General features: G+C 51.7%; 111 protein-coding genes, 1 pseudogene and 1 riboswitch (2 of these 113 running past the window's edge). Of the genes and pseudogenes, 50 read left to right on the top strand and 62 right to left on the bottom strand.

Going from position 1 to position 115,343, the window contains the following annotated elements:
• Window positions 1–442, top strand: the 3' portion of a protein-coding gene (locus tag JZM60_RS13055) for a protein-tyrosine phosphatase family protein (protein WP_207162875.1). The gene continues 80 nt to the left of window position 1, outside the view; the window shows 442 of its 522 coding nt (coding positions 81–522); the start codon falls outside the window, past its left edge; its stop codon occupies window positions 440–442.
• Window positions 443–482: 40 nt separating this feature from the next.
• The gene (rlmD, locus tag JZM60_RS13050) at window positions 483–1,988 is read left to right on the top strand and encodes a 23S rRNA (uracil(1939)-C(5))-methyltransferase RlmD (protein ID WP_207162874.1); all 1,506 of its coding nucleotides are present in this window, start codon (window positions 483–485) and stop codon (window positions 1,986–1,988) included.
• A 40-nt stretch (window positions 1,989–2,028) separates the two neighbouring features.
• Here rlmD and JZM60_RS13045 read toward each other — a convergent pair whose 3' ends face one another.
• The 3 genes from JZM60_RS13045 to JZM60_RS13035 all read right to left on the bottom strand — a co-directional run bounded on the left by JZM60_RS13045 (window position 2,029) and on the right by JZM60_RS13035 (window position 3,896).
• A complete protein-coding gene (locus JZM60_RS13045; protein WP_207162873.1) occupies window positions 2,029–2,895 on the bottom strand; it encodes an NAD(P)-dependent oxidoreductase in 867 nt (288 codons plus the stop codon).
• Window positions 2,896–3,009: 114 nt separating this feature from the next.
• A complete protein-coding gene (locus JZM60_RS13040; protein WP_207162872.1) occupies window positions 3,010–3,666 on the bottom strand; it encodes an endonuclease III domain-containing protein in 657 nt (218 codons plus the stop codon).
• Window positions 3,663–3,896 carry a hypothetical protein gene (locus JZM60_RS13035; RefSeq protein WP_207162871.1) on the bottom strand — a complete coding sequence of 78 codons (234 nt, stop codon included), beginning with the start codon at window positions 3,894–3,896 and terminating at the stop codon, window positions 3,663–3,665. The genes JZM60_RS13040 and JZM60_RS13035 overlap by 4 nt, the downstream gene beginning before the upstream one ends.
• Window positions 3,897–4,102: 206 nt before the next feature.
• Between JZM60_RS13035 and JZM60_RS13030 the strand changes: the two genes are divergently transcribed.
• Both JZM60_RS13030 and JZM60_RS13025 read left to right on the top strand, forming a co-directional pair.
• Complete coding sequence (locus tag JZM60_RS13030) at window positions 4,103–4,984, top strand: PHP domain-containing protein (protein WP_207162870.1); 882 nt, start codon at window positions 4,103–4,105, stop codon at window positions 4,982–4,984.
• Window positions 4,981–5,205 (top strand): hypothetical protein, encoded by a 225-nt coding sequence (locus JZM60_RS13025; RefSeq protein ID WP_207162869.1) that lies wholly within the window; start codon window positions 4,981–4,983, stop codon window positions 5,203–5,205. Before JZM60_RS13030 ends, JZM60_RS13025 begins: the two co-directional genes overlap by 4 nt.
• Window positions 5,206–5,310: 105 nt before the next feature.
• Here JZM60_RS13025 and JZM60_RS13020 read toward each other — a convergent pair whose 3' ends face one another.
• A complete protein-coding gene (locus JZM60_RS13020; protein ID WP_207162868.1) occupies window positions 5,311–6,132 on the bottom strand; it encodes a cytidylate kinase family protein in 822 nt (273 codons plus the stop codon).
• A 174-nt stretch (window positions 6,133–6,306) separates the two neighbouring features.
• Here JZM60_RS13020 and JZM60_RS13015 point away from each other — a divergent pair, with 174 nt between their 5' ends.
• Window positions 6,307–6,825: a methyltransferase family protein gene (locus JZM60_RS13015; RefSeq protein ID WP_241426258.1), complete on the top strand. Its 519-nt coding sequence runs from the start codon at window positions 6,307–6,309 to the stop codon at window positions 6,823–6,825.
• Between the two features lie 35 nt (window positions 6,826–6,860).
• Here JZM60_RS13015 and JZM60_RS13010 read toward each other — a convergent pair whose 3' ends face one another.
• From JZM60_RS13010 to nadC, 8 genes are all read right to left on the bottom strand, one after another.
• Window positions 6,861–7,538 (bottom strand): MgtC/SapB family protein, encoded by a 678-nt coding sequence (locus JZM60_RS13010; RefSeq protein WP_207162866.1) that lies wholly within the window; start codon window positions 7,536–7,538, stop codon window positions 6,861–6,863.
• A 19-nt stretch (window positions 7,539–7,557) separates the two neighbouring features.
• Window positions 7,558–8,445 (bottom strand): GTP-binding protein, encoded by an 888-nt coding sequence (locus JZM60_RS13005; RefSeq protein WP_207162865.1) that lies wholly within the window; start codon window positions 8,443–8,445, stop codon window positions 7,558–7,560.
• A 16-nt stretch (window positions 8,446–8,461) separates the two neighbouring features.
• Entirely contained in the window at window positions 8,462–9,301 is an 840-nt protein-coding gene (locus tag JZM60_RS13000; protein ID WP_241426257.1) for a hypothetical protein, read from the bottom strand.
• A 48-nt stretch (window positions 9,302–9,349) separates the two neighbouring features.
• Window positions 9,350–10,417 carry an SPOR domain-containing protein gene (locus tag JZM60_RS12995; RefSeq protein ID WP_207162864.1) on the bottom strand — a complete coding sequence of 356 codons (1,068 nt, stop codon included), beginning with the start codon at window positions 10,415–10,417 and terminating at the stop codon, window positions 9,350–9,352.
• 29 nt (window positions 10,418–10,446) lie between these two features.
• On the bottom strand, window positions 10,447–12,540 hold the full coding sequence (gene fusA / locus JZM60_RS12990) for an elongation factor G (RefSeq protein WP_207162863.1): 2,094 nt from the start codon (window positions 12,538–12,540) through the stop codon (window positions 10,447–10,449).
• A 67-nt stretch (window positions 12,541–12,607) separates the two neighbouring features.
• A complete protein-coding gene (locus JZM60_RS12985; protein ID WP_207162862.1) occupies window positions 12,608–13,375 on the bottom strand; it encodes a type III pantothenate kinase in 768 nt (255 codons plus the stop codon).
• A gap of 58 nt (window positions 13,376–13,433) precedes the next feature.
• On the bottom strand, window positions 13,434–14,450 hold the full coding sequence (locus tag JZM60_RS12980) for a biotin--[acetyl-CoA-carboxylase] ligase (RefSeq protein WP_207162861.1): 1,017 nt from the start codon (window positions 14,448–14,450) through the stop codon (window positions 13,434–13,436).
• Window positions 14,447–15,277 carry a carboxylating nicotinate-nucleotide diphosphorylase gene (gene nadC / locus JZM60_RS12975; RefSeq protein WP_207162860.1) on the bottom strand — a complete coding sequence of 277 codons (831 nt, stop codon included), beginning with the start codon at window positions 15,275–15,277 and terminating at the stop codon, window positions 14,447–14,449. The genes JZM60_RS12980 and nadC overlap by 4 nt, the downstream gene beginning before the upstream one ends.
• 150 nt (window positions 15,278–15,427) lie before the next feature.
• Between nadC and JZM60_RS12970 the strand changes: the two genes are divergently transcribed.
• The 3 genes from JZM60_RS12970 to JZM60_RS12960 all read left to right on the top strand — a co-directional run bounded on the left by JZM60_RS12970 (window position 15,428) and on the right by JZM60_RS12960 (window position 19,759).
• Complete coding sequence (locus JZM60_RS12970; protein ID WP_207162859.1) at window positions 15,428–16,756, top strand: HAMP domain-containing protein; 1,329 nt, start codon at window positions 15,428–15,430, stop codon at window positions 16,754–16,756.
• On the top strand, window positions 16,753–17,280 hold the full coding sequence (locus JZM60_RS12965) for an outer membrane protein assembly factor BamD (RefSeq protein ID WP_207162858.1): 528 nt from the start codon (window positions 16,753–16,755) through the stop codon (window positions 17,278–17,280). The genes JZM60_RS12970 and JZM60_RS12965 overlap by 4 nt, the downstream gene beginning before the upstream one ends.
• 223 nt (window positions 17,281–17,503) lie before the next feature.
• Window positions 17,504–19,759 (top strand): HD domain-containing phosphohydrolase, encoded by a 2,256-nt coding sequence (locus tag JZM60_RS12960; RefSeq protein WP_207162857.1) that lies wholly within the window; start codon window positions 17,504–17,506, stop codon window positions 19,757–19,759.
• 24 nt (window positions 19,760–19,783) lie between these two features.
• Here the strand turns inward: JZM60_RS12960 and prsR are convergent, their stop codons facing one another.
• The 3 genes from prsR to JZM60_RS12945 are packed head-to-tail and all read right to left on the bottom strand — an operon-like array spanning window position 19,784 to window position 24,550.
• The gene (gene prsR / locus JZM60_RS12955) at window positions 19,784–21,151 is read right to left on the bottom strand and encodes a PEP-CTERM-box response regulator transcription factor (RefSeq protein WP_207162856.1); all 1,368 of its coding nucleotides are present in this window, start codon (window positions 21,149–21,151) and stop codon (window positions 19,784–19,786) included.
• 15 nt (window positions 21,152–21,166) lie between these two features.
• A complete protein-coding gene (gene prsK / locus JZM60_RS12950) occupies window positions 21,167–23,242 on the bottom strand; it encodes an XrtA/PEP-CTERM system histidine kinase PrsK (protein WP_207162855.1) in 2,076 nt (691 codons plus the stop codon).
• A gap of 18 nt (window positions 23,243–23,260) precedes the next feature.
• Window positions 23,261–24,550 carry a nucleotide sugar dehydrogenase gene (locus JZM60_RS12945; protein ID WP_207162854.1) on the bottom strand — a complete coding sequence of 430 codons (1,290 nt, stop codon included), beginning with the start codon at window positions 24,548–24,550 and terminating at the stop codon, window positions 23,261–23,263.
• A gap of 193 nt (window positions 24,551–24,743) precedes the next feature.
• Here JZM60_RS12945 and JZM60_RS12940 point away from each other — a divergent pair, with 193 nt between their 5' ends.
• Window positions 24,744–26,903 carry a hypothetical protein gene (locus JZM60_RS12940; protein ID WP_207162853.1) on the top strand — a complete coding sequence of 720 codons (2,160 nt, stop codon included), beginning with the start codon at window positions 24,744–24,746 and terminating at the stop codon, window positions 26,901–26,903.
• A gap of 10 nt (window positions 26,904–26,913) precedes the next feature.
• Here the strand turns inward: JZM60_RS12940 and JZM60_RS12935 are convergent, their stop codons facing one another.
• The 29 genes from JZM60_RS12935 to JZM60_RS12795 all read right to left on the bottom strand — a co-directional run bounded on the left by JZM60_RS12935 (window position 26,914) and on the right by JZM60_RS12795 (window position 60,960).
• Window positions 26,914–27,567, bottom strand: coding sequence for an exosortase C-terminal domain/associated protein EpsI (locus JZM60_RS12935; RefSeq protein WP_207162852.1), 654 nt, complete (start codon window positions 27,565–27,567; stop codon window positions 26,914–26,916).
• Window positions 27,567–28,421 carry an exosortase A gene (gene xrtA / locus JZM60_RS12930; RefSeq protein WP_241426256.1) on the bottom strand — a complete coding sequence of 285 codons (855 nt, stop codon included), beginning with the start codon at window positions 28,419–28,421 and terminating at the stop codon, window positions 27,567–27,569. The genes JZM60_RS12935 and xrtA overlap by 1 nt, the downstream gene beginning before the upstream one ends.
• A gap of 149 nt (window positions 28,422–28,570) precedes the next feature.
• Window positions 28,571–29,599, bottom strand: a complete 1,029-nt coding sequence (locus JZM60_RS12925; RefSeq protein WP_207162851.1) for an endonuclease/exonuclease/phosphatase family protein — start codon at window positions 29,597–29,599, stop codon at window positions 28,571–28,573.
• Window positions 29,596–30,954, bottom strand: coding sequence for a phenylacetate--CoA ligase family protein (locus JZM60_RS12920; RefSeq protein WP_207162850.1), 1,359 nt, complete (start codon window positions 30,952–30,954; stop codon window positions 29,596–29,598). The genes JZM60_RS12925 and JZM60_RS12920 overlap by 4 nt, the downstream gene beginning before the upstream one ends.
• Window positions 30,955–30,967: 13 nt before the next feature.
• Window positions 30,968–32,797 carry a hypothetical protein gene (locus JZM60_RS12915; RefSeq protein WP_207162849.1) on the bottom strand — a complete coding sequence of 610 codons (1,830 nt, stop codon included), beginning with the start codon at window positions 32,795–32,797 and terminating at the stop codon, window positions 30,968–30,970.
• Between the two features lie 20 nt (window positions 32,798–32,817).
• Window positions 32,818–33,924 (bottom strand): polysaccharide pyruvyl transferase family protein, encoded by a 1,107-nt coding sequence (locus JZM60_RS12910; RefSeq protein WP_207162848.1) that lies wholly within the window; start codon window positions 33,922–33,924, stop codon window positions 32,818–32,820.
• Window positions 33,925–33,929: 5 nt separating this feature from the next.
• Entirely contained in the window at window positions 33,930–34,820 is an 891-nt protein-coding gene (locus JZM60_RS12905; protein WP_207162847.1) for a glycosyltransferase family 2 protein, read from the bottom strand.
• Window positions 34,810–36,339: a lipopolysaccharide biosynthesis protein gene (locus tag JZM60_RS12900; protein ID WP_207162846.1), complete on the bottom strand. Its 1,530-nt coding sequence runs from the start codon at window positions 36,337–36,339 to the stop codon at window positions 34,810–34,812. Before JZM60_RS12900 ends, JZM60_RS12905 begins: the two co-directional genes overlap by 11 nt.
• On the bottom strand, window positions 36,336–37,409 hold the full coding sequence (locus JZM60_RS12895) for a glycosyltransferase family 4 protein (RefSeq protein ID WP_207162845.1): 1,074 nt from the start codon (window positions 37,407–37,409) through the stop codon (window positions 36,336–36,338). Before JZM60_RS12895 ends, JZM60_RS12900 begins: the two co-directional genes overlap by 4 nt.
• A 113-nt stretch (window positions 37,410–37,522) precedes the next feature.
• Window positions 37,523–38,233 (bottom strand): class I SAM-dependent methyltransferase, encoded by a 711-nt coding sequence (locus JZM60_RS12890; protein WP_207162844.1) that lies wholly within the window; start codon window positions 38,231–38,233, stop codon window positions 37,523–37,525.
• A gap of 59 nt (window positions 38,234–38,292) precedes the next feature.
• Window positions 38,293–39,573, bottom strand: a complete 1,281-nt coding sequence (locus JZM60_RS12885) for an O-antigen ligase family protein (protein ID WP_207162843.1) — start codon at window positions 39,571–39,573, stop codon at window positions 38,293–38,295.
• On the bottom strand, window positions 39,566–40,672 hold the full coding sequence (locus tag JZM60_RS12880) for a glycosyltransferase (RefSeq protein WP_207162842.1): 1,107 nt from the start codon (window positions 40,670–40,672) through the stop codon (window positions 39,566–39,568). The genes JZM60_RS12885 and JZM60_RS12880 overlap by 8 nt, the downstream gene beginning before the upstream one ends.
• Window positions 40,672–41,796, bottom strand: coding sequence for a glycosyltransferase (locus tag JZM60_RS12875; RefSeq protein ID WP_207162841.1), 1,125 nt, complete (start codon window positions 41,794–41,796; stop codon window positions 40,672–40,674). Before JZM60_RS12875 ends, JZM60_RS12880 begins: the two co-directional genes overlap by 1 nt.
• A gap of 11 nt (window positions 41,797–41,807) precedes the next feature.
• Window positions 41,808–43,049 (bottom strand): TIGR03016 family PEP-CTERM system-associated outer membrane protein, encoded by a 1,242-nt coding sequence (locus JZM60_RS12870; protein WP_207162840.1) that lies wholly within the window; start codon window positions 43,047–43,049, stop codon window positions 41,808–41,810.
• Between the two features lie 113 nt (window positions 43,050–43,162).
• The gene (locus tag JZM60_RS12865) at window positions 43,163–44,182 is read right to left on the bottom strand and encodes a glycosyltransferase family 2 protein (RefSeq protein WP_207162839.1); all 1,020 of its coding nucleotides are present in this window, start codon (window positions 44,180–44,182) and stop codon (window positions 43,163–43,165) included.
• A gap of 32 nt (window positions 44,183–44,214) precedes the next feature.
• On the bottom strand, window positions 44,215–45,348 hold the full coding sequence (gene wecB, locus JZM60_RS12860; protein ID WP_207162838.1) for a non-hydrolyzing UDP-N-acetylglucosamine 2-epimerase: 1,134 nt from the start codon (window positions 45,346–45,348) through the stop codon (window positions 44,215–44,217).
• A 4-nt stretch (window positions 45,349–45,352) separates the two neighbouring features.
• On the bottom strand, window positions 45,353–46,489 hold the full coding sequence (locus JZM60_RS12855) for a glycosyltransferase (RefSeq protein WP_207162837.1): 1,137 nt from the start codon (window positions 46,487–46,489) through the stop codon (window positions 45,353–45,355).
• On the bottom strand, window positions 46,489–47,694 hold the full coding sequence (locus tag JZM60_RS12850; RefSeq protein WP_207162836.1) for a glycosyltransferase: 1,206 nt from the start codon (window positions 47,692–47,694) through the stop codon (window positions 46,489–46,491). Before JZM60_RS12850 ends, JZM60_RS12855 begins: the two co-directional genes overlap by 1 nt.
• Window positions 47,691–48,554 (bottom strand): XrtA system polysaccharide deacetylase, encoded by an 864-nt coding sequence (locus JZM60_RS12845; RefSeq protein WP_207162835.1) that lies wholly within the window; start codon window positions 48,552–48,554, stop codon window positions 47,691–47,693. The genes JZM60_RS12850 and JZM60_RS12845 overlap by 4 nt, the downstream gene beginning before the upstream one ends.
• 30 nt (window positions 48,555–48,584) lie before the next feature.
• A complete protein-coding gene (locus tag JZM60_RS12840; RefSeq protein ID WP_207162834.1) occupies window positions 48,585–49,751 on the bottom strand; it encodes an XrtA/PEP-CTERM system-associated ATPase in 1,167 nt (388 codons plus the stop codon).
• A 33-nt stretch (window positions 49,752–49,784) separates the two neighbouring features.
• A complete protein-coding gene (locus JZM60_RS12835; protein ID WP_207162833.1) occupies window positions 49,785–50,717 on the bottom strand; it encodes an XrtA-associated tyrosine autokinase in 933 nt (310 codons plus the stop codon).
• A 46-nt stretch (window positions 50,718–50,763) separates the two neighbouring features.
• A complete protein-coding gene (locus tag JZM60_RS12830; protein WP_207162832.1) occupies window positions 50,764–52,239 on the bottom strand; it encodes an XrtA system polysaccharide chain length determinant in 1,476 nt (491 codons plus the stop codon).
• A 26-nt stretch (window positions 52,240–52,265) separates the two neighbouring features.
• Entirely contained in the window at window positions 52,266–53,075 is an 810-nt protein-coding gene (locus JZM60_RS12825) for a polysaccharide biosynthesis/export family protein (RefSeq protein WP_207162831.1), read from the bottom strand.
• A gap of 116 nt (window positions 53,076–53,191) precedes the next feature.
• Window positions 53,192–54,556 (bottom strand): TIGR03013 family XrtA/PEP-CTERM system glycosyltransferase, encoded by a 1,365-nt coding sequence (locus JZM60_RS12820; RefSeq protein ID WP_207162830.1) that lies wholly within the window; start codon window positions 54,554–54,556, stop codon window positions 53,192–53,194.
• 15 nt (window positions 54,557–54,571) lie between these two features.
• Window positions 54,572–57,190, bottom strand: coding sequence for an XrtA/PEP-CTERM system TPR-repeat protein PrsT (gene prsT, locus JZM60_RS12815; RefSeq protein ID WP_241426255.1), 2,619 nt, complete (start codon window positions 57,188–57,190; stop codon window positions 54,572–54,574).
• A gap of 25 nt (window positions 57,191–57,215) precedes the next feature.
• Window positions 57,216–57,677 (bottom strand): DNA-binding transcriptional response regulator, encoded by a 462-nt coding sequence (locus JZM60_RS12810; RefSeq protein ID WP_241426254.1) that lies wholly within the window; start codon window positions 57,675–57,677, stop codon window positions 57,216–57,218.
• A gap of 251 nt (window positions 57,678–57,928) precedes the next feature.
• The gene (locus tag JZM60_RS12805; protein ID WP_207162828.1) at window positions 57,929–59,272 is read right to left on the bottom strand and encodes a sigma-54-dependent transcriptional regulator; all 1,344 of its coding nucleotides are present in this window, start codon (window positions 59,270–59,272) and stop codon (window positions 57,929–57,931) included.
• A complete protein-coding gene (locus JZM60_RS12800; RefSeq protein ID WP_241426253.1) occupies window positions 59,262–60,299 on the bottom strand; it encodes a two-component system sensor histidine kinase NtrB in 1,038 nt (345 codons plus the stop codon). Before JZM60_RS12800 ends, JZM60_RS12805 begins: the two co-directional genes overlap by 11 nt.
• Before the next feature lie 25 nt (window positions 60,300–60,324).
• Window positions 60,325–60,960 carry a PEP-CTERM/exosortase system-associated acyltransferase gene (locus tag JZM60_RS12795; RefSeq protein WP_241426252.1) on the bottom strand — a complete coding sequence of 212 codons (636 nt, stop codon included), beginning with the start codon at window positions 60,958–60,960 and terminating at the stop codon, window positions 60,325–60,327.
• Between the two features lie 168 nt (window positions 60,961–61,128).
• Between JZM60_RS12795 and JZM60_RS12790 the strand changes: the two genes are divergently transcribed.
• Both JZM60_RS12790 and JZM60_RS12785 read left to right on the top strand, forming a co-directional pair.
• Window positions 61,129–61,815, top strand: coding sequence for a CAAX prenyl protease-related protein (locus JZM60_RS12790; RefSeq protein ID WP_207162826.1), 687 nt, complete (start codon window positions 61,129–61,131; stop codon window positions 61,813–61,815).
• 137 nt (window positions 61,816–61,952) lie between these two features.
• Window positions 61,953–62,029, top strand: a riboswitch (cyclic di-GMP riboswitch).
• A gap of 113 nt (window positions 62,030–62,142) precedes the next feature.
• Window positions 62,143–62,982 (top strand): PEP-CTERM/exosortase system-associated acyltransferase, encoded by an 840-nt coding sequence (locus tag JZM60_RS12785; RefSeq protein WP_207162825.1) that lies wholly within the window; start codon window positions 62,143–62,145, stop codon window positions 62,980–62,982.
• 49 nt (window positions 62,983–63,031) lie between these two features.
• Here JZM60_RS12785 and dinB read toward each other — a convergent pair whose 3' ends face one another.
• The 3 genes from dinB to JZM60_RS12770 all read right to left on the bottom strand — a co-directional run bounded on the left by dinB (window position 63,032) and on the right by JZM60_RS12770 (window position 65,481).
• A complete protein-coding gene (dinB, locus tag JZM60_RS12780) occupies window positions 63,032–64,264 on the bottom strand; it encodes a DNA polymerase IV (RefSeq protein ID WP_207162824.1) in 1,233 nt (410 codons plus the stop codon).
• Window positions 64,265–64,291: 27 nt separating this feature from the next.
• Window positions 64,292–64,897: a transcriptional repressor LexA gene (lexA, locus tag JZM60_RS12775; protein WP_207162823.1), complete on the bottom strand. Its 606-nt coding sequence runs from the start codon at window positions 64,895–64,897 to the stop codon at window positions 64,292–64,294.
• A 329-nt stretch (window positions 64,898–65,226) separates the two neighbouring features.
• Window positions 65,227–65,481: a hypothetical protein gene (locus JZM60_RS12770; protein ID WP_207162822.1), complete on the bottom strand. Its 255-nt coding sequence runs from the start codon at window positions 65,479–65,481 to the stop codon at window positions 65,227–65,229.
• 592 nt (window positions 65,482–66,073) lie between these two features.
• On the opposite strand from JZM60_RS12770, the gene JZM60_RS12765 reads away from it, so the two are divergent.
• The 11 genes from JZM60_RS12765 (at window position 66,074) to JZM60_RS12715 (ending at window position 72,276) form a co-directional block, all read left to right on the top strand.
• On the top strand, window positions 66,074–67,432 hold the full coding sequence (locus JZM60_RS12765) for a tyrosine-type recombinase/integrase (protein WP_207162821.1): 1,359 nt from the start codon (window positions 66,074–66,076) through the stop codon (window positions 67,430–67,432).
• Between the two features lie 39 nt (window positions 67,433–67,471).
• Entirely contained in the window at window positions 67,472–67,789 is a 318-nt protein-coding gene (locus JZM60_RS12760; protein WP_207162820.1) for a type II toxin-antitoxin system RelE/ParE family toxin, read from the top strand.
• The gene (locus JZM60_RS12755) at window positions 67,786–68,106 is read left to right on the top strand and encodes a helix-turn-helix domain-containing protein (protein WP_207162819.1); all 321 of its coding nucleotides are present in this window, start codon (window positions 67,786–67,788) and stop codon (window positions 68,104–68,106) included. Before JZM60_RS12760 ends, JZM60_RS12755 begins: the two co-directional genes overlap by 4 nt.
• Before the next feature lie 102 nt (window positions 68,107–68,208).
• On the top strand, window positions 68,209–68,814 hold the full coding sequence (locus JZM60_RS12750; protein WP_207162818.1) for a hypothetical protein: 606 nt from the start codon (window positions 68,209–68,211) through the stop codon (window positions 68,812–68,814).
• A gap of 412 nt (window positions 68,815–69,226) precedes the next feature.
• Window positions 69,227–69,409: a hypothetical protein gene (locus JZM60_RS12745; protein ID WP_207162817.1), complete on the top strand. Its 183-nt coding sequence runs from the start codon at window positions 69,227–69,229 to the stop codon at window positions 69,407–69,409.
• Window positions 69,406–70,215: a hypothetical protein gene (locus tag JZM60_RS12740; protein ID WP_207162816.1), complete on the top strand. Its 810-nt coding sequence runs from the start codon at window positions 69,406–69,408 to the stop codon at window positions 70,213–70,215. The genes JZM60_RS12745 and JZM60_RS12740 overlap by 4 nt, the downstream gene beginning before the upstream one ends.
• Window positions 70,212–71,096 (top strand): AAA family ATPase, encoded by an 885-nt coding sequence (locus tag JZM60_RS12735; protein ID WP_207162815.1) that lies wholly within the window; start codon window positions 70,212–70,214, stop codon window positions 71,094–71,096. The genes JZM60_RS12740 and JZM60_RS12735 overlap by 4 nt, the downstream gene beginning before the upstream one ends.
• The gene (locus tag JZM60_RS12730; protein WP_207162814.1) at window positions 71,093–71,596 is read left to right on the top strand and encodes a hypothetical protein; all 504 of its coding nucleotides are present in this window, start codon (window positions 71,093–71,095) and stop codon (window positions 71,594–71,596) included. The genes JZM60_RS12735 and JZM60_RS12730 overlap by 4 nt, the downstream gene beginning before the upstream one ends.
• Window positions 71,597–71,609: 13 nt before the next feature.
• Complete coding sequence (locus JZM60_RS12725; protein ID WP_207162813.1) at window positions 71,610–71,855, top strand: hypothetical protein; 246 nt, start codon at window positions 71,610–71,612, stop codon at window positions 71,853–71,855.
• Window positions 71,848–72,102 carry a hypothetical protein gene (locus tag JZM60_RS12720; protein WP_207162812.1) on the top strand — a complete coding sequence of 85 codons (255 nt, stop codon included), beginning with the start codon at window positions 71,848–71,850 and terminating at the stop codon, window positions 72,100–72,102. Before JZM60_RS12725 ends, JZM60_RS12720 begins: the two co-directional genes overlap by 8 nt.
• Window positions 72,103–72,117: 15 nt before the next feature.
• On the top strand, window positions 72,118–72,276 hold the full coding sequence (locus JZM60_RS12715) for a Lar family restriction alleviation protein (protein WP_207162811.1): 159 nt from the start codon (window positions 72,118–72,120) through the stop codon (window positions 72,274–72,276).
• 54 nt (window positions 72,277–72,330) lie between these two features.
• Here JZM60_RS12715 and JZM60_RS16870 read toward each other — a convergent pair whose 3' ends face one another.
• Entirely contained in the window at window positions 72,331–72,453 is a 123-nt protein-coding gene (locus JZM60_RS16870) for a hypothetical protein (RefSeq protein ID WP_277603695.1), read from the bottom strand.
• A gap of 80 nt (window positions 72,454–72,533) precedes the next feature.
• Between JZM60_RS16870 and JZM60_RS12710 the strand changes: the two genes are divergently transcribed.
• The 10 genes from JZM60_RS12710 (at window position 72,534) to JZM60_RS12665 (ending at window position 80,564) form a co-directional block, all read left to right on the top strand.
• Complete coding sequence (locus JZM60_RS12710) at window positions 72,534–72,953, top strand: DUF5681 domain-containing protein (protein WP_207162071.1); 420 nt, start codon at window positions 72,534–72,536, stop codon at window positions 72,951–72,953.
• Between the two features lie 4 nt (window positions 72,954–72,957).
• The gene (locus JZM60_RS12705) at window positions 72,958–73,332 is read left to right on the top strand and encodes a hypothetical protein (RefSeq protein WP_207162810.1); all 375 of its coding nucleotides are present in this window, start codon (window positions 72,958–72,960) and stop codon (window positions 73,330–73,332) included.
• Window positions 73,329–75,425, top strand: a complete 2,097-nt coding sequence (locus tag JZM60_RS12700) for a lytic transglycosylase domain-containing protein (protein WP_207162809.1) — start codon at window positions 73,329–73,331, stop codon at window positions 75,423–75,425. Before JZM60_RS12705 ends, JZM60_RS12700 begins: the two co-directional genes overlap by 4 nt.
• A gap of 9 nt (window positions 75,426–75,434) precedes the next feature.
• Window positions 75,435–76,685, top strand: coding sequence for a hypothetical protein (locus JZM60_RS12695; RefSeq protein ID WP_207162808.1), 1,251 nt, complete (start codon window positions 75,435–75,437; stop codon window positions 76,683–76,685).
• Complete coding sequence (locus JZM60_RS12690) at window positions 76,678–77,514, top strand: phage baseplate assembly protein V (protein WP_207162807.1); 837 nt, start codon at window positions 76,678–76,680, stop codon at window positions 77,512–77,514. The genes JZM60_RS12695 and JZM60_RS12690 overlap by 8 nt, the downstream gene beginning before the upstream one ends.
• Before the next feature lie 46 nt (window positions 77,515–77,560).
• Window positions 77,561–78,361, top strand: coding sequence for a hypothetical protein (locus JZM60_RS12685; protein ID WP_207162806.1), 801 nt, complete (start codon window positions 77,561–77,563; stop codon window positions 78,359–78,361).
• 241 nt (window positions 78,362–78,602) lie between these two features.
• The gene (locus tag JZM60_RS12680) at window positions 78,603–79,712 is read left to right on the top strand and encodes a hypothetical protein (protein ID WP_207162805.1); all 1,110 of its coding nucleotides are present in this window, start codon (window positions 78,603–78,605) and stop codon (window positions 79,710–79,712) included.
• Window positions 79,712–80,038: a MerR family transcriptional regulator gene (locus JZM60_RS12675; RefSeq protein ID WP_207162804.1), complete on the top strand. Its 327-nt coding sequence runs from the start codon at window positions 79,712–79,714 to the stop codon at window positions 80,036–80,038. The genes JZM60_RS12680 and JZM60_RS12675 overlap by 1 nt, the downstream gene beginning before the upstream one ends.
• 2 nt (window positions 80,039–80,040) lie before the next feature.
• Window positions 80,041–80,289 (top strand): hypothetical protein, encoded by a 249-nt coding sequence (locus JZM60_RS12670; RefSeq protein ID WP_207162803.1) that lies wholly within the window; start codon window positions 80,041–80,043, stop codon window positions 80,287–80,289.
• A 77-nt stretch (window positions 80,290–80,366) separates the two neighbouring features.
• Window positions 80,367–80,564 (top strand): YodC family protein, encoded by a 198-nt coding sequence (locus JZM60_RS12665; RefSeq protein ID WP_207162802.1) that lies wholly within the window; start codon window positions 80,367–80,369, stop codon window positions 80,562–80,564.
• 375 nt (window positions 80,565–80,939) lie between these two features.
• On the opposite strand, the gene JZM60_RS12660 is transcribed toward JZM60_RS12665, so the two are convergent.
• Both JZM60_RS12660 and JZM60_RS12655 read right to left on the bottom strand, forming a co-directional pair.
• Window positions 80,940–81,086 (bottom strand): hypothetical protein, encoded by a 147-nt coding sequence (locus JZM60_RS12660; protein WP_207162801.1) that lies wholly within the window; start codon window positions 81,084–81,086, stop codon window positions 80,940–80,942.
• A gap of 64 nt (window positions 81,087–81,150) precedes the next feature.
• Window positions 81,151–81,687 (bottom strand): PEP-CTERM sorting domain-containing protein, encoded by a 537-nt coding sequence (locus JZM60_RS12655; protein ID WP_207162800.1) that lies wholly within the window; start codon window positions 81,685–81,687, stop codon window positions 81,151–81,153.
• Window positions 81,688–82,098: 411 nt separating this feature from the next.
• On the opposite strand from JZM60_RS12655, the gene JZM60_RS12650 reads away from it, so the two are divergent.
• Entirely contained in the window at window positions 82,099–83,295 is a 1,197-nt protein-coding gene (locus JZM60_RS12650; protein WP_207162799.1) for a tyrosine-type recombinase/integrase, read from the top strand.
• Window positions 83,296–83,356: 61 nt separating this feature from the next.
• Here JZM60_RS12650 and JZM60_RS12645 read toward each other — a convergent pair whose 3' ends face one another.
• Window positions 83,357–83,620, bottom strand: a complete 264-nt coding sequence (locus tag JZM60_RS12645) for a hypothetical protein (RefSeq protein WP_207162798.1) — start codon at window positions 83,618–83,620, stop codon at window positions 83,357–83,359.
• 65 nt (window positions 83,621–83,685) lie between these two features.
• Here JZM60_RS12645 and JZM60_RS12640 point away from each other — a divergent pair, with 65 nt between their 5' ends.
• The 16 genes from JZM60_RS12640 (at window position 83,686) to JZM60_RS12565 (ending at window position 105,945) form a co-directional block, all read left to right on the top strand.
• Complete coding sequence (locus tag JZM60_RS12640; protein WP_207162797.1) at window positions 83,686–85,290, top strand: recombinase family protein; 1,605 nt, start codon at window positions 83,686–83,688, stop codon at window positions 85,288–85,290.
• A complete protein-coding gene (locus tag JZM60_RS12635) occupies window positions 85,256–86,122 on the top strand; it encodes a ParB/RepB/Spo0J family partition protein (RefSeq protein WP_207162796.1) in 867 nt (288 codons plus the stop codon). The genes JZM60_RS12640 and JZM60_RS12635 overlap by 35 nt, the downstream gene beginning before the upstream one ends.
• A 5-nt stretch (window positions 86,123–86,127) precedes the next feature.
• The gene (locus JZM60_RS12630) at window positions 86,128–87,021 is read left to right on the top strand and encodes a plasmid partitioning protein RepB C-terminal domain-containing protein (RefSeq protein ID WP_207162795.1); all 894 of its coding nucleotides are present in this window, start codon (window positions 86,128–86,130) and stop codon (window positions 87,019–87,021) included.
• A gap of 370 nt (window positions 87,022–87,391) precedes the next feature.
• Window positions 87,392–88,174: a type IV toxin-antitoxin system AbiEi family antitoxin gene (locus JZM60_RS12625; protein ID WP_207162794.1), complete on the top strand. Its 783-nt coding sequence runs from the start codon at window positions 87,392–87,394 to the stop codon at window positions 88,172–88,174.
• A 46-nt stretch (window positions 88,175–88,220) separates the two neighbouring features.
• Window positions 88,221–88,814, top strand: coding sequence for a DUF1819 family protein (locus JZM60_RS12620; RefSeq protein ID WP_207162793.1), 594 nt, complete (start codon window positions 88,221–88,223; stop codon window positions 88,812–88,814).
• Window positions 88,811–89,422, top strand: coding sequence for a DUF1788 domain-containing protein (locus tag JZM60_RS12615; protein ID WP_207162792.1), 612 nt, complete (start codon window positions 88,811–88,813; stop codon window positions 89,420–89,422). The genes JZM60_RS12620 and JZM60_RS12615 overlap by 4 nt, the downstream gene beginning before the upstream one ends.
• 15 nt (window positions 89,423–89,437) lie before the next feature.
• A complete protein-coding gene (gene brxC / locus JZM60_RS12610; RefSeq protein ID WP_207162791.1) occupies window positions 89,438–92,965 on the top strand; it encodes a BREX system P-loop protein BrxC in 3,528 nt (1,175 codons plus the stop codon).
• Window positions 92,962–94,026 (top strand): AAA family ATPase, encoded by a 1,065-nt coding sequence (locus JZM60_RS12605; RefSeq protein WP_207162790.1) that lies wholly within the window; start codon window positions 92,962–92,964, stop codon window positions 94,024–94,026. Before brxC ends, JZM60_RS12605 begins: the two co-directional genes overlap by 4 nt.
• Window positions 94,019–94,549: a hypothetical protein gene (locus JZM60_RS12600; protein WP_207162789.1), complete on the top strand. Its 531-nt coding sequence runs from the start codon at window positions 94,019–94,021 to the stop codon at window positions 94,547–94,549. Before JZM60_RS12605 ends, JZM60_RS12600 begins: the two co-directional genes overlap by 8 nt.
• 4 nt (window positions 94,550–94,553) lie before the next feature.
• On the top strand, window positions 94,554–98,114 hold the full coding sequence (pglX, locus tag JZM60_RS12595; protein WP_207162788.1) for a BREX-1 system adenine-specific DNA-methyltransferase PglX: 3,561 nt from the start codon (window positions 94,554–94,556) through the stop codon (window positions 98,112–98,114).
• Window positions 98,115–98,215: 101 nt separating this feature from the next.
• Entirely contained in the window at window positions 98,216–99,559 is a 1,344-nt protein-coding gene (locus JZM60_RS12590) for an AAA family ATPase (protein ID WP_207162787.1), read from the top strand.
• The gene (locus tag JZM60_RS12585; RefSeq protein ID WP_207162786.1) at window positions 99,559–100,140 is read left to right on the top strand and encodes an RloB family protein; all 582 of its coding nucleotides are present in this window, start codon (window positions 99,559–99,561) and stop codon (window positions 100,138–100,140) included. The genes JZM60_RS12590 and JZM60_RS12585 overlap by 1 nt, the downstream gene beginning before the upstream one ends.
• 13 nt (window positions 100,141–100,153) lie before the next feature.
• Window positions 100,154–102,649 (top strand): BREX-1 system phosphatase PglZ type A, encoded by a 2,496-nt coding sequence (gene pglZ / locus JZM60_RS12580; protein WP_207162785.1) that lies wholly within the window; start codon window positions 100,154–100,156, stop codon window positions 102,647–102,649.
• Window positions 102,650–102,664: 15 nt separating this feature from the next.
• Entirely contained in the window at window positions 102,665–104,719 is a 2,055-nt protein-coding gene (gene brxL, locus JZM60_RS12575) for a BREX system Lon protease-like protein BrxL (protein WP_207162784.1), read from the top strand.
• A gap of 26 nt (window positions 104,720–104,745) precedes the next feature.
• Window positions 104,746–105,135 carry a TIR domain-containing protein gene (locus JZM60_RS12570; protein ID WP_207162783.1) on the top strand — a complete coding sequence of 130 codons (390 nt, stop codon included), beginning with the start codon at window positions 104,746–104,748 and terminating at the stop codon, window positions 105,133–105,135.
• Between the two features lie 3 nt (window positions 105,136–105,138).
• A complete protein-coding gene (locus JZM60_RS12565) occupies window positions 105,139–105,945 on the top strand; it encodes a caspase family protein (protein ID WP_207162782.1) in 807 nt (268 codons plus the stop codon).
• Between the two features lie 89 nt (window positions 105,946–106,034).
• Here JZM60_RS12565 and istB read toward each other — a convergent pair whose 3' ends face one another.
• From istB to JZM60_RS12510, 11 genes and pseudogenes are all read right to left on the bottom strand, one after another.
• On the bottom strand, window positions 106,035–106,796 hold the full coding sequence (istB, locus tag JZM60_RS12560) for an IS21-like element helper ATPase IstB (protein WP_207162069.1): 762 nt from the start codon (window positions 106,794–106,796) through the stop codon (window positions 106,035–106,037).
• A gap of 16 nt (window positions 106,797–106,812) precedes the next feature.
• Window positions 106,813–108,330, bottom strand: a pseudogene (gene istA, locus JZM60_RS12555) (IS21 family transposase); the annotation flags it as partial.
• A gap of 93 nt (window positions 108,331–108,423) precedes the next feature.
• Complete coding sequence (locus JZM60_RS12550) at window positions 108,424–108,678, bottom strand: hypothetical protein (protein WP_207162781.1); 255 nt, start codon at window positions 108,676–108,678, stop codon at window positions 108,424–108,426.
• Window positions 108,679–108,885: 207 nt separating this feature from the next.
• Window positions 108,886–109,677, bottom strand: coding sequence for a metallophosphoesterase (locus JZM60_RS12545; RefSeq protein ID WP_207162780.1), 792 nt, complete (start codon window positions 109,675–109,677; stop codon window positions 108,886–108,888).
• A gap of 278 nt (window positions 109,678–109,955) precedes the next feature.
• A complete protein-coding gene (locus JZM60_RS12540; RefSeq protein WP_207162779.1) occupies window positions 109,956–110,297 on the bottom strand; it encodes a hypothetical protein in 342 nt (113 codons plus the stop codon).
• Window positions 110,298–110,326: 29 nt separating this feature from the next.
• Window positions 110,327–110,983 carry a hypothetical protein gene (locus JZM60_RS12535; protein ID WP_207162778.1) on the bottom strand — a complete coding sequence of 219 codons (657 nt, stop codon included), beginning with the start codon at window positions 110,981–110,983 and terminating at the stop codon, window positions 110,327–110,329.
• The gene (locus tag JZM60_RS12530) at window positions 110,980–111,450 is read right to left on the bottom strand and encodes a hypothetical protein (protein ID WP_207162777.1); all 471 of its coding nucleotides are present in this window, start codon (window positions 111,448–111,450) and stop codon (window positions 110,980–110,982) included. The genes JZM60_RS12535 and JZM60_RS12530 overlap by 4 nt, the downstream gene beginning before the upstream one ends.
• A complete protein-coding gene (locus JZM60_RS12525; protein ID WP_207162776.1) occupies window positions 111,447–111,932 on the bottom strand; it encodes a hypothetical protein in 486 nt (161 codons plus the stop codon). The genes JZM60_RS12530 and JZM60_RS12525 overlap by 4 nt, the downstream gene beginning before the upstream one ends.
• A gap of 1 nt (window position 111,933) precedes the next feature.
• On the bottom strand, window positions 111,934–112,899 hold the full coding sequence (locus JZM60_RS12520; protein WP_207162775.1) for a hypothetical protein: 966 nt from the start codon (window positions 112,897–112,899) through the stop codon (window positions 111,934–111,936).
• A 503-nt stretch (window positions 112,900–113,402) separates the two neighbouring features.
• Window positions 113,403–114,521 (bottom strand): ATP synthase subunit B family protein, encoded by a 1,119-nt coding sequence (locus tag JZM60_RS12515; RefSeq protein WP_207162774.1) that lies wholly within the window; start codon window positions 114,519–114,521, stop codon window positions 113,403–113,405.
• Between the two features lie 2 nt (window positions 114,522–114,523).
• Window positions 114,524–114,709, bottom strand: a complete 186-nt coding sequence (locus JZM60_RS12510; protein WP_145025650.1) for a helix-turn-helix transcriptional regulator — start codon at window positions 114,707–114,709, stop codon at window positions 114,524–114,526.
• Window positions 114,710–114,847: 138 nt separating this feature from the next.
• Here JZM60_RS12510 and JZM60_RS12505 point away from each other — a divergent pair, with 138 nt between their 5' ends.
• A protein-coding gene (locus JZM60_RS12505) for a helix-turn-helix domain-containing protein (protein ID WP_207162773.1) crosses the window boundary here: on the top strand, window positions 114,848–115,343 show its 5' portion. It continues 356 nt past the right edge of the window; the window shows 496 of its 852 coding nt (coding positions 1–496); the start codon lies at window positions 114,848–114,850; its stop codon lies beyond the right edge, outside the window.

The raw sequence follows: 115,343 nt of genomic DNA, 5'->3' as shown, positions 1-115,343 counted from the left end.
ACTGCTGGTAACGGTTCTGAGCAATTTCGATTACTTTGAACCGTACATTCCACCGGTTTACCTTGCCCGCGCCTCGATCCGCAACTACAACGACCGGATCCTGGTTGGCCCGTACCCGCATCTGGACGAAATGAAAGCTCTGAAGCGCAACGGTGTGCAGACCCTTATCAGCCTTCTCGACACCTCCCTGCCCCAGGAAAAGGCGCTTGCCGACCGGGAGGCCATAAACGCCAGCCGTCTCGGGATTGATGTCCGGTTTTTCCCCCTGGGATACCTTCCGGTTGACAGCGAACAAAACCGGAAAACGCGTGAGCAGATCATGGCCATGGTCGCAGGCGACAGGAAAAAGCTCTATATTCATTGCTATCTGGGCCGGCATCGGGCGAACTTTATTGCCGATGGACTCTACGGCATAGAACCGCCAACCGGCAAGAAGCACTAAATGCCTTGACAGGATTGGGCAACTCATCGTTAATAGAAAAATGGCAATCAAAAACAGGCACTCAGACAGCAAGAAAAAGAATCAGGACAACACAGCTAATCGAATACTGCGCACAGGGCAGCTCGTGACGCTCGAAATTACCGGTCTGGATGATGAAGGATTCGGTACGGCATCCTTCGAAGGAAAGAAGGTTCTCATTGCCGGGGCTCTACCCGGTGAAACCGTAAGTTTCAAGGTAACCCACTGCGGGGCGCGGACGGCATTCGGCGAAACCGTCACAATCCTGTCTCCCTCCCCATACCGCATGGCATCCTCGCAGTGCACCATTGCCGCCTGCAGCAACTGTCCGCTTATTTCCATGAACTACCAGGCGCAGCTTGACCTGAAACATCGTTGCATCGAAAGGGAAATCCGTACCTTCCCGTCGCTTCGCGCAGTTCCGGTACACGACGTGATTCCGTCGCCTCGCCCCCTTAACTACCGCAACTCCGCCAAACTTGTGGTGGCCGGCACCTTCAGGTCGCCGATCATCGGAATATACCGGCGCAACAGCCACGACGTTGCCGACATTGCCTCCTGCCCGCTCCACCATCCCCTCATAAACCGGATCGTTGACGTCGTGAAAGAAGGGATCACCAAGGGGAAAGTTCCGGTCTACAATCCCCGGACCGGCACCGGTTTCCTGCGCTACCTGGTGGTACGGGTTTCCGAGCATTCCGGCCGGGCAATGGTTGTTTTCGTCACTGCAAGAAGGAGTTACAACGAGATTCATCATCTGGCCAAATACATTCAGCGGCTTGTGCCGGAACTGGATGTGGCGGTCCAGAACGTGAACGCCTCGGAAGGGAATGTGGTTCTTGGCCAGCAGGACCATTTCATAACCAGGGATCATGCCCTTATTGACGAACTTGGCGATGTGCGATTTTCCATCTCTCCCCGCTCCTTCTTCCAGGTGAACAGCGGCAGTGCCCGCATCATCTATGAAAAGGTCCGGGAGTGGAGTGCCCTGACCGGTCAGGAGATGGTGGTCGATCTCTATTGCGGCATTGGCGGGATATCGCTCTTTCTTGCAGGCCAAGCACGGGAGGTACATGGCATAGAGTACGTGGATGCCGCCGTGGCCGACGCGGAGCGTAATGCCAGGCTGAACCGTGTCCACAACTGCTCCTTCGAAGCAGGTGATGCCGCCGAGTTGCTGCGGGATCATATTGAAGACGGTGCGGAGCCCGATCTTATAGTATTGAACCCTCCCCGCAAAGGGTGCGATCGCAAGGTACTGGAAACGGCGGCAGCCTCAGGACCGGGCAGAATTATCTATGTCTCCTGCTCTCCGGCAACCCTTGCCCGTGATCTGGATATCCTGGCTGGTCTCGGCTATCGGACCCTGGAGATTCAACCGGTTGACATGTTCCCCCAGACCCCACACGTTGAAAACGTTGCCCTCCTTGTGGATGCGCGCAGCGAAATCAACAATCAGGCTCCCTCCATGACCGGAAGCAGCCGGAAACAGCTGCAACAACGCAAAAAGAAAGGGGTGTCCGCCTGAACGGGCACCCCTTCCACTTACCTATAGCCGGTCGAAACCGCTACTTTCTCAAAACCTTCACAACCGACGAAAAGTCCTCTTCGCCACGACCGTCCTTGACCCCCTGCTCGTAATTCTTGCAGGCCACCAGGGCGGCCGGTAGGTCCAGCCCCAGCTTGTGCGCTTTTTCGAGCACAAGTTCCAGCTGTTCATGAACATATTTGAGAGCCAGGTTGCGGGTAAAATCCCCACGGGCAATCACGCGCCCCTTTGAATGGAACAGTGGCGAGGCTACGCCGCCGGAATCTAGAACTTCGAGAATCTTGTCAACATTGAAGCCCATTTTCTCACCGAAGACAATGGCTTCAGCAAGGGTTTCCATTAATTCGGCCTGGACCAGGTTCACCACGAATTTCATGCGGGTGGCATCACCAATGGCTCCCACATGGATGATATTGAGACCGAAAAACGAGAACAGTTCACGGCACCGCCCGAGGAGCGAAGGATCGCCGCCGGCCAGGATGGTGAGAAGTCCGTTGGCAGCATGCTCCTTGGTTCCCCAGACCGGCGCATCAAGGAACAGAACTCTGTGCTTTTCAGCCTCGTCTGCCATTTCCTTGGTGCTTTCGAGGGAATGGGTACCCATGTCAACGAGAATTGTACCGGGATCAATCCCGGCGAAAATGCCGTCCTCGCCGTAAATATCAGGCTTCAGGCGCTCTTTTTCCGGGCGGATGTAGATTACGATGTCTTGTCCCTTGGCAACCTCACGGGGAGTACCCGCTCCGGTTGCGCCAAGTTTCACGAGATCGGCAACTGCCTCCGGGCTCGAATCATAAACCGACAGGTTGTAGCTTCCCTTGAGAAGGTTCGCGGCCATATGCCTGCCGACGGTGCCTAACCCCAAGAAACCGATATTTCTCAACATTGCACGCCTCCCGAATCATCAGTAAGTGAACATATATTCCATGAACGTACATAATAGTACAATGTGTTTAACGCTTGTACAATAGAAGAGTTTAAAAAAATAACACCGTTTGCTTTACCGCGACTTTGTAACGCCAACCCTTTTGCAAAAAGACGTCAGGGAACAGGTGGCACAACGGGGCGAAATCGGGGTACAGTGATTTTGCCCGAACGCAACAAGATAATCATTAATAACTCCCCAATACTCGGCGGGGAGTTTCCGGCGCAATGCAAACTCCGTCTCTTCCGGGGTTTTAGTGCTGACATACCCCCAGCGATTGCAGATGCGGTGCACATGAGTATCAACACAAATTGCAGGATTGCCGAACCCCAGCGTCACGACCAGATTCGCCGTTTTGCGCCCCACCCCCTTGAAAGTCAGCAACTCGTCCAGGTCGCCGGGAACCTTCCCGCCGTAATTTTCCACCAGCGTTCGGCAGATGCCCTGGATCTGAACCGCCTTGTTCCGGAAAAAACCCACCGGGTATATGGCACGCTCTATTTCATCCAGGGAGAGCAGAAGCATCTTTTCCGGCGTGTCAGCCAGCGAAAATAGCCGCTCGGATGCGGCACCAGTGGTCTTATCCTGGGTACGAAGTGAAAGAATGCAGGAAACGAGCACTTTGAAGGGATTGCCCTCCCGCTGCGAGACGATTGTCACCGCGGGAGTCGGCCATGCTTTCACGGCATCGGCAAGCAACGCCATGACGTCATGGATATCGGAGTCTCTCACGACAATCCCCGGTTCCTGAAAATGCGCATGAACAGGACACCGATAATGGAAAGGCTGAGTCCGACGCAAAGGAAGAGATATCCGAGGCTGCGCCCCTCGCCCCACCCCAAGAAATCGCTGCCATGCATGAAAGCTATAAGGTAAAGGCCAAAAAAGGTAAGAATGCCACCGATTATGTAGAGTCCCATTGCAACTACCGCCAAGACAATTCCCATGTCTTTTTTTGCCATTTATCCATCCCCTCGCTGTGTGAATATGCCGCCTGCGCCGGGCAACCCGTTCCGCCGATGGCTGAAAAATACTACCGGAACTGTACGTTCCTGACAACCGCTATCTATTTCTCTCCTGCAACCGGAACTCTTGTGCTTGCAAAGCATAATAGAGCATGGTTAAGTTATCCATCACTAGGCATCATTACAGAACAGGAATTTATCCCATGATGAAAACCATAGATCTCCATGTCCATACAAACCACTCCGACGGTCTCCACTCCCCTGCCGAAATTGTGAGAATGGCTGTCGAGCAAGGCCTTGCCGCCATAGCCATCGCAGACCATGACACCGTGAACGGGCTCGACGAAGCGATCGCCGTCGGCGCGGAACTGGGGATCGAGGTAATCCCTGCGGTTGAATTATCCGCCGAGCTCGGCCGCTATCGCGACATGCATATCCTTGGTTATCACTTCGATTACCGGGATGCCGGTCTTGGGCAGATGCTGGCCGAGTTCAGGCTCAATCGCGACAACAGGGGAAGAGCCATTGTCGAAAAGATAAACCGGCGGCTTTTGGATGGACGGAAAGACCCCATCTCCTACGACGAGGTCATAGGTCTGGCAGGAGGCGCAGTGGGAAGGCCCCATATCGGCAGGGCGCTCCTGGAGCACGGCTACGCCCGGGACATGGAGGATGCATTCCGCAGGTACCTCATCCCCTGCGACGTCCCCAAGCGCTATATACCCGCCGCCGACGCAATCTCTGAAATCAGGAGGACAGGCGGCGTTTCGGTGCTGGCCCACCCATTGACCATAAACACCGATCGTCGCGAACTCAAGAAAATCATCTCTGAGCTGGCCGACCTCGGACTGGACGGCGTTGAGGTATTCAACAATATGTGCTTCCAGGACGATATGATTTTCTTCGAATCCCTCTGCGGAGAGCTCGGCCTCCTCATGACCGGCGGATCAGACTTCCACGGATTCGAGAATGACGTGGAAATCGGCACGGGGCGAGGCGGACTCGCGGTCGCTTACAGGCTTGCGGAAGCAATTAAAACCCTTGCGGGGTCCCGAAAAGCGGCGTCACAGGACAAACTCCCATGAAAAGTCCAGGCAAGGCCGATGCGCGTCAAGTGCTGCAAATGATGCGCTGGGTGGCGCGGACAAGAATCTCTCACCTGCGTGAAAATGTCACCTTCCATGATAACGACCGCCGAAATTACTATCTGCGGCAATACGAAGAGAGATTGGCTCAGATTGAACGCCTGATACGACATATAAGCATCGCACTCGTCGAACCACCGGACGAAAAGCCGGACAAATAAAGCTGTCTCCCCGCAACAAAAAAGGACCCCCGGCACGGATATGCGAGAGTCCTTTTTACCCTTGAAGGCTCAAGTACGGCTAATTGCGTAAAACGCCGCAGCGGCTCACTCCTTATAGTGTTTGTAATTCGACACGATGAGTTCATCCTCAATCCTGCCGACCCCCTTTACAGCGGAAGCGATACGGAGCGTTTCCAGTCTCTCGGCATCGGAGTGCACGTGCCCCGCAAGACAAACGACATCCTTTTTGGCACTTATCTTGACATGGATATTCTCGATGGTGCGGGAGCGGAAAAGTTCGGTCTCGACCTTCTTGCAGAGGATAATCCCGTCGACAACCTCGCGAGTCTCGATCTCGCCGTCTTTCAGGCGGGGATCCCTGGCTGCGGCGATTATACTTTCAATGATTGCAGTCTGGGACATGCGCGAAGTATTGAATACCTGATCGTAGCCCAGCGGATCATTCCAGTCGCGATTGAAGTAGAAATGAATAAAGCCGCCGCGCTGATGGTCGCTCTTGCGGATAAGTTCACGGGCCAGATCGGGGTCGATCCATTCCCGCTCGGAGAGGCTTTCCACGCGGTCCTCGAAAGGGGCCACGAAACGAAGCCGCAAGACGTTTTCCACCTCTGAGAGAAGATCCTGGGAACCTCTTCCGTAGAGGATAACATCACCTTTACTGGCGCATTCAAGCAGAATAATCTCAATCGTGTTGAGGTGGGCGGCATGGAGCCGGTCCTCGGCGGTTATATAAACCGGGGGCTTTTCATCGACCCTCTTGAACACCTCCGTATCAAGGCCGTACTTGGAGGCAAGCTCGGCAATCCTCGCGCCGTCAACAAGAGTATGTTTCAGCCGTTTCGCCACCTCTTGGGCAATCTGGTAGGCGCCGGTTCCCATCTCTCTGGAAATAGTAATAATCGCCATCATCCCCTCCGGTCTTGCAAAAAGTGCTAGATACTACCATGACAAGGGTACGTATACAAGGGGCTAATTCATGTGATAACATACGCTGCAACAACGCTTTATAACGGAGTTAAACAAGGCGAAATGACTGATTTCATTACCCGTTTAATCATATTCACCCTGATACATTCATTATTGGCACTTCCCCGCCTCCAACGGGGAATTGGCGAGGCATTCCCCCGTATCAAGCGTTTTTATCGACTGTTATACAACGGGATTGCCGTGGTGACATTCTTCTGGGCAATGGGCACCTGGCATCTGGCACCGGTCCTCTACATCGTGCCCGGAGCAGGGAGTCTCCTCTTCTATCTCATGCAACTGATTTGCCTTGGCCTTATTGCCCGGTGCACCGCACAGACCGGCATGGGTGATTTCCTCGGTTTGGGGCAACTGCGCGGCATTCCCCGGCAGCACCAGCTCGTAACCACCGGCTGTTACGGCATGGTGCGCCATCCGCTCTACACTTTGTCATTCACCTTCCTGGCACTTAACCCGGTGATGACTCTCAAATGGTTGATACTCACCATTTATTCAAGCATTTACTTCGTAGCCGGAGCGAAAATCGAGGAGAGGAGACTGACTGCTGAATTTGGCGAGGCATACCGCCACTACCAGGAACGGGTACCGATGTTCCTTCCGAAGATGCGAAAATAGGAACATCGCGTCAAGGAGAGGAAAATAAACTCTACTCAGTCGAAACGAACTTTCCGCACACCATCAACTGACACGAGGGAATCAACAAGGGTGCCCTTGGTGTCGCGCATATTCAACTTCACTTCGAATTCAAAATAGATACGCGCAGCATCCACATCCCGCTCCACGTTGAGATCGATAATTTCCAGCTGCCTCGCATTCAGTATCTTCTCAATCCGGTCAAGCTGCCCTGCCACATCATCACTCCAGACCTTTACGGCATTGTACCTGTCGCGGTTCAATACCCCCTCAACCCGTTTCAGTAAGAGGAGAGTCGCCAGAGAAATCGTGGTTACCACCAATGGGACAATGAAAAGACCTACCCCGCATGAGAGTCCTATGGCAGCGGCAATCCAGAGACATGCGGCAGTTGTAAGGCCGCGGATGGATGATCCCTCCCGGATTATGGCGCCGGCGCCCAGAAAACCGATACCGGTAACCACTTGGGCGGCAACCCGGCCAGGATCGACACCAACGGGACCGGCTGAGGTGAAATTGCCGTACAACCTGTGGAATTCAAGGGAGACAGCGACAAAGAGGCACGACCCGAGAGAAACCAGCAGGTGGGTCCTGAACCCGGCGGGACGGCCATGAATCTCCCGCTCCAGGCCGATAAGCCCTCCCAGGAGGGAAGCGAGCAGAAGCCGGCCGATCATATCAAGGTTGAATTCCATAACTATCCACCTGCCTGGTTCATTCTGCCTTCAAGTGCTCCGGCGTCAGGGTTATGGTGAGTACGAAGCGCTCTTCCCCCCCGTCACTCCTGACAGTCAGGGGCACCCGCAAGGCACCGCAAGAAGATACCGACACCTCCCCATCAAGGGCCACGGATGAAGTCTTATCAAGAGAAGCTCTGGTGTCCCCCTTTGATATTTCTCCATAATTGGCCGGCACTTCTTCACCCGGCAGCTCCGGCGAACCCTCACCGGCCAGAGTCGCTTCAGAAGCCTCCCGCACCGGGGCCGAATCGAGCATGTCAACGGGTTCACTGCCCTGCTCTTCACCCTGAAGGTTCCTCATGACCTGCTTTACTACCGTGGAGAGGACTTGCAGGACCCCCTCGCCCGACCTGGAGGCTGATTTTACTGCCGTGAAGCCGGAACCGTCCACGAGCCCGGCTATCTCCTCCGGGCTGCACGCATCGGGCAAATCACTCTTGTTGCACTGAACCACGCAGGGGAGCTTCTCCAGGTCCTGCCCATAGCTCAGAAGAAAACTTCTAAGGTTTTCCATGCTCTGACGGGTGGCCGCACGGGATTCCGGCGACGAATCCGCAACGAAAACGATGCCGTCAGCCCCCTTAAGGACGGTCTTCCAGGTGAACGGATTGGAAACCTCACCCTGTACGGTATAGAGATGGAAACGGACCCGGTAGTCGTTCAGTTCTCCTAAACCGGGAGGCATGAAATCAAAGAAAAGCATCTTGTCAACCTGGCCACCCATGGTCTTTATCGGGCCACGGAACTCCGGCTTCAGTTTCCGGTGGATAAACTGAAGCGTCGTGGCTTTGCCGGCAAGGGGGGTACCGTAGTAGACGATCTTCGCATTGATTTCACGCTTCGTTCTGTTAATCAGGGCCATCGTGGCCGTCCTCCTGTTAATCCTTTTTCTTGCTGAGAAGCAACTTCCTGGCTTGGGTTGAAATAATCGACGAGATATTCTTGCTTTTTGCCAGATGCCCCAGGTCTTTATCGGTCAGTGTCGCCAGGAACCGGAGCGCTGCCGGAAGCGGCGTCTTGTTGTTCTCCACAAGCGCTTTGCGAATCTGATAGTTCTTGATCCACTCCTTGTTGGCACAGATAACGCGGAGTATTTCGTCATTCTGGACGGCAGACTTGGAGATCGTCAGAACTTCCTGTTCCGTTATCCGTGGATTCTTGATGACAGTGCCGGAAACGAGTTTGTTGGAATCGCGGATCAGTATCATCCGCCATTCCTTATCGCCGGTCTGGGCTATCTTGATCTTATCGGGAACACTCATTACCTGGGCAAGCTGGTATTTCCCCCGGAATTCCTCACTCTCCTCATTCACCTCAATCTCCCCTTCGCCGGCAAGCTCATCATCGACTTCCGGCTCATCATATCCGTGGGGATGAGCCTTGGGCGAGCTCTCTATACCGCAGCCGGCGAGGAAAGATCTTGTTTCGTCGCTGCAATGGGGATGGGAGGCGATGAGCTTCGCTATATCCGCCTTCCGCCAGTGAACACGTGCAATGCCGTCCAAAATCCTCGGATGAATGGATGAAGTGGTGACGGCCTCGCGGAGAATGTCATCGGACAACTCTGCGAAACGTCTCCGTGCGTTTTGCAGCACGGCATCGTCATGGTCGTGGGCCAGGACAAACAGCACCGTAGCTGAATCCGCGGGAGAGAGTTCCACCTCTCCCGCGACAACCTTCAGTTTTTCAGAAACCGGGGTATCCCCTGAAATAAACACAGCAGCCCGCGAAGATATTTTAAAGGTGATTTTCAGAAAACCCCTCCCTTATTTGCCAACCGGCACCACAGAGGGAGAAAGGCCTTTTTTCTTCAACCGCGCGGCATCATCCAGCGCAGCTGCGCGGTTATCGTACTTGCCGACGGTCAGGAGGAGAGTCGGTACGGATACGCTCGCACTCTTCAGAGTAACCCGGTAACCGAGCCCTTCCAGCCTCTGCCGCTCCTTTGCAGCCCGCTCTTTCACAAAATAGGAACCGGCATAAACCCGATAGGAACTCCCCTCTTTAAGCACAAAACCTTCCACGGTAGCATCGCGCAGTTTCTGAAGCTCCTTGCGGGCGGTCTCCTGGTCGGCGTATTCACCAAAAAGAAGGCGAATCATCGGCTCTTTTTTCAAGCTCCCATCTTTTACAACCGGAGTTAGCCCGGCATCCCGCACTTTTGCCTTATCTTTCTCCATGGCTGCCGGCACGACGTACTCACCAATCCGGAGTGTGTAATCGCCTCCCGCCACCACGGAGGCGGCAGTTTTGGAAACAGCCGCGGTTTTCGCCTTTTGGGGCACGGCAACAGCTGTAGTAGAGGTCTTTTTCGGCTTAACCGCAATGGCCGCCGATTTCTTCGCCTCTTTTGCCACAGGTTTTGGGGCCGCCGCCTTCGGTTTCTCGACTTTTTCCGGCTGGCGGACTGCCTGTTTCACCGCCACTGGCACCTTGGCCGGTGGGGCCGGTTTGGGCTGCTCCTTTTTCACTGCGGGGGCTGCCGGGGCAGCAGCCTTCGGAGGTTCGACTACAGCCTTTTGCTGGGCCTTCTTTTCCGGCGCGGCAGGTTGAACCGCCGGCTGGGGAGGCACCGCCGCAGGTGCCGGCGCCTCTGCCGGAGCAGCCGCAGGAACCTGATCGGCAGGCCGTGGAGGTATCGGCTGTTTAACCTGGCTGGTTTGTACCGGCTCAGGAGTTTTTACTTCCTCACGCGGCGCGATTAGGTCGGTGAAATAGAAGAGATAACCAAATACCGCCATAAGAAGCAAAAGCACCAGCAGTAGGAGACGGGTGGAGCTCGCACCCCCTTTTGGCGACTTTCCCCCCGGCTCCTGGTCAAATTCGATGTTCATCGGATACATTCCTCCTGGTTATGCAGCTGTCAGTGATTGTTCTTTTCCTTTGCCTTTGCAGACTCGGCAATGATTTTCTGGGCCAAATGGCTCGGTACTTCCTCATAGTGGGAGAATTCCGTGGAGAAGAGCCCCCGGTCGCTGGTCATGGATTTCAGATCGTTGGCATAGGTAAGCACCTCGGCCATGGGAACAACCGACCGGATAATCTGCGAATTGGCCTTCGGTTCCACGCCGACAACCTTTCCGCGCCGGGAGTTCAAATCGCCGATAACGTCTCCCATGGTTTCCTCCGGAACCGTTATCTTCATATTCATCATCGGCTCCAGGAGCACCACCTTGGCTGTCTCCATGGCCTTTTTGAACGCCATGGAACCGGCCACCTTGAACGCCATTTCAGAAGAGTCCACCGTATGGAACGAACCATCGTAAACCGCAGCCTTGAAATCCACCAGGGGGTAACCGGCCAGGAAACCATCCTGAGCGGCTTCGAATATCCCCTTTTCAACAGCTGGTATGTACTGGCGCGGAATTACGCCCCCGACTATCTTGTCATCGAACAGGAAACCTTCACCACGCTGCAAGGGAGTAAACTCGACCCAGCAGTCACCATACTGCCCCCGCCCCCCTGACTGTTTCTTGTATTTTCCCTGGGCTTTCACCTGTGCCTTGAACGTTTCGAGATAAGGCACTTTCTGGGTTTTCATCTCAACTTCGACATTGTACTTGCGCTTGAGCTTCTCGATGGTCACCTCAAGGTGCACCTGCCCCATGCCCGAGAGGATCAACTCGTGGGTCTTCTCGTCGCGGTGCGCCTGTATCGTCTGGTCCTCTTCCATGAGCCGCTGCAACGCTCCGTGGATTTTGTCCTCGTCATTTTTGGTCTTTGGCTGGATAGCATAGGAAATGACCGGTTCAAGCGGCTTCGCAGGTTCATAAATGATGGGCTTGTCCTTGTCGCAGAGAGTGTCGCCGGTAAGGGTCTCCTTGAGTTTGGCCACCGCGACAATGTCTCCCGCCACGGCCTGCTTGATGGGTTTCTGCTTCTTACCCTCCAGTTCGTAGATCTGGCCGATCCGCTCCTCGCAGTTGCGCACGGAATTGTAGACAGTCGAGTCGGAATTCAGAGTGCCCGAGTACACCCGAAAAATGGAAATCTTGCCGGTATAGGGATCTGAAGTTGTCTTAAAGACAAGAGCCGAGAATTTTTCCGACTCGTCGGGCTTGCGCTCCTCCAGTTCGCCGGTAACCGGATGCGCACCGACAACGGCTCCGCGGTCGAGGGGCGAAGGCAGGCAGTGGCAGATGTAATCAAGCAAGTTGTGGATACCGATGTTAAGGGTGGCGGAACCGCAGAAAACCGGCGTAAAGGTATAACGGAGCGTACCGATCCTCAGGCCGTCGAGAATCTCTTCCTCGGTAAGTTCTCCTGCCTCCAGATACTTCTCGGTGAGTGCATCATAGGCCTCGGCGGCGGTCTCCACCAGGATGTCCCGGAGACGCTGGGCCTCATCCATGTCTCCGGCCGGAATCTCTTCCTCCGTAAACTTCCCGGAGCCGTCCTTTGCATAACGATAGGCCCTCATTTTGACAAGGTCGATGACCCCCTCAAAGGTATCGGCCGCCCCCAGGGGCATCTGAACCGCAACCCCACGGGCATTGAGCGACTTCTCCATATCATCGAGGGCGCGCAGGAAGTTGGCATGCTCACGGTCCATCTTGTTTACGAAGGCAATCCGGGGGAGTTCGAACTCGTTGGCCCACTCCCAGACTTCTTCGGTCTGGACTTTGACACCTGATATGGCCGAGAGGATAACGACGCACCCCCCCAATGCCCGCATGCAGGCACGGGTATCGGCGATGAAGTTGCCATAGCCGGGGGTATCGACGATGTGGAGCGAATGACCATTCCATTCGCAATGGTCGAGGGAGGACGAAATCGAGATCTTCCGCTTGATCTCCTCGGGTTCGAAATCCATGGTCGAGGTACCGTCATCAACACGGCCGAGACGGTCTGTCATCCCCGCAGCAAAAAGCATGGCTTCCGTGAGAGAGGTCTTGCCAGCGCCGCCGTGGGCGACAATTCCGAGGTTTCTCAGCTTTGCGGTATCATACTTGCCCATACATCCTCCCATGATGATAAGGTATAGGTCGTCATCGACCTTTTGACTTCCGCTCTACTTCGCCTTTTCACTCCCGATTACGTTCGTACAGTATCCTGAGCCCCTCCAGTGTAAGATAATCCTCTACCGCTTCAATTGTTTTCGATTCCGGTGCTATCATCCCGGCAAGCCCCCCCGTTGCAATGATCCGCGGAGAATCCTTGCTCTCAGCCCTCATGCGGCTGACAATCTCGTCCACAAGGCCGACATAGCCGTAAAATATGCCTGCCTGCATTGAATTGACAGTATTACGGGCAATAACCACCGGAGGCTTTATTATATCTACCCGTGGCAGTTTGCTCGCCCGCTGAAACAGCGCCTCCATGGATATTACAAGCCCCGGGGCGATAGCGCCGCCGCAATATTCCCCCTTGCGGTTCACATAATCAAAGGTGGTTGCAGTGCCGAAATCGACGATAATCAGGGAAGTCTTGTATTTCTCATAACCGGCCACCGCATTGACAATCCGGTCAGCCCCCACCTCCTTGGGGTTGTCATACTGTATCGGCATCCCGGTCCGGATGCCAGGGCCCACCACAACGGGGGAATAGCCGAAGTAATTGAGGGAAAGCCTTTCCAGCACCCCGGACAGGGTCGGCACAACCGATGAGATGATAATGGCCTTCACATCCTTGAATTCGAGGCCTGCCCCCCGGAACAACTCTCTGATCAAGATGCCATACTCGTCGGACGTCTTGGCCTTGTCGGTGGATATACGCCAGTCGCACACAAGTTTCCGGCCGTCATAAATGCCGAGAACGATATTTGTATTGCCAACATCTACGACAAGAAGCATTCATTTCCTCCAAAAACAACGGGACAACAGGTGGCTAGGCCATCACCAGTTCGCTCCCTCACTCATCTATTGTCACATCCCCCGCAAGAACCCGTTCCTGTTTGCCATCCGGAGTTCTCACCAAAAGAGCGCCGATCTCGTCAATCCCCTCAACAGTCCCACTCACTTGCCGCTCCTGACAGTTAACCCGAACCCTGCGGCCCATCACGGCGCTCCGGTCGAGCCAAGCCTGGCGCAGAGGAGCGTACCCTTCAGCACAATAACTGTCATAGTGTGAATCAAGGGCTTCAAGAAGCGCCCGGGTAAAAGAAAGCCGCTCCACCCCATGACCGGCCTCAATGGCCAGGGAACTGGCAGGGTGGCGCAGGTCGCCGGGGAACTGGCTTCGCTGCATATTGATGTTGACCCCGATGCCGAGCACCAGGTAATCGACCCGCTCCATCTCGGCGCTCATTTCGTTGAGCAGCCCCGCCACCTTGAAACCGTTAACCAGTACGTCATTGGGCCACTTGATGACTGGAATCAGGCCGGCGGCACGCTCGATAGCCTCGGCCACTGCCACTGCCGACAGGAAGGTAAGCTGGGGAGCATGAATGGGCATGATCGGCGGCCGCAGGATAACGGAACAATAAAGGTTTACGCCAGCCGGAGATTCCCAGAGCCTGCCGAGCCTTCCCTTGCCCCGGTTCTGTGAATCGGCAATCACAACGGTACCCTCGGCGGCACCTTCTTCGGCAAGGCGACCGGCAAGGATATTCGTAGATTCAGTCTCACTGACGCATACCAGGGAAGTGCCGACAATCTTGACGTTAAGGCCGGTTGAAAGTTCCGCGGGGGTAAGGATATCGGGAGAGGAGACGAGACGGTACCCTCTGGAAGGAACCGCTTCGACGCGGTAGCCGAGGTCCTTGAGGGCCTTGATATGTTTCCAGACGGCGGTGCGCGATACATTAAGGAGGCGGCTCAGTTCTTCGCCGGATACGACGCCCCCGTTACGGCCCCTGAAGATCTCCAGAATCTTTCGGTCGATTTCCCGGCTTCCGCCGGCATCGGGGCGTGGAGACTCACCGCTCACTCTGCCTCCAGAAGCATCGAAATATCCATGGCGCGGGCAGAGTGGGTCAGCGCCCCCACGGAGATGATATCCACCCCCGTTTCGGCTATTCCCCTTACGGTTTCAAGATTAACCCCGCCCGAAGCCTCCACGAGGGAACGACCGCCGATGAGCTGCACCGCCTCAGTCATGGTTGCCAGGTCCATGTTGTCGAGCATTATGATCTCAGCGCCGGCGTCGATGGCCTCGGCCACCTCGGCGAGAGTCTCGGTTTCCACTTCAATCTTCATGGTGTGGGGGATGTAGGCACGGGCACGGGTAACTGCCTGAGTGATTCCGCCTGCGGCAGCTATGTGATTTTCCTTGATCAGAACGCCGTCGTAAAGGCCGGTGCGGTGATTTATCCCCCCCCCCACGCGCACGGCGTACTTCTCCAGAACCCGAAGGCCAGGCGTTGTCTTGCGCGTATCGACGATTCGTGCCCGCGTTCCCGCCACAGCCTCCACGTATCGGGACGTGAGCGTAGCGGTACCGCTCATGCGCTGCAAAAGGTTGAGCGCCACGCGCTCACCCTGAAGCAGCATAGCTGAATCACCATCGAGTTCGGCGATGAGGTCACCAGCTGCAAGCCTTGCCCCATCTCCATGGAGCGGCCTGAAACCGGTCGAAGCGTCCAGAAACGTGAACACCCGTGCGGCCACGTTCACGCCGGCCAGTACCATTGACTCCTTGGCAATGAGTCTGGCGCGGGCCGGACGCCGCTCCGACACCACCGCAAGAGTCGTGATGTCACCCGTATGGATATCTTCCATGAGTGCATTTTCAATAATCCTGTCAAGGCCTGTCATAGGCTCTCCATGTCTCTGAAATTAAGCCTCTATATAGCACAGGACAGGGGTACCCGCAACCGCAAAGAGGGCGCGGCGCCGGGGTTTTCCGCCAGGTTGACTTGGCCGGATGGGTGAATTACAATAACAAACTTTAAGGACAATCAAAGCATGAGCGACCCGACAGACCACAAACAGCCCCGTACCCGCTTCACTCTCATTCAGAAGCTCATCGCCAGTTATGCGGCAATGCTTTTTCTGACCACAACCGCCCTTGCCTTCTCTGTCATGGGGCTCTACTCCCTCAACAGAACCGCAAAGGAAATAGCTAAAACCGACCTTTTTGTCATTGATGCTGCCAACAGCCTCAGAGAATCCATGCTTGCCCAGGAACGTTTTGCCGGGAAGTACTCAATCCTCAAGAGCGAAGAATTCAAAACCCTATATGATCAGCGTCAGGCTGAATTCCTGGCAACCCTTGGAAAAATCGGCAAGCTGGACAATAATGGCCTCTTCCGCTCCATAGTCATCAACTACGATGCCTACCGGAAAGAAACAGGCCGCATCTTCGCAACCGGCGGCAGTGACCCGCTCCCCGCAAAGAAAGAAGCCGACACCGTCGTCAGCCTTATTGAAGAACTTTCCTCCTCCCGGCAGAAGCTTCTTGGGAAAAAACTGGCAGAAGCCGACAAGCGCGAGGCCGATACCGTCAAGCTCACCCTCATGCTTGCTTTTTCCGGTTTTTTCCTGGCAGTTTCCGTAGCAGCTCTCACCCTGCACTCCATCTACACCTCCATCAAGAAACTCAAAAAAGGTATGCACCGAATCGCCGAGGGAGATTTCGACTACGACCCGCACATACCAACCGGTGACGAAATTGGAGCACTGGCGAAAGATTTCTCCCGAATGGGGAAAAAGCTCAAGGAACTTGAGCAGATAAGCCTCGACGCAAGTCCGCTGACGCGTCTCCCCGGCAATATCGCGATCGAACGGGTTCTCAACAGGCGCCTCCAGGCCGGGGAGCCTTTTGTAGTCTGTTATGCCGACCTTGACAACTTCAAGGCATACAACGATCACTATGGTTACATCAAGGCAAGTGAAGTAATAAAATTGACGGGCGAACTTATCCACGATACAGTCCGCGAAGTTGCCGGCAACGACGCCTTCGTAGGTCACGTCGGCGGGGACGATTTCGTAATGGTTGCGGCTGCAGATCTCGGGATCCCCATCTGCGAGAAAGTCATCGCACGTTTCGACGATTTCATCCGCAATCATTACACGGCAGAAGACCTTAACAATGGTGCAATTAAGGGAGTTGACCGCTACGGAGTCGCCCGGAACTTTCCCATCATGAGCATATCGGTGGCCATCGTCATATGCAGCAGCGAAGAATTCTCCTCAGCTGTGGAAATTGCCAAGGCGGCGGCTGATATTAAGGATATGCTGAAGAAATCGCCGGGTAGCAACTACCAGTTCAACAGACGCAGGAATCCCCGATGAATGCACGTAACTTCATCATAATTATGCTGGCCGCCCACCTCTCCGGCTGCGCCATGATCCAGAAATCAATGGAAGGCCATCAACTGCGAAGTGCTCAGCAGGAGAAGCTTGGACAGGCCTTGAGGCAGATTGATCGGGGGAATACGGAAAGGGCCGTTGCCCACCTGAAGTCAATAGTGGCAGCTCCGGGAGTTGCCGGGATTACCGATGAAGCTCTCTTCCGCCTTGGACTTCTTTCCGTACCGTCGGACCTGGACCGTGAAGAACTGTCCAATGCCATCTCTTATCTGGAGCGGCTCCAGAAAGAGTATCCGGTCAGCATATGGGCGACCCAGGCGTCATCGCTCACCTATTTTCTCTCCGGAATCCCGCGCCGCATTCAAACAACTAACGAACTTCGCCGCCAGATAAGAACCCTTAAAGACCTGAATCTCTCCCTGACCAGAGAGAATAAAGAAATGAAACTCAATATTGAAAAACTCAAAACACTTGACCTGGAGCTGGAAAGAAAGTCTAAACCCTGACCTGGACTGTCAAAATTCCCGACACCATCACCAAGATTGTTAAAAAATTCTTTACAAATAATCCTCCTCCCTGCCTCACTCTCCGCCGCAACATGCCAATATACATAACAAATCTCACTACCGCTTTTGGCACTTTTGTTGTATGCCAGATCAATAACCCGTATCATTGCCGTTATCTAGTCAACATCGCCAGCAAGACCGCCGGCCAGGAACAAACCCGTCCATGAACTCAGCATCAGACAACCTGCGTCTATTCGAAAAAAAGTTCGCGATACTCCAGGAGATATCCAACGCCCTCGTGGTTACGGACAACCTGAGTGCAATCGCGAATCTCATGCTTGACCTGGCAATCAACTACACCAAGGCTGAAAAGGGCTCCCTCATGCTAGTCAACGAGCGTGATGAGCTTTATATCCTTGCGGGCCGGGGCATTGACCTCAACCTCATCAGAACCTACCGCGCAAAAATCGGCCAGGGGATAGCAGGAATCGTCGCGAAGAACCGCGCCCCCATGCTGGTGCAGGATCTGGAGGAAGAACCGCAGCTGAAGGGCCTTACCCGCGACCGCTACCGCACCAACTCCTTTGTTTCATGCCCAATCATCAGCAAGAACAGACTCCTAGGCGTCATCAACATTAACGACAAGGTTGACGGAGCATCCTTTAATGATGACGAGTTTTCCCTCATCAAGATAATCGCCAACCAGGCGGCAATAGCCCTCGAAAACGCGATGCTTGTCAGCCAGCTCCGCTTCAAGGCTGCCGAACTGGAGGGTATTAATCGCAAACTCATTGAAAGCGACGTGGTAAAGACCGAGTTTATTACCCGCGTCTCCCACGAACTGCGCACCCCCCTCAACTCTATTAAGGGTTCCGTTTATTATCTCTCGCAATCTGAGCGGCTCTCCCGGAGGGAGCAGGAAGAGTTTTACGACATCATCACCGGCGAAACGGACAAGCTGATCGGCATTGTCGAAAACCAGCTGGACTTCCTCCGTTTCGAAGACGAAACGATGATCATCAATAAAACCGTGGTGAGCCTCCGTGAAGTACTCGGCGAGATCAGCAACTCAAAAAACATCAAAACCCTCTTTGCCCGCAAAGATATTAATCTGAAGATCGAGGTCGACGAAGGGCTTTCCGACATAGTGGGCGACCGCATCAGAATCATGCAGTTCTTCCTCAATATTCTCGAAGGCCTGAACAGTTATCTGGAGCGTGGCGACGAAATCGTCATTTCCGCCAGGGAGAATGACCAGGTCCACATATCCATAGCTCTGCCGCGCAGGCTGCCGGAAAGCATCACCGCATACCTCTTCAGTTCGAACCACCTGTTTCAGACCGATTCACCCGAAGGGCAACTCAAGCTCTACCTGGCCCGCAAGGTTTCCGACATCCACCGCTGGGACCTCGTCGCCGAGAACACCGCGGACGGTCTCCTGATCACCCTGAACATCCCGAAAAGCACCCGGCAGAAAATGGATGCCGTAGTAACCACGACCATCGACATGTTCCTGGAATTCATAACGGAAGTCCTCGACGTTAATATCTGTTCCGTGATGCTTTGCGATGATCTGACAGGGGATCTGATGATCAAGGGGGCACGGGGACTTGACGACCTTCTGATAAAACAGACCCGCGTGCGAATGGGGGAGAGGATTGCCGGGTGGGTTGCCCTAGAGGGTGAACCGCTTTTTGTAGAAGACATCGAGCAGGATCCCCGTTTCGGGAGAAAAAACGTCGCTCAATACAACAGCAAATCGCTCATTTCACTTCCCCTCAAAATCAACGGCAAGGTAATAGGCGTCCTGAACCTGAACAACAAGCGCTCATCCAGCCCATTTACCGAAAGGGATTTCGATCTGGCTCAATCCATGTGTGAACGGGTAGTGCATGTCATAGAAGGGCTCTACGGCGAAGAGCGCCAGGAAGACGAATTCCGTCAACTCATGACGTCATTCGACAGCCTTATCAGCGCCGAGAAGAAATACCACAAAAAGGATTCACGCCTGCCGGACGTTGCCATGGGAATGGCGGCAAAGCTCGGGCTTGGCGAACAGGAGCGCAGGTCCATTCTCTACGCTTCCGTGCTCTATGACCTGGGGCTCGTTCTCCTGGAAGAGAGCATTCTCAGCAAAAAGGGAAAACTGCTTCCGACCGAAGAAAATACTCTAAAAATCCACCCTTACACCACCGTGGGACTACTCGACTCGTTTGAATTCTCCGAGGAAATAAAACAAGGGATTCTCCACCATCACGAACGGTACGACGGAACCGGTTATCCCGACGGGCTTAACGGAAACAATATTCCGTTCATAGCCAGGATTCTCGCAGTCGTTGACGCCTATTGCGCCATGACATCGGAAAGGCCCTACCGCCCCGCCATGGAGCCGGCGGAAGCTCTAGCCGAGATCCGCAAAAAAACCGGGACATACTACGATCCGCAGATGGTGGATGTGCTGGAACAAGTGGTGAGTTAGGCGGCTCCGTACTCCGGTTTCAGTTTATGCACTAATGCCGTATTTCTTCATAAGATCATAGAGGGTTGGCCTGCTTATCCCCAGCTCTTCCGAAGCTTTGGCAATATTCCCCTTGCTGTTGGCAATGGCGCCCTTGATCATTTCCCGCTCTACCCTTTCCCGGGCCTCGCGCAGGGTGGTGACATCGCCGTTGTTTGCCTTGCGCGCCATGGGGCGTTCGATGAATCCGAGGTCATCGGGCTCGACAACTGCCCCGGACGCCATGAGAATGGCACGCTGCACCTTGTTCTCCAACTCCCGCACGTTTCCGGGCCATCCGTAATTTTCCATGTATTCCCTGGATGTTTCGCTAAAACCTTTCACCTTTTTCTTTAAGTCATTGGCGTATCGCTTCAGGAAAAAATTAGCCAAAAGCATCAGATCATCACCCCGACTCCGGAGAGGAGGAAGCGTAACCGTAACCACCCCGATCCGGTAGTAGAGGTCTTCCCGGAACTGCCCCTCCTCCATGGCTTTCAGGATATCGACATTAGTGGCCGCGATAATCCTGGCATCAATGGCGATATCTTCACGCCCCCCAACCCGCTGGATGACCTTTTCCTGCAGAAAGCGCAAAAGTTTAACCTGAAGGTTCAAGGGAAGCTCACCGATCTCATCAAGGAACAGGGTTCCCTTGTGAGCATACTCCACCTTCCCCTGCACCCGGGCCATCGCCCCAGTAAACGCACCCTTCTCGTGGCCGAACAGCTCGGATTCCAGCAGATTTTCCGGAATCGCGCCGCAGTTTATGGGGATGAACGGCCCATCCTTGCGCAGGCTCTGGGCGTGTATTGCCCTGGCCACAAGCTCCTTGCCGGTGCCGCTCTCGCCGTGGATAAGAACTGAAATATCCGAACTGGCAACTTTCCTGATGGTGTTAAACACCTGCTGCATTTCGGCGCACTGGCCCAGTATCCCCTTGGCATCCGTGCCGCACCCGTCAAGGGCGCTCTGGAGCCGCCGGTTCTCGTCCTCCAGGGTCTGAAGGTGGAAAGCCCGCTTTATTATCACCTTGAGTTCGTCAAGATTGATCGGCTTCTGGTAAAAATCATAGGCTCCCATCTGAACGGCCTTCACGGCAATTTCCTTGCCTTCGTTGCCGGTAATGACGATCACCTTCGCCTCGGGGGCTATGCGAAGCATCTCACCGAGGCAGCGAAACCCCTCTTCAGAGCTGTCCTCATGGGGAGGAAGCCCAAGATCGAGAGTAACGACCTGGGGGCGGTGCTTTCGGAACAACTCCAGCGCCTCGGCACCATCGGCGGCCAGAAACAGGGAGTATTCCTTCCCGATGCCCCAGCGAAGCTGGCGGCGGATATCCTCGTTATCATCCACAATGAGCAGTTTTTCCATCAATAACACCCCTGTTTAATTCTGGTCCCCGGCCCCCTGATTGCCGTTGCCGAACGAGACGGTAAAAACAGTCCCGGCACCTACAGTACTTTCAACGTCTATCCGGCCGCCATGGGCCTCAACAATCTGCCGGCATTGATACAACCCGATGCCGAGCCCCTTTGTCTTGGTGGATTTGAAGGGTGAAAAGAGGTGAGTACGGAGAAACTCCTCCGGTATGCCGCATCCGCCATCCCTTACCCGGATGAACGGGGCGCCGCTGCCTGCTCCCACCTCAACCTCGACCGGCCCTTTGCCATCCGTCGCCTCCAGGGCATTTACCAGCAGATTCATCACAACCTTCTGAATCTCCTCACGGTCTACGTGCGCTGGAGTGTCGGCCCCGGCCACTGAAACCGCGCCGCTGCCAGGCACCATGGCAGCCGTATCAACGGCAAGGCGGTATAGATTAACCTGCTCCAGATCCAGCGACCGCTTCTCCGGCAGGTTCTTGAGGCGCGAAATGAGCACCTTCATCCGGTTGACGGTATTGGTGAGGGTATCCAGCAAATCATCCTGGAACTCGGGGTCGGAGATATGCTCCCGCCCGTTGTCCACCGTCAGCGACAACGTGTAGACCAGATTTTTGAGATCGTGGATGATGAAGGCGGAGACCCTCCCCATGACCTCAAGCTCCCGCGACCGGGCAAGCTGTTCCGAAAGGCGATAGTTCAGAAGAGCCGAGGCCGCTTGCCGGGCCAGGGTCTTCATAAGGTCGTAATCTTCGTAAAGATACTGCTCATTCTTATTCACCGGCCGGCCCAGAACGAGCACCGCCTCCAACTCCCTGGGACCGAAGAGCGGCACCAGGAACTGGAGGCCGTTGGCGGAAAAGTAAGCTTCCTGCTCCGGGCGAAGGAGTGGCGCGTCCTCGCGCAGATTTACTACCCACGACCGCTCAATCATGGGCGCCAGGACCGCATCACCCTGACTGAAAGAAACGGCAGTTGGCGGAAGTTCATGACCGGCGGCCCAGAGGAACTCATTGCAATCGAAATCCCTGACAAAGAGGCCGCCGCACCCCATGGCAAATATGTCGCAATAGCCGGAGAGGATAGCCGCCATAAGTTCGCCGCTTTCCCTGGCCGTTGCCAGGCGGTCGGAGAACTGAAGCCACTGGGTGCGGTAATCGTACTTGCTCTGGTAAAAATTCTTATGGAGGAAAACCTTGAGCCTGCGCTTTGCCGTTTCGGAGAGAAGCAAAACGACAAGGCAAATCCCGACGACAAAAGCCCCCCCCAGCGCCAGGGTTTTCTGGTTTCCCTCGCCGAAGTACTTGAGCCCCTCCCCCAGGATCCCCAGAGCTACCAGGTAGAGCCCCACGGCAAAGAGAACCACCGACTTGTAGGCCATATTCCGGGAGACGGCGATTCTGACCCCGTTGCCGCGGGCCACCAGCGAATAGAGCATCATCCCGAGGGCCAGGGTGAAAACCAGAGACCGCAACGGCATCAGGTTCATGTTGATGGTCCGGTAGAGAAGCCCCTGGCTGTAATAGAAAATCAGCACGGCCAGAAAGCTACCCGCGCCGAGAAAATCGAACTTGATCTTCCACCGCGACGAAAGGGAGGCGTTGCTGAAAGTCGCTTCAAGGTTGATCAGCGAGATCACCAGATAGACAAGGAGCCCGCAGTAAAAGAGATAACCGGTGTTTGAGAGGAAGAGGATTCTCTCGGTATCGAAGTCGGGGGAATAGAAAAACGAAACCTGCGGAAAAACGAAAAGGGCCGCAGGAAACAGGAGCGTTGAACCCAGAAGTATCCTCTGGGCGACGGACACTTGCCGCACCCCGGCCGATCTGGCATGGGTGAGGCTGAAGAACAGCCAGGTCGCCGGCACGAGCCCTTCCGCCAGGAGGCTGTAGCGCTTCCAGACAAGCGGGTCGCCGAGGCCCGCCACCGCGGCAAGGTCGAAGCATTCAACGAGAGCAAAGACGGCGATGGCCGCCACCGACACAAAGGCGGAAATGGTGCGGCCACCGCGCCAGAGGGTGCCTGCGGCATAGACTGCCGCCAGAAGTAGCGCCGTCGATGAAAGAACTAGCTGAACCATTGGTCACCCGTAAAGGCGCTACAGCCTCCAGAGCCTGATCTTTGCCTTACTGACCTCGGCCGGATCATAGATCCCCTTCACATCCACGAGTACCGGCCCCTCCCCCATGAGCCCCTTCAGCGCTTCAAGGGAAAGCTCCCGGTAATCCCGGTGAGCCACCGCAGCCACTACGGCGGCAGCGGGCTTCAGTTCCCCGAAGGGGACGAGTCCCACGCCGTATTCATGCATTGCCTCATCGGCATCGGCCAGGGGATCGCACACCTGTACGTCAACGCCGTAATCCTGAAGTTCCCGGATAATGTCGATAACCTTGGAGTTGCGCAGATCGGGGCAATCCTCCTTGAAGGTGAGCCCCAGAACCGTCACCACGCACCCCCGGACACAATGCCCGGCGTGAATCATCTCCTTCACCGCCTGCTGGGCGATGAATTTCCCCATGCCGTCGTTGATCCGGCGACCCGCCAGGATAACCTGGGGAATGTAGCCGATCTTCTCCGCCTTGTGGGTCAGGTAGTAGGGATCGACCCCGATGCAGTGCCCACCCACGAGCCCCGGCCTGAACTTGAGGAAATTCCACTTGGTGCCGGCCGCCTCCAGCACGTCGTTGGTGTCGATGCCAAGGCGGTCGAAGATGAGAGCCAGCTCGTTCATGAGGGCGATGTTCAGGTCGCGCTGGGTATTCTCGATAACCTTGGCCGCCTCGGCCACCTTGATGCTCGCCGCCCGGTGAACGCCGGCAGTCACCACCGACTCGTAAACCCCCGCCACGGTCTCCAGTGTTTCGGCGTCCTGCCCCGACACCACCTTCTTGATCTTCGTAAAGGTGTGCTCCCTGTCGCCGGGGTTAATCCTTTCAGGGCTGTAACCGACCGTGAAGTCCCGTCCCCCCACAAGTCCCGACACCCTCTCCAGCACCGGCATGCATTCATCTTCGGTCACGCCGGGGTAGACCGTCGACTCATACACCACGATATCCCCCTTCTTCAGGGCCTTGCCCACCGTTTCCGATGCCTTCAGCATAAGGGTAAGATCGGGCTGGTTGGCATCGTCCACCGGCGTCGGCACCGCGACGATATGGAAATCGGCCTGTTTCAGCTCATCAATGGAATCGGTAAAAAGGATGTCGGCGGCCTTGAGATCATCATCGTCAACCTCCCAGGTCCGGTCATACCCTTCCTTCAATTCGCGGATGCGAACGGGATTTATGTCAAAGCCCACGGTTTTTCTGACCTTGCCGAATGCCACTGCAACGGGAAGCCCGACATAGCCGAGGCCAACAACGGAAACCGTACGATTAAGTGAATTCATGGATGCTCCTTGTCAGATGATTGCGGTATATGCAAATTTATTATTAATTCAAAACAATCAACATTATTTTTACCAGACGCTCCTGCATCTGTAAATAAAATCGACACAAAAAACCGTACCGGATTGTAAACTGTCCCGACAGGCAGACTCTGGTATACTCTTGAAGAACTGCCAGTTCAGGAGGAATTTCGCCATGTCCCTTGCATCAGTAACCGTCGGCATTCTAACGGTCGCAGCAATCGCCGGAGCGCCCGCCGGCCATGCCCGGGCCGGGGAAACGCTGCAACCCTACGCAGCCCCACCCGACCGGGTGCTTGTCATCTACAACGCCGACTGGAAAAAACGGAGCGAGGGGACCGCCGCCGGTCAGGATTCACAGGAAATAGCCGAATACTACGCTGCCATGCACACCGACCCCAAAACCGGCAAAAAGCCCTACCTGCTCGGGTTGAGCTGCCGTCATTGGGGGCAGAAACATCTCAATGACTGGGCGATACGCGAAGAGAGCACCGACAACCGCAACGGCATCATCTTCACGGGAAAAGGAAAAGCTCCCTCATCGCTCGACTGGGTACGGGATTCACGCAAAGTCGAAATCAGCATCTCCGACGCAGACGCCGACTGGAAAACCCTCCATATCTCCTGCCGGTCAGAGAAAACCGGAGAGGAGAGGATCATCACCCCTCTTTCCACTGCCATGCAAATAACCGGAAATGCCGGCAAGGAAAAAAGCATAAAAATCGATGCAACCAAGCTGTTTCCCGGTACGGTCACGGTGACGCTTAATCTTAAAAACCGCAGCGGCGCCACTGTCAGCGACCTGAAACTCCGGTACTACGATGCCCGCGACTTTGCCTTCTCCCCTACGGGGCCGGACGGCATTCGCGACGACAAAATTCTGGAAGATGACGTATTGGAACCGGTACGAAGATTTCTCGAAGATCCCCGGAATGCCCTGACTGACGGCACACTCCTCAAGGACCATCTCCTCTATATCGTTGTGGTTCACGGGATGCCCTACTCCGCAAACGGAATATTCGGCATAGACCACGGCCCAACAGCCAACCGCAACGACCACGGCTCCCTCGCGTCACTGGAGCAGCGACTCCAAACCATTTACTATGGCTGGAACGCATTCAGGCCCCCCATTATTCCTTTTTACATGGCAGGTGGCCCCGATGCCGACAAAGGGGTAAAGAACAACATCATAACCACCGGCTTGAGATATCAGCTGACGGGCAACAGATGGAATCCCTACAGCCATCCCGACACCTATTCATTCCTGAGGAAAAGCAATAAAACTCCGGAATTTATCGCCATCCCCCCCCTGTCCGAACGGCGAAAGAAGGCGGGGAAATACTTCTTTGCCTATGGGGTTTCCCGCATTGACGGCTCCACAGCAGACGAAGCGAAACGGATCATCGACTACAGCGTCTACGCGACCCGGCACCTTCGCCCTGAAATGGACTGCCGGGTGCGAGAATCCCTGAAAAGCACATCAACAAAGTCCATTACGGATCTTCCCATGCGTCTCAAAAATGCCGCGACATCATGGGGCAACCGTGAACTGGAACAGCTCGGCTTCGGCAAAGCCACCGAGTACAACGATGAGGGGCTCCCCTTTCTTGCCAGATCGCCAAGCGACGGCCAGGGAACCTGCATCGGAGAAAAAACGGATTGGAGGGCTGTGGGGTTCTATCCGGGCGGAATGGAGCGGCACGTTAAAAGCGAAAACGGTTTGAACTACAAAAGCGCCGCCATCTGGCAGCATCTTGCCAAGGGGGTTACCGTGTCGGCTGCCGGCGCACCCGCCTATAGCGGCGGCCCCCACATTACCAATGCAACTTTCTGGGACAACCGCATCCTCCTCAAGTACCTTTTCAACGGACGTGACCTGGGAGAGTGTTTTCTGCTGTCAACCATGTATGTCAACTGGTCAACCTCCCTCACCGGCGACCCGCTTATGAGAGCACACCTCCGTGAAACCGCCATCGATCAGACCCCTCCCAGACCGGCAGGAGCACCGCGCGTCACATTCACCACGGAATTCGGCGCCGCCACCGCCCATGTGGAAGTTGACCTAGCTGATTCTGCCGATAATCCGGAACTGGCGCTTTTGAAGGTAACAGCCCGTGATGCCCATGGCGTCGAAACCATCAGCATGTCCCATCTCTATTCGCGGCGCCCCAAAGCTGACGTGGCTGGTCTTAAAACCGGTGCCCCTTACATCTTCATGATGGAACTTGTCGATCCATACGGTAACGGAACCAGCCTGGAACCTCTCAGCCTGACCGTAGATTCTGCAAACTACCCCCGGTCAATCCTCAAGAAACTGCTGGAGAAACGTAAATGATCGAAGGACCCTAGCGCGGCAAAAAGCCACTGATCTCAGGATAAAATGCCTTTATGAAGGCCGTGCCTGCCGCCAGTGCCTTTTCTTTATCGGTTTCAAATGGAATCGTAATACGAATAAACGACGTATCACGGCGGCGGTAGAGCATTGAATTGGTTATCTCGGACAATTTCAGTGCATACTCGTCGGTCAACGAACGGTCACGCACCTGGAACCAGTAGAATATAAGTTCGCTACTTTCACCCTTCTGGAATACGGCTCGAACAAGGTGAATTGTTTCCAAGCCCACTTTAAGAGTCGTTGTTTCACTGGAAGCCTGAAACCAACCACTGCCTGGCAGGCAGTGCTTTGGTGAATGGATACCACCTGTCCCCTTGCCGCCGCCGTGATAGCCGACATACAGATCAGCACGCATACCATCCGGAGTCTCGTAACGGCGAGCCAGGTAATCCGTGGGCGACAGAATATTCAGGACATTATCGGAAAATATATCCTGCCGGGTCATCCGCCAATCGCCGACACGCATCGGAAACTCCGCGAAAGGCTTGTTCGGGGGGACGGAAATGTCGGCATGTATATTCATATACAGCGCGACCAGGGTAAACAGGACATAAACAATAATAAACCTAAATGATCCGCCTTGCTGTTTCGCCTCAGTCCCCATCACTTACCCCCCCGACGGTCCCGCAAGAGGGCACCTAAACCGACAAGCATGGCCATCGCCAGAGCAAAAACGGCCAGCCCCGCAAACTCGTGAAAGAACCCCTGTGCCGCCCGTTCCCCCCAATGCTCGGCCAGGATACCGGTAACAACAACTCGCAAAACATTGGTAACAATCGCTATCGGAACCGCAGCGGCAATAATCAACCATCTCCTCGGCGTAGTTGTGTCCAGAAAAAATGCGTATGCTGTAGCAAGGGCCAGCAAAGACATGAGAGAACGAATACCGCTGCATGCATCGGCGACCTCAAGCGTAGTCGTCTTCAGCATGATTATGTTCCCTTCTCTCAGCACCACCACGCCGATCATTTGCAGAAATTCCACGGAGAACTTCGAGACAAAGAGCTTCAGGGGAAACGCCACGGAATCATAGATGATGTAGGGTATCGGCACCATGAAGATCAGATAGCCGAGTGGCAAGGCGAGTTTCTTGAGCACTCCCCTGCCGAACCAGAACATCACAACTCCGGCAAGCAGCACTATCAGCGATGACCGCATCAGAAAATACTCGGTACCGAGCCAGGCGATGGTCAGTTGCACACACCCGACCAGGAGCAGCACAATGCCAATATTATCTGGTTTGACCGGCTCCACCCTGATATCCGGCCAGCGTTGCCACAGGAAATAACCGGCTATCACAGGCACCAGGAACCCATGGGAATAGTTATCATCCTTGTACCAGTCCATAACCATATCGGGCACTATCCCGTAATAGAGAGCAATCAACAGAACAAAAACAATCCAGAGATGGATCCGGTAATTTTTAAGCGCCTCAACAAAAGTCATAAGTTCTCCCATGAAACAACCAGCAACATGCAACCTTATCGCATAACCGGATCAGCCAACAAGGGACGGTGATCGGATCCTTGTACCAGTCCATGGCCATATCGACACTTTCAGGTAATAGATGCCACCCGTTTCAAATCCCTGTTATGGTTCCCCGCATTTCACCGTTTCACAACTTCAAGATCCGCTATCAGCGGCAGATGATCCGAACCCACATCCGTTCCAACCGTGCAGTCTCGCACTTCCAGACCAGGACCGATCAGAATGTGGTCGATCCGTATGCCAATGGAGGTCAGCTTCCTTGACTTGGCACGTTGAGTCCAGCCGTATCCGAAACCGGATTGGGAAAAGGCATTGCCATACCCGTTCCAGACCTGCCGGTAGATGGAGCTTTCCACCGGCATATTGAAATCTCCGGCAATAATAGTCGGACCGGACAACCCGGCCACCGCCTTCTGCACCTCCTGCGCAGCGCGGCGCCGGTAAACCGTACCGGCCAGCAGCTGCCCCTTACGGGAAGGATTGATAACCGTAGTCTGATCCAGAAGTGGCAACAGATCGAAGCGCGGAGTCGGCAACTGCAGCGAGCAGAAATTAAGATCCCCACCGGGCGTTTTCACAATGCACTGCAGCAGGCAAGTGCTGGGCCAGGGGTTTGGCGGATTGGAAACCAGCGTCGTGATGCCGCGCTGCAGCGGAAAACGTGACAGGATCGCCAGTCCCCGTTCCTGTACGGACTGCCACCCCGGCGGAAGATCCAGCTTCAGGCCGGCCGGATACTCCTGAAGTGCCACGACATCGGCGCTCGAATCACGAATCAGTACAGCCAGAGCAACGGGGTCGTGCTTAATGCCATCGATATTACAGGTAATCACCCGCAGGATTGTGCCGCCAAGGGCCGCAGACCTGCCGAACGACAGATTCAGCCCCAGCACGGGCCCCGCGACAATCAACGCCCCCAGCAGCAGCGGAATCAGGCTGAAGCGGCTGCGCCAGGCCGCCAGCGGCAGCAGGATCGCCAGCGGCAGCGCCGCAATCCAGCGCGGTGCAAACAGAATCACGGTAGCCGGCCACCACCTGTCGCCGAGTGTGTAAACAACAACCCACAGCCCCAGCACAGCCCCAAAATAGAGCCAGCTCAGCCACGAAAGGACACTCATCGAGCGGTGTTTATCCTGTACAGCCATCATGAAAACGGGTTTTGCAGCTTTGAGATGCAGAAACGATACTTTCCAGAAGACTCCGATTGGATGGAATCGACATACTCAATATCAAACCTCACCCGGGCACCGAAGCGCTCATAAGCCAACCTTTTAATATCCGCCACCGTCTGTTCCGAAAAGCTTTCCCCCTTCACAATTCTGAAAGTCAGGTGGTCAAGCTCCTCCTGTACAATCTGCATCTGCTTCACTCCTGGCAGGTGCATGGCAAAGTTCTCGGTCAGGGAAATACCCGAAATATAGTTGCCATCCGGTGTCACCACATAATCGGCCACCCTTCCTTCCAGAGAATCCATAATCGGATAGGTGCAGCCACAGGGGCAGGAGGTCTTTGCAGAGGGAATACCAACATCCCCCACCTTGTATCGAATGAAAGGCATGCCGTAATTGGTCAGGTCGGTTACCACGATTGCACCGGGCTCACCCGGTGCCACCGGCTTTCCATCTCGGATGAACTCAACGATGAGAGTATCGCAGTTGAGGTGGAAGTTTCCCTCAGGGCATTCGCAGGCAATGAGGCTCACTTCCTCGCAGCCGTAGCGGTTTGTTACCCGACAGCCGAAGACCCGCTCGATCGTCTGACGCTCAAAATCGTGCAGCACCATGCAGGTGCTGATGATGCCGCGGGGATGGATACCGGACAATTCCTTCTCTTCAAGGAAACGGGCAAACAGGTAGAGAGAATGAGCATGGCCGAAAAGGATCACCGGCTTCTTTTTCAGCAAGGTATCATAATAAGCCCGCATCGTATCAGGCCCCATCTTCAGCGTATCTAGCGGGATATGCCGTGTAAGCAGTGAGTTGCGCAGATGGGCACGCCAGTTTTGATAACACTCGGGGTTGCCCCAGATGGCCCCTACCCGTTCGCCGATATCCCAACCGGCCCAGCGATCGTAGGAAACGGTGACGGCCCGTTTCCACTGAGCGCTGGCCTCATCGACAAACAGCTCGACCGAGACCCCGGTCGAGCCGGAGGTTTTCTTGGCCACCAGTTGATCGCGCGGGATGTTGCGGGCAATCATGTCATCCCCGTTGGCACGGATGTCATCCTTGGTCAAAAGCGGCAGTTTCCGCAGGTCGTCAAGGGTGCTGATGTCAGACGGCTTGACAGCCGTTGAATCGAATTGCCTACGGTAGAAGGGAGTATTGTCATAAGCGTGGCCCAGCAGTTTTTTCAGGCGCTGCAGCTGGTCTGCCTGCACCTGTGCCAGGGGACGTTTTTTTGAACCATCCAAACCTTTCAGGTGGCGCAGGTAGGGTGTTCCCTCTTTCATTGCCCAAAGAGGAACGATGACAGTGCGGATAAAAGAACCGGAAAGGCTCATGTATGGATACTCCTCAATACGTCAGGGTCAGCTTCTTGCCCACATCAGTAATACCGTCTTTTAGGAGCGGAAGCGTGAATGTCCCAGCCACGTCATTCATAAGATCCAATGCAGCCGGTGACTTGTCCAGCACGGTTATGAATGTATCAGAACCGATAACAGCATGCATCGTGTGCGGGGCTAATTTGCGGGCAAGGATCTTATTACTGGTGCTGTCAGCGTTGTGCAGTTCGTAGTCATAAACAATCAGCTTTGCCGTGCCAAGGGCGTCGGTTGTGGCAGTCGAATCAAAAGGAGCGCCGCCGTTCTGAAGTGTGACCACTGCACCAGCTATTGGAGTCGAAGCGACCGTATCCTGCAACGTAGCAGTCATTTCTCGGCCGAAGTGGACCGATTTCCTGCCCTTGCCGGCCAGATTGTTGTTTATGTTCTTATCAGAAGCCCCGCCCAGGAAGATATTAGACACAAAACGTCCGGTTCCCTCAAAATAACCTCCAAGTTCGGAGGCGATCGTTTTGTAAGCCGGATAGTTATCGGCCTTGACAAACGTGTTACGGTAAAAAAGCGGAGAACCTCCGCAAGCACCGTATTCATCCCCCAACGCCACATTAAGAATGTTGCTGGTGACGGTGTTACCATCAAAAATCATTTCGCCCAGATTTCCGCCGGTGCAGGCAATACCATAGGCCTTGCCGGTGCCATCCTTGTCAATAACGGTGATCTTATTGTTGTAAAATCTCGATTTTTCTCCAGCGTTGATCGCAACCATCAGCCCGCGGCCCTTGGCATTCACCACAACAGGTTCACCAGTTGATGTACGAGTGCCTTTATAGGCTGAATCGGTACGTACGATAATAGTGTTGTCATGAAAATTAATGTTGTTACCGCCCCATGTTGTGCGAAAACCTACGGCATAGTTGCCGCACGGGGTTGCTGGGTCAAGACACTTCTGATTGCCGCCATATTCGTCACCAAGCTTTGTAGTCTGAACATCAATGGTGTTGTTGAAAATTTCAACATTACCGGCTTTGGAAACATAAAAAATTCCAATTGGATGCTCTCCCCTCCCAATTATAGTATTGTTATAAACTTTGCAGCCAATACCGGGTGCAATTCCAGTTGAATTTGTTGCTAGGCTATTGATTGAGACCTTGTTGCCAACTACATAAGATCCATTTCCTGGCACTATGCCCTTCTGGCGACAGTTAACAATATTGTTATCAATATAAACATTGTTAACGAAATCAGAGCTACCCATCGCTCCTGCCAAGGCATTAACACCTTGATGCCTGTTTTTAAAATACCCATTTTGCCATTTATCAACTACAGTGTTGTTTTTAAAAAAACTATTTCTAGAAGAAACAACAATACCACCAACATCTTTACCACCGTAGCTAACGATTAAATCGCTAATTATAAGTTTGCTGACACCATATGGAGTCATCCGAATAGGGTTGTTTCCAACACCATATTGGTCTCCTTCAGACATGGCAGGCCCTTGTTCAATATGACCATTAATTATAACTATATTTTTGTTATTCCAACTGCCAGTTGAAATACCTTCACCGTTTGACTTGATATTATATAAAATCTTATGATTGTTTAAATTAAGTATAATATTAGATGTTTCAATAATTATTGCTGAATTATCGGCATAAACATCGCTTTCTAATATATATTCATAATTAGACATAACTATTTTATAGGGCTTAGAATAAATTCCGCCAGGTATATATATTTTACCTTTAATTGATTTCTTGATATCTGCAAATAATGCAACTTCGCTATTTGGTGGCAACTGCATTGCATACGAATTGCATTTATCAAACATAATAAATAACATAGCTATTATATAAACTAACTTTAGCATTTATTTATAAGCTCACTTAGATAAATAAAATTAAGCTCAGATTCAGACATAGCTTTGGTGTTATCCAATATATCTAAGCTTTTTATCAACTCTATGAACATCTGTGGATTAACAGTATCTGCACTCAATAAATTAGAACGGCCAATATCAATCATCTTCGCAAATTCATAACATTTTTCATGATATGGAATCATAATAAAGGGTATAGACAAAGAATAGCTAAACACTATAGAGTGCAACCTCATGCCTATAAAGCATTTCATTTTAGACATTTCAATTAGAATATTATTGATGTTACCATCGTATTCATAATACAATATTCTTTCACGATAAGTAGGTAGGCTATTTAAAATATGGGTACATATGGCTCTGTCACCAACTTGCTTATGCATATTAAAAGCAAATAACATTATTTTATCGGATACATTATCATCTAAAATGCGCTTTATAGAGTTTATAAAAAACTCCCTTTGATCGTAAGTGGTGTTATCATCTAATTGAATTGATTGATCACAAATAGAAAAACCAATGATGCTCTCATTAGATTTCATGTTATTTCTAAGTAATCTTGTGTCTTGTGATGTTTTAGATATCATAACAGCTATATCATTTGATTTATAATATGGAGTGTCCAAATTCATATCAACAAGTCTACCAAAACTAGATAGGTCTCTAACTGCAATAAGGTCGAACATTTTCAATAGTTCTTTGCATTCATGTTCTGCTGCAATATCTTTAAAGGGTCCTATTGAAACACCAATCGCACAAATCAATTGCTTCTTTCTATTACTAAAACTATCCCTCCAGTGTTTTAAGCTATAGCTAGAGTGAAAATTGGACCCACCGGCGAAAAGACATAAGTCAAATTTATTTGATATTTGCTTAAATCTATATTGCCTGTAGTTGAAATCATACCTCTGGGGCACAAATTTAGAATATATTGGCTTTACAGTCCCATGCTCAGACGAAAATACTTTGTCTGATGTAGCTGATAATGTTAGATTCAAATCATAATTATGTGACGCCCACTGAGTAGTTTTTATAAATGCATCATCTCCAGCATTAAAATAACCAAAATAACCTATAAGTAATGTATTCATTAGTTCTACCTTTTTGCGAATCTAGCAATTGTTGTTTTTACAAGCATTGTATAGGATTCAAAGTAAAATGGATACAATATGATAGATAACAAAAAACATTTAAAAGATGCGGCATAAATAGCCAAATCAGAATAGTATAAACCTAATGACTTATATGTATCAGAGTAGAATTGGATAATTGTAATTATATTTACATTGCTTACAATTTCAGGATCACATATGTTTTTGGTAAATACATTGAAGGCATTGGTAAGCATTCTTTGTCTATTCTTTGTAAGACTTCCTGGCGTTATTCTATAATATACTAATCGTTCGTCTAAATATATGAACTTAAATTTTGTTGCTATTCTGATCCATAAGTCATAATCCTCAGAAACAGTAAGACCCACATCGAATTTACCACAAGTAATAAAACATTCTTTTTTTACCAATGTTGAAGAAAGGCACACAAAATTTGATATGATGATTTTATTAAGAATTGCACCTGTGTAGTGTTTTCTTTTTTTGGAAGGTAAAACGCTTGATTTCGAATCAATTAAATAACGATCAGTATAACAAACACCGTAGTCAGAATTATTGGTTAATAATCGTATCTGTTTACTTATCTTATCTGGAGCCCATATGTCATCTGAATCTAAAAACGCAATATAATTCCCTGTCGCATTATTTATTCCAATATTACGAGCGCTTGAAACTCCTTTGTTTTCAGTATTAATGATCCTTACTTTGTCGTTATAATTATTAGACAATAATTCTAAAGAACCGTCCGTTGAACCATCATTAATCACTATTATTTCGATATTTTTGTAATCCTGATTTAGTGCAGATTCTAGAGTTTCAGCGATAGTATTACAAGAATTATACATTGGAATGATTATAGATACCTTATCTATCATAAAAACATCTCTGTACTTTTATAGTTATAACATCTTTTACGATATGTTTTTGCTCTGAGCTTAGCGCTTTAATCCATAGCATTATCATATAAACTGCCGTACTAATTAACAACTTAATTAATAAAGAACCATATGACTTATGAATTAAAACAATATTAGAGACATATAAAGCAATTGAAAACGCAATTAATGGAACAATAATTTTAGCAGACGTCTCTCTAAAATAATGTGCCATTGATATATTTATTTTATCACATGCATATTTCAGATTAATAAACGAACATACAGAAGATGGTAACACTGAGGCTGCAACAATAGCATTTATCCCATAATGGTAACCAACAAACATTGCCGCTATTACGCTAAATATAGCAGATATCAACCAAACTAATGCGGATCTCCCGTGGCTATTATATGCAGCTAATAGCCCAAAAGCATTGGGCACTAAAGATTGCATTATTAAAGATAAAATTAATATTATTAATATGTTGTTGCCTTGAATTGCTATGTCTTTACCTATCCATAATTCTAAAAACTCATTACCAAGAAAAACCAGGGCGATTGGCATCGAAAGCGTTATCATCTGCAGTATTAGTGCTGATGCTATCCAGTTTTTACGAAGTGATTCAGTATCTCCGCCAGCTAATTGAGAACCAAAATATGGTGTTAGAGGAATGCCTAGTGATAATGATAAGCCTTTTGCATATTCTACGAGCCTGTTTGGTATTACAAAATATATTATTGAACTGAGGTTTATCACATTACCTATTATTAATGGTACGCTTTGATTCTGTATCCGTGAGGCTACTAACATGGTGGCACTCTTGGCGCCGAAGGACATCATTTCTTTTGCCTTAGTCAATGAAACGGCAGCAAATGCAATCTTGGGTATGCTTCTGTCAACATACACAGCACCAATAAAAGCAACTACCTGTATTGCTGTAAACACTGGTTCCAGCAAGGCCATGATAAGCAGTCCCTTGCCTGGGTAAGAGGTTAGCAAATAGTAACTGAGTATTGCACGGACAACCATCAGCACAATCCGTACGTTATTGATGAAATAGTGTCGTTGAACCCCCATGAGCGTGGCAATGAAAACCTGTAAAGGGAAAAGCATGCCGGCATTTAATCCCAACAGCATGAAAACCGAACCCAGGTTGGCAATAGCCTTTGTCTCTTTTCCGGCGATGATCGCTGGGTAATACCCCAGCAACAAGAATGAAAAGACTGCAACCACGCCTACTACAACAAAAAACACGAATGAGGTGCTGATGGTTTTTTGCAGATCATCTTTATCCTGCTTACCATCAGCAACCGAGACAAAACGTACCAAAGCTGGCCCGATTCCCAAATCAAGCAGGCCCATATAGCCAATTACGCTCATTACCAGTTCCCATAGGCCGTAATCACGGTTCCCAAGAGCTCTGATAATTATCGGGCTCATTACAAAGGCTACTATAATATTGGCCCCATAGAGTGCAGTGCCTGAAAGAGAGTTGAATATCAACTTTCTGCTCATATGTGTCCCGGCATATCGTTAAGAAACAGCACTAGTTTTTTTGCAGCAGTGGCTACGTTAAACCTCTTACGTGCCTCTATCTGGTATGCCTGAAAATTATCAGGCATGTTGTCTTGCATGCAGGCGAGCATCATTTCAATAAGTTGCTTAAGATTATTCTCCTCAATTACAAACGTAGGTGTGTCATTAATAATTTCACGTGTTCCAATACAGTTAGCTGCTATCAAAGGGGTACCCATACACAATACCTCCATTGGCAGCAAAGGGCAGGCTTCCCAGCGAGAAGGCATCACAACTGTGTCCACCTGTGGGTACAGATGATGCACCATCGGTTGAAACGGCAGAAAATGAAAATAAGGTTCAAGTCCTTTGCTCTTTATTGTTTCCTGGTATTCCCGAATGTAGTCTCCTGAGCCGACTGCCACTACGACAAATTTGCGATTCTGTTGTGCTACTCGCAGTTTATTAACAGCCTCAATCAGCAGATCAAATCCCTTTTGTGGCATGAAACGGCCAAAGAAGCCAAAGAGAAAGGTGGAACCATCAATGCCCAGCTTTGCACGCAAATCTAAAGGCTCTTTTGGCAACAAGTCAAATGTGTCAGGTTCTATGCCGTTTAATATGACCAACGGCTGCGGACCGTTGTTGCGTAAACGAGGGAACTCATTATAGAGGTGTTCTAGAATATCGTTGCTCACTCCATAAAGTACAGAAACACGCGACAGTAGCCAGCCAAGAAACCAGCGCTTAAAGGAACCGAACCGACCACTCAGATACTGTGGTTCTACAATGCCATGGATTGTCACGATATGCGGCACTTTATGCGCAAGGTTGGCTAAGTATACCGACACAGCAGATACAAACCCTTGGCTCAGGATCACATCGTACTTTTGCCGACATAATTCACCATGCACAGCCCTTGCAAAATGTATTGTACCACCAGGTTTAACCAGGCTTAGGGCTGCCTCATATGTCTTAACATCATCCTTAAGCGCCGCATCTTCCTGTGTGGAAGCAGCTAGCAATGTCAACCTGAACTCAGCAGGAAAATGTCCGAACATATAGCGCATATAGGTGCGTATACCGCCTAGAGGCCAACGAGAGACCACTAATATGTTTTTATAATTATTATTTTGACAACTTTGAAAATTTGCCACAGTTATATCCTGATATTTTGTGTTTGCTATGCTTTTTTTGCGACTATTAAATAAATAGAAGAATTATTTTTTGATATGTTGACAGGTGTTATAATGTCAGCGAAATGCATGCATTTCTGATAATAAAAAGCAATCAGACTAAAAACTGAAGATGCAATTAGCCCTTTATTCTCAAGCAATCCTTTCCAGCATTGCGCCCTAAGCTGATAACTGTATGCTAACATTCCAATAATGCCTCTATTGTCAACTACCTTAAATCCTTCCTCGTTTAAAATCTTTTCTAGACCTTCACGAGTCCACCTCCAATAATCATTTGGATAAGGATGATGAGTCCACCAGCCATGGGTCGATAAGAGTAAAAGACCATTATGCTTTAAAACCCGCAATGCTTCGGACAAATATTTTTGTGGGCTTGGAACATGCTCAAGAACCTGTATAGACAAAACGACATCAAAAGATTCATCTTCGCAAGGCACATTCCCATTTGCGTCTAAGATCATATTAGCGAGTTCATTCCCTGGAAGGTCAGCAGAAGTAAACTTATGTGGAATAGTTGCAAACAATTTACTGTACGGCACTTCACCGCAGCCATAATCTAAAATACTAATCTGATTGTTATCTTCACTGTTTTTGATGTATTTTTTAATTACATTTTCTAGAGCAGAGCGTAACTGTGTTAGCATATAATAATCACTATCACTGGGCGACGGTTCAAAACGCCTATTTATTTTTTGCATCTCAAACCTCCTCAATTTATCAAAATTACTCGGGTCTAAATTTATAAAGTAGAAGAATATTAATAAGATGGCTTGGGCATTGTAAACTTTTGTACTTTGGTCATATTAAACAGAATACCAGACCAAGTAGCCAACCAGAGCCACATCGGACGGTAAAAGTTGTGCCCACCAATGCCAAAGATAAGCAATAGAAGCAATGCTGCCAATATGGCCCATGCTAGATGGACCAGAAAAATTGACTCTTCACCGATATTGTTCAGGTATGTCAGCGTCAAACGGCAACAACGAAAGATAGAAAAAATTAACCCCATAAACAGTACCGCACCCAATAGGCCAAATTCAGCTATAACTTCTCCGTACAAAATATGTGACTGGTTAGCCGAAGGCGGGCCGTCATCAACCTGATGAAGTACACGGTAGCCAACGTAGTTCTTACCTCCTGCTCCCACTCCAGTCAATGGCTGCTGTTTGAACATACGCCAACTAACTTCCCATCCGACCATTCTGCCATCTGCTGAAGCCTGGGCATTGGCCGGGCCAGCACTCGGGTCCCACAAAGTTCTTATCCTGTTTTGTTTTTCCTCCGGCATTGCAGACCATATGATAGTCGATAGTATTCCCGCCACGACTAATGTTGAGAAAAAATGCTTTTTCAGATGAATAATCGTAAAAATAATCCCTAAAACTGACATCACAAAAAAAGATGTACGCGAACCGGTTTGCACAACACAAAAGACTGAAAGCACCAGATAAGCATAATAAAGCATCCTAATTTTCTTTGATTCTTCAGTCTTTAGTAAAACAAAGACAAATGGAAGAGAAAGAACAATTGTAGCGCCAAAAGCGTTTGGATCGTTAAATGTGGAGTCAACGCCAATCATTCGAGAAATCCCCATCCTCCAAACGTGGCGACCATTTATAAATTCATTTATAGAATGAAATACATAAAACATGGTTGAAAAAACGTAAGCTTTAATTAGTAGCTTAAGTGAATTTGCATTGTCTGCAACAGAAAGCATAAGTAAATATAGAATTACCATTTTTGCATATTCAATTCCTTGGTCAACGGCATCGCCAGTATTGAAAGCAAATGGCGCTAAGATAAAATGTATAGCTAACAGGCCATAAACCCATTTGTTTGCCGGCGAGTTGACTATCCTGAATTTGTCATTTATAAATGCAACAATTATAAGCGCAATGGCAAATGTGCGCTCTATGGGCCAACCTTGTAGATACCTGATTGACTCCCATGGCCGCTCAATCACAAGAAAGATGTATATGCAAACCATGATCAGAACGGTTGAGGCTTTGTATTGTGGGGAGGTAGCTTCTTCAAGCATCAATGTTTGCTCCATATTGTGCTGCTAATCTCAATAAGCGATTGATAAACATTCTGTGGGTGAAATAGTTCGCTACATGACTGCGCCCAGTTAGCCCCATGGCGATACACAAGTCGCTATCATGCCAGAGCTGTTCTATTCTTTCCTTCAAGATTTTTGAATCACCCGGCTGGATAATAAATCCTGTTTCGCCATCAAGGACATAGTCTTCAGCAGCCATGCTATCGACAGCAATGACAGGCTTTTTGTGCCACATGGCATTGCAGAAGTTCGCTTCGCCTCCACCCTTTAAACCTGAATAAATCATCGGAATGACAACAAAGCGTGACGCTGCCTGAAGTTGGGCAAAAGCTGGTTCCGGTGCGCCAACAACAATAACATTTGGTAGTGGTTCGATAGTCTTGCGAACTGCCGGGTCTGTGGCGCTGATTATGACCGGTATGTCAGTGCCCCTGACGGCTTCAATCAGGCATTTGTAGTCTCTCTTGCCATTACCGCCGGCAAATATGAAATTTCCCATGGGGATGTCATAGGTTTCTCGTTTTGAGTGGTTAGCCTTGAATGGAAGGAATATGAAGTGGTTCTCTGGCAGGTTGAAATGCCTGGCGTGGGTAGCTACCTGTTTTTTTGACCAGACGACATTCAAGCCGTACTGTTTCAAAATAAACCTGGCAAGTTTTTCTTTCCGTTGAGTGGTGATCTTTACAAAGGGGAAAAATTTAAGTCTTTTCTCCGTGCCCAGGATGTATTCGACGAAGATGTCCCAACAGAACAGTTTCCGTTTTCCAAAAATCGGGAAGGCATTGAGCAGACCGCACCAGATCCAGAGATGAGTAACACCACCATTTACAATCACAACACTTTTAACATCAGACAGCCTGAAAAGGCGGATGGCGTAAAACAACCAGTACAAAATTGAAATTTTCGAAAACGATCGTGCAATCTTGCCTGGTTCAACGTATTCGACCTTGATTTCCGTGTCACCGGTGAATTTCTCATGTGAGATCAACTTCACTTCATCTGGCATGGTGAAGGATTCACCATCCAGAACCTGCCAGTCATTGCGAACATCGTCTATGGAAATGCCAGTCCTGCCCATCAGTTACTGCCTTCCTGGCATCTGTTATACAAATACTCTGTTTTTGCTACCATGCTGGTCAAAGCAAACCGTTCCAGACTGCGTTTGCGGCTTTCCCGCCCCATCTGTTTAATGGTATCAGCCTTTAGCAGTTCGATAATCCGTTTTCCCATCTCCTCAAAATCTCCAATGGCGACAATAAAACCATTAATGCCATCATCGACTGCTTCTCTCGCCCCACCCACGTCAGTTGTAACTACTGGCAAGCCGGCAGCCATGTATTCCACAATGGCGTTGGAAAAACTTTCCGATCTGGACGAGAGAACACCGATATCACATGCTGCCAGAATTCGCGGCACATCCAGACGTGCGCCAAGAAAAATGACAGCATCTGTCAGTTTCAGTTCTTCTGTTTGTTTTTGCAGTACAGGCTTTTCGGATCCGTCGCCAATTATCAAAAAACGGGCTGTCGGGATCTGGGCGTGGACAATGTTTGCGGCCTGCAGGAAGGTCGCATGGTCTTTTATCGGTCTCAGGTTCGCCACTATTCCGATAACCGGCGCATCTTCGGCAACACCGAGCGACAAGCGCATCTCTTTGCGGTTTATATCAGACTCGGTTTCAATGATGGAAAAATCAAAGCCATTATTAATGACTTCAACGCGCTTTAAATCAACTCCTTCGGTATTTGCCATCCACTGCTTAGTGCTTTGGGAGTTCGCTATATAAGCAGTTACCCAACGATCCAAGAATTTCTGCATCCTCAATTCAACGGGGGTTAACCAATAACCCTGATTTCTACGCGTTCCGATTACGGTTTTTATTCCGGCAAATCTTGCGGCCAAGATGCCGGCAATACTGGAATCCCGAAAATGGGTCTGGACAATATTGATTCCATTTTCATTGAACCATCCTGACAGCCTAAGAATCCCTTTCAGGCCGGTGATAGTCTTGAATGAATCAATGCCAGCAACGAACAGCGAACAAAGATCAAATTTCTCTTCAATCCATTTCGACGAGCGCAGCACGCACAGATACGGCTCAAAGCGGGTACGATCCAGATGCTTGATAAGAAGCAGAAGCTGCTTTTCCGTCCCGGCGGTTGGCGATTCAACAGTATCTATGACAAAGGCGATCTTGATCATTGCGCGCTGGTTCAAAAGGTCTTCGACACTTGAAGGATCACATTGTTAATATCCTTGTTGTCCTCCTCGATGTCGGGGGAGTACATGTGCAGGTTCTGATAGTTGAGACTGATCCGGACATCGGGGCTGTACAACCAGGTAAGGCCGGTGTTGACTATGGAGGTGGTTGTGTAGGAATCCTGCTCCCGATCATCGATGTAATTGTATGTATAAGAAACCCTGCCCTCCCAGTCTGTGAAAATCTGATAGCTAAGATTGGCGGAGTTGTTATAGGAGACAGTTGTGACGCGATTGTCGGGCATTTCTTCGAGGCGCAAAATTCCCGACGTGAGCCCGAACTTCCCCTTTTCGAAAACATAGTCGATCCCGACATTATGGGATGTATTGAGGGTCACTTTGTTGGTGCTAGGGTCGTTATCGTATTTTTCACCGGTACTGGCCCTCAGGTTGAAACGGCTCCCTGCATAGTTTATGGCCACGTTCCAGATCGGATTGCTGTATACCCCGTCGGACGTATTGAGCCATGAGTTGCCCCCCTGAATCGAGATAAAGGAATCCTTGGCATATTCGTACTGTATGCCTCCCATTGCATTGTGGGCTCGGGAAAGGTTTCCCTCTGCGTCAGTATACGAGAAGAGGTAATTGGCAATCAGGGAAAACTTTTCGGTGAACTGGTAGCTGAGACCCATGATTCCATTGTAAATGTTACGGTCAACGGCTCCTGGATCCTTGTACCAGATATTCTGATAGGAGGCTCCCGGCCGCAAGATCAGCCTTTCGGTCGGGCGTAACACCAGACCGGGCGCAACTGTAAAGTTGTTCTGATCGGATTGGTCGGAACGCAGGCTTTCCAGGGTTCTGTCCCGAGACTGATCAAGAGACACCCTTTCATACGTGTCACTGATATCAATAAACATTACTTCGTCGATCAGATTCAGACGGGATCTGGCGGCAAGATGGTGGAGATCTTCATTGTCAAACTTTTCACGCGCATAGTAACGGTATTCATATTTGTAGTTCAGATCCCACGTCCAGAACGGCGCCATGTACCGTGCCGTAATCCCCGGCATAGCGCGGGTTATGAACTCGGACCCAAGGGTTTTGTCCTTATCCTCGGCAATATTGTCAGTGAACTCCTCATTTACTGTAATGCCAGGAGTAAATGTGAAATCCGCCGCTTGTGCCGTACCGGCAAGCGCCAGTGCCGCAATTACCGGAAAGAGTTGGTGGGCGAATTTTCTTTTTATCTTCATAAAGGAACCTCGGATGTTGGTCCGTCTCTATGTCTCTGAGTAACTCAGTCTCGTAGTAATTAAGTCTCTTAGTCCCGTAGTCTCTAAGTCTCTAAGGTTTAAAACTCAGCGCCTCAGCGACTTAGTGACTGCTTTACAAACCCCCAGCCCAGCCCCGCATGAATGGTCATGAAAAGCAGCGGCAGTAGAGGAAAGTAGTTCCAGCCGTTTCTCATGGACAGGCGCACCGATTCGGCCAGGATGAGCAGCGCATAGATACCGTACAAGCCCCAGAGTACGAAAACAGGCAGCCATGACCCCGGAAACAGCGGCTTGAAGAAAGAGGCCGGCAACAAAAGCAGGCCGCAGACGAAGCCGGCGGGCACCAGCTGATTAATGGTCAGCGCTTCACGGTGCTTCCGGATGAAGCGGCAGCGCCCCTTGCCGTAGCGTTCCATCTGGCGAAAAAGCCCGGTGAAGCTCTCGCGGGGATGGTAGCGTACGGTTAAACGCGGACTGGTGTAGGCCCGAAGTCCCGCCTGCTCTACCCGGTAATTGAACTCCACGTCTTCGGCGGCATCGAATCTTTCATCCACATATCCCACCTGCGCGAAGACATCGCGCCGATAGGCGGCACCGTTACTGACCGGCGAGGCATAGCCTTCGTACTCGCCGAAGATGAGTGAATCACCCCCGTGCCCGAGCCGTGAGCCGCGCGCAATGGCCACACCCTTCTGAAAAAGGGACAGGCCCGGCGCGTCAAGGGGCTGCGGCCGGCCGAGGCAGTCGGCGCCGCTGGTCTGGAAGCAGTCAACCACGTTGCGAAAGAGTTGATCCGTGGGTATGAAGCAATGCCCATCGATCACCAGCAAATAATTTCCCCGACTGTTCCGGAACCCAACGTTGCGCCCGGCGCCGGAGCGCCGCCCCGGGTTGTCCAGCAGTCTGATCTGCGGATACTGACGGGCCATGGCGGTCACGATTTCCCTCGTCGCGTCGTCGGACATGCCATCGGACACCAGGATTTCGTATTTGTCCGCTGGGTAGTCCTGCCCCACCAGTTGCATGAGCGTCTCGCGGATGAAGCGCTCTTCGTTGCGAACAGGCATAACGATGGAGAGGAAGTCAGGCTCGGATGTGATATGGTTTGCCACAGAATCCGCGGCACGTCTTATTTGCGACACATCTACTCCGAGAAATACTGTGCTACGCGTTCGACTATCCTTTCAGCAGCCATTCCATCCCCGAACGGATTACGGCCGGTGGCCATGCGGCGGTATTCGTAGTCGGAGCGAAGCAGCAGGTTTACTGCTGAGACGATCCCCTCACGGGTTGTGCCGACCAACCGGGTTACCCCGGCAGTGACACCTTCCTGCCGCTCGGTTTTTTCACGCATTATCAGTACCGGCTTACCCAAGGAAGGAGCCTCTTCCTGAACTCCGCCGGAGTCGGTGAGTATCAGGCAGGCCCGTTTCATGAGATGTACGAAGGTTATGTAGTCAAGGGGATCGAGCAGCAGCACATGGGGATCGTCCTGGAGAATCTCCCGGACTATATTCCTAACATTGGGATTCGGATGCACCGGATAGATGATCCCGAGTCCCTGGTTTCCAGCAACGATTTCCTTCATGGCGCGGCACATGCCCCGGAACGGTTCACCAAAACTCTCCCGGCGATGGGCGGTAACCAGCACAAAGCGCCCGACCCGATCAAGGAATTCAACCAAGCCAGGGACTGCGGCAAAGCAGTCCACATCCCGCGAAGCTACTTCGAACAGCGCATCGACGACAGTATTGCCGGTGACGACAATTCGTTCCGCCGGAACCCCCTCCTTGAGGAGGTTATCCCGTGCCCACTCGGTCGGCGCAAAATGGATGTCGGTCAGCACGCTCGCTAAACGGCGGTTTACTTCTTCGGGGAATGGCGAAAACTTGTCGGCGGTCCGCAGGCCGGCCTCCACATGTCCGACCGGAATACGCTGGTAGAAACTGGCCAAGGCCGAGGCGAATACGGTGGTAGTGTCACCCTGAACTATTGCCATGTCGGGCCTCTCGGCGGCGAGAATTGCACCGACACCGTTGAGACATGCGGTGGTCACGTCGCTGATGCTCTGGTTATCGGTCATTATGTTGAGGTCGTACTGGGGTATTATCCGAAAAAGCTGCAACACCTGATCGAGCATCTGACGATGCTGGGCAGTGCTGATTACGATCACCTGAAAACGATCATCACGGACAAAAGTGTCAATGACTGGTGCAAGTTTGATTGCCTCGGGTCTTGTTCCGAGAATTACGGCAATTTTTTTCCTGGCTTTGGACATGCTGTTACGCCCTTCTCCCTGACCCGGCAATTTGCCGGTAAAGGTTCTCGTACTGTATGGTCTGCTGTTCGAAGCCAAAATTAGTAATGACATGCTCCAGTCCCTTGGCCCCCATTTCGCGACGCAGTGCCGGATCACCGACAAGACGCAAAACGTATTGGGCCATGACTTCTGTTTCATGGGGTTCCGCCAGAAACCCGGAAACACCGTGCTCTACCACTTCGGGGGTACCACCCACGCGGGTGGCAACCACCGGTTTGCGCACGGCGAATGCTTCGAGAATCACGTTGGGAAGCCCCTCGGTGAACGAGGGGAGCATGAAAATGTCAACTTCCGGCAACACCGCTTGGAGATCGTTCCTGAACCCGGGGAGCAGAAAACGGCCGGCAAGTCCAGCGTTGTCTATCGCACGCTCCAGGTCTGGCCTGAGGAATCCTTCCCCAAAAATGATGAAATAAACCTCCGGATTGGATGCGGCAACCACCCTAGCAACTTCTATCATGCCGCCGTAGTTTTTCTCTGGGCTCAGTCTGCCGGCAGAGACAACCAACACGGCAGCATCCGGCAGTCCAAGCTCCCGCCGCAAGAATGATTTTCTCTGTTCATAACAGGATTCGGGCACCGCAATGCAGTTATGAATGACGGAGACCCGCTCCGACGGAATGCCCAACTTCGAAATTTTCTCCATCTGACCATGGGAAACCGCCACGATATGGTCGGCAAAGCGGAGGAAAAGCTTGTCGAGCCATTCGTAAAAGCGAATCTTGGGAGCCTCTCCTGTCCACCCTCGAGAAATGGCGATCACAGGGATACCCGAAAGCCATGCGGCAATCCTGCCGATTACATTGGCCTTGTAGCCATGTACACAGAGCAGGTCTATCTTCTGTGCTTTGATGACCGAGAGCAGATTGATCACCATTCGCGGATCGAAGGCCCCGGTAGTGTCGATTTTGTCGGCTCGAATGCCGGATGCGTGCGTTTTCGCCAAAAGCTGATTGGTTGTCCCTCCCTCGTCGAAAGAAATGACCTGAGATGTAAACCTTTGCTTGTCGAGACGTTGCACATGTTCCAGCAGTTGCTTCTCCGGCCCGCCAAAAAAGTTGGATGCCAGAAAGTGCGCAACGGAAAGTTTTTGTTCCATTAGCTCACACCGCCCGTTCTCTCATACGGACTTCCCTTTTGCTGTTCCGCCTGCTGAACGAGTTGTCCGAACCGCTCGGCAACAGCTTGCCAGGAGTTGTCTCGTGCCTTCTCGATACGCTGTTGACGCTTCCGTTCGTCATCATCTGCCAGGGCGACATCAAGGGCCGCAAGAAATTCATCACTGGTTCGTACTATGGAAACCACGTCTGCGTATTTCATGACTTCAGGCATATACGTGGATACAACCGGCATCCCTAAAGAAAGATATTCCAGGAGCTTAAGCGGGTTTACGCTTCGAGTGAGCTCATTAACCTGAAACGGTATGATCCCCGCATTGAAGCGGGCCGCATAGGCTGGGAGCTGTTCATAGGGAACTTTCCCGACAAAATGGATATTGGGGATGTTCATGATCGGAGATATATCCGTATCCGCCGGACCAATAAAAACAAACGACCACTCGGGCCGAGCCGCGGCAAGAGCCGCAATGAGTTCAAAGTCGAGCCAGGCGCTTAGGGCACCGAAAAAGCCTATAACTGGCCCTTGAAACTTCCGCATCGCTTCCGGCAGGGCATCTGGGTCACGTCTAATGTTGAAGCGGTCGGAATCAACACCATGGGCAAGGAGATGGATCGGTTTCTCCGGCGAACGTTTAATTTTCCTCAGCTCCTCTGCCGTTACCAGAACTAGATCGCAGTTGTAGAGAAGCTTCTTTTCCATGGTATTGATAAGATCCAAATTGACATCGGGCCAGTTGACGAAGTCGTCAACACAGTAATAGACGTAGAGGCTCTCGCCCAGATCCCCAACATAATCGCAGGTGCAAGGGAAGGTGGAAATTACCAGGGGGTTCGTCATCCCCTCGGCGGCTAACCGGCGCATCAGGGTATGACGGACCGATTGACGGTTAAAACGCCTCACAATGGAGATATTGTTGTAAGGAAGCATAATCGGCCCTACAACCTTCAGGTTTACGGGCAAGACATCAACTTCCGGTTCTTGTTTCTTGCGCAGCCACCCACCGATAACCTCAAAACTGCGCTTTACGTCATAAAGAGAAAACCGCGGACTCCTCATTCCAATGGTGTTGACCCAGATCACCCGGTTGAACGGAAGCAACTGTTTGACGAGGTGCTGGCAACTGCTTGGATGACGCCCCCAGTCATCGGAAAAAACAACTATATTTCTCCCCTTCAACATTTTCATTGCGCGGCCCTTAATTTCACTGAATCAAGCACACGCCCCATGGTAGTGAATTTTGTTGCCTGCATAAGATGCCGCAGCTTCACCTCGGTTCGATGCAGGTTGGTGTAATGGCGGAAGCGAGATTTGAAGCCTGCCCCATTGATCCGGGGCTGATCCGGATCAATCTCCCACGGATGGAAATAAAGGACGGAGGGCATACCCTCCACCTCGTTGATGCGCCCTATCCCCTTTGATAAAAGCCACCAGGGTAAGAGCCTAAGGTAGCCACCACCGGCTATGGGGAGCCGGAACTCTTTTCCCAACCATCCGATTGGCAACGTTGTTAGGGGAAACTCGCGTATTGGCCCTGCCCCTGTCTGACGCACGTGGGGGAACCGCTCGGCATCAGGCACCCCATAAATGTCATGAACGATCGGGAAGATGCTGGAATCGTAACTGAACCCCTCATCGACAAGAATGTCTAGGGCCCACAGCGACTGGCGCGTTATGGAATAACTTGGGGCACGGTACCCGATAACCGGCGCGCCGCACAGATCTTCAAGCAATGACTTGGAACGGACGATGTCTTTTCTGAATCGATCTGGACCGATGGCATAAACAAGCTCGTGGCCATAACCGTGGCAGGCTATTTCGTGGCCGCGCTCGGCAATCCGGTACACAATATTCGGCACCCGCTTGGCCACCCACCCGAGAATAAAAAATGTTGCTTTTACTCCGTACTCATCAAAGAGATCGAGCACCCGCAGTGTGTTGTCGTTTACCCGCAAAGGGTATTGATCCCATTGATCACGGCGCACATGCCGCTCGAAGGCGGTCACTTGGAAATAATCTTCAACATCGACGGTCAGGGCATTTAGCATGGCGTTACCGGTTTTAGGTCAAAACCTTCCTTATGCACCAAACATCTTTCGGAGCAGACCAGGACGGACTTTTTCATTATCGCTGCCTGTAGCAGGGTTATCGTTGATAGTTCTTATCCGTTCAACGACGCGGCGAACCTCCGACAGGGAAGCATCAGTCTCGTCAACGTGTAGCCTGAAGGCGTTTTCCAGTGAAGTTACTTGTTCGAGCACTTGGTTCATGCCATCGTTGCTGCTTTTTGTCGATTCCCGCTCAAGGGATTCAAGCCTCGTACCGATGTCGCGCAAGAGCGACGTGAGTTCTTCAAAGCCCTTCATGGCTGGGGCATGGGAAACAGCAGAGGTTGAATCATGGGCGGCCACGGGTTCGGGCATGCCACCCCAGTATTTGTTTTCGAATTCGAGATCTCCGACGATTTCACACGCAATGTCGCCATCGATCACGGTTGTCTGTTCTGCAAATGCGGAGAGCATGAGAAAGCCGCAGATTATGTTCACCAGTCGGGGTATTCCACGACTGTATTTGTATACTACATCAAGCGCCTCAGGGGTGAATGTGACGGCATTGCGATTGCCGGCCACTTCAAGCCTGTGCAGGACGTAGTTTTCGGTCTCCACACGAGACAGGGGTGAAAGCTGACAATTGACGTTGATACGCTGCCGAAACTGAAGCATTTCAGCCCCAGCAAGATGATCACGAAGTTCGGGCTGCCCGACGAGGATAATCTGAAGCAACTTGGCGTCATCGGTCTCCAGGTTGGAAAGCATCCTGATCTCTTCAAGTATTGCAGGGGTAAGGTTCTGGGCCTCGTCGATAATTATTACCGGTTGTTGGCCGGTGGCGTACTGGTCGATGAGGAATTCATTAAGCTCACGGAGCAAGGTAATCTTGTCCTTCCCCTCGATGGGTAGCCCGAAGTCGTCATTAATCATCGCAAGAAGTTGATGGGAATCCACACACGTATTGAAGATTTTAGACAATACGACATTACCGCGATGCTTGCGGATGAGGTCTCTGATAAGGGTTGTCTTGCCCGAGCCGATATCACCGGTCAGGAGGATAAAGCCTGCCCGTTCGCGTATGCCGTAATCCATGTACGCAATGGCCTTTTTATGGGACCGGCTCAGGAAGAGAAACTCAGGGTTCGGAACCAGATCAAAAGGCTTTTTTGCCAGCTTGAAAAAGGCTTCGTACATTCTTGCTCCATTCAGTGTCGGTGACGATTCCAGCTACTCGGCCCGCTTCAACAGTTTTTTTATCAAACCGTGCTTCCGGTTACCGTCAGCCTCCGCTTCGAGTTCATCGTTGCCGCTTGTGTTCTGATTTTCACCATTGGCGGCAGAGTACCCGTAATAGCCGTAACGACTTACCATTTCGTTCTGGCTGGAAGCGTTGTACACCACCCCCATCACATTGGCGGTTTTAAGGGAATGTATCGCTTCAGTTATGTTGCGTGTCGAAGCAACCCCCTCTCGGACGACAAAAAGTACGCCATCTACCATTTGAGAAAGGGCATGGGTTTCCGCAAACGGAAGTACCGGTGGCGTGTCGATGATGATGTAGCGATCGGGGTAACGGTTTTTCAATTCGTTCAACAAATCGCGCATTCTGTGGGAAGCTAGAAGCTCTACGGGATTACCCACCATCTTGCCGGCCGGCAGGAACGCCAGTTTGCCTATACCCGGACGCACGAGCAGTTCGTTGAGATCGGTCCCGTTACGGAGATAATCGGAGAGCCCCCTCTCCGCCTCAATGCCGAGATACTTCCCTATGGACGGGTTCCTGAGATCTGCATCGACCAATAGCACCGTATGATCCATCTCATGTGCAAGGGATATGGCAAGATTCAGCGAGGTAAGGCTTTTCCCTTCCCCCCCCAATGCACTGGTCACCATCAGGGCATTTTTGAACTTTTCCTTGCGCGTTATGGATAAGAGAAATGATTTAAGTTTACGGTACTCTTCTGCAACCGGCGATTGTGCTCCCTGAAGGGTCACTAGAAGCGGATTATCATTGGTGTAACCGGAGCTCTGAGGCGGCACATGACTGGTTAATGGGGTGTATACTGGATTCACCTGCCCGGGCTTATCAACAGATTCGGAAGGAGTCCCCCCCTCTCTGAGTAGTGCCGCTTTTTCAAGGGCTTTTTCAATTCTGCTCATAAAAACACCTTCTTATCAGGAATGATATCAAGGGAGATCACCCGCACTAAAGGGCACCCTGAATTTTTGAAATCAATTTATCGATCAAGGAGATGTCCATCACCTCCATGATCAGGATTGCAAGGATGACACTGAAATATACGCCGGCAAAGCGGTAGAGTCTCAAGTCATTCTTTTTGCTCTTGAGAACATCAATTGGGTTGCTGATAACCGGTATCACTGCAAGGACAGGAACCCCAAGGCCCTTTAACGAATCCTGGCTCTTAACCGACTGGTCGAGCTGATCAAGGCCAAACACAGCACCGAAGGCTATGGCAATACCACCGATTATCCCCATCAGAATAATCCTGATACGGTTGGGGCTCACCGGCTTGATGGGTAACACCGCAGGGTCTACAATCCGGAACGTGGTCGCCTTGTCCTGTACTTCCATTTGCTGCGAAACTTCGGATTTGCCATGACGGCTTATGAGCTCTTCGTACAGCTCGCGCTCTTTATTTTTCTGACTCTCGAGCTCCTGAAGTGTTGAGTTTGCAGCGGGGATGCGCTGTAAAAGAGCCCGGTTACTTCCGATATCTCGCTGAATACTCGCTTCGTAGGACCTGAGAGATCTCAGTTCACTCTGAACCTTCTCAATTTCCTGCTGATCGCTCAATGGCAAATCATCACTTCCTGAGCGGGAACGGGCCGATGACTTTAGTTCTTCGATCTCCTCTTTTAGTCGAATGATTTCGGGATAGTTCTCGGTATAACGCAGTCGCAGGTCATCAAGATTCTTTTGTAAAGCTGAAATTTTCACCTTGGAACTGCTGCTCTTCCTGGCGACGTTCCTCAAAGCCTCCAAATGTGAAATTCTTGCCCGCACTTCATCCAGCTTTTGTTCAGATGACCTTATATCATTGAGCACAGCCCCCTCTTCAACTCCTATAACCTGGGGGTGTTCGCGCTTATAGTTCAAAACGGCCTCTTCGGCTTTATCAACTCTCTCCTTAAAACTGGATATCTGTTCCCCAAGGAATCTGCTGGCACCAAAGGATTCCTCGCGTTTTGAAGAGAGGTTTTCTTCTATGTACCGGTTTATCAGGGTATTGACATAATCACGCGCTACTTTGGGGTCTTCATTCTGAACACTAATTGTAAAGAGGTTGTTGTCTTCCTTCATGCTTATGTTGGTATTTTTCTGAAAGTTGTTAATAAGCTCCTCAATCTCACGATCGCTTTTCGCTTTTACATCGAGGTCCAGATCCTTAATTACTTTGAGGTTTATGGTCCTGCTGTTCAAGGCATATCCAAGGACCTTGAGCTTATCCTCCATGGACGGAGTGACGGCAATACCCTTCACAAGCTCGGCAATAACGTTCTTTTCAATAAATACCGTACTTTTTGCTTCATATTTCTTTGGCATGACATAGCTTGCGACAACCGCAGCGGTCATAACTGTCAATGCTATGATCACAAACAGGAATTTTTTCTTGGTAATTAATGACAGGTAATGTTTGGCATCGAATTGTTGTTCTTGCATGCTATGGCGCTCCAGTTCTGTATTACTTAAAACATTCCTTCCTGCACAATGATGTAATCTCCGGGATTAAGTGGCACATTTTGGCGCAGGTCTCCGTCTTTTATGAGATCTTTTGCCTTGACAGGGATATTTACCTCTTTCCCCCCTTCCTTGCGCAGTATGTAGGTATCGTTCTGCTTGGCGAATTTAGTGAACCCACCAGCCTCTATGATCGCCTCTATAACCTTCATTCCCCTCCGATACTCGATGAAGCGAGGATTATTGACTGCGCCCAAGACATAAACGTTTTTGGTGAGAAGTAGAGGAATAAATATGGTGTCATTGGTCTCCATGACAATATCTTCGGAAACATCACCATCTATGAACAACTTCTGGAAGTTTTCCTTTATCTTTTTACCGTTGCGCATGACATAAGCATTCTGAAGATCAGCAGAAGCAACCTCGCCAATGGTACAGAGAAGCTGCAGCAGAGTGGTACGTCGAGTCAAATCAAGAACTCCGGATTTTATCCCACCACCAAAAATATAAACCTTGCTGTTGGTTATTTCATTTACTGCTACTGTCACTATCGGATTTTTAACGAGTTCCTTAAGTTTTTCCGCCAAAGTTTTCTGTAAATCCTTGGGAGTATATCCCGACGCAGATACGTCGCCAAGTCCCGGTATTGTAATTTTGCCGTCGGGGCGTACCTTGGTGGTAACGGTTAGCTCTTTTACTCCCCACACGGCAATGTCGAGGCTGTCACCTTCACCGATGACATAGTCACCGGCAACAGCAATAACAGGGAAAACAAATAAGACTAAAAGTACTGTTGCAAGCAATTTAAAATGTTTCATATCAACTCCAGATCCGTGTAGTGACTCTCATATATTTCTTAGTAGTTTGATATTGCACCGGGCAATCAAAAATTTAAATTGGACCTCTTTATCATCTTTCATCACGCCTCCTTTGACTACCTGCTCCCGCGACCGAACATCATCACCTTTACTGTTTCAAGTGCAATAAACAGATCGAGGAGAAGGGACATATTCTTGATGTAATAAAGATCGTACCGAAGCTTTTCTATGGCGTCGTCCACCGAGGCGCCGTATGCATATTTGACCTGGGCCCAGCCGGTTACGCCTGGTTTCACGAAGTGGCGTTCGGAATAATAGGGAATGACTTCCTTGAGCCTTTCGACAAATTCCGGGCGCTCGGGGCGGGGGCCCACAAGGCTCATGTCACCCCTGAGTACGTTGTACAATTGTGGCAGTTCGTCAAGCCGCGACGTGCGCAAAAATTTCCCGAACCTGGTAACACGTGGATCGTCTTTCTGGGCCCACACCGCACCCGATGACTTTTCGGCATCGGCACGCATCGACCTGAACTTGTAAAGCACAAAGGGACGGTCGCCCTGCCCCACGCGCACCTGCCGGAACAGAATCGGACCGGGAGAGGTCAGCTTAACCCCCAGTGCTACAAACGGAAGTATCGGCAGAATCAGAATGATGCCGAAGAGCGAGAGGGCCAGGTCAGCGCTTCTCTTCGCAATCCGGCCGAAACCGGTCCTGTGGAAGCCATCGGAAAAGATGAACCAGCTCGGGGTGATATTCTCGATCATCAGCTTGCCGGTTACCTGTTCGTAAAAGGAAGGCGCATCGATGACTTCGATGCCGCTGAATTTGCAGTTTAGCACTTCGCTTAAGGGGAATGACCCCCGCCGCTCGGAGAGGCTCACGACAATTTTGTCGGTCCGCTCCCTGAGGGCCGCGGAAACCAGTCCATCGCCATTGCCGACAATATGCTGCGACGGAACGTAAACAGGCTCATTGGGGCAACCGAAATAACCTGCCAGCACATGATGATGGTTGGTTGCCGAAACAAGGCCCCCGATTTCCCGCGCCAGTGGGCCGGTACCCAGCACCAGGACGCGCCGGGCCAACCCGGGATGGTAGAAGGAAACCCGGCAGAAGAGATGCCAGAGAATCTGAAAGGTACCCAGGATTGCCAGGGCCAAGGCAAGGAGCCCCCTGCCGATGGTCAAATCGGGTGCAAGATAGAAAATGGCGGACAGGAGCAGAAACGAAACACCGAGCGAAATAAGCGTAAAGACGATGCGCTCCCTCAACTTCATGTTCTTGTCGGGATTATAGAATTCAACCATGAATGAAGAGAAGATGACTGCCACCACCAGGAGCACCACCTGGGTAGCTCCCTTGATAGTCATGAGACTTTCCATTCCCGGAATGGTGCCGAACCGGACCATGTAAGCGATGCCCAGGGCAAGGACCGTACAGAGAATATCTCCGGTTATGAGCAGGATTATCATCTTCTTCATGACCTGCGTCCTCTGTTAGCGCGACAACGCGGCAAGGAGTTGCTGCGCGGCAGCACTCTCCGGGAAAGCACCCAACTGGAGAGATCTCTGTGCGCTGGCTTTTGCTTTTGCTCTGTTGCCCGCCTGGTTGTAAGCCAGTGCAAGGTGATAGTGCACGGCAGGGTTTTTAGGGAGCATGGAGGCAGATTTTTCAAGCAGACTGACGGCAGCGGATCCTTTGCCGCTTCGGGCCAGGACGTAGCCGTAGGTATCCATGACGCCGGGGTTATTGGGCTGGAGACGGTACGCACGATCGGCCATCTTCAGCGCTTCCGCCTTGCCGGCATAACCGTCCGCCCCCAGATAGGCCAGGTTGTTGAGCGCGGCGACGTTGTTCGGTGACACTGCCAGCACTGCACGGTAAAGGCCGGCGGCCTCTTTCTTCCGCCCCGACTGATCAAAGGCCGTACCCTTGGCAAACAGCGCCGGGACGTTCTTCGGCTGCTTCTTGAGTATGGCGTCATAGGCAGCAACGGCCCTGGGGATGTCGCGCTTTTTCATATAGAGATCGCCCAGCATCATCGATGCCTTGGAATTGCCGGGTTCCACGGCAAGCCCGTTTCTGACCTCCTGAAGGGCACGGTCATAGTCTTTCTGGCTTTCGTGGATCGACGCGACCACTAGATGTCCGGCGGCAGATTTTGGTGAGGCCGCGACCAGCTTCTGCGCCTGTTCGAGTGCCTTGGGGATGTTCCTGCCAGCCACCAGCGCTCCGATCTTGAGGGAGATCGCCCGGGCCGGGGCAATTTTTTCCAGTTCATCATAGACTTTGACCGCTTCGTTATACTTTTTGTCCGCAACAAGCAGTTCTCCCTTCATCTCCAGAAGAACACCATTGCGCGGGGATACTGCCAGCCCCTCGTTGACCATGGACAAGGCCTGGGCAGGCTGTTTGTGGCGTACATGGTAGGATGCCAGGGCGATATAACCGAGGGGGTTTTTCGTCTCCTTGGCCCGGTTATAATAGGCGGCTGCTTCTTGCACCTTGCCTTGAGCCTCGCTGATGGCACCGAGACCTATCATCGCCTTGATGTTGGCCGGATCACGCCGTAATGTCTCGGCGTACAAAGAGGCTGCATGGCCGAAGTCCTTCTTGCCGAGGTAGTGTGCCGCCAGATTGAGGGAAGCAGGATGATAGTTCGGGTCAGCCGCACGCGCTTTAGTCAGGTAGGCTATCCCTTCCTTTTCCCGCTTGCCGGCAAAGGAGGCTGCAGCCATGGTGTTATAGAGTTGGGCATCCTGCTTGCTGCCCCGCAGTCCCCCCTTCAGGATCTCGATGGCCCTGGCTTCCTTGTTCTGGCGTATATAGTAACTTGCCAGCATATACCGCGTATTGAGTACATCGGGGCCGACCTTCACCGCCATTTCCAGTTCTTCTTCGCCGATCGCCCTCTTGCCTCGGGCCAGGTTTACGACCCCCTTTTTCATATGGGCGCTGACCAGAGCCGGGTCCAGCTCAAGGGCACGATTTAGCTCTTTCATGGCCTCATCCGGCATCCCCTTGGCTATGTAGGCACTTCCGAGCACGTTGTGGGCCAGGGCGCTTTTATCATCGACTTCAAGGGCTCGCCTTGCCTCTGTCATGGCATCGTCGATCCGCTTCTGCTGAAGCAGGATCATGGCAGACATGAGCCGTGCCTGGATGAATTTAGGGCTGAAGTCCAATACCTTGCGGAACTGGCTCAGGGCTATTTCCAGCTCGTTGCGTGAATAATGACTCAATCCGAGATAGTAGTAAGCTCCGGGGTTTTGGCCGATTTTAAGCGCACTCTGAAGTTCGATTACCGCCTGATCGAATTTCTTGCCGGTGTAAAGTGCGACACCCTTGAGCTGATGCCCCTCCGGACGATGGGGAAGCCGCTTTATAAGATCATCGGCAATACGCTCCGCCTGGTCGAGTTGCCCCATGCCGACACGTATCATGCCCATCTTGAAAGCAGCATTGGCATCCGCCGGGTCGATGGCAACAATCTTCTGCAAATATTCCAGGGTCTTGTCGCGATTGCCCCGTGCCCCCTCAAAAGCTGCGGCAAGATAATAGGCCGAGGTATTTTTGGGGTCTTTCTGTACGATGGCATCAATAAGCCTTTTGCCTTCCTCGTCCCGGTTGGTAAGCAGGCAGACGCGGGCCAGTTCAAGCATCGCAGAGGTGCGGGACGGTTCGGCGTTCAGGGAGGCCCGCAGGTTCTCTTCGGCCTCCGGGTACATCTTTTTGTGGAGGTAGCTCACGCCAAGCACTTCAAGCCCGTCTGCGGCACCGGTCCGAGCGGAGAGATACGCCCTGGCTTCGGATATGGCCTGATCAGACTTGCCCAGTGAGTTATAGAGCCTTGCCAGGTCGAGCCGAACCTCGGGCTTGGAGGGATTCTGCCGGAGAGCCTTCTGCAATTCCTTTTCGGCCTGGTCGAACTTTCCGGCCTTCATATAGGCCTTTGCCAGCTGGTAGCGGGCGTCAAAATAGTTCTGATCCTTTTCGACGGCGCTTTTAAGGAGAACTATCGCGCCGTTGGCGTTGCCCTTCTCAAGCTCTTTGACTGCTTCGTCGTAGAGTTCTTCCTTGGTTTTCCCGCCGCAAGCGGCGAGAGTCGCCATCATAAATAGAAGCATTACAATATATTTTCTAGACAATGCTATACCCTCCCTGGCGCGCATACGTGCCGGTCATCATTTCTTTCACGAGCGAGGTGAATTTCCGGTAATCAAGCGGCTTGATCATGCAGATTGAATTTTCAAACCCCTCCAGTGCAGACAGAAGCTCCTTGCTGATATGGTCAGTCAGGACAATGACCGGGGAGCTGAGACGGCACAGGTCATCAAAAAAGCGCGAACCGTAGGGATAACTCGTTATCACCAGGCCAACGCCTTCATTGCATACCGCTTGCGTTTCCGGACTTTCGTTAAGGATGGTTTCCGCACGATATCCCTCCGCCTCGAGAATTGCGGAGCAGACCCGTGAGAAACCGGCTTCGTCAATAATTAGAATCGTTTCGCGTTCCATGCCGTATACTTCAGCAAAATGGATACCCGTTAACGGCAATGTTAAAAAAATAACCCTTAATAAAAGCACAACAATCTTTATCATGGCGTATTCACTATAGTTTTTATTTACTCGCCATAACCTTACGTAATACCGGACAGTTAATAGCAATACATTAAATTACCCAAGTTGTTACCAACGGAAACACTAACTTTCTTTCGTGAGAAAAAAACAAAAAAAAGTGTGTCCAAAAGACACACTTGTAATGTGAACCAAATAATTTCAATCAGTTAACCAGCAATCAATAGTGACCCCTTTAGATACACTCCCAGGAAACAGCACCATGACCAACATCGTCATTCCATTTCCGAGAGCCTTTTGTAGAGAGCTTTTCGGGATATGCCCAGCAGCTTGGCAGCTTGTGACTTGTTTCCGGAACTCTCCTCAAGTGCCGTCACTATCGCCTCTTCCTCAACCTCTCGCAACGTCCGAACCTGTGGCCGGGGCTCCTCAGCGACAGCGCAGTGCTTCAGATCATCAGGAAGTTCCTTGACCGTTATCCGGTCCTTTTTTGCCAGGACGACGGCGCGCTCGATAACGTTGCCCAATTGACGTATGTTTCCGGGCCAATTGTAACTGAGGAAGGCTTTCATGACTTCGTCATCGATTTTGAGGGCTTTCCCTTCGCGGGCACCGTACTCCCTGACAAGTTCAGCCACAAGAAGGGGGACGTCTTCACGGCGATCCCGGAGGGGAGGGACCTGGATCTGAACCACATTTAGCCGGTAATAAAGATCTTCGCGAAACGCCCCCGCGGCTATTTCGGCCGGAATATTCCTGTTGGTGGATGAAATGAGGCGGAAGTTGACCTTTATCTTCTTGTTGCTGCCGATCCGTTCAATTTCTTTCTCCTGGAGGACCCTCAGAAGCTTTGCCTGAAGCGGTATCTCCAGTTCTCCGATCTCGTCGAGGAATATGGTTCCCTCCGCCGCCTCTTCAAAGCGCCCGATGCGACGGGAAAATGCCCCGCTGAAAGCTCCCTTTTCGTAGCCGAACAGTTCGGATTCTATCAACTCACGGGGCATGGCCGCACAGTTAACCGCCACGAACGGCTTGTCACGCCGCACGCTCCCATAGTGCAGCGACCGGGCGATAAGCTCCTTGCCGGTACCAGTCTCGCCACAGATGAGCACGCTGCTCATGGAGTCCTTGACCGCCTCTATTGTTTCGAAGATATGGACCATGGCCGGGGTCGCGCCCACAATGCGTACCATGGTTCCGCCGGGAATCCTTCTGCGCAATGCCTCGATTTCGCGCTTGAGTCCACGCTGCTCCACCGCGCGTGCCAGGATTCCTTTAAGTTTCAGATAATCGGGGGGTTTGATGAAGTAGTAGAACGCGCCGCGGGTGATGGCATGGACTGCCGAATCCACGGAGCCGTATGCGGTAAGAAAAATGACCGGGATGTCAGGGTAACGCTCCGCCATGAACTCCATGAGCTGCATGCCGTCTTTAGCCGGCATTTTCATGTCGGTGATTACCGTATCTATATCCTCTTTGCCAAGCGTGTGTTCAGCTTCTGCGACATCTACGGCCTTGAATACCGTGTATCCTTCCTCCCGCAGTATTGCGGCGAGAACCTTCAGCGCATTCGGCTCATCGTCAACAATGAGCACCTTGCCGTGCATATTACCCTGCATATTGCTCCCCCTGGGAACTTTCCGCGGGGAGACAGAGCCGCACCGTTGCGCCGCATCCTTTGGAGCTCAATATTTCAAGGCTTCCCCCGTGATGCTGGACAATCTCACGGGCAATGAAAAGGCCGAATCCCCGTCCCTTATCCCGAACAGTACCGCCGGAAGGACAAAATATCGTTCGAACCTCGCTTTCGGGAACCCCCGGGCCTGAGTCACAGATGTCTATAGTAACGCATTTCTTTGATGACGATATTGCCGTGCGGGTTCTGAAGGTGATAGTGCCCCCATGGGCCATCGCTTCCATGGCATTATTAACGATGTTCAGGATCGCACTTTCCAGATGAAAAGCGTCGATGTCCAGAAAGGGAATATCCGCATAATCGCTGACAAATGTTATTTTGCGTTCCTGGGCCTGGAGTGAGGTGATTTTCATCACCTTTTCGAGCAGCAGATGGATGTCGCTCGGGGATTTTTCCATCTCCAGCAGCGAAGTGCTGAGGAAACGGGTTATGAACGCGTCGAGCTTGGCAATCTCTTCATCGATGATGTCTGCAAACTCCACAAATGTTCCATCCGAAGCATAACGGTGCTTCAGATAAACAACCGCCCCCTTGATGGCGTTCAGAGGGTTGCGGACACCATGGGCCAGGGTCGCCGATACCTTGCCGATGTCAATAAGGGAACGAAGATGATCACTCTCCCTCATTGACAGGCAACGCTTGGAGGCAACCATGGCAACTTCTGCGCCGCTGATGGCTGAATCGTTGTCATGAATGGGAGAAATTGTTGCATCTACCATCAATTCATCACAGATGCACGAGATGCGAACCCCCTTGACGACTATTGTCCTCCCCTCTTCCAGAGCCTGCTGCACTGCATCGCATGATCCACAATAAATCTTGGGGAAAAAATAGAAATAGGGTAATCCGACAGCCTGTCGTGCCTCGTCGCCGAAATGATGCTCCAGCTCGCTGTCGATGAAGGTAATCTCAAGATTTTTATCTACACGAAATAAACAAGATCTTATCACATTCAGTACTCCGGAAATTCAGCCGTCAATCTTTGAAATGATGATAAAGACAGGGATTCTTTTCCTTAAGGTAATCCATTATCTGCACCAGATCGAGGAGATAAGGCGCCCTCAATCCGTGGTAATTGACCTCCGGCCCGATCTGCCGTGGAATTATCGATATTTTCTTGAGCAAAAGATATAGCCCGCGAGCCATCACTGCATACCAGTGCGTTATCCCCTTTTCCAGGCTTTCCTTGTAGAGGCAGCGGTACAGTCCCAATACGATCGCATTTTCGTTTTTTCTGCGCTCCTTGACGGATATCGGAATGTTCTCCTCTTCCAGCTCCCGGATTCCGTCGTCGTATAGCGCCTTGTCGGGTCCCCGCCTGCGAAGCTCCTTGCTGATTGCCAAACGGGAAATCTCCCCTACAATTGAATCCTTGAAGGCAGATGTATCAATATCAAGGGCGCAATGTTTCAACATTGGCAGTCCCAGGTCGGATGACTGGATCAGGCGAACAGTCCCTATCAGGCTACCGTCATCCTCACGAAAAGCCGCGAAATGAACCGAATGGTTGTCATATTCATCGGTCTCGATGCCATGGGGGTGATCTTCCGGTTCTTCAAAGCCCCATTCATCGCAATATACCTTGTAGCGGAGGCGATAAATGTCTTCCATGATATTTGCATCATTGTCAGCTTTTCTGAACTCGAACATTTCCCCCCCGGAAAACGTAAAACCATATTTTAGCTTTGATTTTGTTTACATTTTTTAACAATATGAAGTATCGTCCGCCTCAAGGCAACAACTATTTCGACTGCTTCAACCGATAACTCCGGAGCCTTAATGAATTCTTCGATTTTTCACAGGGTTCTCCCCTTCGCCCTTTTTATGGCCTGCATCGGTGCTGAAGAAGCGCTTCGATTTTTCTCGCGCCAGGGATTTATCCATATCACGCCGGAAACGTTTCTTTATACCTATCCGATAAGGGTCATTCTCGCAGGCATGGCTCTCTTTTTTGCCCGCTCTAAGTATTGCGAAATAAAACTCTGGGATCTCGCATCTCCCATTAAAAGCGTAGTCAGCATCGCCCTCGGGGTTGCCGTATTTATCCTCTGGATCAATATGGACTGGATACTCCAAAACCACGGAGCGCCCCAGGGATTCAATCCAACGCTCATCCCCGACGCCGCTGCCCGCAACCTCATGACGGCATTCAGGCTGGCTGGCGCCGCCATAGTCGTGCCCATCATGGAAGAGCTCTTCTGGCGGTCATTCCTGATTCGCTATATCATCCATAAAGATTTCGAATCCGTCCCTGTCGGACTCTTCACGTGGCCATCATTTCTCATATCTGCCGTACTCTTCGGCCTGGAACACCATTATGTCCTTGCCGGCATTATGGCAGGCATCGCATACAACGTTCTGCTCTATTATACCAAGAGCATTGCACACTGCATTCTTTCGCACTCGATAACGAATCTTCTTCTCGGAATATATGTCCTGCAAACGGGAAAATGGCATTTCTGGTGAAATCTGCTCCCTGCTCAGAAAATTATTGTCAGGTCAACGCATTCACCATGAAAAAAATGTCACATTAATAATCTTGATTTACAGATAATTGGGTGATAATCTTGCGTTGTTTTTGCACAACTGAATATGTTCAAGGTAGACGATAATACTAAACCACTCGCGAGAGTGGGGCGGAAAGCCTACAGGGTCTCACAGAGACAGCCGGGTCGCCGAAATATCTAAGGACTAGATATCGGTCCCGGCTTTTCTTTTTTCCATGGCAGAACAACAGAAACTCCTGCAATAACGTATTATCCGGCACTCCAGCGCATCACTCAAGGAGGAGGCATGATGTCCATAGAAGCCAATACCAGGATCAAATCTTCAGCGGAAAACTCTTTTAACCTCAAAGAAGCCTACGATCATTGGTTTGATGTAATCCCCGCCAATACACCCGGCCTTGTGGAAAGGGCCAACCGCCTGAGATACCAGGTATATTGCGTTGAGAACAATTATGAGGATCCGTCTGCCCACCCGTACGGCATCGAGCGGGACGAGTATGACAGACGCTCCGTCCACAGACTGCTGGCCGACAGAACATCCGGCTCAATTGCCGGCACAGTGAGGCTAATACTTCCCGCCCATAAACCTGAAGAAAGCTTCCCCATCCAGGGGATCTGCAAAAGTCCGCGCCTCTCTGATCCCAAGATGTTTTATCCGGGGAGGGCCGCCGAAATATCCAGATTCTGCATATCCAAGGAATTCAGACAGACGCTGCTCCCCGAAGAATCGGCATGCGAAACCACGCCATGGTCCGATACCGGCAAGCAGGATCTTATTCCCTACATCACTCTCGGGCTTATGAAGGGCATTGTACAGATGAGCGCCGAGCATGGCGTAACCGACTTGTTTGCCGTAATGGAACCTTCTCTGCTGCGCCTTCTCACCCGCTTCGGCATTTTTTTCAAACCGATCGGCCCCATCGTCCAATACCACGGCATGCGGCAGCCCTGCTATGAAAACGTGGAAAAACTGCTAGGGAAGATATGGAACATCCGCAAGGATGTCTGGGAGGTGATTACTGAGGAAGGAACCTTGCTTGATCAATTAAAAAACAAGCACAACGCTGCGGCATCCTGTAAATTCACCCAAATGAAAAGATGCGCGGTTCCCATGCATGCCTGCTGATTTGCCGCAGGGCCCGAACGGGATCGCCGTTTATTCACAACTCGAACCGTTAGTGAACATCTATCTTGCTAATCCCGTCCGGACGCCAGCTGGGCGGAATTACACGACTCCCTGCCTTTTCCTTGCCAGGCACCAGTGTACCAAACGTAACCGACATGACACCGAACCGGGCATTGACTTCGTCCATTGCTTTTAGTGCCTCAGTTTTCTTCCTTTCCTCCTCGAATAGCGGCAACTGTTCAGACTGGTGCCGGAGGCTCGACAGACCGATGCCGAGCAGCCTGACCGGTTGCTCCAGTTCCACCGTCTCCAGAATCGAAACCGCCGTCTTGTAGATCTCATCGGTACGGTTCACATAAGAGAGCAGAGTAGTCTGTTTTCCCCAGGAGGAAAAGAAGTCCGCATACCGGACGTAGAGGTGAATTGTCCTTCCAGTCACCCCATAGCGCCTGGCCCTGCTGCCCACCATCTCCGACAACTGCAATAGAAAACGCCTGATCTCCCCGGGGTCCGAGATATCCTGATCCAGCGTCCTTGAATGACTCACGCTCTTCACATCATCTTCTTCACCATACGGGACAACGGGGCTATTATCCACGCCCTGCCCCATCTCTTTCAAACGCTTCCCTACGATGCCGAACTTCCCGGTCAGGCGGGCTTCATCAAACCGCCCCAACTCCCCGCAAGTGTAAATGTTCATCATATTCAGGTGCTGCTGCATCTTTTTGCCGATGCCGCACAGCTCCTGAACCGGCATGTTTTCCAGAACCCGCGGCACATCCTCCGGCCGCAAAATGGTGAGTCCGTCAGGCTTCTCCATGTCACTGGCCAGCTTGGCCAGGAGCTTGTTGGGAGCAATGCCGATGGAGCAAGTGATGTTGAACTCATGCCTGATACGGGATTTGATCTTGCGAGCGATATCTGCTGCCGACCCGAAGATCGAGAGGGAGCGGGTAACATCCAGCCAGGATTCGTCGATGCTGAATGCCTCCACCTCGGGGGTATAATCGCGAAAGATCCTGTTGATCTCGGTGGAAATGTACTGGTACTTCTTGTTATCACCCACCACGATAAGCAGTTCCGGACAGGCTCTCTTAGCCTCCCACACCGCCATACCGGTCTTAACCCCCTTGGCCCTGGCCTCGTAGGAGCTGGTAGTTATCACCGTTCTGCCGGAACCGCCGACAACAGCAATTGGCTTGCCCTGCAATGCCGGGTTGGCCGCCTGCTCGACCGAGGCAAAAAAGGCATTCTGATCAACATGCATTATGGTGCTGTTCATGGTTTCCAGTCACTGCTGCAGCAGGGCTCATTCCAGAATCCGGAATATCCCGACCACCTTCCCGACAATGATGACCTCCCCCTCCCCCTCACGGATGATGATTGGCTCCATGTTGGGGTTGCGGGGCTGGAGACGGATCTGTCCCCCCTCACGGTAGAACGCTTTTAGAGTGGCCTCGCCATCAACCATGGCAACTACGATATCCTTGTTTTCTGCTGTGGGCTGGGGGCGGATTAGGGCGAGATCTCCATCGAGGATAGCGGCATTCACCATGGAATCCCCCTTTACCCGCAGGAAGAACCTCCCCCCCTTGAGCTGGGCCTGATCAATGGCAAGATACCCCTCGATGTCCTCAATGGCAGGCTGGAGCATTCCGGCCCGCACCACCCCCACCACCGGGAGCGACGCCGGCCGGGCCCCTTGGCCGACCAGGGAAATGCCGCGCGAGTTGCCGGGATCTCTATGGATATACCCCTTTTTCTCAAGGGCACCGAGGTGTTTCATCACCCCTAGAGTGCCGTTTATCCGCAGATGCGCGGCAATGTCCCTCATGGTGGGGGGATAACCATGCTGAGCAAGGTAGTTTTCGAGAAATAGAAAGACTTCTTTCTGGCGCGGGGTAAGCTCTTCCATGGGATGCTCCTCAACAGGTTCGCAATTGACAACCTATCACCAAAGGAACACCTTGTCAAGGAAGTGGGACAACCGGACCCCCAACGGCATCCTGCTTCACCATACATGTCATTACCACTGGACCGCGCGGCATCTGGACATGTAGCGGGTTATTTCCCTACTTGAATATTTCTATCGGAGCCCTGCTGTCAAAACCGTTCGATCCGTCTTTCCAAATTTTCAGGGTTCCTTTTACCTGTACCTTTGTTCCGGCTATGGCGAGACTTTGAAGGCGATTCTCAACATTCTTGATATTCTCGGAAAAAACATACCCCAGAGCGAATTTTTTATTATTTCCGGCGGTCAAATAGTAATTCCCCCCCCGCATACGGGGCAAATCCTATGACTCCGGTTCCATTAAATGGAATTCTTTTCTTAACATCCTGCTCGCACTTCATATCGTACTCGGAAAGTGGCGCTGTTTCCGCCTGAATAATCATGAAGGGTTTTGACACTCTTTGCTCATTTTTGGGGTTAGTAGTAGCGAAAGACATTACGGAACAGCAGAAAATGATGATGACTGCCAAAATAATATTCTTCTTCATTTTTTAACTCCTCCATTCTTCGTTGCCTTGTCAACAGGTAACAACAGTCGGCCCTGGCTGTTGAATCCGGCTAAAAAAGCATGCTCACGACAAACCCGGAAGAGCTGTCTCAATCACTGCAATACCTGCAATTGCACAAAACACCGAACATTAGTCACAGCAAACTAATCCAGCCTAATACATTTATCGGACAACACATATTAAACTTTAATAATTTTTAACAACTAATCTCATCAACTACAGAAAGAGCCCCGAAAGAGTAGGCGTGACTTAAAAATCACAGATGTTGCTCAAGAAGTAATTTAAACAAAAAGGGCCTACAGCACTAAGCTGTAAGCCCTTTATTTTATTGGCGTCCCCGAGACGATTCGAACGTCCGACCCCTTCCTTAGGAGTAATATACTTTGCCTATTTCAAGCTATTCCATATTAATTCGCCTTGTGTAACCTTCCCGCCTATAACACCTTGACTTATCAATTTATTACCGATATTCTCTATTTCAAATTGTATCATTTTATTTCGATTACAGCCGACAGTTAAGAGGTTACACGAGGGGTTACACGGGAATGTGTAACCTCCCCGAGGGGGTATCATGAAGTTTACCGACAAGGGAATATTGAACCTGAAGGCGAAGGACAAAATGTATCAGCTCAGGGAGGATAAAGGCTTCGGCATCCGTATCCTTCCCTCAGGTCATAAGATATGGATCTTCGTCTACACCTTCGACGGGAAACGCCGCCAGATGAATCTGGGGAGTTATCCAGCAAAAAGCTTAGTCGATGCACGCGCAGCCCACGCCGCAGCATACGCCATGCTTAACGATCCCACCAATCCCCGCGACCCGCAATCAGAGAGGGACCAGAAGCACGAGGGGGAACGACAGGCCCGGGACGAACACCGGAAGGCCCCCACCATAGAAAAGCTCGTGAGCGAGTACATTGAGCGCCATGCAAAGAAGTTCAAGCGGTCATGGCAGGAGGATGAACGGTTGCTCAACCGTGAAGTAATACCATCGTGGGGGCAACTGAAGGCCGCAGACATCACCAAGCGAGACGTTACCCTCTTGCTGGAAAGTATCGTCGATCGTGGCTCCCCCGCCATGTCAAACCAGGTGCTCAAGATCGTACGCAAGATGTTCAACTTTGCCATCGAGCGCGACATTCTCCAAAACACTCCTTGCCTTGGCGTCAAGGCCCTTGCACCGAATAACAGCCGGGAGCGCACCTTGACCGAATCCGAGATCAAGACTCTTTGGTCCTCTCTCGATTCCCCAAAGGTGGCCATGTCCAACGAACTCCGTCGCGCCCTAAAGCTGATTCTCGTCACGGCCCAGCGGCCCGGTGAAGTGGCGGGGATACATACCAGTGAGATTGACGGGAATTGGTGGACCATCCCGAGCGAGAGGGCGAAGAACGGGAAAGCCCATCGGGTATACCTTACCGACCTTGCACTTGAACTCATTGGAGAGCAGACCGTTTTTGATATGGAAACCGGAGAGACGGTGCCGAAGGGATTTATCTTCCCCTCCCCTCGTGTCGAGATCGACCCTGTAACCGAAAAGCCAATCGGCAAACCGATAGACGCCCACGCCCTCCCCGTTGCGGTCCGCAGAAACCTTGCATGGCCGATGACCGACAAGAACGGAAAACCGCTCTATGACAAGGACGGCAAACCGGCCACCGAGAACAAACTCAGTATTTCTCAGTTCACCCCGCATGACCTGAGACGAACGGCTGCAACCTTCATGGCCCAAATGGGATACATGGACGAAGTGATAGACGCGGTATTGAACCACGCCAAGCAAGGGGTAATTCGAGTTTACAACCTTCACAAGTATGACCTGGAAAAACAGCAAGCCCTTGAAGCTTGGGAGCGGAAGCTGAAGAACATCGTCTCGGGCGAGAATAGCAGTAATGTGGTGAGCATCCTGCCCCGCAAGAAGACTGCATAAACGGATTGCTAGATATACGCTAATAGGGTATAGTTAATCATGCTTTTTGTCGAAACATCTCTGTTCACAAAGCTACTGCCTGATTACCTATCAGATGACGAGTATCGGGAGTTTCAGGCATTCATGGCCGAGAATCCGGATACAGGAGATGTAATCAGGGGCTCCGGCGGAATCCGCAAGGTTCGATGGACGGCCAAGGGCAAAGGCAAGCGCGGCGGTGTGAGGATCATCTACTACTGGCAACGGGCGGATAGTCATATCTACCTGATAACCGTCTACGCCAAGAACGAAATGGCGAACCTTCCCCCCGCAGAGATTGCAGCACTCAAGAGCATGGTGGAGGCATGGAACAAATGAAAAAGCGCAACCTCTTTGAAGAACTGACGCAGGGTATCGAGGAAATCAACCAATTCAGGGAGGGCAAGATCACCCTGAAAACCTACCGTGTGGAAAAAACGCCGAAAGTCGAGGTAACGCCGGAACTCATCAAGGAGACGCGGGAACGTCTGAACCTCTCTCGTGCCGTGTTCGCCCATGAGCTTCATGTCTCTCCCCGAACCCTTGAAAAGTGGGAACAGGGCCGCGCCAAGCCGAACGACCAGGCTGCAACCCTGATCCTACTGGTTCGGAAGTATCCGGACACCTTGGACCGACTGAAGAAGCTGGCGGCATAGTTCACTCTTTCGTGGGGATAGTCCGGCCAGACGACAAGCCGCCTTTCCTGGGGCGGTTTCCCCGCGATTATCTACCAGGGCGCTACAGGAGGCGCAAAGAAGATGGATACTCAAGATATTGAACTTTGGATAACCTATGCGCATGGCTGTTTCCTCGGGAGAGAACCCGCAACCGATGCAGACTACGAGCAAGCTGAAAACGGGAACTTCCTTGCCCTGATACAAGTGTTTCATGAATGCACTAGACTTGGGTTGTGCCCGCCGGCATGGGTCATGAACGGACTGCAAGACGCGTTTCACAAGTATCTGGAGCACAATACAGCCGCAACCGACGTCAAGGACTACATGACGCTTGATAAAGTGTGCGGACTGTCGAGAAATGTGTTTCGTGCCATGGAAACCGAAACACAGCGCAAGGAGTTAGCTAAGCGGTTCTACCTCTTGAGGTGGGCTTTTGGTCTAGAAAACAAAGAGATTGTCAAAGCTTTGAGTAAATGGGGGTTCTCATTTAATGTCACGGGTAAAGAGGCCGACAACCCTGAACGCGTTTACGAACGGAGCGAGTATGCGCAGTATTATGAAACATTTGAGAAGGTTGTTGAGGCTCGCGGCTACAGCCGGGAGGAAACAGCCAAGAACTTGCTTGAAACGATGTCGGCGCCAGCAAGGATTTACATAGAAGGGAAACTCAGACGCCGCAAGAAGTAACATACCAAACCACCGATTTACCAGAAGGCCGCTCCGAAACGAGCGGCTTTTTTTGTGCTCGATGTTGGGTACATTGTTTTTGCCAAAAACCAAGTACCGTAAATAGCTGTTTTTGCTGGCAAAAATCTCGACAAGTGGTAGTCGTTGGGATAGTCTGGGCTCAAATACTACTGGTTGAGCAGGAGGGAAGTATGCAAGCAGGCAAACGGCGACTCATGATCACGACCGAGGACCGAAACCTGGATATACGTGAGGTTTGCGCAATTCGTGGTCGATCGCGTTCGTCGACCTTGCGCGATGTCGAAGCCGGTCGCATTCCCGCACCGTTCAGGATTGGCGGGAAATGTTACTGGCGGAGATCCTGGATACTGGACGCGAATGACCGAGCGGCCAGCGAAGGGAGAGCGCAATAATGCAGGCGCAAAAAGCCGGCCGAGTTGATATCAACCTTAAACCCGAATACTTGCGCGGCCGCGTCGTGGCACTCGCTGAGCGATTGCAGGGCGCTGAGGGTGATGAGGCACTACAGATCGTCGACGAGCTTCTTGGCGCAGCGCATCAACTCATCGAAATCTCCGCCGGAGGGGCGCAATGACCAACGCGCCCGTTGCCGGTGGCTACATCCTTTTGGCCCGCAGACTCTTTGAGTCAGAGATGATGGACAAACCGCCTCTGTACTTCAAGTTGTGGGGATGGATGCTGGCACGGGCAATGTGGAAGGACGGCGGCAAGTTGAAGCGTGGCCAGCTTGTTACGTCAATTTCTGAGATGCAACAAGCTATGAGTTACCGGGTTGGTTGGCGTCGTGTGGTGCCCACAAAGGACGAGATACGAAGCGCGTACGAAGCCTTTACGAAGGCCACAATGATAACCACCAGGAAGACCACACGGGGAATGGTGGTAACGGTTCTGAATTACGGACTTTATCAGGACCCGGAGAGCTACGAAGCCCACACGCGAACCGCGCAACTATGCGAAAATTCCGAAGACACATATGAAACCCTCAAGAAGCCCACAAGGAAGGCCACAAGGAAGCCCACACACTCGAACACCATAACGGCTTGTAATGATGACGATTTTGACAATGTAAGAACACAGGAAGCCCACAAGGAAGCCCACGACGAAGCCCCACGGAAGCCCACAGACACACCACACGATAGAGAAGAATTTAAGAAGAAAAGAAATAAATTTTCTATTCCCTCACTAGACGAGGTACGGGCCTACTGCCTGGAGCGAGGCAACGACGTTGACCCAGAGAAGTGGATGAACCACTACGAGGCCAAGGGCTGGTTGATCGGCAAAACACCGATGCGGGATTGGCGGGCGGCGGTGCGCACTTGGGAAAAGTCATCCTCCCCCAAGGGCGGAGCGGCAGTAGTTGACCTGGGGTATATGCGATGAGCACCGACCTTCTCAAGAGAGCATCTACATTCACGGGCGAGGTATTGAATCGCTTCTATCCGGCTCCGGGTGAACAGGTGGGCGATACCTTCAGCCTTGGAAAACTCCGGCACATACTCTTTGCACCTGGAGAACTCTCAGTCTGGACCGGACTGAACGGTCACGGGAAAAGCCTTCTCCTGAATCAGCTTGCCATCGACGTTGCCAAAGAAGGGCAGCAGGTAGCGATTGCCAGCTTCGAGATGAGCGCCAAACGGACCTTGTACCGGATGGTGCGGCAGGCAGTGGGAGCGGACCAGCCGGCGGACTGGCTCATTACGCAGTGCCTTCAATGGCTCGACGACCTTATGTGGATCTATGACCACACCGGCACCGTCAACACCAATGATCTTCTTAAGACCTTTCACAAGGCCGCGACGGAGCGGGGAGTTGCTCACTTCGTCATTGACTCGCTCATGAAATGCGGGATTGCCGAGGACGATTACAACGCCCAAAAGGCACTCGTCGACCGCCTCCAGAATTTTGCACAGACCGACGGCATACACGTTCACCTTGTGGCACACAGCCGGAAAAAGAACAACGAAGACGACGCCCCCGGGAAAATGGATGTGAAAGGTTCAGGGGCCATTACGGACCTTGCTGACAACGTGTTCTCCGTCTGGAGGAACAAGGGCAAGGAGGCCAAGGTGCAGCAGTTGGCCGACACCAAACAGACGATACCGGATGAACTCAGGAACAAGCCAGATGCAATTTTGGATTGCTCCAAGCACCGGGAGCTTGGCGGCGATGCAGAGGGACGGTATGGGCTCTTCTATCATCGGGCGTCGATGCAGTTCATCGAAAGGCCGGGAGACTTGCCCTTCTTCTACTTCGAGGCATGATCGTGACCTTTGAGCAGATCAGAACCGCAGCCGAGGAAATGAACGTCAACCTGCAACATGCCGTATGGTGCCGTCTCCGCTATCTCCGGCAAAGGATTCAGCAGGAAGTTGAAGAACTGGACTTCTGGGCCGAAAGTGAGTGTCCGACCGCTCCGGTTTTCTTCAATCGTCACATGGACACCATCACCAAACTGGCAAGGGAAGCACGGGCGCTTTCCCTGGCGGCAAAGGAACCGCGAAAGAAACGGAAGGATGATCATATCACTGTTGAGCAGATAGAAGCCGCACGAAACGCCGACATTCGCGCCCTGATCGGCTTTGACCGCCAAGGGAAGGCAACAGCGCCATGTCACGAAGACAATCGGCCCAGCCTCGTGTTTCTCAGCCGGGTGGGTAAAGCATGGTGCCCTGTGTGTGACCGAAAGTTCAACGCGGTTGACTGGCTCATGGAGACCGAGGGCTTGACGTTCCCCGAGGCCGTGAGGCGGTTGGCGGCATAGAAAGGACAGAACTATGAAACCAGCGACATTCATCGAAACAGACAATCCTTTTGAAGTAGCCTGGCTGGCGGCGCGGGGCTTCAGCTACGAAATGGAAAAAATCGGACTCCGATTCACCTTCATGTTCCCGGCTTCCCCCGAACTGGAGCAGGCCCGCAAAGAATTTGAAGAGGACGAACCGTTTCAACGCTATGTCCGTTGCCGCAAGGAACTTGGCCGAAAGATGTGGAGGAAAGGGAGGGAGAGAAACAATGAGTAAAAAAAGAGAGAAGACCGTGAGTAACAGGCCCTTGGAAACCGATTACCTGAAAATCGTCGCCGAAACCGTCAATCCCGAAACATGGAAGCTGATTGTCGACGCCGCAGTACAGCAGGCAATAGACGGCGACCACGAGGCCCGGGAGTGGCTGTCAACCCACCTGCTCAAGGGTGCCCCGGCACTCTCCGGGATCCCCGCCGCGGAGAGCGGCCGGGAACTCACAGAAATGCTGTTCGGTAAAGCCTGAAAGGAGGAGAAAACCATGGAGACAGATACCGAATGCCCCTTTTGCGGGAGTGAGACAATAACCATCATTGAGGACGGCCGGGAGTTTTGCTGCATGTGTGGCGATTGCTATGCCCAAGGGCCGACCGCAAGCACCAAGGCCGGAGCGGCAGAAGCCTGGAACGAGCGAGCTTGACCAGACGGGAGCAGGCAAGTGACTGACGAGCAAATCCAAGAGAACAACGAAATCCTAGCCGCTTTCCTTGACGCGGTACTGGAAGGCGGGCCGGTTCCCCACGACATAGCGGCGGCAGCATGGGGTGTCTGGGCGTCCCGAAGTTACGAGGATACTCCGCAGCATGGACCAGACCATTGTCGACCTCGAAACCGCGCTCTATTTCGAGAGACTGCCGGGCGGCGGTTCGGCCTGATCTAATCAGGGAAAGAACAGAGATGGCACAATTCGCAAAAGGAAAATCTGGCAATCCGGGCGGCCGGCCGAAAGGACTGAAAGACAAGAGGACCGAACTCCGTTCTCTGTTTCAGCCGCATGCCACCAAGCTCATTGAACAAGTTGTGAGCTTGGCGCTTAAAGGCGACACAACCGCGCTTCGACTTTGCCTCGACCGGATATGTCCACCACTCAAGCCGCAGGCTGAACCCGTCACAACCCATGCGGCCGGTACGCTGACAGAGAGGGCCGAGCAGATATTCGTAGCGGCTACGACCGGAGAGCTTACCCCCGACGCTGCGCACGACCTCATGATGCTGATTCAGATGCAGGCCAAGGTGGAAGAGGTAGAAACGATGAAAGCAGAGATCGCCGAAATCAAAGCCATGCTTCAGGCCGCAGGCCACGGGGAGAAGAGGTGAAGTCATGCAGATCACAGCAGAACTCAAAAAGATCAAGGGGAATGCCGAGGTTGAGCGAATTAAGCGGATGGAGCAGAGCATTGAGAAGATATTAAATTACGATGGGCGGTGGGCCGTCTGTCATCCAATGGAAGGCCTTCTGAGATTGACGCAGCTTACTAACGCTGAGTCCGATTACCTTGGAAGGAAAATGGGATGGGATATCCCATATTACGGCGGAGTCGACTGGGACAAGGTCCCTACGAATTTCTTAGCGGTATGCGCTGCCTCCCCCGATGGTATGGATTGGCTACGGTTGCTCTATCCAGCGCCGGCGCAAGAAGCGTCTGACCGCACAGAGAGTACAGCGACGGACAGAATTGGAGGACACGACAGATGAGTACACTTGGTGTAGACGTCAAAGTCAATTACCGGCAGCTCAAAGAAGCCAGCAAAGCCGTTACGAACCTCAAGAAGGAACTACGCGACGTTTCCGGTACTCCGCACAAAATCAACATCCACGAGCCGAAGGCGGGCATTCCTGACACCTTGTTTCCGCAGCGGGCGGCATCGGCAGCCGTGATCGAGCGGCAAAACCAGCTACTCAAACAGTCGCTCAGGGACACAGTAAATGAGGTCAGGCGCTCTACGTGGCGGGACCGGTACCGCATTGCCCCCCCGGCTGGAAGTGGCGGAGCAGGCGACGGTAACGGCGGGCTCATTCCTGGAAGCGTCGGTGTAGGAGGCGGAAGTTTGCTGGGCCGGTTTGGGAAAGCTGGTCTTGCACTGGGGTTTGCCGGTGGCGCCGTCTCCTTCCTGGCGAACTCACGCCGGCAGTTCCAAGAGCTGGTAGACATCGAGGCCGTTCTTGCCACCCGCGGCGCCGGGTACGACCGGGGGGGCTCCCCCTATGGATACGGACCGGCCGCAGAGGCAGAGATGGCAATGGCCCTCAACCGCTCTTCTGGCTACCTCGGCAATGGCGCTGCCCGGAGTGTCCAGCGGTTCGCCCGGGCAACCGGCACCGACGCCACCGTTGGCATCGGTTTCATGGGTGAGATGTACCGGATGACCGGAGCCGGCGCCGACAAGCAAGGCCGGTTGATGGACGTCCTTGTCTCCCTCAAGGAGAGCAGCAAGGACAAGCGCACCGAGGAGATCCTAAAGCTCATCAACACCAACCTCGTGACCCTGTTCCGCGCCCAAGGCAACAAGGCCTTGAGTGATTCCCAGATCGCCGGAGTCATGTCAACCACCATGGGCATGTACAACAAGGGCGGCACCATGGGGAACAGCCCCGAGATGTTCAACACTATGCAGGGCGCCTTGAGGTTCGGCGGCGGTGACACCGTGGGCGACCTCTTGAGATGGAAGGTTATGGGAGGCAACGACGGACCCATGACCGCCGACAAGCTCCTTGAGATGCAACGGCGGCAGCAGATGGGCCTCCTTGATCCGGCCATGAGGACCGAAGCGAACAAGATCATCAGCAGCGCCAGGAGCCGGGCAGAGAAAAACATCCTCATCCAACGGTTACTCCCCGGCAGCATCAACAATCCGGCCAACCAACAGATAGCCGACGCGTACATTGACCTGTTCGGCCCCGGTGGCAAGCTCACCGGCAAGAACGACCCCAAGCAGCAAAGCAAGGTCCTTCGTGACTACATTTCAGGGAAGCGTTTGAACCCGGCAATCCAGCTCGAAGCCGAAAAGCTCCTTGGTGTCTATTCTCAAACGGCAGGGGCGAGGATAAGTCAGCGTCATGCTACCCGAGAAAACGCCAGGGCGGCCACGGGTGAGAACCTGGAGGACATCTTTGGAACTTGGGAGGACGTCACAACGAATACAGCTGCCGACGTTCTTAACAGCGGCCTATTGAAGGATGCAGCCAAGTTCCTCAACAAGAACGGCGCTGACTTCGTGGCCGGTGTCCGCGGCAATCGGATGGACCCGGTCTTCATCCAGATGGGGAAAAAGTACAACATTGACCCCAGCCTCCTGAAGGGGATTGCCGAGACGGAAAGCCAGTTCAAGTATGACGCCCGTTCGCCGAAGGGGGCACTCGGCATCATGCAGCTTATGCCAGGGACCACAAAGGACATGGGCGTCAAGGACCCGTTCAACCCGGTTCAGAGCATCGAGGGCGGTGCAAAATATCTCCGGTCGCTTCTCAATCGCTACCACGGCGACACGGACAAGGCCCTTGCGGCCTACAACTGGGGGCCGGGAAATGTTGACCGAAGTGGCGTCATGTCGCTCCCTGCCGAGACGAGAACCTACCTCAGCAAAGTCCATGCGGCTCAGATTCGGTATGGAAGCACAGAGGCGAATCTTGACCCCACCGCGCCTTCAGGCGGCCCCGGCATTTCGGATACCAGCTTTCTCGGCTGGGCCGGTCTTTTCAAGCGTGCTGTCGATTGTCTTGAACAGCTTGTCACCAACACCACCCCCGGAATGCCGCAGCCAACACCGCTCTCCGGATCCGTGAAATAGAGGTCTCACATGCGCACCTACTCCCCCAGGCACAGAGTCACCATCAAGGATATGCAGACCGGCCGAGTCAAACACGACCTGACAGGGGACCTGATTACCATCGCGACCAGCAAGACCAATGGTCGCGCCTTCGGAACGTGGCAGATCACGGCCACCTACCGGCACCCGCTCAACACCATCATCGCCCCCAACGACGTGGCACTGATCGAGCTGGATGCCGGCGACGGCTCCGGAATGCAGGCGGTCATGCTGGGGCTTGTGGATCGCGTAGCCCGGTTTCAAACCGTATCCGGCGACCAACCGACCCGTGTTTGGAAGGTGAGCGGAAGCGATATGGGAAAGCTCCTGGCAAACATTGATCTTGGGTGGGACATTTCCGGCCTTGCCGCCCGGCAGCAGTTCAACCAGATCGCCGATGCTTCAGTGAACAGAATCATGCTGCAAAGCGGGACACCGGGGCAACTGGTTCAACAGCTCTTTGACGTCTTCAGAAACCAGACGAAAGGCGCGTACTACCTTCAGCACATAGACGCCGACTGGCTGAATACGGACGACTCATGGATCCTCTTCGACCCTTACCTTGCCGTAACCCGTAACACGCCTGCATGGAGCGCCATGAAGCGGGTAGCAAACGAACCATGGAACCGATTATTCACAGAGACTGATTCAAAGGGAAAGTTTCACCTTGGCCTTGAACGGCAACCCATCAAGGACAACGGCAAGCTCAACCCGCGGACTTTCCACACCGTCGATTACAGACACATCGTTGCTGAAGACCTCGGGGTGTCCGATGACAGCCGAGTGAACCTCTTGGCCCATTGGCCGGCCAACTACCAGACCGTTGCCAACAACCAGCTTGACGTCATTCTCACCCACCCGGGACTCACCAAGTACGACGAACCGTCTGCAATCGCCGCCGGTGTCCAGCCGCATGTTATCGACACACCCTTCGTTCCCAAAAACTTCTATCTCAACGACGACCCCGTTGGGCAGGGTACGGATGAGGCCATAGAGCGGGCAGAAATCTATTGGAATTGGTACCGCAATAACCACACCTACGAATCAGGAACCATTACCACCCACGGGTGGCCAGAGGTGCGAAGCGGCAACGGGTTACTCAATGAGGCCACCAACATGGAGTACCTGATAGAGCAGGTTCAGCACTCATATTGCGTGTGGCCGCAGCCGGTATTCACCACCACCCTGCACTTGACCCGGGGGCAGCAGCACGGACCAATGAAAGGAACCAGCAATGCTTAACGAGAATGGCTCACGCAATCAGGAGAGCATGAGGACGAATCCGGCCGTTCAAGAGGTCCGGGAGTGCTTCTATACCTTGCGCGGAGTAGTCCAGCCCAACGGCGTGCTGTTCAAAGACGCTCCCCTGAACAAGACCGGTCAGACCTTGGTGAATATCTCTCTCCTGGGCGGATACCCCGACATTTACCGGGTGCCCCTGGCCTGCTCGAAGGCGAACCCAGACAACGGTGAAGAGTGGACACCGGAACCCGGCGACCAGGTGTTGGTGCAGTTCATCAACGGCAGCTTTCACGCACCGGTGGTGACAGGCTTTCTCTACCCGCCGGGCAACAACCTCCAAGCCAATGTCGCCGAGGCCCCCCGCTACCATCGCCGGCGCAACGGCACGGACGAGAAGATCGAGAAAGACGGTACCCGGCGCGTCTACGTGGCGGCTGACGACATCCTGGATGTGGAGGGAGACGGAGACGTAATAGTCCGCGGCAACGTCACGGTCCATGTCTACGGTACCGCCGACATCACCGTGGACGGGGGCACTGTCATAACAACCCCAAATGCCACTGTCCACGCATCTGGCCAAGTCACTATTGATACCCCACTCACCACCTGCACAGGCAACCTGAACGTGAACGGCGGTATCACCTGCCTGGGGACCTACGGCAGCACCGGCGGGAAGATCCAGACACCCGGCGACATCAAGAGCACCGGCGGACAAGTGGGCGATAGCATCCGCAATATGTCCCAAGACCGGGCCATCTACAACGGCCACACCCATCCGGAGAACGGAACCGGTGGCGGCACCACCAGCGCGCCAACTCAGCAACAATAAGGAGAGCAGTACCCTGCACCATCACCCCCCGAGAAAGGAGAGCAAAGTGGACACACGTATCATCAGACGGAAAGTCATTTCCGCAATTTCGCGACATGCGGGCGCCATGAGTCGGGAGCAGATCGACAAGGCGCTTGAAACATGGGATCGCGCCGTAAAGCACGACCTCATGAAGAGCGGCGGCCTGACCATCGACACCACGGCGGCCGATAAGCGACGGGAAGAGCGGGAGCGAGAGGAGGCTAAACTTTCAACCAGGGGCAACGACAAGGAAACGGGCCGGTCATTCAAGATCGGGTACGGCAATGGCCGGTCCTTGAAGTATCAGATCGGCAATGACGGGGAATTGATCGTCACCCCTGACAAGCCGGGCATCTACACCCCCAACGATTACAAGGCCATGCTGAAGGCCATTACCCGCGATATTGAGAGGAGAAATCGAGCAATGGAGAAATCGAAAAAGACCGGTACACGCTGGAGCCGCGCCCCGATGTTGTTGCAGAAGCCCCGGACAATAGCGTCAAGGCAATGGGAGCAACCGAAGCCGCCGAAAGCCAAGGCAGAGCCGCCACGGGTGGAAACCAAGATGCAGGAACAACCGCAGTCAGTCACACAACCGCCGCAAGCACCGCTTGATTCTCGGGGTAGATATGACCTGTCCAGGCTGAACGGCCACCAGATTGCAGCCATGAGGAACGGGCTGGATCCTATGACGCCAGGGGTTGAGAGCATGACGGCACAACAAATGAAGGCACTTGCCGCAGAACAGGCAGCGGCATCCGTCGCCGGACTTGCGGAAAGGGCTGGCCTGGCATACGTCCGGGACCCTCGCCAGCGTAGATGGTAAGTAGTTCACCACATGCAATGGCCGGGCTTCCTCCCCGGCCTCTCCTTTTCCCCGCCGACTCCTCCCGGCGGGTTTTTTTTCGAGAGGGGCTACACGCTAACTTGTTAAATTGATTCATATTGATTTGCATTGTTTGATATACGCAACATAACTATTTAATTTAATTGCGTTTTTGTATTGACCACCTAAGGGTTTACTGATACCTTTTAGTTCAGATTGATGCAAATGAGGAGGGGCGACCATGTTGTGCATAGCGATTACCATTTCAACGCCAGCCGCCCGCATTGCCATACCCCGGACCACCGTCCACGTCGTCAACGGTGACGACCTTCAGCCGCGCCAAAGAGTCATGTTCAAGCCCAACGGCGCGCCACGGAAAAGACGTGGAACCGTCATAGGCCGGGACGCCTCCGGCAACTGGCAAATTGAAGGCGCCCGCCAAGCGCACACATTCGCCCCTGAGCGGTTCACCCTCACCCGTGAGCAGATATGGACCTCCGAGGAGCACGAGGCCCAGAAGCGGCAAGCGAAGGGCACCAGGGAGGCGACTTCGAGTCATGGCCGGACCCTGACAACCGACGAGAGCAACCGCCGGGCGATTCGTGGATACCGCGCCCTTGGGATCGCCGAAGACCAGATCATGAGCAACCCGCGGATTCTGGAAAATGCCCGCGCCGCCCTGGCCGCCGTCGCCTCCCGTAACAAAAACCTCTCACCAGCATTCACCGTGTCCGGCGGCACTCTCCGCAACGATGACCCGGAGGCCATGGCCCTTTACAGCGAATACGTGACCGCCGCCATTACCAACCTTCGAGGCCTGACAGCTACGGCGCCACGGGAAGACCTGGACGCCTTCCGCACTTACCTTGCCGGTGAAGACGTGGCAAGCCGTATCGCTTACAACATCCTCCGTTCCGGCCGCACCGCCGCCATTCGCTACCTACGCCGACAACACGATGAGCAGGCGCGGGACCAGGAGTACATTACGACGGCTGAAGACGACAACCTGTCAGGTATGCGGCGCGTTGCCTCCACCGTAGCCCATTCTCCCTACCACGAGAGCGACCTTGCCCGGAAGATCGCCATGGAGCACGCCATAGAGAAACAGCTCCACAAGGTTGACCCCTTCGCGGCCGACCTGATTCGTCGCAAGTTCGCCCTGGGGGATTACGACCAGGAGCAGAGCAACGAGCAGATCGCCCGGGAACTGGGAGGGACCTGGAACCGGATGAAGGTAGGGACCGCCGTCAAGGATGCCCTGCTCAAGTTCGCCCGCACGGAGGGAACGGAGGCGTTGCGCGGGTTCCTGAAGAACGTGAAGGACTGGACGACAACGAAAGGAGGAGAGTAATGGAGAATGCCGAATTCTGCGCCCTCGTGGGGATGATGGCCGACTACCTCACCAAGCACCCGAAGGACGGCGCCGAACGCCTACGGGAGTTTCTGGGGAGCGGGGACAAGCTGCTTTCAACGGATGACGTGATGGAGTTGACGGGATGGAGCCGCGCCCATGTGGTCAGGCTGTGCAAGCAAGGGTTCCTCCCCCACATTCCCAGTAACCCCCACAAGTTTCTTCGTGGGCCGCTCATGCAAGCGTTGCACGAGTTGCAGCGCGGCGGTGTGTACGGACGACAGAAGACCAGAACCAAAACCACCAGGACCAAGAAAGGAGCATGACCATGGATTGCATTTGCAAGCGGAGGGATTACCCGGAATTGGCAGAGAAGGCGGAGAAGGCGGCCGGCGAGATTCGGCGGGAGATCATGGAGCTAAGAGACCAGCTCACCGCAACCTTGACCCCGGAGCAGCGGGCTATTTTCACGAAGCTGGATGACTTGACTGTTGCCGAGGGCGCGGTGTTGCAAGATGGAATGGCGCGGGCTTTGTGTGGGTGTCCGGAGTGCAAGGGGTTGGCGGTAGCGGCGTAGAGGGGCGTCCTGCATCATATTGTGCAGCGGGCTTTACGGAAGCAGAGCAGTTAATTTTGTCGGAAATGAAGGAGGAAATGAAGATGGAAAATTTATCCGTTGGGGATCTAGTGCGGCTCAAATCAGGCGGGCCGACGATGACGGTATCCGCTCCTGTTGAGCCTTTCGGGACTCACGACCCCGAGGTTGTATGTGATTGGTTCTCAAAAGACAAGTTTTTCCGAGAAACCTTTACAATCACCACTTTGGAAAAAGTCGAAGCAGTCGAAGCGTAACCCCCTACACCAAACGGCCGCCTCAGATCGGGGCGGCTGGTCCTCGCGACGGGCAGCTCGTCAGGCACCACTGTTCGGCGTTGTCGAAGTGGTTGTAGGCACGGCTGTTGCGCGGTTGCCCGAAGGGGGCTTGCATCATATTATGCAGGGGCCTTTATGGAAAATCAGGACGCCCCGTACACGGCTGGTGTGACTCTTGCCCTTTGGCAAGCTCCCCAGATTGCCCTGCGGGGCGTTCACTAACCTCATGTTTCTAATCAACCGAGTGCCCCGCAATAGGCTGGTGTGAGTCTTGACCCTTGGTGAGCTCCCCAGAGATATTACTTGCGGGGCACTTCTGTTTGTGACCGCTACCCCGCGGTTTTGCGGTCAATGCTACCGTTCCCCTCGCCCCCGTCCGCCTGTTTCGGCTTCCTCTCCGGCTTCTTGCTCTTGGGGCAGATCCTCCCCCATCCTCCGCACCTGCTCTATGGCGTCCTGTACCATTTTCAGCTTCGCAGCCTGGATGTCTTTCTTGTTCACGAGCTTCCTCCTCTTCGCTTTCAGCAAAAAAGCACCGGTGCAGTGTGATGAGGTGGGGCCGCTGTCAGATCGGGGCGGCCTTTTTCTTTTTCGTCAAGGCGAGTGCTCCGAGGCCGGCGCCAAGGAGGAGGGCAGTTGCAGGTTCTGGGACGGGAGCGGGGTCAGAGACAGGGACATTCAAAGCGTCAATAGTAATTTCATCAAGATACAAGTCTGTGGGGATTGGGCCAGTCCTCCAGCTTCCAAGGACCATGAGAGAAATATGATTGAAAGGTATATCACTTTCGACAGTATACAGACCATTGGTGTACATATTTTGAACCAAAGCAACAGGGTTCACAACGTATGCGTAATCTGAATATGCAGAAACGAACCTCCACGCATAATCGGACCCTGTAAAAATTTTGACTGATGCAGTTTGGGCATGGTACGGCAAATCAACCTCAATTATCGAAGATCCACCCCATCCGGAAGATGTGAAAAGCTGCCGGGATCCGTTTTTATAATAATCTCTTATTTGCAGCGGCCACCCAGAAAAAATGAATCCATCAACGTCAACCCGCTCGGTAAATCCCCCTGTGGCTAAACCATCAAAATTCACTGTAATGGGCAGACCAAACGCGGGATTAACTGAGCACAGCAATAAACATAACAGCAGTAGCACCCTTTTCATTTCCCCCCCCAGATTTCAGATTATTCCATTCAATATCATCCTAGCGCACAAACAAGAGGTTACACCAGAGGTTACACAAAGCCGTATTAAGAAAAAGGGCCTACAACACTAAGCTGTAAGCCCTTTATTTTATTGGCGTCCCCGAGACGATTCGAACGTCCGACCCCTTCCTTAGGAGTAAGGGAAGTTCACTTTAACATAGATTCCTATTCATATCAATAAATAACACATTCATTTGTAATATCATTTACTTACACAATTAGGTATGCTATTCTTATTTACGTTTGTAGCAGCATGTTTCTATCATTATCAGCATACCGGAGGTTCCACAGAGGTTCCATGAAATTCACTGACCGGTACATCCAATCCCTCAAACCAAGGGAGAAAGAATACTGTATCCGCGAAAGCCACGGTTTCACAATACGCGTTCTCCCGACCGGATGCAAGACTTTCCAGTATATCTATACACTTGCAGGTAAGCGCCGACGATTCAACTTGGGGCACTATCCAGCAACGACATTGTCAGAAGCACGGGAAAAATTTCGTGCTGCCGCCAACCAGGTCAGTAAAGGTGTAGACCCGCAATCTCCTCCACCCGTTGTTGTCGAACCCGAACAGCATACCGTGAAAGATCTGGTTAAAGACTACCTGGAGCATCTGGAAAAGTCTGCTGCCAAAACATATCTCAAAACCGCCAGTCTGACATTGAAGAACGATGTGCTGAAAAACTGGGAAGATCGCCAGGTCGGGAGTATCCGCCGTCGCGATGCCATATTGCTGGTAGAGGATGTCGCCTCCCGGGCCAAGGCCCAGGCCCTTGGCGTCCTGAAACACGCAAGAGCCATGTTCACCTATGCCCTGCATCGTGAACTTGTTGACTTCAATCCTTTTGCCGGAGTATCGGCCGCCATCCCTGATGTTACCCCGAATTCAAGAGAGCGGGTTTTGTCGGATAACGAAATGAAACTCATCTGGAACACTCTGTCCGACAAAGACAGCGCCGGAAGCCTGATTGCTCGCAATGCATTACTTCTTATACTTGTTACTGCTCAACGGCCCGGTGAAGTAGCAGGAATGGCCAAGTCGGAAGTTGACAAAGAATGGTGGACCATCCCCAAAGAGCGGGCAAAGAACAAAGAGGAACACAGGGTATATCTTACGCCGCTGGCGCAACGACTTCTGCCGAAGTTGATCTGTCCATGGTATTTCCCGTCTCCGGATCTGGAGTCACCTATCGGGCGCCCTGCTCTCTCCCATGTTCTCACCAAACAGCCTAAAGACAAGGAAGGAAAGATCACCCGGCAGCAATACCTCGGGCTGCCCCGGTGGACACCTCACGACCTGCGCCGGACGGCTGCCACCAAGCTGTCGGAACTCGGTTGTCCGGATGAAATTATCGATGCCATCCTGAACCATGTCAAAAAAGGCGTGATCGGCGTCTATAATCGCAACAAGTACGATAAAGAGAAAAAGAAATGGCTGCTTAAGTGGGCAAAGCACCTTGAAACCCTGGTCAGCAACCCAGCAGACAAATAGCTCTCACAGATTCAAGTAACCAAGTGAGTGGTAGTGAGACCTTCTCTGCCAGCGGATCATTTCAACTGTCTTCATTCTGCAACGCCCCTTCCACCGCCTCCCTGACGAACTCATACTTCTGCATCATCCTCAGCAGATCAAGGGCCGTCATGCCCGTATCCTTGTAATACCAGTTCCGTGCCCGCTCCACGGGTATGTTGAGGTCGCGAGCCGCCTGTTTCGTCGTGATCTTTCGCTTCCGTAGCAACTTCACAATATATCTCGTCAGGTCACCATTGTTGAGTTCATTTTTGTGGCAAATCTGCCACAGAATCTTTGTAGACATACGCCCCTAGTTGGTTGAAAGTATTACCGGAATATTCTGATGTGTAATTAAGGAGATATCCGGAAATGCACCAAGCGGGAACGGCATATACACCGGCTGATATCAAAAGCCTGCGCCTGAAGGGTGCCATGTATATCCGCATGTCCACAGAGTTGCAGGTGGAGTCGCCGGAAAATCAAGAGCGGGCAATACGTACCTATGCCGCTGAATACGGCATTGAAATCGTCAAGACCTATGCCGATCTGGGTGTCAGCGGGATCAACACTGAAAAGCGGGAACAGTTTCAGACCTTGATTGATGATGTAGAACAGGGGCGGAACGGATACAACATTGTCCTGTACCTGGATGAAAGCCGCTGGGGACGGTTTGTAGACAGCCGCGAGGCTGAGTATCACCGGATGAGGCTGGAACGCAGAAACGTCGTCTGCCAGTCCTGCGAAAAGCCGGTGACGCTGACCAGCAACCTTGCCGACCGGATTATGACCCTGCTGCGGGATGAAAGCGCCAGCGACTACTGCCGCCAGCTCTCTCAGAAGGTATGGGCGGGACAATGCAACCTGGTGGCGAAAGGATACCGGCAGGGAGGCGTGGCGGGATTCGGGCTACGGCGCATGCTGTTGGACGAGGCAGGAAGACCCAAGCAGGAACTGGCGATGGGGCAGCGGAAAAGCCTGCTCACCGAGCGGGTGATCCTTATGCCGGGGCCGGATGAGGAATGCCGGACGGTGCTCTGGATTTATGACCAGTTCATCGCCGGGAACAGCGAAACTGACATTGCGGCACAGTTGAACGCACGAGGCGTGAATACCCATTTCGGTCGCCCCTGGTCGCGCGGAACTGTGTGCGAGGTGCTGACCAATGAGAAATATGTCGGTAACAACTTGTTCAATCGCACGTCGGGCAAGATGAAGAGCAGAGCCAAGCCGAATCCGGAAAGCGAGTGGGTGCGGAAGGAGCACGCCTTCGAGCCCGTAGTGAACATGGAGCGTTTCTACACCGTTCAGGGGATTTACCGAGAGCGAAACAAGAAGGCTACTGACGAAGAGCTGCTGCAGGGGCTACGGGATTTATACGCCAGGCAAGGACGTCTATCGGCGCTGATCATTGATGAAGCTGATTTCCTGCCTCCCAGCAGCCTGATCAGCAATAGATTCGGCGGGCTGCTGCGGGTCTATCAGATGATCGGCTATACTCCGAAGCGCGACTATCAGTATGTTGCCATCAACCAGCGGCTGCGTTCCCTCCATGCCGAGATCGTGGCCGATGTCGTCCGCGATATTGAAAACCTCTGCGGCAGAAAGATTCCTATCGACCCGGAAAGCTGCCTGCTGGAATTGAATCACAATCTGTTCATTTCCGTCGTCATCAGCCGCTGCTTCACCACGCCTTCCGGAACCAGGCGTTGGAAAATCCGTTTCGACAGCGGTCTCCGTCCCGACGTAACCGTAGCAGTACGCATGGATGTTCGTAATGAAGCGATCCAGGATTACTACATCCTGCCCGCGTTGGAATTTTCGGACGGGCAGTTGAAGCTGTCGGAGGAGAACGCGGGATTTATGGACGGCTTTCGTACCGACACATTGGATTACTTGCTGAAGCTGAGCGTCAACATCTCTCTCGACAAGGCGGTGCACCATGGAGCATGGGGCCATAGCGCTTATTCCCATTGAAGATATTCACATCCTGAATCCGCGGGTGCGCAATCAGATCATTGCCGAAGAAATCCGGCAGAACATTCGGAGCATCGGACTGAAAAGGCCCATCACGGTCGCTCCCCGGAAAGATACAAAAAACGGCAAGAAATATGACCTCGTGTGCGGCCAGGGGAGGATCGAGGCCTTCGTTGCCGCCGGGGAAACTGAAATCCCCGCTGTCATTCGCGAAGTAAGCGAAGAAGATGCGCACATCATGAGCCTGGTGGAGAATATCGCCCGACGCAACAACAGTGCCCTGGAACTCCTGCAGAGTATCAAGTATCTGAAAGGCCAGGGGTACGCTGACGATGCCATCGCTGCCAAAACCAACCTTGGCAAAGACTATATTCGCGGCATCATCCGTCTGCTCGAAGAGGGGGAAGAATATCTGGTCAACGCCGTGGAAAAGGGGCGAATTCCGTTATACCAGGCACTGAAAATCGCAGCGGAAGATGACACCGCCGTACAGACTGCCCTGACGGAAGCCTATGAATCGGGGGCCTTGACCGGGAAGAAGCTGGTCGTTTTGCAAAAAATCATCTCCAGGCGGAAACATTACGGCAAAGGACTTTCAGCTCCACACCGTGAAAATGCCAAAGTCTCCGCGGAAGATCTGATTGCAGCCTATGAGAATGGCGCCCGAGAGAAGAAACGGCTTCTGGCCCAGTCTAACTATATCAAGGATGTATTGGACTACACGGCCATGGCTCTGCGCCAGTTATTGACTGATGTCCATTTCACCAATCAGCTGAAGGCCGTCGGCATGAATGAAATACCTCTGCATGTAACGGATCTTCTGAAAAGGTAGCGGCGATGGCAAATATAATAAAGCAGGGATTCCAGGAAAAACTGATCGAACTTGCCGTGGAGGAGTTGCTCACAACCAAAAGCATTTCCATCTATGCAATGAAATGCAGAAAGTATGGCCAGGTCCTTTCCTCCATCCGGGAGGTGGGACTTATCGAAGCCCCTGTGGTCGCTCCAATCAAGAAAGGAAAAGGCTATCTCCTGCTCGATGGTCATCTGCGGATCATGGCCTTGAAGGAACTGGGAGTGGAACGGGTCTCCTGCCTGATTTCCACCGATGACGAGACCTATACCTACAACAAGTACATCAATCGGCTTTCAGCAATTCAGGAACACCGCATGATAATGAAGGCCATACAGTCAGGAGTTTCGGAAGAAAAACTCGCCAGGGCCTTGAACCTTGATATCAGCACCATCAGGAACAAGAAGTGTCTGCTTGAGGGCATCTGCCCCGAGGCTGTCGATCTGCTGAAGGATAAGGTTGTGCCGGAACCGGTATTCAGGGTGTTGAAAAAAATGAAGGCGCCCCGGCAGATTAACGCCGCCATGCTGATGAATGACCAGAACAAGTTCACCTCCAGCTATGCCAAGGCCCTTCTGGACGCAACACCGGCGAATCAGCTTGTCAATAAAGGAAAGCCGAAAAAAGAGACTCCGGCGATACTGGCCCGCCAGGTTCGCCTTGAGGAAGAGAGTCTTGCCCTGTCCATGGAAATAGGCTCATTGAAGGAGCAGTACGGTACAGCAATGATCGACATGACATCTATGCAGGCATATCTGAAAAGTATGCTCGGCAACGAAGCGGTTGCAAAATATCTACGTGAATTTCATGGGCCTATCCATGACAAATTCAAGCAAATAGCTGAGCTTGACTTTTTCAGATTGAAAAATATGGAGTGAGAAAGTTCAATTCATAGCCAGGTTCAGCTTCAGGTAACGGCGGTCGCTTGGATACTTTGCCAACGACAAGCTTTGCCCAGTAACCTCTTTTGGGTCGGAGAACATTCAGGCGTGTACAGATACAGGCAAGGAAGCTCGACGACACCTTGTATCAAGGCGACAGTGGTCATTGGCTCCGCCCAGACCTCTTCATACAACCGTTCCCGGCTGACCCTGGTATCCTCTTTTTCTGTGATGGTTTAACTTCCATGTTAATCTCGGTAACTCTCCAAGTTTCGATCAAAATATGAGACCTCATTTACTATACAATTAAGCAAAAAAAACAACAGTTCTTGTTGCTTTTAATGTTTATTTGCTGTACTAAATGCGCATGGCAATTTCGCACTACATTGATGATCTGCTTGCACAGGGGACTTATTGTTTCACTGGAGTTGAGGCGGCCCAGACGCAAGGCACCAGCGTCATTGCTACCCGTGCGGCGCTGCGCCGTTTGCGTCACAAGGGTGAGATTGCTATGCCGTTTCGAGGTTTCTATGTGATCGTAACCCCCGAATTCAGGAACCTGGGATGCCTACCCGCCAATCACTTCATCCCTGCCTTGATGGCTCATCTGGAAGAGCCCTATTATGTCGGACTACTCACCGCTGCTGAATACCACGGTGCTGCTCATCATCTCCCTCAAGTTTTTCAAGTTGTGGTGCAGCGATCTCGTCCTGGAATCGCCTGCGGAGGTGTACGAGTCGACTTCATTACCCGGAAAAATGTTTCTGTAATTCCTACTCAGGATTTCAAAACTCCTCGCGGATATTTGAGAGTTTCAAGCCCTGAGGCCACTGCTTTTGATCTTGCAGGTTATCCTCATCATGCAGGAGGTCTTGATAACTCGGCAACGGTTTTGACCGAACTGGCTGAATCCTTGAATGCCAAAGAACTGGTTCGCATCGCTGGCCTGTCGCCAATCGCGTGGTCACAACGACTTGGATATTTAATTGAACATGCAGGAGCAATAAAACTAGCCGACGCCTTGGCAAAATATGTAAGCAGTAAAAGTCCGGTATCTGTTCCACTTTCCCATTCTGTAACTTATAAGGGAGTAAAGCTGGATCGCCGATGGCGTCTTTATCCCAATGAAACGGTAACATCTGAAATTTGATTCATCAAACCACTGGATTACAATAATGATATCTGCTTCCTACAACATGTCTTTTACTGCAGGCGGACTTTTCCTTCGGGAGTCCGTAGAAATTGCTGAGTTATTCCTCACACAGGGAGACTGGAAAGCAGTCAGGTACATGGCCCTGAATCAGAATCTTATTCAGTCACGCACAGCCAGCAGCTCTAAAAGGGTATGTCGTGAGATATGCTTGCGGCTTGAAAAATTACATGAAGCAGAACTGAATGTTTTAATAGAGGGTTCGCTTCAGGAACAGCAACAAATCCTTTGGGTAGGCATTTGTCGTAGGCATCGTTTTATTTATGAGTTTGCTTCTGAAATCATTAGAGAAAAGTATCTTCAGATTAATCTCGACCTTCGTCCGGAGGATTACGATGCCTTTTTCAATGCCAAGGCTGAATGGCATGATGAACTGGAGCAGCTTACCGAGTCCACTCGCAACAAGCTTCGTCAGGTAGTCTTTAGAATGCTGCGGGAGGCTGATATATTGACAAAAGCAAACTCCATCAATCCTGTGATCCTGAGTGCGCAGGTTGCTCGTGCTGTCGCCAGTCATTCACCGGATGATCTAAAGATCTTCCCATTATCAGACAGAGACATCAGGGAGTTGTTGCAATGAGCGCCGATTTGGAATACAGGCCGATTCAGGAACGATTTCAACATCTGCTGACGCTGATCTGCAGTGAAAGATTTTTGAAACGCCAAGGATTGGGCAACGAAGTTCCATTCTTCATCTGCCCTTACAAGCCTGAAGAAGCCGTTGAAATGGGACGTATTCAAAAACAACTCATAAACCGACTGAATCAGGGTGGCGTTCGGATCTTGGAAATTAATCTTTACGACACATCAATTGAGCTGCTCCGTCGCCGTGGCATCTGGGATCAGATTCTTGAAATGGAAACTGAAGTTGCAAAGGATGAGATAAAGGAGCTGCTCCAAGGGGTTCTCGATCCTGAAGCTCACCTCATACCTGAAATTGCTGCAAGAATGCAACAGACGGAATTCGATGTCATGTTCATCACTGGCGTCGGCGAGGTATTCCCGTATATCCGCTCCCACAATGTCCTTAATAACCTCCAAAGCACTGCCAAGGATCAACCGACCGTGATGTTTTTTCCAGGTGCGTATACCCATTCTCTGGAACACGGCGCTTCGCTTGACCTCTTTGGCAGATTGCACGACGACAAGTATTATCGGGCATTCAATATATTTCACTGCGATATCTGATACGAGGGAGTTCTGATGGAATTGCGTGCCATATTCAGCAAACCGGTAGACAGGACAATTGAAGGTGTCATCAAGGCTGACGATGCAGCCAGTCTCCGCATAGAAGTTGACGAATATGTTTTGACCAACGAGGTCACTAAACGCCTTGAAGCATTCCTCGACGCCTACAACAATTACGAGGGAGCAAATGGTGTCTGGTTGTCCGGTTTCTTCGGATCGGGAAAGTCACACCTGTTAAAAATGCTGGCTCTCTTGCTGGAGAATCGCTCCATAGATGGCGCTACTGTTCTTGACATGTTCCTGCGTAAGCCTGAGCTTCAGAACAATGAAATCCTGCGTGGAGATTTGAAAAAGGCGGTTGCTATACCCTCCAAGAGCATCCTGTTCAACATAGACCAGAAAGCAGATGTTATCAGCAAGACGCAGATTGATGCCCTCCTGTCTGTTTTCGTCAAGGTCTTTGATGAAATGTGTGGGTATTACGGAAAACAGGGACACATTGCTCAGTTTGAACGTGAACTTGACAGTCGGAACATATTTTCAGCATTCAAACAGGCGTATAAGGAGGTCTCCGGTAAGGAATGGACCACCGGGCGGGAACAGGCGCTTCTGGAATCGGCCAATATCGCCGAAGCTTACTCCCGAGCGGCAGGTGAGAAAAAGGAAGTTGCTACCGGAATTCTCGACAAATACCGCAGTCAGTACAAGGTCTCAATTGAAGACTTTGCCGAGCAGCTAAATGCCTATATCGAGAGACAGGGGGCAGATTTTCGCCTGAATTTTTTTGTTGATGAAGTGGGCCAGTACGTTGCCGACAACGTCAAACTGATGACCAACCTTCAGACCATCGCCGAGAGCCTTGCCACAAAGAGCCGTGGCAGAGCCTGGATTATTGTTACCGCCCAGGAAGATATGAACAGCGTTGTGGGCGAGATGACCGCTAAGCAGGGGAATGACTTTTCCAAGATTCAAGCTCGCTTTGCAAACCGGATGAAGCTTACCGGCGCGAACGTGGATGAGGTGATCCAGAAACGTCTGCTTTTGAAAAATGAGGCGGGCGTTGAAAAGCTTTCTACAACTTACCATGCGGCATGCAACAACTTCAAAACGCTGCTGGATTTCAGCGACGGCTCCCAAACTTACAAGAACTTTCAGGGTAAAGACCATTTCATCCACTGCTACCCGTTTATTCCGTATCAATTCACCCTGTTCCAGACCGCGATTCAGGCGCTTTCCCTGCACAATGCCTTTGAAGGTAAGCATACTTCTGTTGGTGAGCGTTCCATGCTGGGAGTTTTCCAGCAGGTTGCCGTCCAGATATCAGATCATCAGATTGGTCAACTAGCCACTTTTGACCTGATGTTCGAAGGGATCAGGACCGCACTCAAGACACAGATTCAAACCTCCATCCGGGTAGCGGAACAGAATCTCAACAACCCCTATGCAGTGAAAATTCTGAAGTCATTGTTTCTGGTAAAATATGTCCGTGAGTTCAAAGCGACCATCCGTAACCTGTGCGTTCTGATGCTGGAAAACTTTGACCAGGACATAGCCGATCTGAAAATGAATATTGAGGATGCTCTGAACCTGTTGGAGCAGCAGAGCTATATCCAGCGTAACGGTGAACAGTACGAATTTCTGACCGAAGATGAAAAGGATGTCGAGCAGGAGATCAAGAACACCGAAGTAGAGTCATCGGATGTTGCCGATGAATTGGCAAAGATCATCTTCGACGGCATCATTAAAAATAGAAAAATCCGCTATGACGAAAATGGCCAGGACTATTCCTTCACCAGAAAACTGGACGACCGGCTCCATGGCCGGGAATATGAGCTGGCAATCCACATTATTTCCCCCTTCCACGAACATTCCGGCAATGAAGATATCCTGCGCATGCAGTCCATGGGGCGTGACGAACTGGTCATCAGCATGCCAGCGGATGACCGGCTGGTTCGAGACCTGCTCATGTACAAACGTACCGGCAAATACATCCAGCAGAACATGTCGATCACCCAAAAGGAAAACGTCAAACGTATCCTTACGGACAAAGGCTTTCTGAACCGTGAACGTTATGGAGAATTGCAGCAGCTTGCCCAAAAGCTGATCGGCAAGGCCAAGCTGATCATCATGGGAAGTGACATCGAATTGTCTGGAGAAGAGGCCCAAACCAAGATTGTCAGGGGATTCCATGAGCTGATCCAGAGAACCTACCCCAACCTGCGGATGCTTCGCGGGATCAATTATAGCGAAAATGATATCCAGCGGTGTCTTCGCCAGTCGGAAGATAGCCTGTTCGGCAATGACACGACCGTTATGTCTGAATCAGAGCAGGAGATGCTGGCCTTTATTCTCGGCAACAACCGTAGCGGTGTCAGGACGACCCTCAAGAGTCTGGTGGAAAAATTTGAGCGTAAGCCCTATGGCTGGTATTTTGCCGCCATTCTCTGCACGTTGGCTAAATTGTGCGCCCGTGGCAAAATAGAAGTACGCTCCGACAGCAACCCGCTGGAAGATGCCGATCTGGAAAGAGCGCTGCGCAATACCCACGGTCATGGGAATGTCATCCTCGAACCACAGATAGATTTTACCGCCTCTCAGGTGCGGCAGTTGAAAGAGTTCTTTGAGGATTTCTTTGATACCCCGCCCACAAGCAATGAGGCCAAGGCGCTTGGCAAAGAGACCGCACAAAAGTTTCTGGATCTCCTTCATACGCTAACCCCGCTGGTTGCCCAGAAGGCTCAATATCCGTTTCTCACGGTCCTTGATGAACCGATCAAAACCATTCAGGAGATAACCGGCAAACCGTACACCTATTATCTCACCGAGTTCAGCCGTCAGGCGGATTCCTTCCTTGATCTCAAGGAGAAAACTCTTGATCCGGTACGGCGATTCATGAGCGGGCCACAAAAGGGTCTTTATGACGAGGCCAAGGCATTTATCCAGGCACAGGAGCCAAACTTTCCTTATGTCGAGGGTGATGAAGCAGCGCAGATACAGAGCATTCTCGAAGATCCAGGCTGCTATAAAAACAACCGGATGCAGCAGGCAAAATCTCTGGTTGATTCACTGAAAGCCCGGATTGATGCACAGCTTGATTCAGAGAAGAATATCGCACTGCATTCCATCACCACGCTCAAAGAGCGCCTGGCGGCAATGCCTGAATTCTCCAGCCTGAAAACGGAACAACAGGGACAATTAACGCAACCATTAGACAGGTTCCTGCAAGGACTCACCCGACAGACAATCATTGCCGTTATCCGTGACACCCGGAGAAGATGCGAGGAAGATGAGTATCAGCGGATTCTGGGCCAGGTAAACTCCCTGTCGCAACAAGACAGTCCAGCAGGAGAGAATACTGCCACGAGCGGACAACAACCAACCGGTGTTGCCGAACCAGTGGTTGAATACGTTACCAGCCGCTCAATTCAGGTTTCGTTCGAAAAAGCCTGGCTGGCCGATGAAACCGATGTCGATCGTTATCTCGCTTCGGTTCGTGAAGCAATGCTCAATACAATCCGCGACGGGAAGAGGATTCAGATATGATCACAAAACTTGATATCAAGAATTTTACCGTATTCAATGGCCTGACTATCGACTTTTCCTCCAAGATCAATGTGATTATCGGTGAAAACGGAACCGGCAAAACCCATCTCCTGAAAGCTGCCTATGGGCTCTGTTCCGGCAGCACATTATTCAAGAACAAGCCTGATATCGGAAAAGATGACATCGAGACAGCTCTCACATCCAAGCTGCTTCAACTCTTTATGCCATTGGATGACAAACTGGGCAAACTGCGCCGCCACGGTGTCGCTGAAAATGCCCAATTGGAAGCCCAGTTCGCCTTGGACAAGAAAATATCGGTTTCATTCCATACCAATTCCAAGTCGTTGGCCATTCAAAACAGTTCAAATTACGAACAGTATTTATCAGAACCGGTCTACATCCCTACCAAGGAAGTTCTCTCTTTCATGAAGGGGTTCAACAGCCTGTATGAAAAATACGGCCTCTCCTTTGACCAAACCTATCAGGACATCTGCCTGCTGCTGGATCTCCCCGAGATACGACCGGAAACCCTGCACGAGAAGTCAAAATGGGCCATGACGGAGATTGAAGGCATCTGCGGAGGGAGATTCGTTTTCTATGGCGGCGGCAAGGTCACTTTTAAGACCGAGAACGCTGAATACTCCGCCAACTCAATGGCCGAAGGCTTCCGTAAGGCGGGCATGCTCTCACGCCTGCTGGAAACCGGGGCGATTCAACCAGGTGTCAGCGGGCCGCTCTTCTGGGATGAGCCCGAATCAAACCTGAACCCCAAGCTGATGGAGCTGCTCGTGCAGATTCTGCTAGAGCTGTCAAGAAATGGGCAGCAGATAATTCTGGCTACCCACGACTATGTGCTGCTCAAGTGGTTCGACCTGCTCATGGACAAGAGCAAGGACCACGTGCGTTACCACGCATTGTATCGGGATATCCCATCAGGAGAGGTCAAAATCGGTAGCACTGATGATTATCGTGAAATCGAAAGAAATCCAATAACTGAGGCATTCAATCATTTGACGATAGCTCATGCGAAATCACGTCTGAAGGGAACCGAGAGTGAATAAGCTACAAGAAGACGGCCTTCAAATTGATTTTGTTGGTGCCCAGCACGCAATGAAATTTGATCAGAATGACCCGAACCATCCCGAGTATCACGATCTTCAAAATATGCCCAGGGTGGACTTTATTGTTGAAATGGAAGATGCGATCTATTTCGTCGAAGTGAAAGACCCCGGTCGGCCTGATGCAGTAGATGTTGGCGGCACAAAACTACTCAAAAAGATTGTAGATGGCACTCTCGAAGCCTCGCTAATTGAAAAATACCTTTTCTCTTTTTTCTTTCGCTGGGCAGAGCGCCGTTTAGAAAAGTCTGTTCACTACGTTTCGCTTATTACTCTGGAAAGCCCTTTGCTACAGCCCATTATTGATGGACTCGACAAGCAACTGACCAACCTTTCAAAGAAATCAGTTCGATGGAATCGTGAGCCATTGGCGAGTTGCCAAGTCCATAACATAGAAACGTGGGAAGCAGTGTTTCCAGATTGGCCGGTAACACGCCTGGCCGCTGCTGCAGGCGGAGGAGAATAACTTGATGGAAACAGCAAAACTGAGAAAATTCGCCCAGTACGCCCGGCGCAGTTTGATGGAACAGGTTGCCGCAAAAATGAAGTTCGTCCTGGCGACCGACAGCCAGGCACGACGTGAAAATTCGAAAGCTGTTGATGAGCTTGAGCGGCAGATACGGGCGACATCGCAAGATCGTGTCATCGAAAAGGTCGCCTACATCTGGTTCAACCGGTTTTGCGCCCTGCGCTTCATGGATGCAAACCGATACAACCGCGTCAACATTATTTCTCCAGCAGACCCAGGACAGTTCCAGCCGGAAATCCTGGCCGAAGCTAAGATGGGACATATTGATGAAAACCTGATGCCGGATGCCGCACGGCAAAAGGTCTTCAATCTGCTGAACGGCTCCATTTCAAGTCGTGATCCTCAACAGGAGGCATATCAGCTACTTGTCGTTGCAGCCTGCAACTACTACAACCGCTCCATGCCGTTCATGTTCGAAAAGATTGCCGATTACACCGAGCTGCTGATCCCCAACGACCTGCTCTCCGGCAATTCTATCCTTGCCTATACCCGCGAAGCCATGACACCTGATGTCTGCCGGGATGTCGAGGTTATCGGCTGGTTGTACCAGTTTTATATCTCTGAGAAGAAGGACGAGGTTTTTGACGGGCTGAAGAAGAACAAGAAGATCACGCCGGAGAATATTCCCGCCGCGACCCAACTTTTCACTCCCCATTGGATTGTCCGCTATCTGGTGGAAAACTCTCTTGGTCGCCTTTGGATGCTCAATCGGCCAAACTCCCCTCTGATTAAGCAGATGGATTACTATATCAAGCCGGAAACTCCGGAGACCGACTTCCTGCGGATCAGCAAACCGGAGGAAATCAAACTATGTGACCCCGCCTGCGGCTCGGGTCACATGCTAACCTATTCATACGACATTCTCTATGCGATTTATGAAGAGGAAGGGTACGATGCCAACGAGATACCGCGTCTGATACTGGAGAACAACCTTTTCGGTATTGAGATTGATGAGCGGGCTGGTGAGTTGGCGGCCTTTGCCCTGACCATGAAGGCAGCCAAGGGCAACCCCAGGGATGAGAAGAGTAATCACCGCCGTTTCTTCCGCAACCCGACCCAGCCAAATATCTGCGTATTGCAGAATATCCTTTTTGAAGATGGTGAACTGAAGAATTACATGGATGCGGTTGGCCGCGATCTGTTCACGGTCAATCTCCAGACCATGCTGCACCAGTTCCGTGAGGCAGATAACTTCGGCTCACTCATCAGGCCGGAATATGCCGATGCAGCGAGCGTATTGCGGAAGGTTGAGGAGAAAAACCTGACATCTAACTTGTTCCTGCAAAACACTCATGAACGGGTGCTCCTGGCACTGAAGCAGGCTGAATATCTTAGAAACAAGTATCATGTGGTTATTGCGAACCCGCCCTATATGGGTGGCAGGGGCATGAACGGTCGTCTCGCATCTTGGGTGAAGGACAATTATCCAGACAGTAAGGCGGATTCATTTGCCATGTTCATAGAGCGGAATCTTGATCTAACACAACGACGTGGTGTTGTGGCAATGATCACTATGCAGAGCTGGATGTTTCTGTCCTCTTTTGAAAAGTTGCGTACAAACATATTATTTAATAATTGTATTTTGTCTATGGCCCACTTAGGAGCTAGGGCATTCGACAGTTTGGGTGGAGAGGTCGTATCCACTACAGCATTTGTAATTGAGAAAGAAAATCGTACAGAATACAAAGGTGCTTACCTGCAGCTTACCGAGGGAAATTGCGAAGCAGAAAAAGAAGCAGCACTGAGAATAAAGCGTAAAGAACCATTTCTCGTTTCATCTTTAGAGCTAAGAAAAATACCCGGCAGCCCAATCGCATACTGGGCAAAAGATTCAATCAAAGAAATTTTTTCTAAACAACCACCACTCTCTCAAGCCTGCGATACTCGGCAGGGACTGGCAACCAGCAATAACGCATTATTTGTTCGAGAATGGCATGAAGTTGCTCAAGATAAGATATGCCGTTCTGCTAAAGACAGATCAAGTGCTCAAGCAAGCAAAAGAAAGTGGTTCCCACTAATTAAAGGTGGAACATTTCGTAAATGGTACGGAAACCTTGATCATGTGGTTAATTGGGAAAATGACGGCGAAGAAATCATGGATTATGCTGCTAAGTTGTATGGTAGCCCCACACGCACGATAAAAAGTATCCCCATGTATTTCAGAGAAAATATTGGTTGGTCGCGTATATCCACAGGTATATTAAGCCTCAGGTACTATCCAAAAGGTTGTATATTTTCTGATGCGGGGTCATGCATATTTTTTGAAGACTCATCAACGATGTATTCAATTTTAGGTCAATTGAACTCATCGACCACTGTGCTTTTTGCGAAAATAATCTCACCAACTCTAACTTTTGAAGCTGGTCAGCTTGCAAGATATCCTCTTTTAGTAACTTCAACTGATGTAAAAAGCCGAATGCAGGAGTATGTTATTAACCTGATCGACTTAGCAAAAAATGACTGGGACTCTTACGAAACATCTTGTGACTTTACCACTCTCCCATTATTGCACCACGATTATCGCAAGCCTTCATTGATGGCTACCTATTCAACGTATTTAGGAAGTTGTCAGAATAGAATACTGGAAGTAAAGCAACTTGAAGAAAAGAATAATCTCATTTTTGTTGAAACCTACAGTCTTCAGGATGAATTAAAACCTGATGTCCCACTCAACGAAATCACCCTTACCTGTAATCCGCACTATCGCTACGGAGGCGACAAAAATGAAGAAGAGTTAGAAATCCTGCTGCTGGCCGACACCATAAAGGAATTCATTAGCTATGCCGTCGGCTGTATGTTTGGCCGCTACTCTCTCGATAAACCGGGGTTGATACTGGCCAACCTGGGAGAAACGGTTGAAGATTACCTTGTCAGAGTACCTGATCCAACCTTTGAACCTGACGAGGACAACGTCATCCCTATCCTCGACGAAGGGTGGTTTATTGACGACATTACCGAACGCTTCCGCAAGTTCCTGAAAGTTACTTTTGGCGAGGAGCATTACGAAGAGAATCTTAGATTCATTGAGGAAGGATTGGGTAAAAAAGGGAAGCGGCAAGAGATCAGAGATTATTTCCTCAAGGACTTCTACAGCGACCACCTGAAGCGGTACAAAAAACGCCCCATCTACTGGCTCTTCTCCAGCCCCAAAGGGAGCTTCAACGCCCTGATCTACATGCACCGCTACCGCCCCGATACTGCCAGTGTAGTGCTTAACGATTACCTGCGTGAGTTCCGCACCAAGCTATCCGCCCGTAAGCAACATTTAGAGCAGGTCAGCATCAGCGCCTCTGCCAGCCCTCGCGAGAAAACAGACGCGCTCAAAAATCTCGAAAAGCTGCGCAAGGTCATCGATGAACTGGAAGTATACGAGCGGGAGACTCTCTACCCGCTGGCAACGAAACAGATTCCCATTGATCTGGATAATGGAGTGAAATTCAACTACCTTCTGTTTGGCGATGCACTGAAGAAAATTCCGGGATTGGATGCTGGGGAAGAATAACTTGCTGCTTGGGTGATTTTTTCTCTTGAAATGCTGTATTTTGTGCTATAGTATCGTTGATTTCTGTTTTATCAAGAGACTAAATCTCCGGGTGGTGCCACATGATTATTTCATTCTCTGTTGAAAACTGGCGGTCATTTCGAGAGCAATCAACCCTGTCCATGGTTGCCGGCAGGGAAAAACAGCATAGCGATAGGTTGCCCGACATACCCGGTTACGGGATGAAACTGTTGCCGGTAGCAGCCATCTACGGCGGCAATGCTTCAGGAAAGACCAACTTTTTCAAGGCGCTGAATTTCGCCAAACATTTTATTGTAACTGGTACGCAGCCTGAAAGCATGATCCAGTCAGAGCCGTTCCGACTTGCGCCCGAATGCAACTCACTACCTTCAAAATTTAAATTTGAGTTGCTCATCAATGACAAGTGCTTTGAGTTTAGCTTTGCAGTTACTCGCCAACGAGTAACAGAAGAGAAGTTGGTTGAAATACTAAAAACTACCGAGAAACCGCTTTATACACGCACTAATGATACTATTACCTTCCATAGCACCTTGGACAAGGACCAATTCCTTCATTTTGCGTTCAAAGGAACTCGCGAAAACCAGCTTTTCCTGACCAACGCTACCAACCAAAAGGTTAATAACTTTAGGCCAGTATACAACTGGTTCAAGCACAATCTGACTCTCATTGCCCCTGATTCACGGTTTGCGCCTTTTGAACAGTTCCTCCAGGAAGAACACCCTCTATACAACACCATGAACTCAATGCTTTCGATGCTTGATACGGGAATAGAGTCACTTGGTAGTGAAGATCTCCCTTTCGAAAACATTCCATTCCCCGATGTAATTCGAGCAGATCTGCAAGCTGAGCTAAAAGAAGGTATGACAGTTAGACTTATTGCTGAACCGGTTAACGACCGTTTTTTGGTGACACGCCAGCATGGAGAGCTAAAGGCGAAAAAACTAATCAGTTTCCACAAGGATATCAAAGGCCAAGACATAAAATTTGATATGCAAAATGAGTCAGACGGAACCCAGCGGACCATTGACCTACTTCCTGCATTTCTTGACCTTTCAACGGTGTCCAACGACAAAGTATTTATCATTGACGAGCTTGATCGTAGCTTGCATACACTCCTGACACGCAGACTTCTTGAAGCGTATCTCTTTACCTGCGGACCGGAATGTCGTTCTCAACTGCTTTTTACCACTCATGACGTACTACTGATGGATCAAGAACTGTTGCGTCGTGATGAAATGTGGGTTGCCGAGCGTGACAGGACCGGCAGTTCGACGCTCATCTCATTCAGCGAGTATAAGGACGTTCGCAATGATAAGGATATCCGCAAAAGCTACCTGCAGGGACGGCTTGGAGGCGTTCCCCGAATCCTGATGGGAACATTACGCTCCACCGTGGAAAAGCATTCCGAAGGTGAGGCTGCGTAATGAGCAAACGGCGAAAATTTGAACGGAAGATTCCGTTTCTCAATTATCGCAAGGTATTCGTGCTTGCTACCGAGGGAACCACAACAGAACCGCAGTATTTTGAACTGTTCAACAGCAGAACGACCACTATTACAATCAAGTGGGTAAAAGGCACCCACAGTGACCCAAAGCATGTATTAGGGCGCATGAAGCACTACCTCAAGGGCAACCGCCTCAAACCCGGTGATGCCGCATGGTTGGTAATTGACAGGGATCAGTGGACAGAAGAACAACTTGCCCAACTGCATGAATGGGCGGTTGCGAACGAACAGTATGGTCTTGCGGTCAGCAATCCCTGCTTTGAATTCTGGCTGCTGTTGCATTTTGAAGATGCTGTCGGTGTTACGAACAATCGGCAATGCAAAGATCGTCTGAAACGTTACATACCCAGCTACGACAAACATATTGAAACGGTCAAGCTGATACCTGGTATCACTGCAGCCGTTGACCGAGCCCGCCGCAAGGATAATCCCCCCTGTACTGACTGGCCCCGCACCACTGGTTCTACGGTGTACCGGCTTGTTGTAAAACTTCAAGACTGACCGGACGCCGACCATGGATCGAATCACACAGGCACTGACACGAATTTTTGACAAGCATCGGATCGTTTTCTGGTACGACGCAAAGAAAGAGCTCCGCAAGGAGTTTGAGGCTCTGAGTCTTGCGGGCATTGAAAAGATCGAACTGAACAACAATGAATTCGGCATCAAATACCGGGTCCTTCGGGAAGCGCCGGAGCAGAGATTCCTCCTTTATCACGAAGGTGCACAGCCGGAAGACATCAACAACTGGCTGCTGGATGTGCAGCTTGCCCATGGGGAGTTTCGCACCGATCAGGCAGGTATCTGGCTAAGTGAGCTGGACCTGGGGCCTGAGTTTGCCGATATTGTCCAGAACCATGGCGAGTTCTTCAATGCCGCCAAGAGGCGAGAGGGGCTGAAAAGGGTACTTGCTGACAATGATACGCCGGGCGCTATTCGGCTCAAGATGCTGGCAATCTGTAGCGGAGCTGACACCCGTCTGGAAAGCGTGCTTGAGAACCTCCTGGCCGAGCTGGCAGAAAGCCGTGATGACAAGATCAAGTTGATTAAACGCTGCGATCTGGAAGCGTTCCTGCTGGAGCAGCTTGAGCGATGCTATGGTTACAAATCAGCCACGCCGGGGATCAGAGATTTTGCCATCGAGCTGTTTAAGTCATGTTATGCCCTGGGAACCAACGGCACTGCCCGGCTGGGTGGCGATGCTCTTGTCTTCCTGAAACGCTGGAAGGACAGCCGTCAGTATGAGGCGTCTTATGAAATGCTCGCTACGGAGTGCAGCGAGCTTCTGAATATTGAGCAGGATCTGGGCCAGCGCGATTTTCGCGACCTGCTGGAACTGGATTATTTCCGGATAATTGATCAAAAAATTCTGAGCGATCTTGTTCAACAGGTTGTTGATCGGACTATCCCGGCAAACGATTGTGTTTCGTTTATCCGTCAACGGCGCTCAAGTCACTGGTACAGCGAGTTCCGCAACATATATGAAGCTATTGACGTTGCTGCTCGTTTCATAGCTGCACAGGAAGAGTCCAACCTTGCCATGCAGTCCATGTCGGACGGTATTCAGCGGTACTGTCAATCCTGGTTCCGTCTCGACCAACTCTACCGCAAGTTCATCTTCCATGCCGGGAAGTCCGGGCAGACCTCGCTGCTGGAACAGCTTAACGAGCAGATTGAAAACCTCTACTCAAACAATTTCCTGCTGAAGGTCAATGATGCCTGGCAACAGCATGTGGACGCTGCAGACCGTTGGGGAACCGGCGATATCCCGTTGCAGAGGGATTTCTTTTCCAAATGGGTTCAACCGTTTCTGAAAGATAACAAGAAAATTATCGTCATTATCTCTGACGCGCTACGCTATGAAATCGGCGAAGAGCTCATCGGGTTGATTCGCCAGGAGGACCGCTATACGGCCAAGCTTGAAACAGCGCTTGCCATGCTCCCCAGCTACACGCAGCTTGGAATGGCGGCACTGCTGCCAAACAAGGAGCTGTCTTTGGCGCAGGACGATAGCGGCACGGCTTTTGTTAATGGTACCAGCTCTCAGGGCACGGCAAATCGGAACAGAATACTGACGGAGTGTGTGGAACAGCGAGCCACAGCGGTAAAAGCTGATGAGATTATGCGCCTGAATGGAGATGACTGCCGGGCGCTGTTGCGGGATCATGATCTGATTTATGTTTACCATAACCGGATTGACGCTACCGGCGACAAGCAGGTGTCTGAAGAGCGCGCCTTTGAAGCGGTGGAAGAAACTCTCCTGGAAATAATCAGGCTTATAAAAAAACTTGCTGCCGCCAATGCCAACAACATGCTGATTACTACTGATCATGGTTTCATCTATCAGAACCGCGCAATTGACGAGAGCGATTTCCTCGGCGCCGAAGCATCCGGCTCAACGGTCCTCTTCAGGGACCGGCGTTTCGTGATCGGCAAGGGGATGAACGATAATCAGGGGCTGCGCACATTCAGCGTATCCCAACTTGGCTTGACAGGTGATCAGCAGGTCCAGATTCCGAAGTCAATCAACCGGCTGCGCCTGAAGGGTTCGGGCAGCAGATATGTCCACGGTGGGGCTTCGCTGCAGGAAACGGTCATCCCGGTAATCCAGATCAATAAGAAGCGGCAGAGCGATACCTCCGCCGTTGAAATCGAGATTCTCCGTGGCGCTACATCGATCATATCGTCTGGTCAGTTATCCGTGGTCTTTTATCAGGTTCAGCCAGCCTGCGACAAGGTGCAGTCCCACACTCTCAGAGCTGGTATCTATACGCAAGCAGGTGAATTGATATCCGACAGACATGAACTAAAATTTGATCTGGCTTCTGACAATCCCCGTGACCGTGAGATGCAGGTACGATTTGTGTTGAGCCGCAAGGCTGATGCGGCAAACGGGCAGGAAGTCCTTCTCAAGCTTGAAGAACGGGTCGGTGCAACATCACATTACCGCGAATACAAATCGGCCCGCTATCTGGTCAGGCGTTCATTTACCAGTGATTTCGATTTTTAATGGAGTGCCCTTCCGATGAGTGAACTCGACAATAAGATTAATGAGCATTTCTCCGGCCTCGTCGTCCGCAAGGATCTGGTTAAGGCGGTTAAAGGGAATGCCATCGTACCATCCTACGTACTGGAGTACCTGCTGGGACAGTACTGTGCTACGTCGGATGAGGCCAGCATCCAGTCAGGGATCGAAACCGTCAAGGAGATCCTGCGCAAGCATTACGTCCACCGGAATGAATCGGGGTTGGTGAAGTCCATCACCAAAGAGAAGGGGCGACACAAGGTCATCGACAAGATCAGCGTCTCTCTGAACGACAAGAGCGACATGTACGAGGCAACATTTGCCAACCTTGGGATTAGCAAAGTCATTGTGGACAGCGACACCATCAAGAAACACCCGAAATTGCTGGTAGGTGGTGTGTGGTGTATTTCCGATGTGGAGTATGAGTTCACTGAAGACAAGAACGCTTGCCCCTGGCTGTTGAGCAGCATTAAGCCGATTCAGCTTTCCAGCTTTGACTTTGATGGCTATCTGTCTGCACGGCAAAAGTTCACAACTGATGAGTGGATTGACCTATTGATCACGAGCATAGGTTTCAATCCGGAGATGTTCGGAAAGCGGAGCAAACTGCTGCAACTGATCCGCCTTATTCCATTTTGTGAGCGGAACTACAATCTCATTGAGCTTGGGCCGAAGGGCACCGGCAAATCCCATATCTATTCCGAGTTTTCTCCCCATGGCATCCTGATTTCCGGTGGCGAAGTCACGGTTCCAAAACTGTTTGTCAATAATTCCAATGGCAAGCTTGGCCTTGTCGGCTACTGGGATGCTGTCGCCTTTGACGAATTCGCTGGTAAGGGTAAGAAAGTTGATAAGGCCCTGGTAGACATCATGAAGAACTATATGGCCAACAAATCATTCTCTCGTGGAGTCGAGACACTGGGGGCTGAAGCATCAATAGCCTTTGTCGGCAATACGCAGCACAACCTGCCCTATATGCTGAAGCACACCGACCTCTTTGATGAACTGCCCGAGAAATACTACGACTCAGCATTCCTTGATCGTCTCCACTTCTACATCCCCGGCTGGGAAGTGGATATTATCCGTGGTGAGATGTTCTCATCAGGATACGGCTTCGTAGTTGATTATCTGGCAGAAATCCTGCGGAGCTTGCGGTCTCACGACTTCTCTCAGAAGTACACTGAACACTTCACATTATCGAAAGATATCTCAACCCGCGATAAGGACGGCATTAACAAGACCTTCTCCGGCTTGATGAAGATCCTCTACCCATCAGGCGAGGCAACCAAAGAAGAGATGGAGGAAATCCTCCATTTTTCCATTGAAGGGCGTAAGCGGGTAAAAGATCAGGTAATGCGGATTGATCCAACCTTTGAGCCTGTCCGGTTTGGTTATTCTGCTGGGGCTGGCAGCCTGATTCCTGTGAGAACCCTTGAAGAGGAACAGTACCCTCAATATTACCGATCAAAAACAGCAGAAACGAATGAACCCGAGGAACCTTCAGAAGAGACTGATAACACTGAAACAAAAACAGATGAAAAACAAAAAGCAAAGGAAGAGCCGTCTGAAAAGCATGTCACCTTTTCGGAAAATCAGCGAGGGGTTTCATTCGATACCCTGTTAGGCCCATATCTGAAAAATGCCGGCAAGATCGTTATCACTGATCCTTACATCCGGCTATTCTTCCAGGTAAGGAACCTGATGGAGTTCCTGGAAACCGTTGCGAAGATCAAGCAAGATGAGGATGAAGTTGCTGTACACCTGATCACAGTGGAAGATGATTTCAAAGGGCCGCAACAGCTAGAGCAGTTCCAGAAAATGCAGGACACCTGCGCACCAATAGGGATTCAGTTCACCTGGGAGTTCGACGTTAGCAACACCATCCATGCCCGTCACATAGTTACTGACACCGGGTGGAAGATCCTGCTGGATCGCGGCCTCGACATATTCCAGCACTATGAGATGAACGATACGTTTGCTATTGCCAATAGGTTACAGAAGCACCGGCAATGTAAGGCGTTTGAAGTTACGTATTTGAAAGCGTTGAGTGAATAAAGTACATAATTCGGGAGGGCCTCAATATGGCTAAAAAACGAGTATTCATCAGCTTTGACTACGATCACGATGAAACGCTGAAGACTTTCCTTGTTGGGCAATCCAAAAATGAAGACAGCCCATTCGAACTGACGGACTGGTCGATTAAAGAACCGATAGACGGTGATTGGAAGGCTAAAGCCCGAACACGAATCAAATCAGTGGATGTGGTTGCTGTAATATGCGGCCAGCATACCGATACCGCCACTGGGGTAAACGCCGAGCTCACCATAGCTCAAGAAGAAAAGGTGCCTTATTTTTTGCTTGCCGGTTATGCCGACAAAACCTGTGTTAAGCCGAAAGCGGCAAAAAGCACCGATAAACTTTACAAGTGGACTTGGGAAAACCTCAAGACATTGATCGGTGGTGGGAGGTAGCAGATGAAGAAAGCTCTCGTCGTTGGCATAGATGATTATCCGAGTAGTCCACTGAGTGGGTGCGTCAATGATGCAGTTGCCATAGCAAATACACTTGAAAAAAATGGGGATGGATCACCTAACTTTTCAATACGCATTCTAACGAGTAATGAGGTTAATGTTACTACTGCCGTTTTAAGTGAAGCCATTCACCAACTGTTTACCGGTGATGCTGATACGGTTCTCTTCTTTTTTGCCGGTCACGGGATCATTAATCCTGATACAAACGCTGGCTATATTGTCAGTCAGAATGGCGCTAAGGGATCGTGGGGGATGTCTCTTTCGGAAATATTGGGTCTGGCAAACAGAGCATATCCGCGCATCAAGTCAACCGTGATAATCCTCGATAGTTGCCACTCTGGATTTGCCGGTGAAGTTCCTGCTTTAGGGAATGAGCAAATCGCTGCGATTGGTACTGGCGTAACGATTCTGACAGCATGTCATCGTGACGGTACTGCGGGAGAATTCAAGGGACATGGGCTCTTCACCGATATTTTGCTGGATGGCTTAAGCGGTAGCTCGGCTGACATTTGCGGTCGAATAACTCCGGCGTCTCTCTATTCCCACGTCGACCAGACATTGGGACCTTGGGAACAACGCCCCATCTACAAGGCGAATGTTCAAACATTCGTGACACTCAGACAGGTAAGCCCAAAAATATCACTGGAAATACTTCGACGATTGCCGGAGTATTTTCCTGATGCTGCTTCTACATTTCGGCTCGATCCATCATTTGATGCGTATTCCGGTGAAAGCGGCCAGTCGAACTGACGTGATGGCGGCCACCGTTCCGCTGTGAATACGGCCAGCGTTCCGGTGATTCCGGCCAGTGGTGAGAGAGAGTCTCGGGGTGTGGGTTTTTACTCTGTCACAGTTTCTGTTTTCTGGTCAAGCACGGATCGTTTTCGTCTCATGGATTCACCCCTCAGTTCCAGCTTGTAGGCATTGTGCACCAGTCTGTCCAGTATGGCGTCAGCCAGAGTCGGATCCTGCATGGCATCATGCCAGGCCCTCACCGGCAGCTGGCTGGTGATAACGGTTGCCTTGCGGTCATAACGTTCCTCGACGATCTCCAGCAGTTCCCGCTGTTCCTCCCGCGTCAGGGGAGAGATGAGCATGTCGTCCAGAATCAGCACCTCGCATTTGGTTAGCGGCGCAATGATCTTGTTGTAGCGGCCATCGAGCCTGGATACCGCGATCTCCTGAAGCAGCCGCGGCACTCTCTGGTAGAGAACAGAGTGACCGTCCCGGCAGGCTTTCTGTGCCAGCGCACAGGCCAGGTAACTCTTGCCGGCGCCGGTCGGCCCGGTCACCAGGATGTTGTGATGGCTCTTCACCCACTGATTCCCGGCAAGGGACATGACCTGTGAGCGGTCAACACCTCTTCCCTGGCGGAAGTCCAGATCCTCGATCGAGGCAGACAGCCTGAGCTTGGCGTTCTTGAGTCGGTTCTGCATCCGCCGGTTTTCCAGATCGGTCATCTGGTAGTCCACGATCAGGCCGAAGCGCTCTTCAAAGGAGAGCTGTGCCATGTCCGGGCATTGCATCTGGTCCGCAAAGGCCCTAGCCATGGCTGTCAGTTTCATCGAGTTCAGCTTCTCGATGGTCGGTTGTGTCAGCATACAGTTTCCTTTCGTCGTTGTAGTAATCCGTGCCCCTGATGTTCTCGTGGGCAACCGGAAGTAGTTCCATCTGTTTGGGTAGCGCCTTCTGATCCAGGTTGTTCTCTAGGATCGACTTGATGCTTCTGTAGGTGACGCCTTTAATGGTGACTGCCCGTTCACAGGCCGCCTCCAGACGTTCTTTGGTATAGCGCTTCGCAAGCGAGATGATCCCCATGCAGGATCGGAAGCCGTGCTCGGGATATGCCTTGCGTGACAGAATGGTTTCCACCACCTGTGCCGTCGCTGTTCCGGTCTGGGCGGCCCAGGAGATGATCCGCTCCGGTGTCCACTCGGCGAACTCACGGTGGGCTTTGGGCATATGCTCCGGTGTGGTGGTGTGTTTGCCCTGGACAGATGACTTGGGATGGGAGGCAACCCGGTTTCCCTTGTAGAAGCACTCGACGATCGTCTCGGTGTAACGCACATCCACCTGTTCCTTCACCAGGCGATGCGGGACGCTGTAGAAGTGCCCTTCCAGTTCGACATGGTAATCGATGTGCACCCGGGCCTTCTTCCACTGGGCATACTCATAGGGTGTTTCCGGTAAAGGCAGCATGGCCGGAAGGTCAATCTCCTCGAACCGGCTCTGTCGGCATCCGGGCAGCTTCCTGAAGGGGCGGTTGTTCAGAAGGAGAAGGCGTTCACGAATGGCGGCATTGGCTTCGGCCAGGCTGAAGAAGGTCCGGTTGCGCAGGCCTGCCAGGATGAAACGCTGGGCAATCAGCACGCCCCCTTCGACCTTGGCCTTATCCTTGGGATGGCGTACACGGGCAGGAACGATGGCGGTGCCGTAATGATCGGCAAGTGCCGCATAGGTGGGGTTTATATCGGGTTCATAGCGGCAGGTCTTGGTGACGGCGGAGAGCAAGTTGTCGGGAACGATGCAATGCGGGACGGCGTCCATAAAACCGAACGCCCGCACATGGGATCCGGTCCAGTCTGCAAGTGACTGGGTCCAAGTGGCATCGGCATAGGTCTGGTTGCTGCCGCCCATGACACCCACGAACATCTGGGCGTCCCGGACCTCGCCGGTGGTGGCGTCCACAACCGGTACCGTCTGGCCACTGTAGTCGACAAAGAACTTCTCGCCGGCACGGTGCTCCTGGCGCATGGAGCGGTCGAGCTTCTTTCTCCATTGCCGGTACAGTTCGCAGAACTGGCTGTACTGGTAACCGGAGGGTTCGCCCTCCTTGTACTCCTGCCACAACAGCATGAGGGTGAGCTTCTTATGTTTGACAAGTTCATCGTGCAGAGCCCGCCAGTCGGGTTGGGGCAGCTTGCGGGAGGCTGGGTTGACAACGGGGGGATAGAGGCGCAGTTCAAGGGCTTCATCATCGAGATCGGCAGGCAAAGGCCAGGAAAAACCGGCGGCGACTGCCCGGTTGATGGTGTCATCCACGGTGCTCTTGCCGACACCGCAGGTCCTGGATGTATCACGCCGGCTCTGGTTACACGACCAAACAAGGCGGAGTATCTCTCGTATCTTTCGCATGGTAACTCTTTCTCTCGGCATCACGCCCTCCTCGTTATTCAATCAAGGAAGGCAGGATACCTGTTGGAGTTACCCCGCGACTACACTCTCATTTTACACTGGCCGGATTGCTCCGGAATGGTGGCCGCAATCAAATCGGAATGCCGGCCGGTTTCCCGTCGGAACGGTGGCCGCTTTCCCGCCGGAATGGTGGCCGGATTCGTCCGGAATACGCAATTTGAGCCGGATCGAGAGAATATACCAGCCGAATTTCGGGATATACCGGTTAACGAAAACAACACTCGAATCTTCAAAGAACTGCAAATGTGCAATCGGCATGGTTTGGTAATGCCTGTCGATGCTGAACATATGTACTACGCTGCGATAAATTCGACTGGCTGCAAATTGACCGCGCTGGGTGCGCATTACCGCAAACTTGCTGAGATGAACAGGATTTGATTCTTTGTAAGGGACTTTGACTGAAATAACGCGCCCTAAAGCGAACTTATTTTCTGTTTGACCATATTTTGTTAAAAAAACGAGTCTGTGTTTTTAACAAAGGGTTTACCCTGAAAACTACAATTCAATGACCAGTTGCCTGTCGTACTGCGGATTGACCTCCACATCCTTGTATCCGTAGGGATTCACAACCACCCGGGTTTTGCCGAGAGTGTAGTCGAACGAGTTGTGGGTATGGCCATGAATCCAGAGATCGGGGCCATGGTCGATGATCTCGCTGGAGAGATCGGTCATGAAGGCGCAGTTGAGGCTGTCTCCTCGGAACCGCTCGTGAATTGACAATGGTGACACGCCATGGTGTGTTACCACGACAGCCTTCTTGTCTCCCGCAGCTGCCAGCGTCTCAAAGATATACCGTTTCGATTCCTGAAACAAGTCGACCGTCTCTTCGGGCATGAGCCGAGTCCCGTCAGCCTTCTTGATCAACACAAAGTCGTTCATGTTCTTCCGGGCATTCTGCATCTTGAAGAAATCCTTCCCCAGAAAATCCGTCCAGAGAGTTGATCCGATGAACAGAACACCGTCGATATCGACGGACTCGTTTTCCATGAAGTGGACATTCCCGGGTAAGGAGAGCTTGGCTTTCAGCTCGTGGATACGCCCGAAGAAATCATTATGGTAGAAGAAATGGTTCCCTTCGACATAGATGACGGCAAGGAAACGCTTAGCCAGGAGGCTGATAACCTTGAGCCAGGTTTCCTGACGGTGAGCCAGGCCGATGTCGCCGGCAATCAGGGCAACGGTCTCCTTATCAGTCGGCAGCGGCGGAACCACCATCTCCAGAATGCGCGGGATTTTGTTGGGCTGCCAGAATTCAGCATGAATATCGGAAAAGGGACGGACAAGCATTGTTCTCTCCAACATAAAAAGCAGATTCAGTCAAAGTATCCGGTAATATACCTGAAAACGGTGTGAGATCTGGATAATTATTGCCATGAAGCATGTCCGTCAACTAGGCAATGCCGCATTAAAGGTACCAATTTTGTACCCAAAAATGCGGCATTGACTGAAGGTGGCAAAAAGTTCCCCATTTTGGGTACCAAATTGGTATCCAAAACAGCCTCCATATTACAACTACCCTTGCCAGTATCCCAAACAGGTGCCCTTTTGGGATGCCAATAATTATCCTACCACCAGTAGTACCAGCGCCAGTACCACCATGGGGCATAACAGGGGCGGTAATCCGTGCTGGAGAAGGCGTACTTGATCAGTGTCCAGTATGGCTTCCCCTTTACATAACCATGATAAAGACGCACCTGCACCCGGTCCATCAGGATGTACGGCAACGAGATACATGCGATGCCGATAGCCCAGTACCAGAATGTGCTGAGAAAACAGAGTCCGACAAGCAGACCGGAAACCGCACTGGCTAACATTGGCACGACCGTAGCAACCAGCACCGCCGGCAGCTTTGCCCGTTTCGGCTGCCGCTCTCGTAGCCATTGCTGGGCATCATAGTATTTGATCATCGAAAAACCTCCCTGTGCGGCTCAGATGGTCATATCCGCACGTATGCCGGCTTGCACAGGCAACTGAGCTTCGTTCCCTTGTTCAGGAAGCCAAAGATCCTCTTCCGTAGCTGGTTCAGATCTTCGGAAGTAATTTTGACGTCATTGGCGACATGCCAGTCCGGGATCATCTGCAGCTCCAGGATAACGAGGCCGGCTCTTGCCAGTGCCTTTTTCTTGCGGGGGCCGGTCTTATGCGTGTCGGTTACCTCGATACCAATGACACCAGCTGTTTCGTAATAGAGATCTGAGTCAGGGGACAATGCCAGCTTGCAATCCACAGTGTAGTTGAGTCCTGATCGATCATCATGAACGGCCCACTCATCGGAAGTTTCGTCAATCTTGAGCATGAACTCTTTCCCGAAAACCCTGATTCGCCATGTCCATAACTTACACACGTATTCCTGGACCAGTTCGTGGGCGATCCCCTTTGACCCATTACCATGACCGTCCCCGGAACCACCGAGATAGGCAAAGCTGGATGATTTAGCTCCGCGATCTACCGGCACCATGGGTCTCAGCTTGATAAGGTCGTAGAAATGTTTTCCTTCCCACTCTTCCGGATACTGACGCCGTAGGCGCAGAGCTTCATGTACGGTGATGATCGGGCTGGAAAAATCTGCTTTCTGGTACGCTAACAGTTTCATATATTCCCCTCGTTGATGTTGTAGTCCGGCGTCAGCAGGTTGATCGCCTTACCGATGGCGATGTCCAGCATGATCACTTCCTGGCCGTTCAGATAAATCTTGCCAGTAGGTGCGCCTTTCTCGACCAGGCTGATTTCAAGTGAATGGATGCCGTCCTTCTGTCTGGCAACCAGATAGAGCGCCTGCGGATTTCCGCCGTTATTGCGTTTGAGCACCGTTACCAGGTCGATCTTGCTGCCCGCTTTGCTGCTTCGTTTCCAGTAGGCCTGCATGAAGTAGTTCAGTGACGATTTGACAGTGGCCAGTTCATAGAGATCGTTATCAATGGCAAAACCCCAGAAGCTGGCTTTGACCAGGGTGTTTCTGTTGAAGCGGGTCTTGTAATGGCCGCCGTTATCCCGGTAGTCATACCGTTCCATCTCGACCGTGGCGGAGACGGATATCCCTTTGAAATTGAATTCAATCATCCTGCCTCCACCTCCTTCCAGAGCTTGCTCAGATACGTTGCCGATACCTTCAGCTTCCGCTTGCTCTGTAGATAGCCGGCGATGACACGAAAGCCCATGTCATCTGCCTTCAGTTCCCTTACCTCGCCCCAGTAGGCCAGGATCTTCCGGCGCAGGACTGGTTTCCTCCCCCTGGCTACAAGGGATGCTGCCGCCGCCTGGCGCAAGTGGGTGAAGTCTTCGTATTGCTCCTGATCCGCCACCCGGTAGCCTTTTCCCTTGATCGTGTCCCAGCCCCCCTTGCGGGCCGCCATGATAAAGGCGCAGTATTTGGAGATCCGGCCGGAAAGGTCAGGACGCTCACCCTTGAGCTGGAAAGACTTCTTCACTCCTTCCTGGAAAATCTCGATGACCTTGTCTTCCGGCAGCGATGCCACCCAGGAAAAGATCTTTTTTCTTTCGGACTCAGTCAGGCCGGTTATCAGGTTCAGCTGCTCGGTCATGTCATCCTCTCGTGTAGGTCAGGGTCTCCCGCAGCCGGAAGTGGGATGTTTCCAGGGAGGTCTGCTGCAGGGCCTGCTCGTGGCTCTTGCCGCGGGCGATGCACTCCAGGTAGCGTTCCTGGGCGAAGTTATGCTTGAGGCCGTGACTGCCGCGGCCCGGGGCATACTGACCGGTATTGTGCGCGGCAGCATTGATTGCCTCTACATAGGCGAAATAATCGCTTTCCAGTTTTCCGTAACGGGCGATGTATTCTTCCAGCCTGTGGTAAGTAAGGACGGAGACGAAGTGTTCGGTCTCTTTGCCACCTTTCTCCACCGAGGCGACGATGCCCACCTCAGATCCGGTGACTGGATCGGCACTGATGCCGCGCAGCCCGTTACTGGTCAGGGGATTCTTCAACCGCCGGTTGCTGGGAGCACCGACACCTTCGGTACGCAGCCCGCCTTCGTATTGTAGTGATGCCTGTAACTGGAAAGTCCCATCGCTGATGGCAGCAATCAGCCGGAGCGGATCGGGATAGGCCCGGTTATCGAAGAGCTTGCTCGACTTCCGGAGCAGCTTTCTGCTGCGAGCGTAGAAAGCCATGCGCAACGGTTCCGTGTTCAAGCGGAGAATATCCAGAGCGTGGATCTCGATGTATTGATTGATGGCGTACTCGAACTTTCCCATTGCTGACAGGATGGTCTCCATGGTCTGTCGGGAGCGTTTCCTTTCGACGTAATGCGCCAGTCGCTCCTCCAGGTACACCGCCATGTCGTCGTGAACGGACGCGGTATCAAGGATGGAAGTCTGTCCGCTTCCGAACATGAACTCCACGAAGCGATGGGCCTCGTATTTGTAGACCTTCCAGGAGCCGAAGGAGCGGATGCCCAGAGCGCTGTCCTCCTTTGCCTCACTGATCGAGCGGACTGCGTGGAAGACCGCCTCGGTCTGGGAGTGCAATGATGTTGGCCACCTGTGTTTCATTGATTGCCTCTGGCCGTTGCCGGCCTGCGTGGTGAGATGACATGCTCTTTTTCCGGCATCGCCATGCCGACGGTAGCAGCTCCGTCTTCCTGCTTTTCGTAGTGTCCCTTGTATCTGGACCTGGCAAGGATTCCTGCCGGCTGTCCTGCTGTCTGTCGTGGACCGGGACGCTACCGGTGGTTCACATCAAACAGGTCCTCGATTGTGCTGTTCCGGGAAACGCCTCGCCACTGCGTTCAGGACTCAGGGGCCGATACCTGGTCCGCCATCTAATGGTTTCCGGTACAACGTTCGATCATGCGAGGGGGAGGTGCATTGACCTCGACATGAAGGGCTCTGCTTAGGTTGGCCAATCCCATGGGTGGTGTCCGGCCGGGCCAAGTGGCTCGACGGCTCTGAGTACACCGGGCAATGATGCTGCGAAAAATCTCTCCTATCTGAAAAAGTCGTAACTGTTTTGTTTGTTTCCAATATCCCGGCAACACGTTGATTACTTGGAGCTTTCAGTTGGAAGGCTCACCAGTAAGGCCGGTATTTGTGATCATTTGTGTGCGACATCCCCAAGCCTTTGACTTGGCAAGTGCAACCACTCCTATCTCAGGAATGAACTCACCAATTGGCGATGAATTCTTTTCGTCTTCGATGAATTTCATTTGGACCTCTTCGGGCAGGGAGTGCCAGTATTCATCACGTTCTTTTGACTCCTGTGCTTCCGCCTTCTTCAGTTCCGCCTGTTTTTCGTCCTCGGCACGTTTCCGTTCTGTTGCAGCCTCTGACTTGGCAGCGCGAACATGCGGAGGCTCATACCATTCCGGTATCATGAGATCATCACAGAGTGCCTGGAGATAGCCGCCGGGGTTTCGGATCTCCGTTCCCTCCCGTCGCCAGGTTTCTGCAGCGATGTCAGCAGCCTGCATAACCCTCACATTACCGTGGCGTTTGATCAGAACCCGCAACTCCTTCTCAGAGATTTTTGACAATGGCGTTCCGGATAACAACACCAGCATCTGCGTTGTAGTTGTTTTCTGAGTGATCTCTGTTTTTTCTTCTGTTATGGAATCACGGATTTTGAGGGTTTCCTTCCCTGTTTTTTTCGGGAAACGTTCCCTGAAATTTTCAGGTTTCCTTTCCTGCTTTTTGAGGGTATCCATTAAATCCAGCAACTTACCGCGTACAAATTTGTAGTGGCAGGTGGGGGCACCGTTCGCCTTCTTAACAACGGTCTGGACATAGCCATCTTTCACCAGGATTTTGACTATCTTTCTGACGACATCCTCTCGAAGTCCTACTCTTTCAAGCCAAGTCTTCCCTTCAGCCTCTCTGCATGTGGTTGCATTCATTTCATCAGCAGCAACGTCAACACCTGAAGCGCAGTCAAGCTCCTGTTGCTTGCAGGAAGGTTCATATTGTCGGTAAAACCAGCCGTATCCGATTCCCGGCAACTTGCGATCTCGAAAGTGGTAGCTCCAGGTAAATATCTCCGAAAGAATGATGGCCGTGTTCAAATCACCAAAATAACGAACAAATGGTTTGAAAACCGTGAGCCTGTTTCTTGGGCTGTTGAACTCTGCCAGGAGATCTTCGACCTCTTCCACGGCATATAGCTTGCAATCTTCAGGCATATTTACTTCGCTTCCGGCACCCATTCGCCTCTGAAAAATGTATCTACTTCATCTTCATCCCAACGGATCAATTTTCTGGATAATTGGAGACGCGGAGGCGGAAAGACACCTGCTCTGCGTAGACGATGCAGAGTCTGAACAGAGAATTTTCCCTTCTTGCAAATAGCTTCAATGGCGATCAGGTTCATATCAATTGCCTCCGGATTGTTTTTATAGCGCACAGTTCATACTTATAATATCATACGTATGATGTCAATGATTTTTTAAGTATGAAATCATGCGTATGTGTGGTATCAATTGAAACATAAGGGAACTTCGAGGAATGCATGGAAAAACGTGACAGGCTGAAAATTCTGCGATTATTGAACGGATGCACACAGGATATTCTGGCGAATAGACTGGGTGTGCCACGCACGTCGATCGCCATGTGGGAAAAAGGAAGGTATGGTTTTTCCTCCGAGGTAACGGTAAAGCTTGCTTCGGCATTAGGAGTTCAGACAGACTATCTAATTCTTGGAACCCCGCCTATCGCCAACGCAGTCTGGATTCCTGTCCCTCCGTCCCGTCCCGACTACTTACGATCAATGCAAGATGACTTCACTGCATTGCTACCCCAGTTCCTGGCTGAAAATATGTACAACGCGTCATACTCAGACAGCCTTGCAGACGGGAGCAGGTTTTTCCTTCTTGGACAGGACTATTACTTCGGTTGTCTGTTGATAGCCGATGTCAAAATTGCCGACAGCATCAATAACATCCTGAGGCAGATCATTGGAGAAGGGTCCATTACAGCGCTTGACCACAAGCTTGATAAATTGGATG

The sequence above is a fragment of the Geobacter benzoatilyticus genome (assembly GCF_017338855.1).
In the GTDB taxonomy this organism is placed as follows: domain Bacteria; phylum Desulfobacterota; class Desulfuromonadia; order Geobacterales; family Geobacteraceae; genus Geobacter; species Geobacter benzoatilyticus.
This window is presented reverse-complemented; position numbering and strand designations above follow the sequence as displayed.

What these genes read in the sequence shown, in the direction of transcription:
- JZM60_RS12665 (WP_207162802.1), top strand. Translation starts at nt 80,367, where the DNA reads ATGAAGATGGAAAATTTATCCGTTGGGGATCTAGTGCGGCTCAAATCA.
- JZM60_RS13035 (WP_207162871.1), bottom strand. Translation starts at nt 3,896, where the DNA reads ATGGCAAAAAAAGACATGGGAATTGTCTTGGCGGTAGTTGCAATGGGA.
- brxL (WP_207162784.1), top strand. Translation starts at nt 102,665, where the DNA reads ATGAGTGAACTCGACAATAAGATTAATGAGCATTTCTCCGGCCTCGTC.
- JZM60_RS12910 (WP_207162848.1), bottom strand. Translation starts at nt 33,924, where the DNA reads ATGAATACATTACTTATAGGTTATTTTGGTTATTTTAATGCTGGAGAT.
- JZM60_RS12895 (WP_207162845.1), bottom strand. Translation starts at nt 37,409, where the DNA reads ATGCGCTATATGTTCGGACATTTTCCTGCTGAGTTCAGGTTGACATTG.
- JZM60_RS12650 (WP_207162799.1), top strand. Translation starts at nt 82,099, where the DNA reads ATGAAATTCACTGACCGGTACATCCAATCCCTCAAACCAAGGGAGAAA.
- nadC (WP_207162860.1), bottom strand. Translation starts at nt 15,277, where the DNA reads ATGACAGGCCTTGACAGGATTATTGAAAATGCACTCATGGAAGATATC.
- JZM60_RS12715 (WP_207162811.1), top strand. Translation starts at nt 72,118, where the DNA reads ATGGAGACAGATACCGAATGCCCCTTTTGCGGGAGTGAGACAATAACC.
- dinB (WP_207162824.1), bottom strand. Translation starts at nt 64,264, where the DNA reads ATGAACAGCACCATAATGCATGTTGATCAGAATGCCTTTTTTGCCTCG.
- JZM60_RS12790 (WP_207162826.1), top strand. Translation starts at nt 61,129, where the DNA reads ATGAATTCTTCGATTTTTCACAGGGTTCTCCCCTTCGCCCTTTTTATG.
- JZM60_RS12925 (WP_207162851.1), bottom strand. Translation starts at nt 29,599, where the DNA reads ATGATGGCTGTACAGGATAAACACCGCTCGATGAGTGTCCTTTCGTGG.
- JZM60_RS12680 (WP_207162805.1), top strand. Translation starts at nt 78,603, where the DNA reads ATGTTGTGCATAGCGATTACCATTTCAACGCCAGCCGCCCGCATTGCC.
- JZM60_RS12850 (WP_207162836.1), bottom strand. Translation starts at nt 47,694, where the DNA reads ATGAAAATGTTGAAGGGGAGAAATATAGTTGTTTTTTCCGATGACTGG.
- JZM60_RS12515 (WP_207162774.1), bottom strand. Translation starts at nt 114,521, where the DNA reads ATGCCTGAAGATTGCAAGCTATATGCCGTGGAAGAGGTCGAAGATCTC.
- lexA (WP_207162823.1), bottom strand. Translation starts at nt 64,897, where the DNA reads ATGGAAGAGCTTACCCCGCGCCAGAAAGAAGTCTTTCTATTTCTCGAA.
- JZM60_RS12670 (WP_207162803.1), top strand. Translation starts at nt 80,041, where the DNA reads ATGGATTGCATTTGCAAGCGGAGGGATTACCCGGAATTGGCAGAGAAG.
- JZM60_RS12730 (WP_207162814.1), top strand. Translation starts at nt 71,093, where the DNA reads ATGATCGTGACCTTTGAGCAGATCAGAACCGCAGCCGAGGAAATGAAC.
- JZM60_RS12585 (WP_207162786.1), top strand. Translation starts at nt 99,559, where the DNA reads ATGAGCAAACGGCGAAAATTTGAACGGAAGATTCCGTTTCTCAATTAT.
- JZM60_RS12550 (WP_207162781.1), bottom strand. Translation starts at nt 108,678, where the DNA reads ATGTTCAGCATCGACAGGCATTACCAAACCATGCCGATTGCACATTTG.
- JZM60_RS12710 (WP_207162071.1), top strand. Translation starts at nt 72,534, where the DNA reads ATGGCACAATTCGCAAAAGGAAAATCTGGCAATCCGGGCGGCCGGCCG.
- JZM60_RS12970 (WP_207162859.1), top strand. Translation starts at nt 15,428, where the DNA reads ATGAGCGACCCGACAGACCACAAACAGCCCCGTACCCGCTTCACTCTC.
- JZM60_RS12645 (WP_207162798.1), bottom strand. Translation starts at nt 83,620, where the DNA reads ATGTCTACAAAGATTCTGTGGCAGATTTGCCACAAAAATGAACTCAAC.
- pglZ (WP_207162785.1), top strand. Translation starts at nt 100,154, where the DNA reads ATGGATCGAATCACACAGGCACTGACACGAATTTTTGACAAGCATCGG.
- JZM60_RS12795 (WP_241426252.1), bottom strand. Translation starts at nt 60,960, where the DNA reads ATGGAAGACATTTATCGCCTCCGCTACAAGGTATATTGCGATGAATGG.
- istB (WP_207162069.1), bottom strand. Translation starts at nt 106,796, where the DNA reads ATGCTGACACAACCGACCATCGAGAAGCTGAACTCGATGAAACTGACA.
- JZM60_RS12640 (WP_207162797.1), top strand. Translation starts at nt 83,686, where the DNA reads ATGCACCAAGCGGGAACGGCATATACACCGGCTGATATCAAAAGCCTG.
- prsR (WP_207162856.1), bottom strand. Translation starts at nt 21,151, where the DNA reads ATGGAAAAACTGCTCATTGTGGATGATAACGAGGATATCCGCCGCCAG.
- JZM60_RS12520 (WP_207162775.1), bottom strand. Translation starts at nt 112,899, where the DNA reads ATGAAACACAGGTGGCCAACATCATTGCACTCCCAGACCGAGGCGGTC.
- JZM60_RS13010 (WP_207162866.1), bottom strand. Translation starts at nt 7,538, where the DNA reads ATGGAATTCAACCTTGATATGATCGGCCGGCTTCTGCTCGCTTCCCTC.
- JZM60_RS12720 (WP_207162812.1), top strand. Translation starts at nt 71,848, where the DNA reads ATGAGTAAAAAAAGAGAGAAGACCGTGAGTAACAGGCCCTTGGAAACC.
- JZM60_RS12760 (WP_207162820.1), top strand. Translation starts at nt 67,472, where the DNA reads ATGCTTTTTGTCGAAACATCTCTGTTCACAAAGCTACTGCCTGATTAC.
- JZM60_RS12885 (WP_207162843.1), bottom strand. Translation starts at nt 39,573, where the DNA reads ATGCTTGAAGAAGCTACCTCCCCACAATACAAAGCCTCAACCGTTCTG.
- JZM60_RS12690 (WP_207162807.1), top strand. Translation starts at nt 76,678, where the DNA reads ATGCTTAACGAGAATGGCTCACGCAATCAGGAGAGCATGAGGACGAAT.
- JZM60_RS12700 (WP_207162809.1), top strand. Translation starts at nt 73,329, where the DNA reads ATGAGTACACTTGGTGTAGACGTCAAAGTCAATTACCGGCAGCTCAAA.
- JZM60_RS12765 (WP_207162821.1), top strand. Translation starts at nt 66,074, where the DNA reads ATGAAGTTTACCGACAAGGGAATATTGAACCTGAAGGCGAAGGACAAA.
- JZM60_RS12880 (WP_207162842.1), bottom strand. Translation starts at nt 40,672, where the DNA reads ATGGGCAGGACTGGCATTTCCATAGACGATGTTCGCAATGACTGGCAG.
- JZM60_RS12590 (WP_207162787.1), top strand. Translation starts at nt 98,216, where the DNA reads ATGATTATTTCATTCTCTGTTGAAAACTGGCGGTCATTTCGAGAGCAA.
- JZM60_RS12900 (WP_207162846.1), bottom strand. Translation starts at nt 36,339, where the DNA reads ATGAGCAGAAAGTTGATATTCAACTCTCTTTCAGGCACTGCACTCTAT.
- JZM60_RS12605 (WP_207162790.1), top strand. Translation starts at nt 92,962, where the DNA reads ATGATCACAAAACTTGATATCAAGAATTTTACCGTATTCAATGGCCTG.
- JZM60_RS12755 (WP_207162819.1), top strand. Translation starts at nt 67,786, where the DNA reads ATGAAAAAGCGCAACCTCTTTGAAGAACTGACGCAGGGTATCGAGGAA.
- JZM60_RS12745 (WP_207162817.1), top strand. Translation starts at nt 69,227, where the DNA reads ATGCAGGCGCAAAAAGCCGGCCGAGTTGATATCAACCTTAAACCCGAA.
- JZM60_RS12770 (WP_207162822.1), bottom strand. Translation starts at nt 65,481, where the DNA reads ATGAAGAAGAATATTATTTTGGCAGTCATCATCATTTTCTGCTGTTCC.
- JZM60_RS12870 (WP_207162840.1), bottom strand. Translation starts at nt 43,049, where the DNA reads ATGAAGATAAAAAGAAAATTCGCCCACCAACTCTTTCCGGTAATTGCG.
- JZM60_RS12615 (WP_207162792.1), top strand. Translation starts at nt 88,811, where the DNA reads ATGAGCGCCGATTTGGAATACAGGCCGATTCAGGAACGATTTCAACAT.
- JZM60_RS12705 (WP_207162810.1), top strand. Translation starts at nt 72,958, where the DNA reads ATGCAGATCACAGCAGAACTCAAAAAGATCAAGGGGAATGCCGAGGTT.
- JZM60_RS12920 (WP_207162850.1), bottom strand. Translation starts at nt 30,954, where the DNA reads ATGAGCCTTTCCGGTTCTTTTATCCGCACTGTCATCGTTCCTCTTTGG.
- JZM60_RS12820 (WP_207162830.1), bottom strand. Translation starts at nt 54,556, where the DNA reads ATGAAGAAGATGATAATCCTGCTCATAACCGGAGATATTCTCTGTACG.
- JZM60_RS13025 (WP_207162869.1), top strand. Translation starts at nt 4,981, where the DNA reads ATGAAAAGTCCAGGCAAGGCCGATGCGCGTCAAGTGCTGCAAATGATG.
- prsK (WP_207162855.1), bottom strand. Translation starts at nt 23,242, where the DNA reads ATGGTTCAGCTAGTTCTTTCATCGACGGCGCTACTTCTGGCGGCAGTC.
- JZM60_RS12525 (WP_207162776.1), bottom strand. Translation starts at nt 111,932, where the DNA reads ATGACCGAGCAGCTGAACCTGATAACCGGCCTGACTGAGTCCGAAAGA.
- JZM60_RS12735 (WP_207162815.1), top strand. Translation starts at nt 70,212, where the DNA reads ATGAGCACCGACCTTCTCAAGAGAGCATCTACATTCACGGGCGAGGTA.
- JZM60_RS12830 (WP_207162832.1), bottom strand. Translation starts at nt 52,239, where the DNA reads ATGCAAGAACAACAATTCGATGCCAAACATTACCTGTCATTAATTACC.
- JZM60_RS12840 (WP_207162834.1), bottom strand. Translation starts at nt 49,751, where the DNA reads ATGTACGAAGCCTTTTTCAAGCTGGCAAAAAAGCCTTTTGATCTGGTT.
- JZM60_RS13005 (WP_207162865.1), bottom strand. Translation starts at nt 8,445, where the DNA reads ATGGCCCTGATTAACAGAACGAAGCGTGAAATCAATGCGAAGATCGTC.
- brxC (WP_207162791.1), top strand. Translation starts at nt 89,438, where the DNA reads ATGGAATTGCGTGCCATATTCAGCAAACCGGTAGACAGGACAATTGAA.
- JZM60_RS12965 (WP_207162858.1), top strand. Translation starts at nt 16,753, where the DNA reads ATGAATGCACGTAACTTCATCATAATTATGCTGGCCGCCCACCTCTCC.
- JZM60_RS12675 (WP_207162804.1), top strand. Translation starts at nt 79,712, where the DNA reads ATGGAGAATGCCGAATTCTGCGCCCTCGTGGGGATGATGGCCGACTAC.
- JZM60_RS12625 (WP_207162794.1), top strand. Translation starts at nt 87,392, where the DNA reads ATGGCAATTTCGCACTACATTGATGATCTGCTTGCACAGGGGACTTAT.
- pglX (WP_207162788.1), top strand. Translation starts at nt 94,554, where the DNA reads ATGGAAACAGCAAAACTGAGAAAATTCGCCCAGTACGCCCGGCGCAGT.
- JZM60_RS12530 (WP_207162777.1), bottom strand. Translation starts at nt 111,450, where the DNA reads ATGATTGAATTCAATTTCAAAGGGATATCCGTCTCCGCCACGGTCGAG.
- JZM60_RS16870 (WP_277603695.1), bottom strand. Translation starts at nt 72,453, where the DNA reads ATGGTCTGGTCCATGCTGCGGAGTATCCTCGTAACTTCGGGACGCCCA.
- fusA (WP_207162863.1), bottom strand. Translation starts at nt 12,540, where the DNA reads ATGGGCAAGTATGATACCGCAAAGCTGAGAAACCTCGGAATTGTCGCC.
- wecB (WP_207162838.1), bottom strand. Translation starts at nt 45,348, where the DNA reads ATGTCCAAAGCCAGGAAAAAAATTGCCGTAATTCTCGGAACAAGACCC.
- JZM60_RS12905 (WP_207162847.1), bottom strand. Translation starts at nt 34,820, where the DNA reads ATGATAGATAAGGTATCTATAATCATTCCAATGTATAATTCTTGTAAT.
- JZM60_RS12845 (WP_207162835.1), bottom strand. Translation starts at nt 48,554, where the DNA reads ATGCTAAATGCCCTGACCGTCGATGTTGAAGATTATTTCCAAGTGACC.
- JZM60_RS12875 (WP_207162841.1), bottom strand. Translation starts at nt 41,796, where the DNA reads ATGATCAAGATCGCCTTTGTCATAGATACTGTTGAATCGCCAACCGCC.
- JZM60_RS12630 (WP_207162795.1), top strand. Translation starts at nt 86,128, where the DNA reads ATGGCAAATATAATAAAGCAGGGATTCCAGGAAAAACTGATCGAACTT.
- JZM60_RS13020 (WP_207162868.1), bottom strand. Translation starts at nt 6,132, where the DNA reads ATGGCGATTATTACTATTTCCAGAGAGATGGGAACCGGCGCCTACCAG.
- JZM60_RS12810 (WP_241426254.1), bottom strand. Translation starts at nt 57,677, where the DNA reads ATGATAAAGATTGTTGTGCTTTTATTAAGGGTTATTTTTTTAACATTG.
- JZM60_RS12545 (WP_207162780.1), bottom strand. Translation starts at nt 109,677, where the DNA reads ATGCTTGTCCGTCCCTTTTCCGATATTCATGCTGAATTCTGGCAGCCC.
- JZM60_RS13045 (WP_207162873.1), bottom strand. Translation starts at nt 2,895, where the DNA reads ATGTTGAGAAATATCGGTTTCTTGGGGTTAGGCACCGTCGGCAGGCAT.
- JZM60_RS12635 (WP_207162796.1), top strand. Translation starts at nt 85,256, where the DNA reads ATGGAGCATGGGGCCATAGCGCTTATTCCCATTGAAGATATTCACATC.
- JZM60_RS12565 (WP_207162782.1), top strand. Translation starts at nt 105,139, where the DNA reads ATGAAGAAAGCTCTCGTCGTTGGCATAGATGATTATCCGAGTAGTCCA.
- JZM60_RS12570 (WP_207162783.1), top strand. Translation starts at nt 104,746, where the DNA reads ATGGCTAAAAAACGAGTATTCATCAGCTTTGACTACGATCACGATGAA.
- JZM60_RS12985 (WP_207162862.1), bottom strand. Translation starts at nt 13,375, where the DNA reads ATGCTTCTTGTCGTAGATGTTGGCAATACAAATATCGTTCTCGGCATT.
- JZM60_RS12725 (WP_207162813.1), top strand. Translation starts at nt 71,610, where the DNA reads ATGAAACCAGCGACATTCATCGAAACAGACAATCCTTTTGAAGTAGCC.
- JZM60_RS12620 (WP_207162793.1), top strand. Translation starts at nt 88,221, where the DNA reads ATGTCTTTTACTGCAGGCGGACTTTTCCTTCGGGAGTCCGTAGAAATT.
- xrtA (WP_241426256.1), bottom strand. Translation starts at nt 28,421, where the DNA reads ATGGGAGAACTTATGACTTTTGTTGAGGCGCTTAAAAATTACCGGATC.
- JZM60_RS12510 (WP_145025650.1), bottom strand. Translation starts at nt 114,709, where the DNA reads ATGAACCTGATCGCCATTGAAGCTATTTGCAAGAAGGGAAAATTCTCT.
- JZM60_RS12915 (WP_207162849.1), bottom strand. Translation starts at nt 32,797, where the DNA reads ATGTTATTTATTATGTTTGATAAATGCAATTCGTATGCAATGCAGTTG.
- JZM60_RS12890 (WP_207162844.1), bottom strand. Translation starts at nt 38,233, where the DNA reads ATGCAAAAAATAAATAGGCGTTTTGAACCGTCGCCCAGTGATAGTGAT.
- JZM60_RS12540 (WP_207162779.1), bottom strand. Translation starts at nt 110,297, where the DNA reads ATGATCAAATACTATGATGCCCAGCAATGGCTACGAGAGCGGCAGCCG.
- JZM60_RS12740 (WP_207162816.1), top strand. Translation starts at nt 69,406, where the DNA reads ATGACCAACGCGCCCGTTGCCGGTGGCTACATCCTTTTGGCCCGCAGA.
- JZM60_RS12695 (WP_207162808.1), top strand. Translation starts at nt 75,435, where the DNA reads ATGCGCACCTACTCCCCCAGGCACAGAGTCACCATCAAGGATATGCAG.
- prsT (WP_241426255.1), bottom strand. Translation starts at nt 57,190, where the DNA reads ATGATGGCGACTCTCGCCGCTTGCGGCGGGAAAACCAAGGAAGAACTC.
- JZM60_RS12750 (WP_207162818.1), top strand. Translation starts at nt 68,209, where the DNA reads ATGGATACTCAAGATATTGAACTTTGGATAACCTATGCGCATGGCTGT.
- JZM60_RS12935 (WP_207162852.1), bottom strand. Translation starts at nt 27,567, where the DNA reads ATGGGGACTGAGGCGAAACAGCAAGGCGGATCATTTAGGTTTATTATT.
- JZM60_RS12535 (WP_207162778.1), bottom strand. Translation starts at nt 110,983, where the DNA reads ATGAAACTGTTAGCGTACCAGAAAGCAGATTTTTCCAGCCCGATCATC.
- JZM60_RS12805 (WP_207162828.1), bottom strand. Translation starts at nt 59,272, where the DNA reads ATGCAGGGTAATATGCACGGCAAGGTGCTCATTGTTGACGATGAGCCG.
- JZM60_RS12945 (WP_207162854.1), bottom strand. Translation starts at nt 24,550, where the DNA reads ATGAATTCACTTAATCGTACGGTTTCCGTTGTTGGCCTCGGCTATGTC.
- JZM60_RS12835 (WP_207162833.1), bottom strand. Translation starts at nt 50,717, where the DNA reads ATGAGCAGAATTGAAAAAGCCCTTGAAAAAGCGGCACTACTCAGAGAG.
- JZM60_RS12785 (WP_207162825.1), top strand. Translation starts at nt 62,143, where the DNA reads ATGATGTCCATAGAAGCCAATACCAGGATCAAATCTTCAGCGGAAAAC.
- JZM60_RS12940 (WP_207162853.1), top strand. Translation starts at nt 24,744, where the DNA reads ATGTCCCTTGCATCAGTAACCGTCGGCATTCTAACGGTCGCAGCAATC.
- JZM60_RS12960 (WP_207162857.1), top strand. Translation starts at nt 17,504, where the DNA reads ATGAACTCAGCATCAGACAACCTGCGTCTATTCGAAAAAAAGTTCGCG.
- JZM60_RS13030 (WP_207162870.1), top strand. Translation starts at nt 4,103, where the DNA reads ATGATGAAAACCATAGATCTCCATGTCCATACAAACCACTCCGACGGT.
- JZM60_RS12825 (WP_207162831.1), bottom strand. Translation starts at nt 53,075, where the DNA reads ATGAAACATTTTAAATTGCTTGCAACAGTACTTTTAGTCTTATTTGTT.
- rlmD (WP_207162874.1), top strand. Translation starts at nt 483, where the DNA reads ATGGCAATCAAAAACAGGCACTCAGACAGCAAGAAAAAGAATCAGGAC.
- JZM60_RS12855 (WP_207162837.1), bottom strand. Translation starts at nt 46,489, where the DNA reads ATGGAACAAAAACTTTCCGTTGCGCACTTTCTGGCATCCAACTTTTTT.
- JZM60_RS12995 (WP_207162864.1), bottom strand. Translation starts at nt 10,417, where the DNA reads ATGAACATCGAATTTGACCAGGAGCCGGGGGGAAAGTCGCCAAAAGGG.